This is a genomic window from Corynebacterium sp. CNJ-954 (assembly GCF_001942345.1).
Taxonomy (GTDB): domain Bacteria; phylum Actinomycetota; class Actinomycetes; order Mycobacteriales; family Mycobacteriaceae; genus Corynebacterium.
The window spans coordinates 57,113-158,986 of sequence record NZ_MKKI01000001.1; the positions used below are offsets into that span (position 1 = coordinate 57,113).

The window sequence follows — 101,874 nt, forward strand, 5'->3', positions numbered from 1 at the left end:
TCGGTGGTGTCGACCACTGCCACGGGGTTCTCGATGCGGAAGGTGTCGTCCGGGACGGTGTAGTCGATGCGTCCGCCGTTGCGGTCCAGTTCAATGGCCTCGTTCTCGTAGGACAGGAGCACATCACCCTGGCCTCCCTCGAAGGCTGAGGTCGCCTCGCGCCCCGACTTCGGACGGACGGTGAAGTGCTCGCCGACGAGTCGGGTGAGCTTGCCGAGTGCCTCGTCGTGTGCGGTCCGGGTGTCGGCACCCGCGTCAAGTGCCTGGAAGAGCCAGCTGGCGTAGGGGGCCAGCAGATTCCACTTCGCCGACCCGGAGCTGGCCGGATTCGGACTGATGACCTCGATCCCGGGTTCCAGCAGGTCGTCCCACGTTTCGACGCCGTGCGGGTTACCCTCACGGGTGACGAAGGAGACGACCGAACCGAAGGGGACGGACCGTCCGGACTCGTCGTCGGGGACGTTGTCCCGCCAGTCCTCGGCCACCTGGCCGCCGTCGACGAGACGGGTCACGTCGGGTTCCACGGAGAAGTTCACGATGTCGGTCGGCAGGTGCCGGGCGACCTTGCGGGACTGGTCGCCCGAGGCGCCGTAACTCTCCGCGAACCCGGTGTCCTGGCCTTCCGGTGTGCTCCGGAACCCGCGGATGACCGCCTCGAACCCCGGCTTCGGGACCGCGTAGGCCACAAGGTTCAGTCGCTGGTCGCCCGAGGAGACGTCCACCACGTCAGGATCGTCGACAGTTCCCCCGGGCAGCACGGCCACCCCGGCGACGGCCACCAGACCGACACCGACGAGCACCGCTCCCAGGCTGGGTTTGAACGCCACGACGATTTCCTCTCCTCCGCACAGACTGATCTGTCTACTACGCAGGAGACACTATCCGGCCGGCCGACCGACCCCGCAGAGTTCGATTCACACCGAATGGAATCGGGCACCGGATTAGTCGCTGAGTGCGGGGAACTCCGGTAGCACGTGTTCCGCCAGCTCGGCCAGCATCTCGTCCACCGGCCTGGTCCGGCTCCTGAGGTGCAATGACACATGGTTGACGCCCATGTCGCGTTGCGACGACAGGATCCTCGTCAGCCCGTGCCACCCCGTCCGGTACCCGAAGTCACGTCCCTCGACCGACAGGTCGGGGTCCTCCGCCAGATCGATCCACATCGATTCGGCGAACGGCGCGAAAGTGTCCCCGCAGGACGCCCGCCACCGGTCGACCATCACCTTCTGCTGGGGCAGGGAGCGGTGGTAGGTGATCCACCCATCGCCGTGGGCCGCGTTGTAGTCCATGTTCTGCTGGCACGACCCCGTCGGCAGCAGCGGCACGCGCCCGACCGTCGGTTTCGGGACGACGTCCGCTCCACCCATACGGCCCCGCGACCATCGCACCGGACGGCCGGTGGACGACCACCCGGCCTGCAGTACCTCCAGGTGCTCGCGGAACACGGCGGCACGGTCCCCCTTCTCCATGCCGAAGGCCGGGAACTCCTCAGGACGGTCGCCGCTGGCCACCCCCATGAGGAAACGTCCCCCACTGAGCCGGTCCAGACCCGCGGACCGCTTCGCCAGCAGCAGGGGGTGCGCCAACGGCAGCACAACGGCCGCCGTGCCCAACGCGATCGTCTCCGTGTGCGCCGCCAGCCACGTGAGGAACATGAACGGGTCGTGGATCTGCCCGACATCCCCGAAGGTGTCGACCCGCAACGGGATGTCACGTGCCCACACGGCCGCGACCCCGGCCTCTTCCGCCGCCCTGACCAGCTCCACCTGACGTGCGACGTCCCCACCGTCCTCTGCGCCCACCCCCTCTTCCGCGCCCGGCCCCACCGGCAGACTCAGCCCCAGCGTCAGCTTCCCCTCCGCGAAGGTCCGTCGCATCCCGGGCAGATCGGCGACTGTAGCTACGGTGCTCACCGTCAGCTCCCGAGCGAATCGACGGACACCGCGACCAACAGCATCGATGCCCCGATGGCGAGACAGAACAACGAGTCGAACTTCCTCGACCGGACGGAGAGCACCCCCAGGATCTCCCCGTCGACCACCCACCGCAGGGCACCGAGAACGAGCATGCCGGTGCCGACGGTGACCGTCCCCCGACGCCACCGGTCCGCCACCAGGAAGACCAGCCCCACCACCATCACCAGGACGAAGCCGATGACCAGGAGCATCTGCAGTGTCTGGTTCAGCCGCGAATGCGGTACGTCCGCATCATGCGGGTTACGCAGCAGCGTCCTGCGCTCCGCCGGCGTCAATTCAACAAGGTCGGCCTTGTCTGCCCCGGTGCTGGCTCCGGCACCCTCCTCACTCACACCAGCCGCTCCGCCCGTTCCACGACATTGTGGATCAGGAAGGCACGCGTCAACGGCCCCACACCACCGGGGTTCGGGGACACCGCCCCGGCAACGTCCCACACGTCGGGGTGTACGTCACCGGCGAGCTTGCCGTCCACACGCGAGACCCCGACGTCGAGGACCGCGGCACCGGGCTTGACCATGTCAGCGGTGAGCATGTGCGGCTTACCGGCGGCGGCGATGATGATGTCGGCGTCGCGGGTCTCCTTGACCAGGTCCCTGGTACCGGTGTGGCACAGCACCACGGTGGAGTTCTCCGACCGGCGGGTGAGCATCAGCCCGATGGGGCGACCCACGGTCACGCCACGACCGATGACGACCGCCTTCGCCCCGTCGAGCTCCACACCGTAGCGGCGCAGCAGGGAGATCGCGCCGTTCGGCGTGCAGGGAAGCGGGGCGGGCTCCATCAGCACCAGTTTGCCGAGGTTCACCGGGTGCAGACCGTCGGAGTCCTTGGCAGGGTCGATACGCTCGAGCACCGCATTCTCGTCAAGGTGCTTCGGCAACGGCAGCTGGACGATGTAGCCGGTACACTCCGGATCGGCGTTGAGCTCGTCGATCACGGCATTGAGCTCCTCCTGGCTCACGTCCGCCGGAAGGTCACGCCGGATACTGTTCACACCGATCTGCTCGCAGTCGCGGTGCTTCATCTTCACGTAGGAATGGCTGGCGGGATCGTCACCGACCAGGACGGTGGCCAGTCCCGGCGTGACGCCCTGCTCCTTCAGCGCCGCCACCCGGCGGGTGAGGTCCTCGACGATCTCGTCGCGGTAGAGTTTTCCGTCCAGCGTGGTGGCAGTATCAACAGTGTCAGCAGTCTCCGAAGTCTCAGTCACGGCACCAGTATGTCACCCTCAGCGTCCGCCCGGGAACCCCGCCTGCCGCCAGGCCTCGTACGCTGCCACTGCGGCAGCGTTGGAGAGGTTCATGCTGCGCCTGCCGGGCAGCATCGGGATGCGTACCTGCCGGGTGATCCGCGGGTCGGCGAGCGCCTCCTCCGTGAGCCCGGTGGGCTCGGTGCCGAACAGCAGGACGTCACCGGGTTCATAGTCGATGTCGGTGTGCCAGGTGTCAGCATGGGCGGTGAAGGCGATGACCCGCGCCCCCGCCGGTCCGGTCAGGGTGGTGAGGGCGGAGTCCAGTGACGGATGGACATGCACGTCCGCAAGGTCGTGGTAGTCCAGTCCGGCCCGTTTGAGGTGCTTGTCGTCGAAGTTGAAACCCAGGGGCTCCGCCAGATGCAGGGAAGCACCTGTACCGGCGCACAGACGGATGGCGCTGCCGGTGTTGCCGGGGATCGCGGGGTGCTCGAAGAGGATGTGGCAGTAGGGGTTCGTGCCGGTCGGCCCGGTCGTGTCGCTCACTGTTCCCACCATGCCCGCAGCGTGTCGGTGAACCAGGCGAGGTCGTGGACGCCCGCCATCTCCCGGGCTGAGTGCATCGACAACAGCGGTATCCCCACGTCCACCGTCGGGATACCGAGCCGGGTGGCGGTGATCGGCCCGATGGTCGAACCGCAGGGCACGTCGTTGTTCCCCGCGAAAACCTGGTCGGGCGCCCCGGCGCTGCGGCACGCCGCGCGCCAGGCGGCCGAGGTCGTGGCGTCGGAGGCGTACCGCTGGTTGGCGTTGACCTTCAGTACCGGCCCGCCGTTGATCACCGGACGGTGTACGGGGTCATGTTTACCGGCGTAGTTCGGGTGGACGGAGTGCGCGGCGTCGGCCGAGACGCAGGACGACCGGGCGAACATCGCCCGGGTCTCCTCCGCATCCGCGCCGAGGGAGGCGGCGGTGCGGGTCAGGACGTCCTCGAGCACCGGGCCGGCCGCCCCGCTGGTCGTCGCACTGCCCACCTCCTCGTGGTCGAAGGCCGCGAACACCGGGATGCTTGAGGTGCCGGAGGGGCCGGAGGCACTGTCGGGACGTGCAGCGAGGAACGCCTGCAGAGAGGTGAAGACACTGCTGAGGTTGTCCATCCGCCCTGCGGCGATGAAATCGTCCTGTGCACCGAACACCTCGCCACGCTGAGCGTCGACGGTGATCAGGTCATGGGCGAGGATGTCCCCGGGCGTCACTCCCCCGACGTCGAGGGAATCGGCGATGACCTCCCCGATCGTCGGTGCCCCGTCCCCGACCGCGAACACCGGCTGCATGTGCTGCTGCCGGTCCAGGGTGAGCCCGCTGTTGACGGCACGGTCCAGGTGGATCGCCAGGTGCGGAACCCGGAGTACCGGCCGCGTGCGCACCAGATGCTCGGTGCCGTCAGCCAGGACGACCCGCCCTGCCAGCCGCAGCTCGCGGTCCAGCCATGCCGGCAGGATCGCCCCGCCGTAGACCTCCACGGCGGCCTGCCGCCACCCACCCGGCCCGACGATGTCGCCGACCGGTTTGAGCTTCAGCCCGGGTGAATCGGTGTGGGACCCGACGATGCGGAACCGCTGCGGCCGCTCCCCCTCTCGGGCGGGTTCCGGGATCCGCCAGGCCAGCACCGCACCACCACGCACGATGTAGTGTCCGCCGGCGCCGGCGTCCCACCGTTCCTTCTCGTCCTGCCGGGTGAACCCGGCCGCCTCCAGCCGGGACGCGACCTCCGCGGCCGCGTGGTAGCTGCTGGGGGATGCGTCAATGAAGTCAATGAAGTCGCTGAAGTCGGCAGGACCGGTGGAGTCAGTCATGGGGACCAGTTAACCACCCGGTGTCGCCCGGCCCACGTCTGGGACGGACACCTCCGGTTGTTTTTTCGTCGGCAGACACCCCTGAGCGTCCGTCCCAGGGAGGGCTCAGGAGTCGGGGGCGACCCCGTGCTCCCGGAGGAAGGACACCATCCGCCCGGCGATCCGCTGCCGGTTCACCGCCTTGATGAACTCATGGCCCTCGTCCTCCATCACCAGTTCGCTGGTGGGCACGCCGCGTGCGTCCATCGCTGCCTTCATCTGCCGATACTCACTCGGCGGCACATTGGTGTCGTTGGCGCCGTGGATGAACAGTACCGGGGTACGCACGCTGTCCACCCGGTGCAGCGGCGACACCTCGTGCAGCAGTTCCCCGTCCTGGATCGGGTACCCGTACTTCGGGTAGGCCGCGCTGGCGATCCAGGGTTCGGTGTCACGGTAGAACGTCTGCAGGTCACTCATGCCACAGGCACTCACCGCCGCGCGGAACAGGGAGGGGAACCAGGTGACGCCGATGTTGGTGAGGTACCCGCCGTAGGACCGGCCGCTGATCGCCAGACGGTCCGGGTCCGCCACCCCCATCGACACCAGGAACCGGACGCAGTCCTCCAGGTCGTCGATCCCGGCGAACCGGCCGTACCGGTTGTCGGCGTGCATGAACGTGCGTCCACCGCCGAAGGAGCCACGGACATTCGGGGTGAACACCGTGATGCCCGCGTCGATGACCTCACGCAGGACGTCGTGGTGTTCCGGGCGCGACTGCCCCTCCGGCCCGCCGTGGAAGTGCAGTAGGACAGGACGTCTCCCACCCGCCGGCTCGAACTCGGGGTTCGCGCCGCGGTACAGCCAGCCCGACAACTCGACGCCGTCCCGGGCGGTGAAGTGCAGCAGTTGGGGCTGCTGCACCGCCGCCAGCAGCGGTCGGTCGGGACTGCCGGAACTGTCTGGGGTGGTGTGCAGCGGGGTGACCACGCCGCTACGGCAGTCCACCAGGTGTACCGCCCGCGGGACGTCGGGGCTCTCGATCGCCAGCGCGAGCAGACGTCCGTCCCCGGTGAGGGTCAGGCCGCGTCCGACCATGCCGGGCAGGCGGACGGAACGTCGCACCGTCACCCGTTCGTGGGCGTCCAGGAGAAATACCTCGAGAGATGAGACCCCGTCCTGGTTCCACAGCACCGCGGCGGTAGCACGGTCCTCGCTGACGATGAACTCGTCGACGTCGGCGTTGGTGTGCCCGATCAGTTCCCGGACCGACATCACCCCGTCCCGCTCCCGGATCCTCATCACCCGCCTGCGGTCCGCGCCATGGTCACCGATGACCAGCAGCACCGGTGGCTCGTCCCCCACCGGTGGCAGGATATGGCCGTCATCGGTGGTGGATCCCGGCTGCGGCGGCAGGACGGGCCGCCAGGACCCGTCAGGACGGATCAGCAGCAGTTCCCGGTTCCCCCGCGGGCCGACGCGCATCAGGGCGTAACCGCTCTCGGCGGCGACGAGCTGCCCGTCAGCCCTACGGTCCACCACCTCGGTACATCCGGTCTCCGGGTCGAACCGGCGCCCCTCGGCCACCCCGTCGGAGCCGACCGCGTCCACGGCCAGCAGATCGTTGTCCCACTCCACGACCGACGTCTTCGCGTCGCCACTGTCCCTGACGAGCACCGCGGACGGGTCGTCCGGGTCACTGGACACCAGCCAGATCTCGTTGCGCTCGGTGCCCTGCGGTGACACCTCCACCGCCAACCAGCGCCCGTCCGGCGAGTAGCGGACCGCCACCGCCGGCCCTTCCGTCGGGATGACGACCGGACGTTCGCCACCGGTGAGCTGCGACTGCATCGCCCGCGGAGACACCCCGTCATGCATGACATAGGCGATGGCAGACCCGTCGGGGGCGAGGCTGGGGGCGTAGGTATGTCTCACAGACCCGTGATTCTACCCGCTGCGCTACCTGCCCCGCAGGATCCACGTGTCCTTCCCACCGCCACCGCGGGAGGAATTCACGATCATCGAGCCCGCCGGGGCGACGCGGGTCAGGCCTGCCGGCACGGTCAGGGCCTCCACCCCGGTACCGGGGCCGCCGGGCTGCCGGAGGTGCGAGAACATCCGCAGGTCGACGTGACGGCGCTGGATTCCGAGGCCGTCGAAGGTCGGCAACGTCGACAGCCGCACGACCTCCTGGGCGATGAACTGGTCCGGGTGGGTCAGCAGTTCCCGGCGCCGTGTCGCCAACTGCTCCTCGGTGCACTCCGGCCCGACGGTGATGCCGGCGCCCCCGTACCCGTCGATCGGCTTGACGACCAGTTCCCCGAGGCGGTCGAGGACCTGGTCACGCTGTTCCCGCACCGAGCAGAGATATGTCGTGACCTGGTCCAGTGCCGGGCTCTCCCCCAGGTAGAAGTCGATCATCGCCGGAACGTGGGCGTAGATCGCCTTGTCGTCGGCGACGCCGTTGCCCAGGGCGTTCGCCACCGCGACCGTGCCTGCGGCGAGCACGGTCTGGAAAGGATCACGCAGCGCCGTCCCGTCGGCACCGGTGGAGGACAGGAACATCTCCTCCTCCATCCGCATGTAGACCACGTCCACCCGTCGCCGTCGTGTGCGGGAGACGTCCCACAGGGTCGGCGTCCCGTCATCGTCGGCGTCCACCAGGATCTGGTCGGTGGTGCACACGGAGAATCCGCCGACCCCGGCGATGAGCGACTGCTCGGCGAAGGTGCTGTCCTGCTCTCCCGCCGAGGCCACCACGACATGCGCCTGCTCCGGGCCCACCCCGGGGGGTGCTGCCGCCCGCAACGTGGTGCACATCGTCTCGAGGGACCCGGCCGGGTCGACGACCTCACCGAACTCACGCTCGGTGGCGTCGAGCATCTCCGGGAAATGGTGGCAGGTCACGTCCCGCGCCGCCAGGGCGAACGTCAGACCCGACGGCATGCGTACATTGTCCTCGAGCACCTGCCACCGTCCGTCGTCGGAACACACCAGGTCGGCGCCGTTGATGTGGTTACGGACCCGCCCTGTCGGAACGTGACGCCCCACCCGACGGAACCCCGGCGCACGTTCCAGCGTGGCCAGATCCACGACCCCGGCCCGGACGATCTCGCGGTCACCGTAGATGTCGTCGAGGAAGGCGTTGATCGCCCGCATCCGTTGCTCCACACCGACGGCCAGGGTGTCCCACGTCGATTCCGTGATGATCCTCGGCATCGGGTCGATGGGGAAGACCAGGTGGCGCTCCGTCCCGCTGGCGCGGAACGTGATCCCCCGGTCTGTGAGTTCCTCCTCGGACGCCTGCAGCCTGGACCGCAGTCGCAGCGCACCGGTCTGCACCATCGTCGACAGGGCCGGAGCGGAGACGGGACGGGGTGTTCCGGTGGCGTCGACGGCCTCGTCCCAGAATGCCTCACCCAGGTCGTCGACGACACTGGGTTCATAGGCCGACAGGCCCAGCGGTGTGCGCGGGGTCGCATCCTCCAGTCCGACGGTGTCGAGAGTCTCGGCGATCAACAGGCCCACGACATCGTCGGTCCTGCCCCGACGGCGGAGCGCCCGACGTTGCCGGTAGGCACCGGACCCGGCGCGCAGCAGGTGGCCGACGGTGTCCCTGACCCACCCGTACCCGCCCCCGAGGTCGTCGGCGAGGAGGTCGACCACTGCGACGATGACGTCCTCCGCCGGTTTCAGTTCCAGGTCCGACGGGTCGAGTAGGTCCCCCTCCATGCCTGACCGGGCCGCCCGCCAGGTCGCGGTGCGCTGCTGGAGCACCGGTAACGGCGGCGTGGGTGTTCCCCGCTGCACCAGTGCGGTCTCGCGGATGACCAGTGCCCGGCACAGTGCGACGATCACCGCCACCGTCGCTGACGAGGAACAGGCGTCGCACAGCCGGATCTCGACCCCGCCTGCCGCATCCCCGTCTGCCACCTCCCGGGCAGGCCGGACGTCGTAGTGCATCATCTCCGGTCCACTGATCACCCGGGTGTGCTGCAGGAACTCCACGTCCCTGCGGTAGTCGTCCATGGTCGCAGCCTCGGGATAGGCACCGGACGCCGGCCACCGCGGCGCCTGCAACGCCCGGGAACTGGCGTACCCGGTGTCCACGCCCTCGTCGTCGAGCGGGGAGGACGCACTGACCGCCAGCAGGGCCGGCAGATACCGGGACACCCCACGGCAGACCGCCAGAACCAGATCGCCGTCACCGCCGTCACCGCCGTCACCGCACTGCACAGTGACCCGGAGCCCACCGGTGGAATGCACACCCCGGCGCGGCCAGGGGACGACACCGGCCGCCAACGATGCACAGTCACCGTCCAACTGGCCGGCCACCTGGGCCACCATGCTCCTGTTCCGACGAAGTTCGGCGAGCAGACCTGCCAGGTCGGAGTTCGGTGACGTCCGCGAGATCAGGCGCTCGGCGCCACGCAGCGCAGAGAACCGTTCCACATCCCCCAGCCGCGCCACGATCTCGTCCGCGCACGGGGCAGGTGCGCGAACAGTCTGGTCGACGATGTGCAGGTCCTCTTCCACTCTCACGGTGGTGCCCATGGGGCCACGCTAGTCGAAGGGTATAACGGGTGCATGAGCACTTCACCCCCATTGTCCCGCGAACAGTCACAGGACCTCACCCCGGAACTCACTCCGGAACTTCTCTCCGAGCTGCAGGCGACCGCCAGCGGCGACCGCGCCCTGCGCATTGCCCGGAATGCCGTGACCGCGGCCGACGTCAACGCCGTCGCCCTCAACCGTGATGCGGTCGTGGCCCTCGACCCCACCACCGAGGTGAAGCTCGACTCTCTCGGGGTCAGCGACCAGAAGCAGTCGGGTCGGTGCTGGATGTTCGCCGCCTACAACGTCTTCCGTCACCGCGTGGCGGAGAAGCTCGGTGTCACGGAGTTCGAGTTCTCCCACACCTACCTGCAGTTCTTCGACAAGGTCGAGAAGTCGAACCATGTCCTGCGGTCGCTGGAACAGCTGTTCCGTAGCGGAGTCACGGACCTGGAGGACCGCACCGTCGCCGCCCTGCTCCAGGGGGCGGCGTCCGACGGTGGCCAGTGGAACTACTTCACCAACCTCGTGGCGAAGTACGGCGTCGTGCCGTCCTACGCCATGCCGGAGACCTTCGGTTCAGGACGCACCCCGCAGCTGGACGGCCGGCTGCGTACCGTGCTGCGCCGCGGAGTACTGCGTCTGCGCGAGGCGGTGCTCACGGACGTGGACGGGGGTGACGCCGACACGACAGAACGCATCATCTCCGAGACGCTCGCCGACGCCCACCGCGTCACCGCCATTCACCTCGGTCTACCACCGACGGAGTTCACCTGGCAGTACCGCGACTCCGACAACGGATTCCACCGGGGCGGCACCTACACCCCGCAGCAGTTCGCCGCCGAGATGCTCCCGACCGGACCCGACGGTCTCGACGGTCTCGACAGCCTCGACAACTACATCAGTGTCGTCCACGACCCCCGCCACGCCGAGGGCCAGGCGTTCAGCATCACCCACGAGAACAACGTGTGGGGCACGCGGGACTTCAGCTACGTCACCGCGGGGATCGACACCCTGCGTCGTCTCGTCACCGACAGCCTCGACGCCGGCGAGCCGGTGTGGTTCGCCTGCGACGTCAACCGGCAGTTCGTCGCCACCTCCGGGGTATGGGACTCCGACCTGCTCGAACTCGACGCGCTCTACGGCACCGACTCCGCCTCGACCAAGGCCGAACAGATGGAGACCGCCGAATCCCGGTTGACCCACGGCATGGTCTTCACCGGCTACGACCGCTCCCCCTCCGATGAACTGCGGTGGCGTGTGGAGAACTCCTGGGGCACCAAGAGTCACGCGCAGCACACCGAGCTGGCCGGCGGAGGCTACGGCACCATGGCCGACAACTGGTTCGCCGACAACGTCTTCCAGGTCGTCGTCCCCCGACGACGCCTGACCGAGACCACAGGCGACCTCGAAGAAGCACTGGCCGCCCTCGACCGCGGCGACACCACTGACCTTCCGATCTGGGATGCGATGGCCTGATGACTACAGCAACTAGCACACACACCGGGCTCGACCCGGCACACCTCACCGCCCTCGGCGACGAACTGCGGACCGACCCGTCCTTCCGCATGGCACGCAACGCCGCAACGGCCACCAACGTCGAGACCGTCACCCTCGACCGGGACGTCCTCGCCACGACCGACAGCTCCACCTCGGTGAAACTGGACTCCTGGTCGGTCACCGACCAGAAGAAGTCCGGCCGCTGCTGGATCTTCGCCGGCCTCAACGCCCTGCGCGGCGGCACCGGCGGTGTCATCGACACCACCGGTGTCAAAGACCTCGAACTCTCCCAGACCTACCTGCACTACTGGGACAAACTGGAGAAGGCCAACCACTTCCTCGGTGCGATGGCCGGTCTCGTCGACCGCGACGTCACCGACCGCACCGTCCAGCACCTGCTCGCCGACCCGGTGGAGGACGGCGGACAGTGGAACATGTTCGTCGCGCTCGTCGACAAGTACGGCGCCGTCCCGAAGTACGCCATGCCCGAGACCCGCTCGTCCTCAGACACCCGGGCGATGAACCGGGACCTGTCGACCTCCCTGCGCGCCGGGGCGGCGCGTATGCGTGCCGCCGGTACCGGTCACACAGATGCCGTCCACCGCGCCACCCTCGCCGACGTCCACCGCATCCTCACCACGCATCTCGGGACCCCGCCCGAACGCTTCGTCTGGCAGTACCGCGACAGGAACGACGAGTTCCACCGCGTCGGGGAGATGACCCCGCTGGACTTCGCCGCCGAGTACCTGCCCCGTGACCTGGACGACTACGTCTGTGTCGTCGATGATCCACGCACGTCGTCCCCCAAGGGTGAGCTGTTCACCGTCGAGCACCTCGGCAATGTCGTCGGTGGTGCACCGGTGACCTACCTCAACGCCCCGATCGAGGTCCTCAAGGCCGCGGTGCTGGAGTCACTGCAGGACGGCAGCCCCGTGTGGTTCGGATGTGACACCGCCGCACAGTCCTACCGTGAGCGCGGCGCCTGGGACGCCCGTCTCCACGACTACGAGGGCTTCTACGGCGTGGACCTGGACCTGACAAAGGAGCAGCGGCTCCTCGCCGGCGAGTCGCAGATGACCCATGCGATGGTCTTCACCGGTGTCGACGTCGACGACGACGGTCGGCCCCTGCGCTGGCGTGTGGAGAACTCCTGGGGCCCGAAGGCTGCGGAGAAGGGCTTCTGGACGATGAACGACAACTGGTTCGGGCAGTACGTCTTCGAGATCGCCGTGCACCGCGACCGGCTGCCGCAGCAGTACCGTGAGGCGCTGTCCACCAGCCCGCACGTCCTGCCCGCCTGGGACCCGATGGGCGCGCTGGCACGGTAGCCAGGTCCGACTGTCAGGTGAGCCGGTGGCCCGACAGGAAGGACCACACCTCCGTGGTGGCGTCCAGCGAATAGGACGTCGCCTCGGCGGAGTCCGAGGCCGCCCCGGATGCCCCTGAGGCGTCACCCGGCCACGTGTGCCCGCCGTCACCGACGCGCAGGTGCACCACCGAGGTGCCCGGCGAGCACATCGGCCACTGCTGCCGGCGGACGTCACCCGCCAGGGCGGTGGTCACCGGGGTGCTCTGGCAGTGGTTCCTGCTGGCGACGTCCTCGACCAGATCCCGGGCGGCCATGTAGGTGCCGCCGTGACGCGACCCTCCCTCGTAGTTGATGGTCTCGTCCTTGGTGCCGTGGATCTCCAGGAAGGACGGGGCACGGCCGGCGTCCTCCACGCAGTTGGTGCGCGTCCCGCTGTAGTAGGCCCCGGCGACGGAGGCGACCGCGGCGAAGAGGCGGGGCTCACGGCAGGCCAGTTTGGCGACCATGCCACCACCGTTGGACATGCCCGCAGCGTAGATCCGGGACCGGTCGACGTTGTACGTCGTGTTCAGCGCCGCGAGCATGTCGCGGGTGAAGCGGATGTCCTCCCCGTCCTTCGTCTTCGCGTACGGCGCTCCTTCCCAGGAGTCCCCGATGCCCTGCATGGACACGGTGATGGCGGGCTTCTCGTCGAAACCTGCGTAGTCGTGGAACCCCTGGGCGCTCTCGCGGTAGCCGTGGTAGGTCAGCAGCACCGGGTACGGCTTCTCCGGGTCATACCCCTCCGGCACGGACAACACGCCTTCGCGGGTGCGGTCGCCACTGCTCAGGGAGATCTTCTTCGAACTCCCCGGCGCGGGGCCGTCCAACTTCGGGCCGTTGCCCAGCTCCGCCTCCGCGGCGGTCGGGACGATGCTCTCTGATGCGGCGACCGCATTCTCCCGGACCGTCTGCTCCCGGTACTCCTCGAGTGCGGCCTCATTCTCACCTGCCGGCGAATGGCCCACCCACACCAGGGCACCGACCATCACCGTGGCGGTGAGGACGGCCAACGACCTGCCGATCCGGCGACGGACGGGGCTCTGGCCGCGTCCGTCGTCGTCGCTCTCAGCCGGACGGGGATCTGGGACGGGGCCCGACGTCCGCCGGACCGGGGGCAGGTCTCGGAGATCTTGTGGAATGGACTGTTGCACCCTCCCATTTCTACTGGTCAGGACACTCAGAAGCAACCACGGCACGCCTGTTTCCATGTTCTTTTGCCGAATTGTATTGAACATGACAACAGCGATGGTCGGCACCTATAAGCTGACCACTATGACGTACTTCACGAGGCGGGTCCTGGCACGGGCCGCCGCACTCTCCACGGCAACAGTCATCACCCTCGCGGCGGGCATCACCGGGGCCGCCGCCCAGGGGTCCGACAGCATCCCGGGCATCTCCCCGGGCATCTCATGGCCACCGCCGGCAGGTGAACCCACCGCCTCAGACTCCGACCCCTTCTACCTCCCGCCGGACAGCCTCCCCGACACGCCGGGAGAGGTCATCCGCACCCAGGACGCACCGCAGCTGCTCGACCTGGCAGGCACGGACGGTCCCGGGAGTGCGGAGAAGATCCTGTACACGTCATCCACCGAGGACGGTGACCGCGTCGCGACCAGCGGAGTCGTCCTCAAAGCATCCGGTACATGGCACGGCAGGGGCCCTGCCCCCACTCTCGTCTATACGCCCGGAACCCGCGGCTCAGGCGACATCTGTGCGCCGTCCCGGAGCTCTTACCAGCTCTTCGGGTTCGACGCCGGCAACGGTGCAGTCAACCTCAACTACGAGTACCCGTTCCACGCTGCAGCCAGCGCGCTGGGCATGAACGTGGTCGTCGTCGACCTCATCGGACTGGGCACGCCTGGACAGCACACCTACGTCAACAACCCTGAACAGGGGCAGGCCGCCCTCGATGGCGCGCGGGCCGGACTGTCGCAGCTCGGCCTGCCGTCGGACTCCCCCGTCGGCTTCTTCGGCTACTCCCAGGGTGGCGGGTCGGCGGCAGCCGCCGCCGAGATGGCCTCGAGCTACGCCCCGGAACTCAACGTCAAGGGGACGTTCGCCGGTGCTCCCCCTGCCGACCTGCTGGAGGTCGTCGACGCTGTCGACCGGCACGCCATCACCGGGGTGCTCGGCTACGCCCTGAACGGAGCCCTGGAACGGCACCCGGAATTAGCGGCGCTGCAGGACGAGTACTTCAACGACCGCGGCAAGGAGTTCCTCGCGGACACCAGAGACCGCTGTATCGGTGACTCCGTCGTCCGCTGGGGGTTGACCGACACCCGCACGATGACGAAAGACGGTCGCTCCTTCGGCGAGATCGCCCGCGACGATGAACGCCTGCGCGGTGTCCTGGAGAGCTACAAACTGGCTTCCACCTACACCGACCTCAACGCGCCCATCATGATCACCAACGGCAGGAACGACGACACCATCCCCTGGGAGCAGGCCCGCGACACCGCCGCGCGGTACTGCGAGGCCGGCGGCGCAGTCCAGTTCGTCACCGACCCGCTGCCGTCGATCCTCCCGAAGTCAGCGATCAACCACGCGGTGCCGATGCTCACCAATGCCGGCCCTGCGATGAGTTACATGGTGGACCGCTTCAACGACCGGCCCGCGCCCAGCAACTGCGGACGGTTCTAGGGGGCCGGTCCGGGTCTCCGAAAGTGTTACCACTACGACGAGAGTCACCGCGGAAAAACTGCAGGTCACGAAAAGTGTTACCACCATAAACTGGTAACACTTCGAACACCGCGGGGCCGGTGCGCCGGGCCCGGAGCCTACACTGCCGCGTGGCGGTGCCAGCTGGCGAAGTCTTCCGCCACCGTCGCCGCGAGCTCCCGGTAGGCGCGGAAGGTCGCCGGGGCCAACCGGTCCAGGTCGACCACGCCGCCCTCGGACAGGTGCCGGTCGAACGGGATGCCCCGGACCGCCCGCGTCCGTGCCGAGAAATGGGAGACGAGGATGTCCGGGTCCACGGCAGCCTGCCGCGGGTGTGCCCCGGACACCACGACCACAGCATTGGCGACCAGGTCACCGTGACCGTGGTGGTCGAGCCAGTCCAACGTCGCTTCCGCCGACCTCGCCCCGTCCAACGCCGGGGACGTGACCAGGACCAGCGTGTGCGCCAGGTCCAGCACCCCTGTCATGGCGCTGTGCATCAGGCCTGTCCCACAGTCGGTGAGAATGATGTTGTAGTGGTGCTGCAGGATATCCACGGCACGACGGTAGTCGGATTCGCTGAACGCCTCCGAGACGGCCGGGTCCCGGTCCGAACCGATGACCTCCAGACGGCTGGAAGACTGACTGGTGCACGACCTGACCTGTGGGTACCTCGATGCGTCGGGAAGCTCCAGCAGATCCTTCACCGTCGGAGCGGTAGCAGCGGAGTCGTCCACGACCCGTCTGGCCAGTGTCCCCAGATCCGGATTGGCGTCCACGGCGATGACCCGGTCGCCACGTGACGACGCGAACATCCCGCCGAGGGCGACGGTGGTGGTCGTCTTCCCTACACCACCCTTGAGACTGAGGACCGCGATCCGGTAGTCGCCGCGCAATGGTGTGAGGATACGGTCCTGTACTTCCCGTTCAGCACTCTGGCCGGAGGATTCCCCCGGGTTCACCCGGCCACCGGACATGCGGTGGACCAACCGTCGCCACCCCGACGGCGGGGCTGCCCCCACGGCTCCGACCATCGTCGATGCGTCGATACCGGTGAAATGTGCAGATGTGGTCATAGGTGAAAATCCCCCTGTGTGGTGTTCAGCCCGGGTCCCCTTTGTGTCCCGGCCCTGGCAACGAGGGTAGCTGGTAGTCTTCGTGGTCGGAGGGGATTTCACGGAAACGGGGAGAGGACGCGGGGGGCGTGGCGTACCAGGGCACGGCACTGGATGAACACATTCGACGGAACTGGGCGCCACCGGAGCACATGTCACGGCGCCCGGTACCAGCCACCTCAGACAAGAAGCCACCGGGACAGGGGAACGACGACTGGGTGATGAGACACGGGTTCCATGTCCCCCGCTCCTGTCTGCGGGAGGACCGCGACGTTTCTCTCGGTGCCTCCACCCATCCTCGTCATACCCGCTACGACCTGGATGCATTGACTCGTTCGCGCCTGCTGCACATCCGTCGGCCGTCGTGGACGCTGGCAGAGTGGAGTGCCGCGGCACAGTGGGGCCTGGAGTACTTCGTCGACAGTGCTGACACCTGCGCCCTGACCTCTGGCGTGACACGTCACGCCAACGGGCCGGAGGATGTGTCACGGCGTCGTCGGACGCGCCAGCTCCTCGCGATACCCACGGTGCGGACCGACCCTCATTTTCCTCATCTCCGGGTCACGCCACCGATTCTCACACTCATTCATTGTCTGCGGTCCGTTCTCGGCGACGGTCACAGCTGGCATGTGCCCCACGGCGCTGGGCTGACCGATAGCGGTCTCCGTGCGGTACAGCTCATCGACAGCCTGTGCAGGACATTCAGGATCGACCCGGACGATCTTCCCGCAGCCTGCGCCCACCACATCGACCAGGATTTTCTGCGCACTGTCGTCGGGTTCTGTGACCGGGGTGCCGATTCCCCACCGGAAACGCTTATGCGGCTCATGGTTCGCTCGGTTGCCGCTGCGGTGACGACGGAGGAGTTCACGAGTCAGCTCGTCGTCCACGCCGACGGCTCGGTGTCCGACCCGGTCCATGGTGGGCCGACCGGACCGGAGCGTATCGTGGCACGGCTTGACCTCGGCTGCGCGAACCTGAAACTGGCGTTCCAGTACGACGGCTCCGGTCACCTGGCCGTGAGCACACGCGGTCGTGATTCCCGTGTCAACACAGAGCTCAGCAACCTGGAATGGCATGTCCTGAGGCTCACATGGGGGCATCTGAAAGACCGAGGATTGCTGCGGGCAACGGTGCTGGACGGGATCCGTGTGTGCGAACAACGACACAGCCAGCGGTAATCCAAGCGCCCTCCGGAAGTGTTACCACCGGGAAGTGGTAACACTTTTCGCGACCTGCACTTTTGCCGCTTCAATCGGCCGGGAAACGGTAATACTTCCTGTGGCGCCTGCAGCACCTGGCACCGGAACGTCACCGGAAGTCCCGGGACGAGGACGCCAGGACATCGGCGGCCTCCAGGGGTTCGAGTGCGTCGGCGGCGATGGTCACCGCCCCGTCGGCGTTCTGGGCGATGCCCCGGACCATGAGCATGCGCGCGGTGGTCGCCACCTTGCGCTGCGCCCGCCACAGCCCCGGGGACACCATCACGTTGACCAGGCCGGTCTCGTCCTCCATCCCCAGAAACGTGACTCCACCGGCGGTCATCGGACGTTGACGGTGGGTCACCACACCGGCGACCAGGATGCGTCGTCCGTTCTCCACCGACAACAGCCCGGACGCCGGCACCACCGGGAAGTTCCCCGGCCACGCGTCCAGACGGGCCCGCAGCAGGCGGACCGGATGACCGTCAGAGGTGACCCCGGTGGCGGAGACGTCCGCCGCGGCCAGTTCGAAGGCACTCATCCCCGGCAGTGCGGGTGTGGAGACCGTGGACATCCCCGGCAGCATCCCGGCGCGCTCAGTGGCTGCGGTCCCGGCCGCCCACAGAGCCTGCCGACGGGTGAGCCCCAGGCTGTCGCAGGCCCCTGCCCGCGCCAGAGCGGACACCTCGTCCACGGTGAGACCGGCTTCCCGTGACAGGTCGGCGATCTCGGTGAAGTCGGCACCGCGTTCCGACCGTGTGGTCACGAGTCGGCCCGCTGTCTCCTTCCCGATCCCCTTCACCGATCCCAGGCCGAGGCGAATGTCACCGTCTTCCACGGAGCCTCGACCAGCGAGGCGTTGATGTCCACCGGCCGTACACCGACACCGTGCCGGCGGGCGTCGGAGACCAGTGACTGGGGTGAGTAGAACCCCATCGGCTGGGCGCGCAGCAGCCCCACACAGAACTCGGCGGGATAGTGGTACTTGAACCAGGCGGAGAAATACACCAGGGAGGCGAAGGACTGTGCGTGCGACTCCGGGAAACCGTAGGACGCGAAGGCGATGATCTTGTGCCAGAGCTTCTCCGCCGACTTTCTGTCGATCCCGTGCAGGTCGCAGGAACCGTCGATGAAACGGCCACGCATCTGCTCCATCTTCTCCGGGGACCGTTTTGATCCCATGGAGCGACGCAGGTTGTCGGCCTCTGCGGGGGTGAACCCTGCGACGGCGACGGCCATCTGCATCAGCTGCTCCTGGAACAGCGGGATACCGTAGGTGCGTCCCAGGACCGGTTCCAGGACGTCTTCGAGTTCCGGCGGGTCATAAGTGGCCTCCTCCACCCCGTTACGTCGGCGGATGTAGGGGTGCACGGAACCGCCCTGGATCGGTCCCGGCCGGATCAGCGCGACCTCCACGACGAGGTCGTAGAACTTCGTGGGTTTCAGCCGAGGCAGGGTGGTGAGCTGGGCACGTGACTCCACCTGGAAGACACCGACGGCGTCGGCACGGGCGAGCATGGCAAAAACTTCCGGTTCGGTGGGCTGGAGTTTCCACAACTCGATACATTCACCCGTGGTCTCCTTGATGAGGTCAACGATGTGGTGCAGTGCCTCGAGCATGCCGAGGCCGAGAAGATCGAACTTCACCAGTCCGACAGCCTCGCAGTCGTCCTTGTCCCACTGCAGGACGGAACGGTCCGCCATGCGTGCCCATTCGGTGGGGACGACGTCGGCAATGGCCCGGTCACAGATAACCATCCCGCCGGAGTGGATGCCCAGGTGTCGGGGTTGGCCTTTCAGTGAATCCGCCAGGGCCGTCACCGGTTCCGGTGGTTCCTCCAGCCGGCGGGACCATGCGTCGACGCGGCCCGGATCATATCCGAGGGCCCGGGCGGCATCGCGCAGTGCTCCTTTCCGCCGATAGCTGATGACGTTGGCGACCTGGGCCGCGTTGTCCCTGCCGTACCTGGCGTAGACATGCTGGATCGCTTCTTCCCGACGCCCGGACTCGATGTCCAGGTCGATGTCCGGTGGACCGTCGCGTTCCGGTGAGAGGAAGCGCTCGAAGAGCAGATCTGCCCCGACAGCGTCGACATTGGTGATACCGAGAGCGAAACAGACCGCGGAGTTCGCCGCCGAGCCGCGCCCCTGGCAGAAAATGTCGTTGTCGTGGCAGAAGGTGACGATCTCGTGGACGATGAGGAAGTAGCCGGGAAATCCCAGCGACTCGATGATCCCCAGTTCATGGTCGATGGTCTTCCACGCTTTCGGATTTTCCTCCTGGGTGCCGTAGCGCTTCTCCGCGCCCTTGGTCGTCAACATGCGCAGCCAGCTCATCTCGGTGTGTCCGTCCTCCACAGGGAAATGCGGCAGCTCTGGCGCGATGAGGTTGAGGGTGAAGGCGCATTCCTCGGCAATACGCACACTGGTGTCAACAGCGGTGGCAATCCAGTCACAGTCCCCCGCCAGGGAGACCATCTCATCGCCAGAGCGCAACCAGGTCCCGCCGAGGGGGTGGGTGCGGGGTGTGGCGGCGTAGACGTTCTCTCGCTCGTACAGGGCGGCCTTCGCCCCGGCGAGGCGCGCCTGGGGCGGGGTCGCGCAGGTCGCCGCGGTGGAGACGATCTCAGTCAATCCGTGTGTCAGCGCCAGGTCGTGCAGGGCCTGATTCCGGTCGGCATCCGCCGGGCTCATGGTCTGCCCCAGTTCCACCAGGCAGGCTTCCGCACCGAATGCAGTGATGATCTCCGCTGCCCGGTGCAGATGACGGTGATCGATCAGGAGGTACCAGCAGCCGCCAGCAGACTCCGCGAGCTCCTGCAACGGCGGGTAGTCCGCCGCGTCCTTGTCACGACGGGCCATGCGAGCACCGGTGATCGTGCGTGAGAGCCGTCGGTACCCCTCCTGCCCACGGCAGAGGACGGTCAGAGGTGCGGTACCAGTGCCGAAGACGGAGAGTTCCGCACCGAAGACCGTAGGCAAAGCAGCCTCTGCCGCCGCCGTGGCCAGTCGGGCCGCCCCGTAGAGACCGTCCCGGTCGACCACGGCGAGAGCTGTGAGACCCAGGTCCACCGCTGCGGCGACATATTCCTCGGGATCGCTGGCGCCGTGGAGGAAATTGTAGGACCCGGCAGCGTGCAATTCAGCGAACGCGGTGACGGACGGAGTGCCCGGAACAGTGGCGCCGACGCGCGCTCCGGAGCTTTCCCCGACGATCCGCAGGGGGCCGACATCGATACCGGAGAGGATGCGCTCCAGGCGTGACCAGCTGAGCGCCCGACCGTTACTGAACATATGTTCGATACTAGCGTACCGGGCGGACATGGCACACTCTGTAGACATGGACAGCACCGCGGACGATCTCGACCAGGTGGGCGCACGCCTGCGCGCCACAAGACAGCAGCTCTCAATGACCATCGCGGACGCCGCCGAGGCCACCGGCATCTCCCGCAGCACCCTGTCGCGGCTGGAGAACGGTGGACGACGACCCACCCTGGAACTGCTCATGCCCCTGGCCCGGCTGTACCGCGTGGCGCTCGACGACCTGGTCGGCGCCCCTCAGACCGGGGACCCCCGCATCGACATCCGTCCGCTGTACCGCGGTGGCGCGGTGCACCTGCGCCTCGGCGGGGATGGCGAGCAGGGGGTGACCGCGTTCAAACATGTGATCCCGGGCGTCGCCGCCGACCGACGGCCCGAGAAAGCGCCCCGGCAACACAGTCACCCCGGCAGGGAGTGGGTCTTCGTCCTGGCAGGCACCCTGCGCCTGATCCTCGACGGTCAGGAGTACCTGATCAACCCCGGCGAGGTCGCCGAGTTCGAATGCACGGTGCCCCACTGGTTCGGTGCTGGCGGCGACACCGCCGTCGAGTATCTCGGGCTCAGCAGTCCGGGAGGGGAAAAGGTACACCTGACACCGAAAACCAACTAGACAGAGCGGTCCATCCTCCTGTAGTACTACTACCATTGCGCGAAACCCCGCTACCCCCATGACGTCCCAGGAGGACCCCTTGATCACGCGTCTGAAGAAGGCCGCCGTCGTCGGCGCTGTCGCCACTCTCTCTGCCGCCGGCCTGACCGCCTGCATGAGCGACAGCAACGACGAGAACAGCGACACCATCCGTATCGGCTCCACCGAGGCCGACAAGAGCCAGTGGCAGGTCTTCGAGCAGAAGGCAGAAGAGGAAGGCGTGGACGTCGAGGTCGTCTCCTTCACCGACTACAACGTGCCGAACCAGGCCCTCACCGAAGGCGACCTGGACGTCAACCAGTTCCAGCACATCCAGTTCCTCGCAGAGTCCAACGTTGCATCCGGCAACAACCTCGTCCCCTTCGGTGCCTCCCAGACTTTCCCGATGGGCGTCTACGCCAAGGACTTCTCAAGCGTGGAGGAAATCGCCGATGCCGGCGATGTCGTCATCCCGAACGACTCCACCAACCAGGGCCGCGCCATCAAGGTGCTCGCCGCGGCAGGTCTCGTGACTCTCCGTGACGACGAACTGCTCACGCCGACCCCGGCCGACATCGTCGCCGACGACTCTGATGTCACAGTCACCCCGGTTGACGCCTCCCAGACCGCTGTCGCATACAACGACGGCCAGGCCGCCGTAATCAACAACAACTTCCTGGAATCAGCTGGCGTCAGCGCTAATGATGCAGTGTTCAAGGACAACCCGGATGACCCCGCTTCCCAGCCCTACATCAACGTCTGGGTGACCACTGAGGAGAACAAGGACAACGAGGACTACCAGAAGCTCGTCGAGATCTGGCACTCCGACGAAGTCCAGGAGGCTGTCGCCAACGACACCGCGGGAACCGCTGTCAAGGCCGAGAACTCCCCTGAAGAACTCGAGGACATCCTCGCCGACACCGAGCAGAAGATCCGCGAGCAGGAGGGTTCGGATGAGTAGTGGGACCAACGGCACCGCCGTCGAGTTCCGCAACGTCGGGAAGGTCTTCACCCAGGGGAAGAAGTCCGTCACCGCCCTGGAGGATGTGTCGATCACCGTCCCGTCCGGATCGATCGTGGGCATCATCGGCTACTCCGGCGCCGGCAAGTCCACGTTGGTCCGGCAGATCAACGGGCTGGACAAGCCCAGCAGTGGTCAGGTCCTGCTTGACGGGCAGGACATCGTCCCGCTCAGCGAACGGGAGCTGCGGGGAATCCGCCGCAACATCGGCATGATCTTCCAGCAGTTCAACCTGCTGAGCTCCCGCACCGTCGCGGGCAACGTCGCCTACCCGCTGAAGCTGCAGGGCATGGACAAGACCGAGCGTGAAGCCCGGGTGAAGGAACTGCTGGACTTCGTCGGGCTCTCCGACAAGGGCCGGTCCTATCCCGAGCAGCTTTCGGGAGGCCAGAAGCAGCGTGTGGGCATCGCCCGCGCGCTGGCGACCAACCCGTCCCTGCTGCTGGCCGACGAAGCGACGTCCGCCCTGGACCCCACCACCACCCGTGAGGTCCTGGAACTGCTGCGTAAGGTCAACGAGGACCTCGGCATCACCATCGTGGTGATCACCCACGAGATGGAGGTCGTGCGCACCATCGGCGACCGCGTGGTCGTCATGGAGAACGGACACGTCGTCGAGCAGGGCTCCGTGTACGAGGTCTTCTCTCAGCCGCAGACCGAGACCGCGGCGAACTTCGTGGCCACGTCCCTACGCAACACCCCCGACATGGTGGAGTCCGAGGCTCTGCAGAACCAGAGCGGACGCCTGTTCACCGTCACCATGAAGGAGGGAGCAGGGTTCTTCCATGCGATCTCCGAGGTGGAGCGTGCCGGTGTCAGCGTGAATATCGTCCACGGCGGTGTGACCACGCTGCAGAGCCACTCCTTCGGACGGCTCACGGTGCGTATGACCGCCGGTACCCCTGAGGGCGAGGACGCCGTCGAGGCGTTCTACCGCACCCTGTCCGCCACGACCGAGATTGAGGAGATCCGATGAGCTCCACCAGCACTGACACTCTCCTTCTCGCCAAGGACACCAACTGGGACTTCCTGACCCCCATCTACCAGGACGCCATTGTCCAGACGCTCTACATGGCGATCTGGGGCCTGGTGATCGGCGGCGTCGTCGGACTGGTTCTCGGCATCCTGCTGTACACCACCCGTGGCGGCGGGGTCCTGGCCAACCGGCCGGTCTTCTGGATCCTGAACATCCTGGTCAACATCGTCCGGCCGATCCCGTTCATCATCCTGTTGACGGCCCTGGGACCACTGACGAAGATCGTGACCGGGTCGATCCTGGGCATCAACGCCGCGACTTTCGCGATCATCATCGCCGCCTCCTTCGGTGCCGCCCGCATCGTGGAGCAGAACCTCGTCTCGATCGACCCGGGTGTCATCGAGGCCGCACGGTCGATGGGAGCCGGCCCGTTCCGGATCATCTTCACCGTCATCATCCCTGAAGCTCTCGGGCCGTTGATCCTGGGGGCAACGTTCATGTTCATCGCGATCATCGACATGTCCGCCATGGCCGGTTACATCGGCGCCGGCGGACTGGGAGACTTCGCGATCCAGTACGGTTACCGCGCCTTCGACAACAACGTCACCTACGTCGCGCTGGTCACGATCATCGTGATCGTGCAGGCTGCACAGCTGCTCGGTAACTGGCTGGCGCGCCGAATCATGCGCCGGTAACAATCCGGTCACAATATGGGGTCTCCCGGTCATAAGCGGTGATTTTCACTGTACTGCCGGGTATTCTCTGACCTCGTGAGTACAACCGCAGACACCCGCCACACCAGACGTCGCGCCGCCACTGTCGGCGCAACCCTGGTCAGCGGGTGTCTCTGCGTTTCGCTGGTCGCCTGCTCCGGCTCCGACCAACCGGCTCGGGACGATGAGGTCACGGCGGTCAGCGCCGCCACCGGAACCGCCCCGCACACGGCGGAGTTCGACGCCCCCGGGGCGGAGCTCAGTTCCCCGGTCCCCCGCGCGTCGAACGAATCCGGCCCCCTGACAGGGTCACAGCCACTGGACGTCCTCCCCGAGGACGACACCGAGATGACCGTCTCTGAGGTCCGTGCAGGAAGTTACGACAGTTTCGACCGGATCGTCGTCGAGCTCGACGGGAAGGGGCCCCGGGCTGGTACGTCTCCACCGACAAGGCTCCCACCGCTGACGGCTCCGGTCTTCCGATCGGTTACGAGGGTGACACCGCACTGGTGATCGACGTGCGCGGAGTGCAGATGCCCACCGATGCCACCGGCGATCCGACTCCGGTCCACAATGTCGCCGAGGGCGTCGTCCGCTCGGTGGATGTCCAGGGAGTTTTCGAGGGCATGCAGCGCATCGTCATCGGACTGGCGGACGACAACCCCTCGTACAAGGTCACCCTGCTGGACTCACCGACCCGGATCGTGGTGGACGTCACACGGCGGAACTGACCTCCGCCCGGATGTCGACTGCGACCCATGACCGTCCGTCCTTGGGCCGGTCGCCGCAGGATGAGACGACGGGACGGCAGGTCTGCGACTCCAACGTCACGACCCAGGACTCCCCGCCCCGCCGAACCCGGACCTCGGGGTTGCGTCGCGCATACTTGTCTTTCTTGTCCTTCTTTCGTCCGAGCCCGTGTGCCGTCGCCGCATCTTTCACCGCGCGTTCATAGTCCCGGACGGGATCAAAGTAACCCTGGCGGTACAGGTCCTTGAGTTCGGTGTACCTCCCGGTAGCCTTCATCTCGATCCGTTCGGTGATCAGCTCACCTGCGCGACGCCGGAGTTCAGGGTCCACCGCCTCAGAGAATGCGGCATATGCCTCGGCCCGGGGCGCTTCAGCGTCGCCGGCAGTCCCCGACCGTGCAGCTGAGCCTTCCGGGGCCACGTACTTCTCCACGGTCAGCTCCCCCAACGCCGGAGGCTCACCCTGCGACCCAAGCAGCGCGGCCACGGCCAGTTCGGCGACCTGCCCCTGGGAGTCGACGGTCCCTCTCCCCCGGTTTCCCGTGACCGGCAACTGACCGTCAACGACGGCATCCATCATCGCCGAGGCCCCGGGGACGTCGAGATCCCCGAAGGAGTAGTTGTGCGGCAGGAGGATCATTGAGGGAGCAAACCGGTGTCCCTTGGTGTGCGAGGACTCCCAGACATTCTCACCGGTCTCCCCGCCGTACCGCTCAGCCAGAGCTGCGGCCATGGGGCGGCCTTTCACCGCACAGCACTGGTCGCGTTTTCCGTGGGTACAGACCAACAGGAGAGGATGGTCCACCCGGGTGGCACCGGGAACTGTCCCGGGCGTCGAGAGATCCACCTCCAACAGGCCACGCACCCCTCCGTGGAGTTCCAGGCGTTCGAGCGTCGGCGGAGTGGACCCGGCGTCGGCGATGAAGGCCACGGCCGCACCGTCCTGCCCAGCACTGACCTGTCCTGCCCGTCCGGGACGTCGGATGAACTGCAGTTGTGCACGGTACTTCTTGAGCCAGCGTTTCACCTGGCCCGCGAGATCCTTCCCCAGGGCCTCCCCGTCAAGAATGTCCCTCCCCCAGCCGTGCGGATATTCAACGGCGACGATCAGCTGTCCCGTCTTCGCGGTTCCGGGCAGGGGCTCCCGGGTGATGTCGGAACACAGTCCCGACCGGGGGTTCCGTGTGGTGGGCATGACACTGATTCTAGTACGCCGCCGCTAGTACGTGGCTTCGATCCGCCATGCCCTGCCCCGGCACACCAGCAGGAACGCCGACGGTTCATCGGTCGCGACCTGCAGTCTGGCGTACCTGCGTGCCGCACCACTCTCCGACCACCACATCTCGTCGACCGGCCAGGGGCCGGCCCACCCGGTCAGACGGAGTGACCTGCCGCCCCACCGCAAGGCCACCGGTGGGCTGCTCATCACCCCACGGCCGGTGACCCACACCGGTTCACCGGCGGCGTCCAGGAGGTGGACGGCGGAGGCGGGATGCCGCGGCCCCGGTGCCCGGAGTCGGTCAGTGGTGGAAGACTGCGCAGAGCCCACCGTCTCCGGCGCCCCGATGAGGGCAGGCAACGGCGCAGGGAGTTCCCCCTCCCAGGCACGGTCGCGCACCGCGGTGACCTCCTCAGGGTCCTGCTCGCCGTACGGTACCGACACCACACGTCCGGCCACCGCCCGCCCACCACGGTGCACCGGGCGCAGCACCCCACGGGTACCGATCAGCGCCTGGGCACGGGCTGCGGCAGCCCGTGCTGCACGGATTCCCACGTCCGGCCCTCCCCAGAGGGCCTCGGCCACCTCACCGGCCGACACACACTCCACCGGCACCAGGTCGATCGCGCTGATCCCGCCGACGCCGTCCGGTGTCTCCGGGAGGTGGGCCCGCACCCGGGTGAGCCATCCGTCCAACTGCCAGCGCACCCGTTGGGCGGTGTCCTCCTCCGCCAAGGGTTCACGGCACCGCCACAGACGTTCGACCACCACGGGTCCGTGGTATCCCGCAGGCGGGTCCAGGTGGGCGCGTACCGCCAGCCGTAGACAGACCTGCCCCGTCTCCGCCAGACGTTCATGCAGGCGGACAGCCGCCTGGCGTGCGAGGAATGCCGCCGTCGCCGTGTCCACGACCGGCTCCTCCGGTTCGACCCGCACTTCCACCGGGACAGCGGTGCGCTCCGGGGAGACCGGGCGTTCCGGCTCCCCGGAGGCGATCCGGTGCCACCGCATCCCCTCCTCACCGAACCTCCCCGCGACATCCGAGGCCGGCAACGCCGTGAAGTCGCCGAGCGTGCGGATCCCCAACTGTGCCAGGACCGACACCATGCTCCGCGGAGGCCCCAATGATCCTTCAGCAGCCAGGACGTGCAGCGGCAGGCCCGCCAGGTAGCCCTTCGATTCTCCCGAGGGCACCTGGTGCCCCTGACGGGCAGCCCACACCGCGGTGACAACCTCATCGGCTGCCCCTGCCAGGCAGTCCGCCCCGACGCGGGCCGCGGCGTCCACCAGCAGCTCCACGGCCGTGGCCTCATCTCCGTAGTAGCGCACCAGGGACGAAGCGGAGAAAGCGAGCAATCCCGGACGTAGTGTCTCCACCCCGGCGGCGACGGCCTCCAGGGCGAGGAGAACCTCCTCATGTGCCTCCGCCTCCGAGGACTCCTCCACCTCACCGACCTGCAGGGACGGGCACGTCCCCACCGCATGTCTCTCTTTCATGCCCTGCCGCACCCCGGCCCGACGCGCCGCGGCGTTCGCGGCGTGTACCCGGTGGTTGTCCACCACCGCAGCCGGCGCAAGCAGGTCCCACCCCCGGCGCAGAGCCACGGTGTACACCGGCCAGTCGGGAAACCAGAGGACGACCACACGATGCGTGCTCACAATGCCTTGTCCTCCGGAAGCTGTGCCCGTCGCAGGCCGACTGCCACATCATCCGTCCCGACAGTGCCCCGGAACGTCTGCGGCGGCTGAGCCTGACCCCACGCCTGGCCGACCACCGACACACCCCGTACCCGACCTGACCCCACACCGAGACCGGTGACCCCGTCCGTACGCCAGGACAGGTGGAGACGTGACCCCGGCCAGGAGCGGACGCCGGCACACACGACCAGGGCGCACCGGCTCCTGCGCAGACGTGCCTCCACCGGACGCGCAGCAGACGGGGACACTGCCGCCGGCGCCGCGTACACGACCATGTCCACCCCCTCGGCCAGAGTGCCCACGACAGCCGTCGCATGCGGCGTCGGGTCCGGGACGAGGATCAACCGCTCCAGATCACCACCACCGGCGGCCACCGCAGCCAACGCCAGACGCGGATACCCCACGACCGCCGCACACCCGCCGTCCGCAGTCAGGGTGGTCAGCAGATCCACGAGTGCTGCCGGACAGTCGTCCACGGCAGTCACCGCCCCCCGCGGGAGACCTCCGGCCACCAGGGCATCCGACAGCCACCCGGGTACCGGGACGCGCGAGGCATCGTCAGTCTCAGGCAGGTCGCCGGTGGTGCCCCTGCCGCCGTCGCCGATTGTGGCGATCCTGCTCCGGAGTTCGGCGACGATCGCCCCACGGTCTCGTACACCCGTTCCCTGCACCTGCTCCACGGCCCTCACCTCCTTGTCCTGACAGCGCTCCACGACCATTCCAGCCACGGCAACGATACGGAAGCGTCGTGACACACACCGTCCGACGACCGCACCTATTAGAACACCCGTTCTAGTGATGTCAGACTATTCCTCCCTCGAGTGACCGTCAAACCCCACCCGCCGACTACGATGGACAGCCATGGCACGCAGCACGAAGCCCTCCGGCAACCACCCCGTCAACCCCACCCCCGTCACTCCACGCCCCCTGCGTGCCGGTGTCGCGGTCCTCATCGGCGCCGGTGTGGGTGCACTGGCGACTCCGCTGTCCACGGGGTTCCGCGTGGTCCTGATGCTGGTCTTCCTCGCCGCCGGCCTGCTCTGGCTCTTCAGCCACCCCTACCGTCGTGACGTCCGCGCCGCCGTCGAGGCGCGTGGGGACCGCTACACCACCCGCGTCAAACAGGTCGTCCCGCTGTTCCCGATCTGGCTCGCACTGATGCTCGTCCCCGCCTTCGAGTTCGGCAACTGGGCCATCGCCGTCATCGCCTGGGCCGTGGCCGGGGTGTACGCCTGGCAGGTCGTCCCCCGGATCGACGGCACACGCGAACTCGAGGACCTCGCCGCCGTCGACGCCCGCAACGCCTGAGCCGATCGAGCCGATCGAGAAACACAGGACCCCCTTCCCCCGGAACACACCGTCCGGGGAAAGGGGGTCGCCTGCGTCAGGTCACTCCCACTCGATGGTTCCCGGGGGCTTGCTCGTGACATCGAGCACCACCCGGTTGACCTCGGCGACCTCGTTGGTGATCCGGGTCGAGATCCGCTCCAGGGTCTCGTAGGGCACCCGTGTCCAGTCCGCCGTCATGGCGTCCTCACTGGTCACCGGACGTAGGACGACCGGGTGCCCGTAGGTACGGCCGTCGCCCTGCACACCCACCGAGCGCACGTCGGCGAGCAGGACGACCGGGCACTGCCAGATCGTGTTGTCCAGACCCGCGGCGGTCAGCTCGGCACGCGCGATGGCGTCCGCGGCACGCAGGGTCTCCAGACGGTCCTCGGTGACCTCACCGATGATGCGGATACCCAGCCCCGGTCCGGGGAACGGCTGACGGCCGACGATGACTTCCGGCAGCCCCAGTTCGCGTCCCACGGCGCGGACCTCGTCCTTGAACAGCAAGCGCAGCGGCTCGACGAGGGTGAACTCCACGTCGTCCGGCAGTCCACCGACATTGTGGTGGCTCTTGATGTTGGCGGTGCCCGATCCCCCGCCGGACTCCACCACATCGGGGTACAGGGTGCCCTGGACGAGGAAGTCCACGGACGAGCCCTCCGGTGCGTCCTCCAGCACCCCGGCGACAGCGCGCTCGAAGGAACGGATGAACTCCGCACCGATCGCCTTACGCTTCGCCTCCGGGTCGGTGAGTCCGGACAGCTTGCCCAGGAACGCCGCCCGCTCGTCCAGGGTGACCAGCTTCGCACCGGTCGCGGCGACGAAGTCATGCTCGACCTGCTCACGCTCACCTGCCCGAAGCAGACCGTGGTCCACGAAGACACAGGTCAGCCGGTCGCCGATGGCCTCCTGCACGATAGCGGCAGCCACCGCGGAATCCACCCCACCGGACAGCGCACAGATGGCGCGTCCCTCGGGACCGACCTGCTCGCGCACCGCGGAGACGAGCTGCTCGGCGATGTTACCGGCGGTCCAGGTGGGCTCGAGACCCGCGACGTCATACAGGAAACGGGTCAGCACCTCCTGACCGTGCGGGGAGTGCTGGACCTCCGGGTGGTACTGGACGCCCGCCATGCGCTTGTCCAGGCACTCGAAAGCCGCGACCGGGGCACCGTCGGAGTGCGCGGTGACGGTGAACCCCTCAGGGGCCTCGCTCACCGCGTCCCCGTGGCTCATCCACGCCTGGTGCGTGGACTCGAAACCGGTGTGCAACGAACCGCCGTCGACCGAGATCTCGGTACGACCGTACTCACGGTCGCCCGTGTGCGAGACGATGCCGCCGAGGGCATGGGTCATCGCCTGGAAGCCGTAGCAGATACCGAGGACGGGGACGCCGAGTTCCAGCAGTTCCTTCTGCAGTGCCGGGGCGCCGTCAGCGTAGACGGACGACGGCCCACCGGAGAGGATCAGTGCCGCCGGATTCTTCGCGGCCACCTCCTCGACGGGCATGGAGTGGGGGATGACCTCGGAGTACAGCCGTGCCTCACGCACACGACGTGCAATGAGCTGCGCGTACTGGGCACCGAAGTCGACGACGAGGACGGGCCGGGGTTCGGGACGGGGACTGCCGGCGGATGCGCCGGACTGCTGCTGATGTGTCACGACGCTTACTCTACCGAACGCCCCACCTGCCGTTACCGTCGGTGGCTGACAACCCCTCCGTCCGGAGTTCATCCGCCGTTCACTTCGGGACTTCGCGGACCGAGGTGAACCCCATACACTCACGGGGAGCACCCCACGACACGTCGTCGACCATGAATGGAGCCCCACGTGCCGGCAGAGGTCACCGACCGCTCACCCGCCTCCACCGTTACCAACGACACGGAGACAGACGGGGCCACCAGCACCACCACCCCCGAACCGGTACGCAGCCCACTCACCCGCCTCGGACTCCGCGGACGTCCTCTCGCCTGGGCGAACTGGTTCTGCGTGGCCCTGGGGATCTACCTCCTGATCACCGCAGTCTCCGTGGTCGGCAGCGGTTTCAAGGCAGCCACCGGCGGCCAGGCCGAGGAACTCTTCTCCTTCGCCTCCAACCCCCTGGTCGCCTCATGATCGGACTGCTGGCCACCGCGCTGATCCAGTCCTCCACCACCGTGACCGCCATCATCGTCGGTCTGTGCGCCGGAGGCCTGCCGATGGCGACAGCGATCCCCATGCTCATGGGTGCCAACGTCGGAACCACCCTGACCAGCACCCTGGTGAGTCTCGGCATGGTCCGCGACCGTGAATCCTTCCGCCGGGCCTTCGCCGCCGCCTCCATCCACGACTTCTACAACCTGCTCGCCGTGGTGATCTTCCTCCCGCTGGAACTGGCTTTCGGCCTCCTGGAGAAAAGCTCACGCTGGCTGTCCACACAGATGGCAGGCAGTGACGGCGGCGTCCTCGCCGCTGTCTTCGGCGGTCTCGGCAACATTGTCACCGGTGTCACCGATCCCCTGGGCGACGTCATCGCCGCAACCGTCGCTCCTGTACCCGGCCCCTGGGACGGAATCATCCTGATCTTCCTGGGCATCGCCATGATCCTGGCGGTGATCAGCTTCATCGGCACGTTGCTGAAAGTGGTGATGGTCGGACGTGCCAAACAGATCCTGCATACCGCCATCGGGCGCGGCCCGGTCTCGGGAATCGCCTCCGGCACACTGATCACCGTGATGGTCCAGTCCTCCTCCACCACCACATCGTTGATCGTCCCGCTTGCCGGTTCAGGCACTTTCTCCCTTCGCCAGGTCTATCCGTTCACCCTCGGCGCGAACGTCGGAACCACACTCACCGCGTTGATCGCGGCCTTCGCCTTCAGCGGCCCGGAAGCACAGTTCGCGCTGCAGGCGGCACTCGTGCACGTGCTGTACAACGTCTTCGCACTGCTGGTGATCTACGGTCTGCCCTTCCTCCGGTGGCTGCCCCCGGCCGGTGCCTCGACGCTCGCGCGACTCGGTGCCAGAAACAAGCTGTACGTGGCCGTCTGGGTGATCGGAGTCTTCCTCGTCCTGCCCGCCATCCTCGTTCTGCTGACGGTGCTGGTGTGACCGCCTGACCCCGCAGAAGACCAGCTCGAACGCATTCTCGTCGATGCTGAAGACGCTCTGCAGGCTCTGCCGTGAAGAGCCCGCCGAACACCGTCGAGTCGGGGCGTTCCCTGGCGCTGGCAGAGGCGCCGGCTAACCGGCAGAGGTACCGGTCGGATCAGAGACGAACACCGACCGACGCCTCTGCCACTGAACCACCTGCTCTGCCGTCCCGACGCACCGGGGCAGAACCGGGGCAGCACCACGGCTGCGTCAGCGCACCGCCAACGGGACTTTCTGGAAACTCTTCAGGTCGGTGTAGCCGCACTTCGCCATCGACCGTCGCAGGCCACCGACGAGGTTCTCCTCGCCATAGGGGTTGTCCGTGGGTCCGAACAGCAGCTTCTCCAGCGGCAGGGTCTCGCGGGAACCGAAGGTGCCGTACACCGCCTCCGCCTCGCCACGAGGGAGACTGGGGTGTGCCGCCACAGAAGGCCAGAAATGGCCACGCCCGCCGGAGGTGTCCGCCATGGCCAGCGGCGCCCCGAGGGACACGGCGTCCGCCCCACAGGCGATCGCCTTGGCGATGTCACCGGCGACCTCCATATGCGAGTCGGCGATGACGTGGACGTACCGGCCACCGGTCTCGTCCAGGTAGTCCAGCCGGGCAGCGGCGGCGTCGGCGACCGCGGAGGCCATGGGCACGTCGATCCCCAACGCCTGACTGTTCGTCGTGGTGCCCGACCCGACGATGACACCGGCCGCGCCGGTCCGCATGAGGTGCATCGCGGTGGTGTAGTCCACCACTCCGCCGGCGACGACGGGAACGTCCACGGATCCGATGAACTCCTTGAGGTTCAGCGGTTCGCCGTTGGAGTACACGTGCTCCGCCGACACCAGCGTGCCCTGGATCACCAGCAGGTCGATGCCCGCCTTGATCAAGGCGGGGGCGAAGTCGCGGGCGTTCTGCGGGGAGACACGGACACCAAAGGTCACACCGGAGTCCCGGACCTCTGCGAGTCGTTCCGCCAGCAGACCGTGGTCCACCGGTGCAGCGTGCAGCTCCTGGAGCACGCGTTGTGCGGCGTTGTCCGGGGCAGGGAGGCCGAGCGGATCGGAGTCACCGGCAGCCGCACGGACCTTGCCGAGCGCCGCGTCGAGGTCACGGTGACGTCCCCACAGCCCCTCGGCGTTGATGACGGGCAGTCCGCCGAGGCGGCCGAACTCCACGGCGAACTCGGGGGTCACCACGGCATCCGACGGATGCGCCATGAAGGGGATGTCGAAACGGTAGGCGTCGATCCGCCAGGTCGTGTCGACGTCGTGGGACGAACGGGTACGCCGTGACGGCACGATGTTGATCTGGTCGAATCCGACGACGCGGCGCGCCGTCCGCCCCATCCCGATGTTCACCTGTTCCTGCATGGGTACCTGGTTCCTAACGCTGGTAGTAGTTCGGGGCTTCGACGGTCATCTGGATGTCGTGCGGGTGTGACTCGCGCAGACCCGCGCCGGTGATACGGACGAAGTGTGCGTCGTTGAGGTCCGCGACGGTCCGGGAGCCGGTGTACCCCATGGCGGCACGGAGTCCGCCGACCATCTGGTAGATGATGGTCTCCACATTGCCGCGGAACGGGATCCGCCCTTCGATGCCCTCGGGAACCAGCTTCTCCTCGCTGGTGACGTCGGCCTGGAAGTAGCGGTCCTTGGAGTAGGAGCGCTGTTCGCCGTGCAGCCCACGGCCCTTCATGGCGCCGAGCGAGCCCATACCGCGGTACATCTTGTACTGCTTGCCGTTGATCACGGTGATTTCGCCGGGCGCCTCGCTGGTGCCTGCGAGCAGGGAGCCGAGCATCACCGAGGACGCGCCTGCCGCCAGGGCCTTGGCGATGTCACCGGAGTACTGCATGCCACCGTCAGCGATGATCGGCACACCGGCCTTGCGTGCGGGGACGGCCGCCTCGAGGATCGCGGTGATCTGCGGAGCCCCGACACCGGCGACAACGCGGGTGGTGCAGATCGAGCCCGGGCCGATGCCGACCTTGATGGCGTCCGCCCCGGCGTCGATCATGGCTTCGGCTGCACCGCGGGTGGCGAGGTTACCGCCGATGACGTCGACGCGGTCACCGAACTCCTTCTTCACCCGCGCGACCATGTCCAGCACCCCGGTGTTGTGTGCGTGCGCGGTGTCGACGACCAGGGCGTCCACCCCCGCGTCGACCAGTGCGCCGGCACGACGCCAGGAGTCCTCACCGGTACCGATGGAGGCACCGGCGAGCAGACGTCCGGACGCGTCCTTCGCGGCATTCGGGAACTTCTCGCGCTTGGCGAAGTCCTTGACCGTGATCAGCCCGGTGAGCACGCCTTCGCCATCGACGATCGGGAGCTTCTCGACCTTGTTCTCCCGCAGCAACCGCAGCGCAGCGTCGGCCGAGACCCCCTTCTCCGCGACGACCAGCGGCATCGGGGTCATGACGTCGGCGACCTTCGCCGAGAAATCCTCCTCGAAGCGCATGTCCCGGTTGGTGCAGATTCCTACCAGCCGACCGGAGGTGTCCACCACGGGCAGGCCCGAAATGCGGTAACGCGCGCACATCTCGTCGACTTCACCGATGGTCATCTCCGGTGAACAGGTCACCGGGTCGGTGACCATACCGGCTTCGCTGCGCTTGACGATCTCGACCTGCTCGGCCTGTTCCTCGATCGACAGGTTGCGGTGCAGTACACCCATACCGCCCTGGCGCGCCATGCCGATCGCCATCCGCGCCTCGGTGACGGTGTCCATCGCGGCGGAGATCACCGGGACATTCAACGTGATGTTGCGGGTCAGCTGGGTGGTCGTCACCACTTCATTGGGGATGATGTCGGACGCCGCAGGCAGCAGAAGGACATCGTCGAACGTCAGACCGACCAGCTCCACCTTCCTCGGGTCGTCGCCACCAGTGGTCACAAGCTGGGCATCGGTCATGCCGGTCAGGCCTCCTGCATCCTTTACACGTCCGTACCGGAATCAGCCGGAACTGTCGTCGGGTGTTTACCAGACAGGATAACCCGTCGCGCACGGTTATCCGCCATCAGCACCCGGAGTACCCGGCATCCGCGCGCAGGACGCGTACGGGACGTACGGCACTGTTCCCCTCCCCGTTCGCAGCAGGTAGTCTCGTGTCCGTGGACTTCGACGATTCTCTGATGCCCCCGGACCCCTTCGCCGATGATCCGGAGGATCCGGCGGCCCTGTTCGATGACGACGTGGACGAGCCGTTGTCCGACGACGAGCGCCATGCTCTGCGTGAGGACCTGGCCAACGTCCGCCGCTTTCGCGAGCTGCTGGAACCCCGAGGGGTGCTGGGTGTGGCGATGACCTGTGACGACTGCCAGGAGCTGCACTACTACGACTGGCCGATCCTGGTGTCCAACCTGTCGACCATGCTCAATGACGGCCCGGTACCGGTCCACGAACCCGGCGCCGACCCCGACCCGGATTTCTACGTGCCCTGGGACTACTGCGCCGGGTACGCCGACGCCGCCGACTGGCTGAGCCGCGGACCGCGGACATTCCGTAAGTGGGGCCGCTAGAAACCACGACCCCGGCGCCGGGGAACGGCCGTCGCGGTCAGGAGGAGGGCTCTGCCCCGGCCTCCGGATCATCCGGCTCACGCTGGGACTTCGGCGTGCTGCTCGGGGTGGACGACGTGGTCGACGTCGTCTTCGACGGGGCCGCCGCGGCACCACGCTGCGGCTCCGCCATCACCATCGGCCCGCCCGCCCCGGGTGTCTCGGCAGGAACCTCGGAGGCCTCGGCGTCACCGGCCGACTCTCCCCCGTCCGTCGCCGGGCCGCCGTCGCCGGTGGTGTCGGTCGGATCGACGGGCTGAGCCTCCGTCCCCGGCTCCGGATCCGCCAACACCATGCCGCCCGCATCGGCACCGTGGTCAACGGCACCGTCGTCTGTGGCGGGCGCGGAGGGGTCGTCATGTCCCTCCGATGCGGGGGCGGCCGTGTCCGGTGTCGTGTCGCCGGAACGACGCGGCGTGTCCGCGTCGTCCCCTCCACTCTGCTGGGCGGATTCGGCGACGACGGAGTCCGACTGTCCGGAGCTCCCGGAATTACCCGTCGTCAGGGCCCCGACGGTGAAACCTCCGACGACAAGCGCGGCGGCGACGCCACTGCCCACCACCAGGGATGTCAACGAGACCCCACCCAGGGCGGCGACGCCACCGGCACGGCGCATCGCGCGGCGCCGGCGACGTCCCGCCAGAGGCGTCACCGCAACCGAGCCGTCCTGCGCTTCAGTAGGGTCGACGACGGGGGCAGCCGGAATGTCCCGTGCGCTCTCGGCACGGGCATCAGCGAGAAGACGGTAGAGCGGGTCAGCACCGTCAACCTTCTCCCCGGCGGCAATGGCGTCCAGCATCCGGTCGGCTGCACGCACGGCATCGACGTCGACACCATTCATGGCATCGTCGTCGAAACCCTGCGGGTCCCACCTGTGCTTGTCCATCATTCCGTCCTCGAAGTCTCGCGGGATTCCAGGGTCTCCCGCATCTTGGCCAACGCCCTGAACTGTGCAACCCGCACCGCACCAGCAGTCGACCCGACGATCTCCGCCGTCTCCTCGGCGGAGTATCCACCGAAGACCCTGAGAGTCACGATCTGTCGTGCCTTGTCACTGAGCGTATCGAGCAACTGGGCGACTTCGTTACAGGAACTCAGGTCGACAGCCACCGATTCAGGGGTGCTGGTGACCACCTCCTGATCCGGCACCTCGTCGGTGGGAACAGACAGGTCACGGGACTGCGAGCGACGGGCGTCGACGATCTTGTTCGCGGCGATCCGGTAGACGAACGCCATGAACGGTTTGCCCTGGTCCTCGTAGCCGGGTATCGCGCGTGCGACGGCGAGACAGATCTCCTGCGCCAGGTCCTCCGGGGTGGGGTACTTCGTGGACGGGACACGGGCCCGGCAGTACCGCACGACCGGCGGGTGGATGAGATCGATGATGCGCTGGAGCGCCCGCCCGTCCCCCTCCACTGCGGAGGGGACGAGACGGGGCAGAGCCTCGTCGATGTCGTCAGTCGCTGTCATAGTCCTCGTGAAACCACGGTCAGGGCAGGCTGTCGGTTCGCCGGTCAAGCTCGCCTGCCTGTGGGGTGAAATTACCACAGCAAACCGTGCGCCCGGGACTCACCCGGTGATACCCGGCGGGAACCGGAGCATGCCGACCGCGGAAAATGTCACATCCTGAACAGCTGCCGGACACCTGTTGTTCACACACGGGGACGACCCTGGGGGTCGGTGGAAAGAACGCAGATCCACCGGATTCAGCACTCAGAAATACTTGACGTACAGGAGAACAGCCATGCCACAGACGAGCGACCTCCCCGGCCCCGCCACAGCCTTCTGGGACTGGCAGCTCCACGGTTCCTGCCGGGGAGCAGAGTCCGCCGTCTTCTTCCACCCCGACGGAGAACGTGGGCGGGCACGCTCACTGCGGGAACACCGCGCCAAAGCCATCTGCAACGAATGCCCGGTACTGGCCCAGTGCAAGGAGCACGCCCTCAGCGTCGGGGAGGTCTACGGGATCTGGGGCGGAATGGGTGAGTCCGAACGCGCCGCCGCCCAGAACGGGCGTGCCCGGCGTCTCCGGCCTGCCAGGGAAAGCCGCCGACTGGCGTCCTGACCAACAGGACGACGAAGCCCCCGCCCCGGCCAGAACATGACCGGAAACGGGGGCTTCAGACGTGCCCGGGACCCCTAGTGGTGGTGTCCGTGGCCGGCGGCTGCTGCCGCTTCGGCGGGCTTGTCGACGACGGCGGTTTCGGTGGTGAGCACCATGCGTGCCACGGAGGTCGCGTTGACGACGGCGGAGTGGGTGACCTTGACCGGGTCGATGATCCCCTGCTCCAGCAGGTTGCCGTAGGCGCCGGTGGCGGCGTTGTAGCCCTCACCGTTGCCCAGCTCTGCGATCTTGGAGACGACGACGGCCCCGTCGAGACCGGCGTTGTCGGCGATCCAGTAGGCGGGACGACGCAGTGCGCGTGCCAGAGCCTTCACACCGACGGCCTTGTCGCCCTCGAACCCGGAGGCGAACTCGTCGAGTTCGGCGGCGATCTGCACCAGGACAGATCCGCCACCGGCGATCACGCCTTCCTGCGCAGCGGCGCGGGCGGCGTTGATGGCGTCCTCGACGCGCAGCTTGCGCTCGTTGACCTCGGTCTCGGTGGCCCCGCCGGCACGGATGACAGCGACACCCCCGGACAGCTTCGCCAGACGTTCCTCGAGCTTCTCGCGGTCCCAGGTGGAGTCGGTGCGCTCGATGTCCGAGCGGATCTGGTTACGTCGTGCCTCCAGGTCCTCAGCGGTACCGGCGCCGTCGACGATGACGGTCTCGTCCTTGGTGACGGTGATGCGGCGGGCGGTGCCCAGCTGCTCCAAGGTCATCTCGGAGAGCGACTGGCCGACCTCCTTGTCCACGACCGTGGCACCGGTGACGACAGCGAGGTCATCCATGAACGCCTTACGGCGGTCCCCGAAGTACGGGGCCTTCACGGCGACGGCCTTGATGGACTTGCGGATGGAGTTGACCACGAGCATCTGCAGCGGCTCGCCGTCGACGTCCTCGGCGACGATGAACAGTTCCTTACCTGCCTTGGCGACCTGCTCCAGAACGGGCAGGAAATCGGGCAGGGAACTGATCTTGTCGCGCACCAGCAGGATGGCCGGGTTCTCCAGGATCGCCTGGGCCGACTCCTCCTCGGTGACGAAGTACGGCGACAGGTAGCCCTTGTCGAAGGAGACGCCCTCGGTGACGACGAGCTCGTCCACCAGGGACTGGGACTCCTCGACGGTGAGGACGCCGTCCTTACCGACCTTGTCCATGGCCTCGGCGACCTTGGCACCGATGCCTTCGTCACGCGAGGACACGGTGGCGACGTTGGCGATCGCGGCGGAGTCGGCGACCGGCTCCGCACGCTTCTGCAGTGCCTCGATGACCTTGTCCGCGGCCGCGGAGATGCCCTCGTTGACGGCGATCGGGTTTCCGCCGGCGGCGACGATACGCATACCCTCGTTGATCAGGGCCTGTGCGAGCAGCGTGGCGGTGGTGGTGCCGTCACCGGCGATGTCGTTCGTCTTCACGGCGACGGACTTGACCAGCTGCGCACCGAGGTTCTCGAAGGGGTCCTCGAGATCGATGTCGCGGGCGATGGTCACGCCGTCGTTGGTCACGGTCGGACCACCGAAAGCCTTGTCGAGAACAACGTTACGGCCCTTGGGGCCGAGGGTGACGCGCACCGAGTCCGCCAGCGTGTCCACACCGCGCTGGAGGCCCTTGCGGGCCTCCTCGTCGAATGCGATGAGTTTAGCCATGCGTCACGACCTACTTCGCGGAGTCGACGACGGCGAGGATGTCACGCTGGTTGAGCAGCAGGTACTCTTCCCCGTCGTACTTGAGCTCGGTGCCGCCGTAGCGGGAGAACACGACCGTGTCGCCGACCTCGACGTCCATCGGGATGCGGTCGTCATCGTCGTGCCAGCGGCCCGGGCCGACGGCCACGACGGTGGCCTCCTGCGGCTTCTCCTTGGCGGAGTCCGGGATGACCAGACCGGATGCGGTGGTGGTCTCGGCCTCGACGATCTGGACGAGGACGCGGTCCTCGAGCGGCTTGATGTTGACGTTAGCCACGTTGAATACCTCCGTGTTTGCGTACATGCAGTGATCGGAATTGTCTTGTGTTCCGGTTGGTATATCCTGCACAGCCGTCGTCGCGGGTGAACAACTGTGTGTCACACAACCACTTGGCACTCTACCCTGCCAAGTGCTAGCCCTCAACAAGGGAGGGTGCCAACACGGGCACCTCGACATCCATCGAGGGATCGGTCGCGGCATCCAGTGAGCTCGCCGGTGCTCCCGCCTCGATCAGCCGCGCCGCGAGCGTCGCGATCATCACCCCGTTGTCCGTGCACAGGGGCAGCGCCGGCACGACGAGACGCACACCCACTGCCGCACACCGCTCGGCGGCGAGCGCCCGCAGACGACGGTTGGCCGACACTCCCCCACCGAGCAGCATCACCGTGGCGCCGGTGTCGACACAGGCCCGCACCGCCTTCGCGGTCAGCACGTCGACGACCGCCTCTTGGAAGGACGCGCAGACATCCTCGACCGGAATCGTGCGTCCCTCTGCCGCAGCCTTCTCCACGAACCGGGCGACCGCCGTCTTGAGCCCGGAGAAGGAGAAGTCGTAGGCGGCGTCCCCCGGGCGGCTCATCCCCCGGGGGAAGGCGATCGCCGCCGGGTCCCCCTGCGCGGCGAGCCGGTCGATCACGGGACCACCCGGGTACCCGAGTCCGAGCAGTCGGGCGACCTTGTCGTAGGCCTCACCGGCGGCGTCATCCAGTGTGGAGCCCAGCTCGACCATCGGACGTCCGACCCCGTTGACCTGGAGGATCTGCGTGTGTCCACCGCTGACCAGCAGTGCGACCGCACGGTCGAGATCGCCGACCGCCCCGGCGTCGTCGTCACCGTCCACCTCGAGCGTACCGACGGCCACGTGCCCGCCGAGGTGGTTGACGCCGTAGAACGGCACCCCCCACGCCGCCGCGTACGCCTTGGCAGCCGCCGCACCGACCAGCAGTGCCCCGGCGAGACCGGGCCCCACCGTCGCCGCCACCGCGTCCGGACGGCGTCGTCCCCCGGTGGCCGCCGTGGCCCGTTCAAGATCGTCGAGAGCCGCCGCCATCGTCGGCCCCATCGACTCCAGGTGCGCACGGGAGGCGATCTCCGGCACCACCCCTCCGAATCGGGCGTGCTGTTCCATGGAGGAGGCGACCCGGTTCGACACCTGCCGGACCCGCCCGTCGGAGTGCAGCTCGACGACTCCCACGCCGGTCTCGTCACAGGAGCTTTCGATCCCCATGATCAGGCGCGGTGCCTCGGACATCCGCCGTGACCGGGCCGGACGGCACATCGTGTAGGCGTCCGCACCGGAAGGCCGGTAGTAGTTACGGCGGGTACCGGTGATGTCGAAACCGTAACTGCGGTACAGGCTGATCGCCGGGCCGTTGTCGGTCCGGACCTCCAGGTACACCGGACCGTCGTCCCTGTCCGCGAGGTCCATCAGCGGATCCATCAGCTTGCGGGACCATCCCCGCCCCTGCACGGCAGGCTCCAGGCCGATCGTGTGGATCTCGAACTCCGGGTCGCCGGCCGGACCGTTCTTCGCCAGGCCGGCGTAGCCGACCAGCCGCTCCTGCGACGTCCCCTGCCCGGTGACCATGCCCAGGTAGACCGTGTTCGGCGCAGTGATCTCACTGGCGAACCCCGCCTCCGGCCACGGCGAGTCACCGTGGAAGAGCTCCGCCTCGATCTCGGCGCACCGTGCCGCGGCCTGTGGGGCGAGCGGCCCGACGCTCGGCTGCACCGTACCCGCCGCGTCCTCCGGTGCCGACACCTCACCGGTGCTGTCACCGACCTCGTCCACACGACTGAAGTCAAGTGCCGCGGAGGTCTGCACCGCTTTCGGTTCCACTGCATCGGGACGGCGCAGGTACAGCGCCCGCAGCGGGGCACCAGGATGTCGCAGCCCCTCAACTCCCCCGAGGAGCTGCACCGCCGCGGTGACGAGACCTACCGGAGTGGGACGTGCGTCCGCGTCCACCACCGTCCACCCGGTCACTCCGCCGGCCCGCTCGGCAACCTCCCGGGAGGCCAGGACCTCCGCCTCCGGGACCGCCGCGATGACGTCGTCCGGCGCAGCGACCGCCGGGCCGTCGAGCACCGCCCCGGTGGCACCGTCGATGAGGCTCCAGTACCACTCGCGCCGCCGTGCGTCACTGACAACCAGGCGACGGAAACTGCCGACGGCCGCAGTGGCGGCGGTCGCAGTGGCGGCGGTCGCACAATGCCCCGGGACCCCGTGCACGGGGATGCCGAGGGCGTCACCGAACGCCGCGCCGGTCGCCATCCCGACGCGCAGTCCGGTGAACGGCCCGGGACCGACACCCACGACGACCGCGTCCAGGTCCTCGGGCGTGATTCCAGCCTCCTCGAGGGACGCGAGGATGTTCGGGGTGAGCACCTCCATATGCCCCCGCGGGTTGAGCTCCACCCGCTCGGCGAGCAGACGTGGCCGTCGCTCAGAACCGACGGCAGAACCGACCGCAGAACCGACGGGACACTCCACCACCCCCGCGATGACGTACGAGGTGGAGGTGTCGACCGAGAGAACATGCATGGAACGCGATTCTACCCCGGCACCCCGACATGGAATAGGCGAAGCCCCGTCGCACTCTCCAATTGCGACGGGGCCTCTGGATACACCCCTCACGGTGATCCGTCACCCATTTTGGCACCACATGCAGTTTCTCGCCAATCAATTCCACTTATGGGGGATATTATCGGGGGGATTCAGAAGTGCTACCCCTGTGACCAGCGCCAATGGAACTGCCGGGGCGACTCGTCCTCGTAGTCACCGTCAGAGTCGCTGTCAGGACCGTCGCCCCCGGCACGGTCGATCTCGATGTCGATCCACCGCGTCGGCGCCAGCGACTCCACCACACCGCGCCCCCATTCAGCGACGAGGACGCGATCCTCAAGGTCGGCGTCGATGTCCAGGGACTCCAGAGCGTCGAGCACCGCACTGCGCGGAGGGGTGCCGCCGGTCCCGCCGTCATGGGCCGCATCGCCGAGCAACCGGTAGGCGTCCATGTGCAGCATTCCGGGACGCCCCTCCGCCCCGCGCCGGTGTTCCCGGATGATCGTGAACGTCGGCGACTGGACCCGACCCTTCACTCCCAGCCCGGCGGCGATGCCCTGGGTGACGGTCGTCTTCCCCGCCCCGAGTGCACCGGTGAGCACCACCACATCGCCCGCCCGGAGCCGGCTGCCCAGTTCCCGACCGAGAGCACGCATCGAGTCGGCGGAACTGACCTCCACTGTGCCCGACGCCGCGTCGAACATGCCGGCGAAGGAGTCCTCGGCGGCGGTCGGAGCAACGGGCAGGACACGGCGGCGCACCCGTCCCCTGGGCAGGGTGAGCACTTCGTAGGCGATGGTGTCGGCGGCGGTGGCGATCTCCTCGACGGAGCGCCCTCCGGCACCGAAGATCACCGCCCAGTCACCGGGCCGGACCGATGCACCGGGGCCCTCCTCGTCAGCGGCACCCAGGTCGATGACGATCTGGTCCATGCACACCCGTCCGACCTGCGGGAACCACACCCCGTTGACGGTCACCCCGAACCGCCCCGACATGCTTCTCGGCAGGCCGTCGGCGTACCCCATCGCCACGACGGCGGTGCGGGTGTCACGCTCGGCACGCCAGAGGTGTCCGTAGCTGACGCCTTCCCCGGCGGGAACGACCCGGGTGGTCACGACCCGTGCCCTGACCGTCATCGCCTCACGTAACCGGACCGGTCCGCTCTCCCCCACCGGAATCACGGTCGGGTCGACGGCATACACCCCGTACACGCTGACCCCGGGCCGCACCATCTCGTGGCGCAGGTCAGGACGGGACAACGTCGCGGGGGTGTTGGCAATGTGGTTCACCGGGACGTCGAGTCCCGCCGCACGGCACGCCTGCACGGCGTCGACGAACCGTCGCGCCTGCAGGTCAGTCACCGGCGAGTCGGGGTCGTCCGCGCTCGCGAGATGGGACAACACGCCGGAGACGGTGAGGACACCTTCACGGACCGCAGTCGTCGCCAGGGACACCGCCTCGTCCCACCTCGCCGCCTCGATACCGGACCGGGACAGCCCCGTGTCCGCCATGAGCCCGACGGTCAGCGGCGACGATCCCGCAGCCACCGCCGCCCGTGACGCCGCGACGGCGGAGCGCAGGTGCCGGACCGACGGCACACCCAGGGTGACGCCGGCGGTACATGCCGCGGCGATGTCCTCCTGGTCAGGCTCCGGCAACCACATCCACGCGGTCACCGGCGCCGTCACCCCGGCGTCCCGCAACGCCAAGGCCTCGCCGAGTGTCGCAACCCCGAGAGCCACGGCCCCCGCATCGAGTGCCGTCCGGGCCACGTCGACCATGCCGTGGTTGTACCCGTCAGCCTTGACGATCGCCATCACGCCTGCGGGCGCGGCGACGCGTGCCAGAGTCCTGACATTGTGGTCGATGGCGCCGAGATCGACGACGACCTCGGCGAGGGCATGGTCCCGGGGGTCGTGTCCTTCGCTCATCACCGTTGTTCCCCGGGTCTATTCCACGGTCACGGACTTGGCCAGGTTCCGCGGCTTGTCGATGTCGGTGTTGCCGCACTGGCGGGCGATCTCGGCCGACAGGAACTGCAACGGCACGGTGGAGAGCAGCGGCTGCAGCAGGGTCGGGCACTGCGGGATCTCCAGCAGATCATTGGCGAACGGGCGCACCGCCTCATCGCCTTCCTCCGCGATGACGATGGTCCGGGCACCGCGGGCGCGGATCTCCTGGATGTTGGTGACGATCTTCGAGTGCAGGATCTCCCTGCCCTGCGGCGACGGCACGACCACGACCACCGGCAGGTCGTCCTCGATCAGGGCGATCGGCCCGTGCTTGAGCTCCCCGGCGGGGAATCCCTCGGCGTGGATGTAGGCCAGCTCCTTGAGCTTCAGTGCTCCCTCCAAGGCGACCGGGTAACCGACGTGGCGTCCCAGGAACAGCATGGTCGGGATCGGGCCGAGCTCCGCCGCCAGGTCAAGAACGGTGTCCTTGAGTTCCAGTACCTTCTCGATCTTGCCCGGGATCTCCTCGAGCTGGCGGTAGGTCGTCTCGATCTCGTCGGAGAACTTCGTTCCGCGGGCCTGTGCGAGCGCCAGACCCACGATGTAGTTCGCCGCAACCTGGGCCAGGAACGCCTTGGTGGAGGCGACACCGATCTCGGGGCCCGCGTGGGTGTAGAGCACGGCATCGGCCTCGCGGGGGATCTGTGAACCGTTGGTGTTGCAGACCGCCAGCACCCGGGCCCCCTGCTTCTTGGCGTGCCGGACCGCCTCCAGCGTGTCCGCGGTCTCACCGGACTGCGAGACCGCCACCACGAGCGTCTGCCGGTCGAGGACCGGATCACGGTAACGGAACTCGCTGGCGACCTCGATCTCCACAGGCAGCCGCACCCAGTGCTCGATGGCGTACTTCGCCAGCAGCCCGGAGTGGTAGGCCGAACCACAGGCCACCACGAAGACCTTCTCGACCTGACGCAGGTCGTCGTCGGACAGTCGCTGCTCGTCGAGCACGACCCGTCCGTCGACGTAGTGCCCCGCCAGTGTGTCACGCACGGCGGCGGGCTGCTCGAAGATCTCCTTCATCATGAAGGAGTCGAAGCCCCCCTTCTCTGCGGCGGCGAGATCCCAGTCGATGGTGAAAGGACGGCCCTCGGTCGGGGTGCCGTCGAAGTCCATGACACGGTATCCGTCTGCGGTGATGACGACGGCGTTGTTCTCGTCGAGTTCCACCGCCTCACGGGTGTGTGCGATGAACCCCGCGACGTCGGAACCCAGGAACATGCCGTCCTCGCCGACGCCGACGATCAACGGGGTGGAGCGGCGCCCGGCGACGATCTTGCCCGGCTCGTCCGCATGGGCGAACAGGACGGTGAACGCGCCTTCCAGCCGACGCAGCACCGACAGGGCGGACGCCTCCAGGTCACCCGCCGTGGGGCCGGCGGCGTACGCCAGGGCGAGCAGGTGGGCAGCGACCTCGGAGTCGGTCTCGCTGGTCAGTTCGACGCCTGCGGCCTCGATCTCGGCACGCAGTGGGGCGAAGTTCTCGATGATGCCGTTGTGCACGATCACGGCTTTACCGTCGAAGGAGACGTGCGGGTGCGCGTTGACGTCATTGGGACGTCCGTGGGTGGCCCACCGGGTGTGGCCGATACAGGCCTTCCCGGTGAACCTGTCCCGGCCTGTCTCCGCGATCTGCTGCTGCAGGTTCGCGAGCTTTCCGGCCTTCTTCTCGACCTCGATGTCACCGTCCGAGATGACGGCGATACCGGCGGAGTCGTATCCCCGGTACTCCATCCTGGCCAGGGCCTCCAGGCCGATGTCAAGTGCTTTGGCGGAGCTCCGGGCGCTTCCGATGTATCCAACGATGCCACACATACCCGACAACAATACTGGTCTGCGTTTCAGCCCGTGAAGCGCGTCCCGCTAGACACCCCTGACCGCGATCCCTGCGACGTCGTCCCCGGTATGTTCCCCGTCGTGAGACAGCTGCGTCGCGGCGCGCGGGGGTCCGGGGGTGTCTGCGGCCGGGCTGCCGCGGAGACCCCCGCCCCGCGGCACGGTTCTATCTACTAGGCTGAGATCCGTGGCAGACAACGTGAAGAACCTGGTCCCCCGGTTGGAGAAACGGGGCCCGCACAGGGTCCTGGTCGGCGAACTCGACTTCGCCGGAATCCCCGGCCGTATCTACACGCCTGCTGAGGGCAAGGCGATCGCCGGCGTGGCATTCGGCCACGACTGGCGGGTCGGCGTGGACGGTTACCATGCCACCCTGCGCCACCTGGCCAGCTGGGGTATCGCCGTCGCTGCACCGGACACCGAGCGCGGCATCCTGCCGAATCACCGTGGTTTCGCCTCGGACCTGGAGTCCTGCCTGCAGATCCTTTCGGGGGTCCGGCTGGGCGTCGGCAACATCACGGTGGACCCGAACAAACTGTTCTTCGCCGGGCACGGCATGGGCGCCGGTGCCGCCATCCTGGCCGCGACGGGACGGGCTCCTGCTGAACCCGCCAAAAAGCACTACCGGGACCGGCCGACGGTCGCCGGCGTGATCGCGATCCACCCGTCAGACACCTCCCCGAGTTGCTACCAGGCTGCGCGGCACGTACAGGCCCCCGGTCTCGTTCTTGCTCCGGGACGCTCGTTGGGGATCGAGGCCGGCGAACCGGAGCGTGTCGCTGCTCTGTGGGGAGGTCCGGTGGTGTTCCGCAGGATCTCCAAGGCGTCGGCATCCGGATTCCACGAGAAGCTGATCCGTAAGTTCCTGACGACGAACAGTGGACTCGAACTCGCCGCGCAGGATTTCATCCGGTCGCTGGCCACCGGCTTTATCCTCGCCGAGGATGACAAGCACTATGCGGGCTTCCGGGATCCGGAGGCGAAGATCAAGAACTCCGAGGTCGAGAACCGCGGGGAACTGTTCGAGAGGTTGCCTGAATTCGCTGATCCGCTCGACGCGGTGAATCAGGCCCTCCGGGCCTGACTACTGCCCCGTCAGTCGAAGATGCCGGGGCGTCGGCGACCCGGCCTGCGTTCAGTGCCGCTGCGGCCCGTCTCCGGACGGGGCGCGGCGGACTCCGTGGGTTCCTCCATTCCTGCCTCCTTCAGCAGGCGGGTCGCTTCATCCATCTGTCTCTGGAACTGCTCCGTCGCGGTGCCGACAACCTGGACGTAGGTGTCCAGTGCGGCCTCTATGGGGCTTCTGGTGTTTACCACTGTCCGCTCCTTGCCACCGACGGTGAGTCACCGGATTCCTCACCTGTCAGCCATACGTCCGGTGCCCACCCGTCGTGGGTGGCGGCGTTATCCGGAGTTTCGGAGACTCCCGGGGCATCAGAAGTTTCCGATGGTTCTGACGAATCGTCCACGGCAGCAGGATCCACCGCCGACGGAAAATCGGTCTCGTCAGGGGATGCGGTCTGATCCGCCCCGTCTCCCGCGGTGGCCGTTTCCGGGACATAGGTGCTCTTGTCGAACCCTTTCTCGGGGTCGACGGTGGAGGGTGCCGGGGTATCGGGTTCGTCCTGCTCCTCCGGTTCACACGGCTCCGGTTCATCAGGTTCGGGTTCACACGGTTCAGGTTCGGCGGCCTCCGGCACACATGGTTCCGGTTCGACGGGCTCAACGACGCAGTCTCCGCTCCCGTCCTCCACAGGCGTCTCAGGAGGACACAGGCTGACGTCGATGCCGCCCACGTCGATCAGTGACCCCGAGTTCTCGACGGCGATGTTCACCGCTCCTTCGACTGCCCCTCTGACCCACCCGCTGATCTCACCGGCGAGATCGGGCATGGTCACCACAGGAGGGCACGGCAACGACGGCGTCAACGAGGATCCCAGTCCTGCCGAGGCAACGGATGTCGCCGCGGCTGCGGCAGCACCTGACGTAGTCGCCGACGCGGGCTGTTGACCGGACGGCGGAGGACAGGATTCCACCGACGGCGCGGACGAGGCCCCGACCGTAGCCACGTCCCGCGGTACAGGGGTGACATCACAGTCTGATGCGACGGCGTCCGGTGCCGGATCCGTGGCCAACGGGGTGCGGCACTGCCCCTCCTCGGCGGCGGGGAGACACTCGGTGATGGTGAGTTCCATACACTCACCCATCTGTGTGTTCCGTCCCTCCACCATGCTCCCGACACCGTCTGCGGCCGAGCAGAGTACCTGCATGGCCGCCTCGAGCATCGCCTGCGCCGTGACCGGGTCGGTGGATTGCAGAGCCTTCGATGACCCGAACAACCCCATTGCGGTGGCGACAGCGCCGTCCACGCACGCTTCGACTTCTCCGGTGCACAGGGACTGGATGGACTCGAGGACGCGGTCACAGCTCAGCAGCGCCTCATCCGCGTGCTCCACGGTCTCCTCGTGTTCTTCATGCTCATCGCTGCCGGCACCCAGTTTGTTGGCCAGTACACCTCCGCTGATTCCGACGACGTAGTCCCTCAACGTGGACAACACCTCGCCGACCACACCTTTCTTCCCTCCTCCCTTCCCCGATTTTCCGCCGGACGACTCCTTCGGTTCTGTGCCGTCCGATGGGCCGTTGCCGTCGTCATCCCCGCCGCCGAGCGTCATACCGTCGGCGAATTCGACCAGTGTGGTGACTCCGGTGATGATCCAGGGGACGGCGGCGGGGAGGGCCCTGGTCACCGTGGTGCCCGCCTGATCGAGTTTGCTCACTGAGGCGGTGAGCCGCGCCTGGTCAGCCTGTACCGACATCACCGTCCCTCCCCTGTGCTCAGCGTGCGCTGTGACTCCCGCTCCGTGTCAGACACCGCGGTCAACGTGCCTGCTGCGTTCTCCAATCCGCGGTGCAGCCGGTCGATGTGGGCCAGACGTACCTCATGAGCACGTCGCCGCACGTCCACCAGCCGAGCAGCCTGTTCACCGAGACCACGCCCGTAGCTCTCAGCCGTCCGACGCGGTGCATCCGCCCGGATCCTCTCCTGCCTCACCCCTACCGTGGTGAATGCCTCTGACAGTGCCGACTGCGCAGCGTCGACATCCACCCCGAGTCTGCTGATATCCGGTGCCATGGGCACGCCCCCTTCATCTCTCCGGTGACGGAGCACCGGCCATTGCCGCCGCTACCGTCACGCGCCATCACATGTCAGCGACCTGTTCATCGGTCCGTGACAAGAGAGACTCACCGGAGTACGGAAAGGTTCCCTCCCCCGGGGGAACCATGCACGGTCGCGCCTAGCCTTCGGCGACGACGACTGCCGCGAGCCGTCCGGCGACCTGCTTGGCCTCCGCAGATGTCGGTGCTTCCACCATCACCCGGTAGACCTGCTCGGTGCCGCTGGGACGCAACAGGACTCGGCCCGTGTCACCGAGTTCGGCCTCCGCTTCCTCTATGGCCTGACGAACGACCTCGGAGGTGTGGATCCGCTCCTTCTCTTCCACGGGAACGTTGATGAGGGTCTGCGGGAGCACCGTCATCACGTCGGCCAGTTCCCGCAATGACTTCCCGGTATCCGCCATCCTCGCCATCAGACGCAGACCGGTGAGGGTACCGTCGCCCGTCGTCGCATGTGACGGGATCACGATATGACCGGACTGTTCCCCTCCCAGGGAGAAGTCATTGGCCATGAGGTCCGCCAGCACGTAGCGGTCACCGACCTTGGTACGGCGCAGGGTGATGTCATGTTCCTTCATCGCCAGCGTCAAACCGAGGTTGGACATCACCGTTGCCACGAGGGTGTTCTTACGCAGCTCGCCCGACTCTTTCATGTCCACGGCGAGAATCGCCATGATCTGATCGCCGTCGATCACCTTTCCTTCAGAGTCCACGGCGAGGCACCGGTCCGCGTCCCCGTCATGGGACAGCCCCAGGTCCGCATGATGGTCGAGGACCGCCTGCTGGATGACCTCGATGTGTGTCGATCCGCAGTTGTCGTTGATGTTGAAGGAGTTCGGGGAGTTGTGGATTGCGACCACCTCCGCACCGGCGGCCTCGTAGGCCATAGGGGCGGCGAGACTGGCGGCGCCGTTCGCGCAGTCGACAACCACCCGGATACCGTCCAACGGCCGCGGCGCGGCATCCTGGAGGTGGAAGAGGTACCGCTCCAGGGCGTCGCCGGACTCCTCGATGACCCGGCCGATCGCAGCTCCGGTGGGACCCTGTTCCTCCAGTTCGAGCATGGCCGACTCGATCTCGTCCTCCACGGAGTCATCGAGTTTCCGTCCACCTGCGGCGAAGAACTTGATGCCGTTGTCGGGCATCGGATTGTGTGACGCGGAGATCATCACGCCCATGTCCGCGCCGTAGTCGTCGGTGAGGAACGCGACCGCCGGTGTCGGGAGGACACCGACGTTCAGCACATCGACGCCCTGGGACGCCATCCCGGCGGACAGTGCACCTGCCAGCATCTCGCCCGACACGCGCGGGTCACGACCGATGACCGCCGTGGGACGGCGCTGCGACCCCTGCCCCGTCGTCGTGAGGACACGCGCGGCGGCTGCCCCCAGCCGCAGTGCCAGTGGTGCCGTCAGCGACCTGTTGGCGAGGCCCCTCACCCGTCCGTACCGAAAAGTCTGCTCATGGAGTGCCAGTCTAGACCGTCATGCCCCCAACTCCCCCAAACGACAGGCAACGCCGCCCCGCCCACACAGAGTGTGGGACGGGACGGCGTTGTCGTGCACGGCAACGGGGCCGTGCGGCAGTCGAGCGAAGACCCGTATGGGTCAGCGCTTGGAGTACTGCGGCGCGCGACGGGCCTTGTGCAGACCAGCCTTCTTGCGCTCCACGGCGCGGGCGTCGCGGGTGAGGAAGCCGGCCTTCTTCAGCTCGGAGCGCTCCTCCGGGTTGTACTTGTTCAGGGCCCGGGAGATGGCGAGACGCATCGCACCGGCCTGACCCGACGGGCCACCGCCCTTGAGGTTGACCTGGAAGTCGAACTGGTTCTCGCGCTCGAGCAGGACGAGCGGAGCCTTGATCAGCTGCTGGTGCAGCTTGTTGGGGAAGTACTCCTCCAGGGTGCGACCGTTGCAGGTGAACTGGCCGGAGCCCTGCACCATGCGGATACGGACGACGGCTTCCTTGCGGCGACCGACGGTCTGGATCGGGCCGTCGAAGACAGTGGGGGCGGCGACGAAATCGTCACCCTCGGCGTCCTCGGACACCTCGGCGATGGAGTCACCGATGCTGGCGACGAATTCCTCGTTCACGGCGTCGGTGGCGGCCAGGACCTCTTCGTCCACGGACTCGGCCTCGTAGTTCTCGTTGTCGGTCACTGTTCCACCTTCTTGATCTCGTAGGACTCGGGCTTCTGAGCCGCAAAGGGGTGCTCGGAGCCGGCGAAGACGCGGAGCTTCTTGGCGGACTCGCGGTTGAGCCGGTTGTGCGGCATCATGCCGACGATGGCGTCGGCGACGACGCGCTCCGGGTGCAGCTCCATGGAGCGACCCAGGGACATCGTCTTGAGGCCGCCCGGGTAACCGGAGTGGCGGTAACGGAACTCACGGTCCCGCTTGTTGGACGAGATGTGAACCTTGTCCGCGTTGATGATGATGACGTTGTCACCACAGTCGACGTTCGGGGCGTAGATCGGCTTGCCCTTGCCGCGCAGCAGGTCTGCTGCGTGGGTGGCGAGACGACCCAGGACCACGTCATTGGCGTCGATGACGTACACTTACGGGTCAGGTCACCGCTCTTCGGGTGGAAAGTAGTCATGTATGACTCCTTGGTCTTCATGGAACTGCCAGCCGGAAGACCCCTCGGTCCCGGAAAACACCGGGAGAGGTGCCCGCAGCGGCCGGTGGGGACCTGCGGGCCGACCACCGATGTGCCGTGACACGGACATGGATGATCGCAACCTGATCGAGGTTACCGGATGTGCACCTCCCGGGCAAAGTCAGCCGACGACGATGCCGTCGCCCTTCCCCGGAGGGAACGGCGACGGCACACGCGCGACGCAGGACGGACGAGCCGGCGTCAGGCCCAGCTGTTCGCTGCGCTGGTGTTGATCTGACTCATGCGGGAATTGGCGTTGTCCACGGCCCTGGCGATGGTCTGCAGCACCTGGTTGAGTTCCTCGGCAGCAGCGTCCCACCGCTTCTGTGCCGTCTGGTATGCCGTGGCGCTCTCCCCCTCCCATTCCGCCACCATCGGGGCGATGTCTCCCTTGAGTTGGTCGAGCATGCCGTTGATGTTGCGGTTGGTGGCGTGGATGTCGGCGGAGGCCTGGGCGATGTGGCCGAAGTCGTATTTGATCACGGTGTCATTCCTTCAGAGGTGTGTCGGTGGCGGTGGGGCGGTCAGCGGAATGCCGCGATGTTGTCGTCCTCGACCTGCTGGAAGGCCCGGGCGTTGCCGCGGATGTTCTCCGAGATGCCGTCGAGTGCCTGCCTCAGTTCCTGTGCGGACTCGCGCCACCGGACCATGAGATTGGCGAATGCCACCTGGGCATCACCCTTCCACGCCCCCGCGACACCGTCGACGGTGCCCTGCAGCCGGGACAACTCGGACTGCACCTGGTCGTTGACCGTGTCGACTTTTCCCGCCGTGGCCTGCATGACCTCGGTTGTTGTTCTGAAGCTCATGGGTCCCTCCCCTGTTGATGTCTCTGGACTCTGTATGCCGCTCCCCGGGCGTATGCCGGAGACGTCACCGTAGAGAGACTCACCGGGTACAGGAAAGGTTCCCCGGCCTGTGTCGGGAGCTCGACCGACCTACTCCAACAGGGCGCGGTAGGCGGTGGAGATATGGTCGGCCATCTGCTCTCCGGCAGAGTCGGCGGCCCCGTCCTCGACTGCCGTGAGGATCGCCTTGTGTTGTTCACGCAGGGTGTCCGCCACCGACTCCCAGTCCTCCTGACTCCGGAAACCCTTCAGAATCGGCACCCGGAGGGACTCGCGGATCGCCTGGGTCATGTCCGCGAAAAGGCGGTTTCCCGCGCCATGCGCCAGCGCGATATGGAACCGGGTGTCGGCGTCGTTGAACTCCTCGCGGGAGACCCCGGCCCGATCCATCTCCGCCACGGCGGCGCGCATACCGGCAACGGCCTCGGCGTCCTGCTCCACCGCTGCGAGCCGGGCACTCTCGACTTCAAGAATGGTGCGCGTCTGCACCACCTCCGCCAGTCCGAAGTTGGACAGTGCGACATGCAGTCGCAGGAACCTGGACAGCGCCTCCGACGGCATCGCCGCGATGAACGTCCCCGCCTTGTGGCCGGAACCGACGTTGGACTCCAGCACCCCCTGCCCCTCGAGAACCCTGATCGCCTCACGGACGGCCGCCCTGCTGACCTGCAGCTGTTCGGAGAGGGTCCGTTCCGCCGGAAGAAGGTCACCGACGTGGAGCGTGCCGGAGAGGATCTGGTTCTCGATGGCGTCGACGACCATCTGGTGAGTCCGGATGCGGGGGACCGGTGTCCAGGCAGGTTCGTCAGTCATGGTCTTTTTCTACCATGTCCCCCCGGCTGTGGAGTGGACAGGAAAATGTCTTGACCGCAAAACTTGACGTGATCTACGCTGTGGTCTGACCACTGATGTGGTCAGCATCACGACCACGTGACGCACGCCTCCACGTCCCCACACCATCCACGAGGACATCATGAGTTCCACTTACCTGCCCGATCTCGCGCCAGTCGCGGACAACCTGTTCCTGTCGTCACTGGTAGCACTCCTCCCCCTCATCACGGTGTTCGTCACGCTCGGCGTCCTACGGTGGCGCGCCCACTGGGCAGGTCTCGCCGCCCTCGCCGTATCTCTCGTCATCGCCGTCAGCGTGTACGGCATGCCCGCCAACCTGGCCGGACTCTCAGCGACACAAGGGGCGGTCTTCGGACTGTTCCCGATCATGTGGATCGTCGTGTCCGCGATCTGGTTCTACGAAATCACCGTTCGCTCGGGCCGGTTCCTCGACCTGCGCGCCGTCATCGACCGGATCTCGGACGACCCTCGGATCCAGGCGATCCTCATCGCCTTCTGTTTCGGCGGCATGCTCGAGGCCCTCGCCGGTTTCGGCGCGCCTCTGGCCATCACCGGCGTCATGCTGCTTGCCGTCGGTTTCGCCCGCATGCGCGCGGCTGTCGCCGTTCTGGTTGCGAACACCGCGCCAGTGGCTTTCGGCGCTATCGCGACCCCCATCATCACCGCAGGTGCGCTGACCGGCATCGACTACGAGCACATCGGCAGCATCGTCGGTCGACAGACGCCGTTCATCGCCGTGGTTGTTCCGCTCTTCCTCTGCCTCCTGGTCGACGGCAGAAGGGGCCTGAAACAGTGCTGGCCGATCGCGCTGACCATCGGTGCGGTCTTCGCCGTGGTGCAGTTCGTGGCCGCCAACTACGTTTCCGTCGAGCTCACGGACATCATCTCGGCGTTGTGCGGCCTCGCCGTCGCCGTGATCATGCTCCGGTTCTGGCGTCCTGAAGGCACGGCCGAGGCCCGGCAACGGCTCCTCACCGAACGACATCGCGAAGAGGAGGCCGGCGAGGTGCAGGACGTGGCCAGTACGTCCTCCGAGGCTGAGACCACCACCCGCGAGCTGACCACCTCACGTACCGTGATGGCACTGTTCCCCTACCTGCTTGTCATCGTGATCTTCTCAATCGCCAAACTGTGGGATCCCGTCAAAGACTTCCTGGCCTCCACCGATCTCACGCTCGCCTGGCCCGGGCTCGACGGCCATGTGCTGACCGCCGAGGGGGACGTCTCGACGGCCACCGTCTACGGCTTTCCCTGGCTGTCCTCACCGGGAACCCTGCTCCTGATCACCGGTGTGATCGTGGCCGCGGTGTACCGGGTCTCCCCGGCAGTCGCAGCCCGGGCCTACTGGGAGAACCTGGTGAAGATGCGTTTCTCGATCCTCACCGTCGCCGCGGTGCTGTCCCTGGCGTACGTGATGAACCAGTCCGGCCAGACGATCACCATCGGTCACTGGATCGCGGGCGCTGGTGCCGCTTTCGCATTCTTCGCTCCGGTACTCGGGTGGCTCGGCACCGCGGTGACCGGCTCGGACACCAGCGCGAACGCCCTGTTCGCCACGCTGCAGCAGACCGCCGCCACTCAGGCGGACCTGGACCCCGCACTGATGGTGGCGTCCAATACCTCTGGTGGTGTCGTCGGGAAACTCGTCAGTCCGCAGAACCTCACCATTGTCGCCACCGCCGTGGGCCTGGCCGGCCGCGAATCGGAGATCCTCCGGAAAGTGATGTGGTGGAGTCTCGGCATGCTGGTGGCGATCTGCGTGATCAACGGTCTCCAGGCCACCGTCCTGCAGTGGATGCTGCCCTGACGCGTAACCTCGACAACAGACAGATGTGGTCAGACCACAGATAACAGGCGACAGTCCCCGACAACGACAAGGAAAATGACCATGGTCAAGCGCCAACTTCCCCACCCCTCCGAGATCCTCGACCTCATGCAGTTCAAGAAGCCCGAGTTCAACGCCAGAAAGCGTCGTCTGGACTCCGCACTCACCATCTACGACCTGCGTAAGATCGCCAAGCGTCGCACCCCCGCATCCGCCTTCGACTACACCGACGGCGCTGCCGAGGAGGAGATCTCCATCGCCCGGGCCCGCCAGGCTTTCGAGGACATCGAGTTCCACCCGTCGATTCTCAAGGACGCCTCGCAGATCGACACCACCACCAACATTCACGGTGGAACGTCCGCCCTGCCCTTCGGCATCGCGCCCACCGGTTTCACCCGCCTGATGCAGACCGAGGGAGAGGTCGCCGGTGCCGGTGCCGCCGCAGCCGCCGGTATCCCCTTCAGCCTGTCGACACTCGGTACGACCTCCATCGAAGACGTCAAAGCCACCAACCCGCACGGCCGGAACTGGTTCCAGCTCTACGTGATGAAGGACCGCGACATCTCCTACGGGCTGGTCGAACGCGCGGCGAAAGCGGGTTTCGACACCCTGTTCTTCACCGTCGACGCCCCCGTCGCCGGTAACCGCATGCGGGATACCCGCCACGGCTTCTCCATCCCCCCGCAGCTCACCGCGAAGACGATCCTGGACGCCATCCCCCGCCCGTGGTGGTGGTACGACTTCCTGACCACCCCACCACTGGAGTTCGCGTCCTTGTCCTCCACCGGGGGCACCGTCGGCGAACTCCTCGACTCCGCGATGGACCCCACCATCAACTACAAGGATCTTGAGGTCATCCGCGAGATGTGGCCCGGCAAGATCTCCGTCAAGGGCGTCCAGAACGTGGAGGACGCCCGGACCCTCGTCGACCTCGGCGTCGACTCCCTCACCCTGTCCAACCACGGTGGGCGGCAGTTGGACCGCGCCCCGGTCCCCTTCCACCTGTTGCCCGAGGTCCGACGTGCCGTCGGTGACGACGTGGAGGTCATCATCGACACCGGCATCATGAACGGTGCGGACATCGTGGCGGCGATCGCGCTGGGCGCGGACTTCACCCTCATCGGCCGTGCCTACCTCTACGGCCTCATGGCCGGCGGGCGCGACGGCGTCGACCGGGCGATCAGCATCCTGCGTTCCCAGATCGAACGCACCATGAAACTGCTGCAGGTCACCAGTCTCGGAGAACTCGGCCCCGAGCACGTCACCCAACTCACGAGGTTCAACCGCGTCACCCCGTCGCTGCGCTCACTCGGGCAGTAGCGGTGAACTGCTCACAGACCTCGCGGCGGTCCTCGGAGACCTCACGGTACTGACATCCGACCGAGACCTGGTGACCGTCCACCAGCCGGACCCGCCAGGACGTCGTCGAATCGGGGAAGTACTCCTCGTAGGCGACCGGAGACCGCTCGGTCACCCTGATGCCACCGTTGCCGTCGAGCCCGTCGAGTGCTCCGAGCATCGCCGCATCCAGCTCATCCTGCGTACCTACCGGCGTGGGACGGGCAGCGATGAGTACGCGCATCCCGCCGTCGTCAGAGGTCCAGATCTCACTGTCGGACGTGCTCTCGGTCATCCTCCACCCGGCGACATCGACCGATACGGCGGTGACGGGGTCCCCGGCCAGCTCCTCCGACGCACGGTCACCCGGGCTCAACTCACGCCACCCCGTAGCGTCCGGAACAGCAGCCGTCGTGGGCGACGACTGCACCCCCGTACCCTCGCCCTGGACCGGGGTGGTCGCTGCACCCGCCGCTGTATCCGGGGCATCCGGGGCATCCGGTGCCCCGACGGGTCGCAGCAGACCGGCACCCACGACAAGCCCCACCAGTGTTACGGAGACGGCGGACAGAACCAGCGCCCGGCGCGACAGCGTCCGTCCACCTTTTCCGGCCTGGTCGGGCCCGTCCTCCGGCACAGTCACCGGCGTCGACACGGGGTCGGCGACCTCGGCCTGCGCTTCGGCCTGCGCTTCGGCCTGCGCTTCGGCCTGCGCTTCGGCCAGGTCACCTGCCAGTCGCAGCGCCTGGCTGACATCCACGGTTCGGGCCCGCACCCCTGTCATCCGCAGGTAGGCGGCGGTGGCGTCCTTGTCGGGTCCGGCGACGAGGATATCCGTCGTGTGCGCACCGATGCCCCAGGGAAACACCGTACGTGGCACGACCGGATTCGCACTGGTGAGTTCAGGGTCCGCGGCTCTGGCTTCCAGAACCTCCTCCACCAGCTCCCGGACCGCCTCCAGCCGACGTAGGGGCACCGTGGAACCACGGAACATCGGGACACCGGAGCCCCCGCCAGTATCCTTCCCGCCCTTCCCGCCCTTCACACCCGACTGAGTTTCCGGGTCCAGTTCCGGGTCCGTGCACCGCACCTCGTAACCGCTCAACAGGTCGGTGACACACAGACCGTTGACCAGGATCCCCGATTCCGTGAGCGCCACCGCCGTGGCCACCATGCCGGTACTCATGCCCTGACCTCCTCGGCGTCGGCAGCCTCGGACGCGCCAGCCCGGCCGACCGTCGCCACCTGTATGTCCTCGACCGTCCCCTGGACAAGCACTCCCCTTCCCGGCGGGCGTGGTGACAACACCTGGCCGGCGACCGGGCCGTCCTCCCTGGGTGCTGACAGGAGGATCCACGCTGTGAGGTCCCGGGTGCCCTGCATCAACGGGGTGTAGGCGGTGCGTCCCACCAGCGCACTGCGACGGGCTGTCACCAGGTGCAGCCCGATGTCCGCCGCGTGAGGGAGCAGCGGGACCAACTGGTCCACCGCCGAGGCCAGCTCAGTTGACTGGTCCAGATCGTCCACGACGATGACGCGCTCGGTACCGCTCCACCAGGAACGCTCACGCAGGCTCTCCGGGGTCAACTCCACCTCTTCACCGGGGATGCGTGCCGTGAGTTCCTCGATCCACCGGGTCAGGACCGGGAGGAACGTCGCAACGGGACGGTAACCCGCCGCACCGAGGAGCCCCCGTCGGACGTCGGTGGACAGCACCTCCGTCCCCTCCCGGTCCGCCGCGGCCTGCGCGACGGTGTGCAGTGTCGTCGTCCCTCCTGCCCTCGACTGCCCCACGACAGTCAGGTGCGGGAACGTGTCGGGATCCCAGCACACCGTCGCCAGCCGAGGGCCACCGACACCGACGGGGATGCCCGCTCCTGCCACCTCATCCAGTTCCCCGACACCGACGACCTCGGGCAGGACCCTCATCGTCCTGGACTGTTCTCCGCGAGCCTCGCTGACCTTGCGGACGTGCTCGACATCCTGGGCATCGGAATACGCGACCTGCAGATGTTTACCGTCCGGTGACACACCCCGCCCCGGGTGGTCCGGCAGTATGCGCTGGGCATCGCGGAACACCGACTCCGACGGGGTGAGCCGCAACTCCACCGCCCCGGTGAGCAGGTCACGCAGGCCGGGACGGAATGTCCACCGTAATGAGGTCACGACCACGTGCACACCGCGTTCCATGCCGCCGGCGACGAGCGCTGCGAGCCGCCGGTCCTCGTCACCGACGGCGTCGAGACCGTCGACGACCAGGACCCGGTGCCCCACGGTCCTGTCAGGATCATCCTGCTCCAGTTCATCCAGCAGCCGGGGCAGAAGCTCCGCTCCCACCACCGCCGCCACCTGCGGCAGTCTCCCGACGTCATGCAGGGAGCCACCCGGGTCGACCACGTAGATGCCCACGCCCGGCGAACTCAGGGCCAGCCCCAGGACGAGCGAACGAACCAACGTCGTCTTCCCCGTCCCCGGCTGCCCCACCACGGCCCAGTGACGGCGCCGCAGATCCAGGACGAACGGGCGTTGTACACCGTCGAACGGGAGGTCCTCCAGCCCCAACCGTACCGTCAACGCGGCGACCGGTGCGGCAGGGTCACCCATCACCGCGCTGGCCGGCAGCACCTCCGGCAGCGGGTCCAACCAGATCGGGGTGCGGTTCGGCCCCTCCAGACGGTCGATCACCAGATCCATGGTGGTGCCCGCCGACTCCGGTTCCACGCCCAGCTCACGCACCAGTCGGGAATCCAGCGGGGCTTCCGGACCAGACACATACGCAGCCTGAAACCGGACCTGACCGATGGAACTCAGGATCGCCGACCCCGGCGTCGAGGGAAGCTCATATGCCGCAGTCGAGCCGATGAGCTGTCGCGACTCGGTCGCCGAGAACGTCCGCAACGCGATCCGGTAGGACAGATGCGACTCCAGCCCGCGCAACCTGCCCTCCTCCAGCCGCTGACTCGCCAACAACAGATGGATCTGCAAACTCCGCCCCAGGCGTCCGATGGCGGCGAAGACCTCCGCGAACTCCGGACGCGCATGCAGCAACTCGGAGAATTCGTCGACGATCACGAACAACGCCGGCATCGTCCCCGGGTAGGTCCGGTTGTACTCCGCGGCCGTGGCCAGACCCGCGGCGTGGAGACGTTCCTGACGACGGTGCAGCTCCCCCAACAGGGAATCCTGCATCCGGTCCACCAGGACCGCCTCGTCCGACAAGTTCGTGATCACCGCCGACGTGTGCGGCAACCGCTCCATCCCGGCGAATGCCGCACCACCCTTGAAGTCGATCAACACGAAGTTCAGTTCCTCCGGGGAATGCTGGTGCGCGAAACTGGTCACCACCGCCCGGAGCAGCTCCGACTTTCCGCTGCCGGTCGCCCCGATACACAAGCCGTGTGGCCCGATACCGCCTTGCGCAGCCTCCCGGATGTCCAGGTGCACCGGAGCCGGCGAGAAACCGATGGCCGCGCGCAGACCCCCACCCGGCACGTCCAACACCGAACGGGACGCCCGACTCACCGACCGCGACCGGCACAAGGCGGCGAGCTCCACGTCACTCAGCTCATCCGCGGTGGCGAACGGGCGCCACCCGTCGACCGTCCAGGCGGACAGGGCCCCGTCCTGCGCATGGAGCAGTAGGCCGCCGGTGGCGGCCAGTTCATGCCACACCGGTGCCACCGACCCCGGGTCTGCCACCACCGTCACCGCTCCGGACAACGGGACCGGGACATCACCACCGACACCTCCCACGCCGCCTCCCACGCCGCCTCCGAGGTGTACGAAACGCAGGTGCAACGTGCCGTCCCCCGACAGCCACCGGTCATGCGGACCCGTGACACGGACCCCCGGGTCTTCCCCGGCCACGACCTGCCCCTGCATCGCCCTGACCAGCCCAGACGCCCCCTCGCCGGTGACCACGACACAATCGAACTCCCGCAGGTCGACGGCCACCGGAGCATCGATGGTGGCGTAACTCCCGGCCAGATTCCGCAATGTCGTGGCGCACACCGGTTCCAGGTCCTCCGGAGGAGCGTCCACCGGTATCTCCAGTGGATCATCCGGAGTCTGCACTGCTGTCCCGATACGCACCACGCCCGGCTCGGCCTGCCGGACATCAGGTGTCTGCTCTCCGCCGCCCGGGGGACGGGAGTCGGAGAACGTCCACAACGCCTGCGGATGCGGCTGAGTCACCGCTGCACGCTCCCACTGGTCACGGCGCGCCCGGTGCAGGGAATCCGACAACGCGTCCAGGTGCCGGTGGAACCCCCTGCGGACCTCGTCGACGTCCTGTCCTCCAGGGCTGATCATCATCGCCAGACTCCCCAGCATCATCAACGGGAATATGAACGACATCGGCGACCGCCCCATCCCCGACAACACCATCGCCGCGACCATGCCGACCACGGCGACGACCATGACGACCGGCATGAGGATCCGGACGAACGGCTGCTTGTTCTTCGGCAGTGTCGGTGGAGCCTGTGACTTCATCTGCGAAATTCCCCTCGCGTCCCCCTGCCCCGCCCCCTGCGCGACAGCTGTCGACCACAGACTGTACACTCTCGAAGCATCCGACCACGACCGTCGGGGACGCGTCAGGGGGACGTGACCGGTCGTGGCGCGTAGAACCGCAGGGGGAAGAACCCGTCATGATCGCCGTGAGCATTACCGTCCGCCCACGCAGTGAGGACGCCCGCACCGTCGAGGCGACCATCGCCGACACCGTGCCCGTCGCCGAACTGATTCCTCACCTCGTCGACGCCGTACCCGGCGAGGTCTGGCGACTGTCCGGTCCGCTCGGCGTACTGCGACCCGAACACACGCTCGCCGACAGTGCGGTCCGTCCCGGCGAACGACTCACCCTCGACAAGGACGGTCTGCCCCCTCCACCGGTCGACGACGTCGGGCACCTGACTACAACGGTGGCCGCCTCGCCCGCCGTCTGGGTCGCAGCCCTCGTCGCCGCCGTGGTGTGTGCCGTGTCCTGGGCGCCGGTGTGGGACACCGGAGATCAGATCCACTGGCATCCGCTGGACATCAGCGACACCGCACGGGGTCTGATGGAGGGCACGGACCGCACAGGACCACTGCCCGTCATCGTCGCGTTGCTGCTCGCCACACTGGCAGCCGCCGCCGGGTCGCTGGCCGACCGACGCTATGTCAGCGTCGCCGCTGTCCTCGGATTCGGCCTCGGCCTGCAGGTCAACGTCCTGACTGCCTGTGTGCTCTCTGCTCTGGCAGTGTGGCGCGGTGGTGTCGTCCGCACCGTGACCGTGGGGCTGTCGCTGGCTGCGTCCGTCAACGTCGCTCCCGGGCTGACGACGCTGCTCGCCGTGGTCGCATTGACATTCTCCGGGCAGCTCGCCGTCGGGCTGGCGGGTATCGCACTTCCCCGTATTCCGGCGACCGGGCTCTTCACCGCCGCCTCCGGCCCGTCCACCGGACCACGCGCCGCACGCGGCAGAACCGGCCCCACCGGATCAGCCGAAGCCGCGGCTACCCGCGCGCTGCGCATCCACCCCGCGATCGTGATGACCTGCTGCATCGTCATCCTCGCCGGCGCGTCCAGCTCCTGCCACCGGGGCATGAGGCCGCCCCGGGACGGTTCCTGGGGTGGACGGAGGCAGCCCTGCTTGCCGTCGGCGTGGTAGGTCTCTCCGCCCGGGCGACCCGTCCGGTCCATGCCGTGACCGTGACACTCACCGCCACCCTGCTCGTGCTCTGGGTCGCTCTCCATCTTCCGTCACCCTGGATGCTGGTGGCGTTGGCTCCCACCGCCCTCCCTGCCGTACGGGTCACCTCGCCCCTGGCTGGGCGGGTCCTCGACATCCTCGAGACGCTTGCATTCACCACCTGTGTACCGCTGCTGATCACGACGACAGGAATCTTCGACGTCGTGAGGGGTATCGGATGACCGGGGACCGGAAGACGCCGGGGAAACGCACTGCCGGAGCAGTGCTGCTCACCATGCTGTTGTTGTCCACGGTGCCGGTCCCGTCGTCCGGTTCCCGGCCCCGCTGCGACCGACCGGTGTTCGGTGACGCGATTCCCCTGGACGTGGACCTCCCCCACGATCTGTCGACCGGTCGCGACGTCGGTGTCGCGGTTGTCGACACCGGTGCATCCGCCCCGGGCGTCGTCGCCGACCGACCCGGGGACCGGGACAGTTGTCTGTTGCACGGTACCGCCGTCGCAGGCACGCTACGCACCGTCGCGCCCGCCAGCCGGATCGTGTCGGTCCGTCAGGGGGACGGCGACCACGACACCACGGTCGCTGACCTGGTCACCGCACTCGACCGCGCACGCGCCACCGCCGCGGACCACGGGGTCAGGATCGTGAACATCTCCGTCATCGCCTGTGACGACACCGCCGAGCTCCGCACCTCAGTCGCCGCCGCAGAAGATGCCGGGCTCCTGCTCATTGCCGCCGCGGGAAACGCCGGGCAGTGCCAGGACGGGCAGGTGCCCTATCCCGCGGCGCTCCCGGAAGTACTCACCGTCGGTGGGATCGATGCCCGGCACACCGACGACCTCAACGCCGGACGCCGCCCCGCCGACTACTCCGTTCCCGGCAGTTGGGTCGACCTCTACGCACCCGGCGGACCGGTCTCCGCCGTCGTCGAGAACACGGGAGACCTGCAGAACAGGACCATCGTCGATGACCCGGCCCCGTTCACCGGAACGAGTTTCGCCGCCCCTGTCGTCGCCGGTGCCGCCGCCCTGGTGTGGCAGGTACGCCCGGAGTTCTCTGCGGCCCAGGTCCGCTCACTGCTGATCGCCACCGCAGACCAGGGGGTGGTACCGGTAGTTTCGCCGGCGCGCGCGGTCGGTGCAGCCATGGATGCAGGCTCGGATGCGGGCGTGAACAGGACGGACGGACCGCAACCGACGCGGTACGAGGTCCCGACGGAAGTGAGCGTGTCGCGGCCCGTCTCCCCTCCCCGGGACCTCCGCATTCCGCTTCTCCTCGCGGGGACCGTCCTGATCGCTCTCTTCACCGGTGTCATACTGCGATTCCGCAAATAGGCCTCACCGGGCCCGTTACGACCGGTGAGTGTGGCCCTGCAGACCTCCGCGTCATGTCATTCAGCCCTTCAGCCATTCAGTGCCCTGCCACACCTGCCAGGGTCCGGCTCGCCCGCTCCTCCGACAGCACGCCTCCGTCTGGCAGCGCCTCCACCACCCTGAACGCCACCATGGTCGGCTCGCCTGCCCCCTCGTCCTCACCGAGAAGCCCGAGGACGTGGAGGTCCTCTACTGCAGTCACCGAATACCGCACACCCGTCTCACTGACCAGGATGAATCCTCGTTCCGTGAGGACGGTGGAGGTTCCCCGCGGACCGACGAAATGAACATCCGGTGTCGGCAGCCCGGCTCCGGTGGCCTCCAGGTCCCCGGCAGCCACGACATGCTCGCCGATGCACACCTCTCCCAGTTCCGTACCACCCGCCAGGTCCAGGTCGACGGGCACGTGGGCGAGTGCGGCAGTACCGGTGACTTCCGGCTGGGACAACAGGGTGGGCAGGCTGTCGTTGGCCGGTGGTGGTGCGAGTGCCTCGGCGATGGCACGCCGTGCGCCGGTGACCTCCGCGACACCGTCCTCTCCGGTGAGGAAGACCCGGTCACCGGTGTGCACCGTGTGTCGCAACGATGTCAGGGCCACGTCCGGCCCCCGGTCCAGGACACCGAGGACGTCGTCGGGGACGGGTACCGGCGTCGCCCCGAGGGCCCTGGCCAGGACAGGCCCGTCGGACAGCAGGAGCCTCCTGCCGTCGACAGCCAGCCACAGCCCCGACGGAGCATCCAGCACCACCGGTCCGACATCCGGGAGAGAGGATGTCGCGACAACACCGTGTGCACACCGGGCCCAGGACGACTCCGGGGCCGGCACCAGTCCCGGAGCGTCCGGGATACCGAGGGCAGGCCCCGTGTCGAAGCGCCCCAGCTGGTCGGAGGTCGACCGCGTGACGTCGTCGGCGGCCCCGAGCAGCAGCCGACCCGAAGCGACGTTGGTCACCGGGTGGAAAGCCTCGCCGACCCGGACATGCAATGTACCGGATTCATCGGCCACGAGGCCCGCGTCGTCGATGGCGGGCTGCGGACGCAGCATCGCCACCAGCAGCATCCCACCCGTGACGAGCAGCGTCAGCAGAACGCCGACGCCGGTCGCCCGGCGTTGGGTGCGAAGTGGATCCTGCGCCATGCGCGCGTCACCGGTGACCAGCGCCAGTTCCGTCCGGCGCAGCAGAAATGCGTAGCCCGACACCTGCAGGCCTGTAGTCCTCATAGAGAATCCCCCTGTTGTTCCCCCGGCACACTGTGCCTATGCTTGCGGATGATACCTCACCCTGCCGCCGACGGAGGGAGATCACGAGGTGATCGTGGGGGGAAGTGTGGACGATGTGGACAACGAGACAAGGGGGACAACATGGGGACGTCTGTGCGTGCAGGGGTGGTCTCAGCCGTACGCCGGTACCACCGGCAGGTGCATGGTGGCGGTGGCGACCAGCCACTGGCGTGGTTCCGGGTGCATGTGCCGCACCCGCGGCTGTGGAGGGCCCCGCAGCACGACGCCGCCGAGGCACCCGCCGTGGCACCAGTGGTGCTGGACCAGCCGGTACGCCACCGCCTGGTCGAAGGCCTGCGTATGGGCGGCGGTGATGATGAGCTGGTGACGGCAAGTGCCCCGGCACCGCGTGCGACCTCCACGGTGGAGCGTTCCTACGCCGGGATGGCCTCCCTGCTCCGCATGTCCTCGCACTGCCTGGTCGGTGTTCCGGAGGAGGTGGCCGACCGGATGCGATGGGCCGCCACAGGGTGTGGCCTGCTGGCGTCACGGCTGGACGGTCTGCCTGTCGGAGCCCGCGTCCGTACGCCCGCCGAGGATGTCCGGAGCCCGCTGCAGGTGACCACGTTACCGGGGTGGGTCATCGGAACGGACGCCTACGGCGAGCCCGTCGTCCTGTACCTACCACCGGGAACCACGACACTGTTGCGGGGCGCCACCGCCGAGGTGGTGTCCCTGACCATTCCGCCGTCAGGACGGGTGGTCGGTGAGGACGTCATACTGTCCACGACGATCGCCGGATGGGAGGCTGCCTGGCATCCACAGCTCTGCCGGGTGGTGGTCGACACCGACGGCGACCTGGAAGAGGGATGCCTACCGGACGTCGTCGTCGATCTGACCGCCGGAACGGTGAGGAGCGGCGGGACGACGGTGGGCATCACCCCGTTACCGCTGCGGACGTGACTGGGGGGAGCACGGGGAGCACGGGGACTGTTCCCACGGTCAGCTACGCTGACGGCAATGGATAACTTCGTGGCGTGGATGGAGCGGCATCAGATTGCCCTGTATCTCGGCGCTCTCCTGGTCGGAGGCGTGGTCGGTACCGCACTCCCCCGTGCGGACAGAGGTTTTGCGTCCGCGGTGAATCCGGTGCTCACGCTGCTGCTCTACGCGACATTCCTGGGAATCCCGCTCCGGGGCGCACTGGCGACGCTGCGGGACAAGAGGTTCCTGGCCACCGTCGCCGTGGTGAACTTCGTACTGGCACCCCTGGTGGCGTGGCTGGTGACCAGGCCCGTGTCCGGTGACGACGTCCTGCTGGTCGGGGCATTGTTCGTCCTGCTCACACCGTGCATCGACTATGTCATCGTGTTCACCGGTTTGGCCGGCGGGGCCGCCGACAGGTTGCTGGCCGCGGCCCCTTTCCTGATGCTGGCACAGATGGTGCTCCTCCCGGTCTTCCTGTGGGTCCTGCTCGGGGAGGACGTGGTCGCGGAATTTGACGCCGCACCCTTCGTCGAGGCGTTCGTGGTGCTGATACTGCTGCCGTTGTGCGCCGCCGGACTGACCCAGGCCGTCCCGGGTCAGACGGGCCGTAGGGTCCGGGCCGCGGTGGGTGGGGCCATGGTCCCGCTGATGATGCTCACCCTCGCCGTGGTTGTCGCTTCGCAGATCGCCGAGGTGAACCGGCAGTGGTCGACACTGATCCGGGTGGTGCCCGTCTACGTGGCGTTCGCCCTGGCGATGACGGCGGTAGGGTGGGTCGCCGGGCGTGGCGCGCGGACGGATGCACCGGGGCGACGTGCGGTGGTGTTCACCGGGGTGACACGGAACTCACTGGTGGTGCTGCCGTTGGTGCTTGCCCTGCCGGCGGGGTACGCGCTGGCACCGGCGGTGGTCGTCACCCAGACACTGGTCGAACTGGTGGTCATGGTGATCCTGGTCCGGGTGGTGCCACTCCTGCTTCCGGACCCTGCTCCCGTCAGAGGTGCAGGACGGCCTGGGCGATCATGAAGTAGACGATCAGGCCTGCCGCGTCGACGAAGGTGCTGATGAAGGGGTTGGAGAACACCGCGGGATCCGCCCGGAGCGCACGGGCGATCATCGGCATGATGCCGCCGATGGTCGCGGCCATCGTGCAGACCGCCAGAAGAGTCAGCCCGATGATCAGGCCCACGGACGGATCGTAGATGACGGTGGTGACCACACCACCGAGCAGCCCGAGGAGTGCCCCCAACGACATCCCCACACCAAGTTCGCGGAGAAGCACCTTCCACACGTCCTTGGGCCGCACGTCACCCAACGCCAGTGCACGGGTCACGGTCGTGGCTGCCTGGTTGCCGGTGTTGCCGCCGGTGCCGATCATCAGGGGCATGAACAGGGCGAGCACCGTGACCTGCTCCAGTGTCGCCTCAAACACCGACAGCACCTGGACGGTCAGCGTCGCGCCGATGGCGAGCACCAGGAGCCAGATGATGCGCGAGCTCACCAGCGAACGCACAGGCGTGGCGAGGTACGGACGACGCAACGGTTCCACACCACCCTGACGTGCCGCGTCCTCGGTCTCCTCGTGCTCCAGGATCCTTGCCGCATCGTCGATGGTGAGCATGCCGACGAGGCGGTCTTCCCGATCAACGATAGGCAGTGCGAGGAATCCGAGTTCGGCGCAGCGCCGGGCCGCGGCCTCCGCCGTCTCGTACGCGGTCATGGCGCTGACGTCCTGCATGATCTCCGAGATTCCGACCTCAGGATCAGAACGCAGCAGGTCACGGAGGCTGACGACACCGGTCAGGTGCCGGCTGCCGTCCAGGACCGGGAGGGTGTACACGGTCTCTGCGTCATCGAGCTGGGCATGGACCCGCTGAAGAGCCTGTCCCACTGTGGCGTCGACCCGGGTGGAGACGTACTCGGGGGTCATACGCCGACCGGCGGATCCTTTCGGGTACCCGAGCACCTCCGAGGTCAGTTGCCGGTCCTTCGTGGACAGCCCGTGGAGCAGCCGCGGGGCCAACGCGGCAGGGAGTTCGTCGAGCAGCCACACCCGGTCGTCCGGGTCGAGGTCGCTGAAGATCGTGGCCACCTCACCGTCCCTGAGCCCCTGGATCAGGTCGCGCTGGAGGGCGGGCGAGAAGCGCTCGAAGACCTCGATAGCGTTGTCCTTGGGCAACAGCCGGTAGACGAGGGCCCGCTGTTCGATCGGCAGACGCTCCAGGAGCGCCGTGACCTGTTCAGCGGACAGCGGTGTGACAGTGTCGACGATGCCGGTGAAGTTCTTGGCCTCCACCAGCTCCTCGACGGTGTCGGTGAGATCGATCGCGTCGATGATCTGCTGTGTGTTCATGCTGGGTCCTAACCGGGTTACCGTGTGTCTCTCACATCGTGGCGGGGTGTCGCGCCCACGCGTGCACACGGCTCGGGTCAGGTCAGATCAACCATCCGTACTGCAAGGAAGGCGCGTTGCAATGACTGCAATGACTGCAATGTCTGTCAGGGGAACTGTCACTGTTCACGATTCCTCACCTGCCTTCCCTGTCTGTCGGGTCACACCTCGGGGTGCCCCGGGTCGTTACGGGTTGTCTCGGGTTGTCTCGGTCCGCGACTACCGTGCCACAGAAGTCCTTCTGGCTCAAAGCCGACGACCGCTGTCGCCCCCGGACTCAGGCGGCTGCCCGACGGGACCCCGCCGGTCCCGGGTGACGGCGACGCGGGCCGCCAAGTCCGCGTCCGCAGGATACTGCACGGACACGAGATTCAGTCCGCAGGCAGGGGCGACGGGGACCGCCGAACTACGTGACCGCTCCTTCAGCAGGTCACCGGTGAAGCTCCTGTCCCGTCGTCCCTCCCCCACCGTCAGCACCGCACCGACGAGGGAACGTACCATCGACCAGCAGAAGGCGTCTGCCACCACCGTCGCCTCGTAGGTCGACGGTTCCGTGGGCGTCGAGATGTCCCGCCAGCTGAACTCCTGAAGTTCACGCACGGTCGTCGCATTCGGCCGGTAGCGGCAGAAGGCGGCGAAATCGTGGAGCCCGACGAGAACGTCGGACGCAGACTGGACAGTTCCGAGGTCGACCTCGTGCCGCCAGGTCGCCGTGTCACGGACCCGGAGCGGCAGTGGACCGGCCGGTGCCGTGGTCACACGGTAGAGGTAACGGCGTGACAGTGCGGAGAACCGGGCGTCGAACCCCGTGGGTGCGGCAGTGGCCCCGTGCAGGCGGATATCCTCCGGCAGTATGCGTGACAGCCGTCGAACGAGGGCCTCCGGTCGATCCAGTGAGCGTTGCCGGAATGCAGTGTCCGGAATGTCCACGTGGGCCACCTGGCCGTTCGCGTGGACACCGGCATCGGTTCGTCCCGCGACCACGAGCTCCACCGGTTCCCGGACAACCAGTGACAACGCGTCCTCCAGTACACCGGCCACGGTGCGCAGGCCTTCCTGCGGACCTTTCTGGCGGGCCCACCCGTGGAAGTCCGTGCCGTCGTAGGCCACATCCAGCCGGACGCGTACCGTATCCGTCATTCCCCGCTCTCCTTCCGGTCACCCTGGTTTCGACGACGTCCCCATCCCGGTGACAGGGCACCGTGGAAACCCGGGTAACGACGGGGCGTTGGGCCGACGTCCATACCGGCCACGCCCGCAGCCTCCATGTCGGCGACCCGCCTGCTCTCCTGGTCCGCCGCTCCTCCCAGTGAGTACATGCAGACGCCGATGACCATCAGCCACACCGTCAGGGTGTCGAAGGCGAGCCTCTCGTAGGCCCCCGGGAGGCCCGGGGCCCCAGCAACAGCAGGGCCAGCATCCCGACCACCGACGCGGTGAGCATCAGGCGGGTGATCAGCAGGTACGCACCGTAGATCAACGGGTGCGGGCCACGTCCCCCCACAGAGCGTGCGGTCCCCACGCCGGTGAGGAACGCCATGAACGACCACATGAGGATCGCGTAGACCAGCATCGACAGGTCGTGGATCGCCGGCGACACGTTGTAGGGGAACAGACCCGCCAACATCGACACAGCACCCGCACCCGCGATGAGCACCGCCGGAATCCTCACCGAACGTTGACCTTCCCGGCCCGCCGCCATCCACATCACACCGGCGGCCACGACGATGATGAAGGCCCCCGCAGTGTAGGACGCGTTGGTGATCAGGTAGGACGGGTTGCAGACGTACCTGGTGCCGAGATTGTCGCGCAGGACCTGACACTCAGTGACGGTGAAGTCGCTGATGCGGTTGTCGGTGAACGAATACAACCCCCGCCAGCTCATTAGGGCGACGATGTGCCCGAAACCTGTGACAAGACCGCTGAGGAACAGCAGTACGCCGGCAAGTCGGTAGGTCAACACAAGGCATGACTCTACCAAGTCGGGTCCCGCGCCCGTGAGCATGTCGCGGCCCAGACCGGAACGACGACCGCACCACCCGTGGCCTCTCCTCCGGATACGGCGACGCCCGCCGCACCGTGCACAACGGTGGCGGCGGGCGTCGTCAGGTACCGCAGAGAGCGACCTACCGGGAGAACTACTTCTCCTCGGAGGACTCCTCAGCAGCCTCGACCTCTGCTGCCTCGTCGGCGGCAGCGGCGTCGGTGGCCTCGTCGGCCTCGACAACCGGGGCGTCCTCGACGGCCTCGTCAGCAGCCTTGGATGCGGCGGCGCGGGTCGCACGGGTCGCCTCGGCGGAGGCGAGCTCCTCGAGGACCAGGGAGATCTGGCTCATCGGAGCATTGTCACCCTTACGGTTCTCGAGCTTGATGATGCGGGTGTAACCACCGTTGCGGCCCTCGAACTTCGGCGCGAGCTCGTTGAACAGGTAGGCGACGACCTCCTTGTCCGTGATGAGCTTCAGCACGTTACGACGGTCGGCGACAGTACCCTTCTTCGCCTTGGTGATGATCTTCTCGACGTACGGGCGCAGGACCTTGGCCTTCGCGTCCGTGGTCTTGATGGCGCCGTGCTCAATGAGCTGAGCTGCCAGGTTGGCGAGGATCTTCTTCTGGTGGGAAGCAGATCCGCCGAGGCGGGCACCCTTCTTCGGGGTAGGCATAACTTCTCCTCGTGTGTTTCTTTAGTCAGACTGAGTCAAGCGCGGTGTCGGTGAACCACCGGATGTCCCACTCAGCACAGCCGACGGCGATTCCCTACGAAGTGACTACTCGGCGATGTCTTCGCCCTCGGTGTCGACGAACTCGCCGGACTCCGGGTCGTAGCCCTCGATGTCGTTGATGTCGAAGCCCTCGGGTGCGTCCTTGAGACCCAGGCCCAGCTCAGCGAGCTTGACCTTCACCTCGTTGATGGACTTCTGGCCGAAGTTGCGGATATCCAGCAGGTCGGACTCGGTCCGGCCGGCGAGCTCGCCGACGGTGTGGATGTCCTCGCGCTTCAGGCAGTTGTACGAACGCACGGAGAAGTCGAGGTCCTCGATCGGGGTGCTGTAGGCGGCGATGTGCTCGGTCTCCATCGGGGACGGGCCGATCTCGATACCTTCAGCAGCCAGGTTGAGTTCCTGGGCCAGACCGAACAGCTCCACCAGGGTCTTGCCAGCGGACGCCATGGCGTCACGGGCGGTGATGGAGTTCTTGGTCTCGACGTCGATGACCAGCTTGTCGAAGTCCGTGCGCTGTTCGACACGGGTCGCCTCGACCTTGTAGCTGACCTTCAGCACCGGGGAGTAGATCTGGTCGACCGGGATGCGGCCGATCTCACCGGTGGTGGGGGCGGCCGGGACGTATCCGCGACCGCGCTCGACGACGAGCTCGATGTCGATCTTGCCCTGCTCATTGAGGGTGGCGATGTGCAGGTCCGGGTTGTGGACCTCCACGCCGGTCGGGGCGACGACGTCTGCCCCGGTGACCTCTCCGGCGCCTTCCTTACGGATGTACATCGTGACCGGCTCATCGGAGTCCGAGGACAGGACCAGGGACTTGATGTTCAGGATGATGTCGGAGACATCCTCCTTGACACCGGGGATGGTGGTGAACTCGTGGAGCACACCCTCGATCCGGATGGAGGTGACCGCTGCGCCCGGGATGGACGACAGCAGGGTGCGGCGCAGTGAGTTTCCGAGGGTGTAGCCGAAACCGGGCTCCAGCGGCTCGATGACGAACCGGGAACGGGCGGGGCTGACGAACTCTTCGCTCAACGCCGGGCGCTGTGAAATGAGCATCTTGCTTCTCCTTGGTGGCGACCGCTATTTGACGCCGTAGAGATGAACAACTGATCTTGACGGGAACCGCCACCGACCGCGTCTGCGGTGATGGACGGGGGTGGTGCGACCGAACGTCCTACTTGGAGTAGAACTCGACGATGAGCTGCTCCTGCAGCGGCACGTCGATCTGGGCGCGCTCGGGCAGCTGGTGCACGAGAATGCGCAGGGAGGACGGCACAACCTGGAGCCAGGCCGGGACGACGGCGTCGACCAGGAACTCCTGGGCCTCCTCGAACCACAGCATCGAGCGGGAACGGTCCCGGACGTCGATGATGTCGTACTGGGAGACCTGGAAGGACGGCACGTTGATGTTCTTGCCGTTCACGGTGAAGTGACCGTGGGAGACGAGCTGACGTGCCTGTCGACGGGTGCGGGCCAGGCCTGCACGGTAGACGACGTTGTCCAGCCGGGACTCCAGCAGGATGACCAGGTTGTCACCGGTCTTGCCGGGACGACGGTTGGCCTCTGCGTAGTAGCGGCGGAACTGCTTCTCCATGACACCGTAGGTGAAGCGTGCCTTCTGCTTCTCCTGCAGCTGGGTCAGGTACTCCGACTCCTTGATGCGGGTACGACCGGCCTGTCCCGGGGGGTACGGGCGGCGCTCGAAGGAGCGGTCCCCGCCGACGAGGTCGACGCGGAGACGACGGGACTTACGGGTGGCGGATCCGGTATAGCGAGCCATGTGGTATCCCTATCCTTTCTTCTAGACGCGACGACGCTTCGGCGGACGGCAGCCGTTGTGCGGCTGGGGGGTCACGTCGGAGATCGTGCCGACCTCGAGGCCGGCGGTGGACAGGGAACGGATGGCGGTCTCGCGGCCGGAGCCCGGGCCCTTGACGAAAACGTCGACCTTCTTCATGCCGTGCTCCATCGCCTTACGTGCGGCGGACTCGGCGGCCATCTGGGCGGCGAACGGCGTGGACTTACGGGAGCCCTTGAAGCCGACGTGTCCCGAGGAGGCCCAGGAGATGACAGCACCCTTCGGGTCCGTGATGGACACGATGGTGTTGTTGAAGGTGGACTTGATGTATGCGGCGCCGTGCGCCACATTCTTCTTTACGACGCGACGGCCGGTACGGCGCGCGCCGGAGCGTGCTTTGGGAGGCATAGACTACTTCTTCTTTCCTGCGATCGTCTTCTTCGGGCCCTTACGCGTACGAGCATTGGTCTTGGTGCGCTGACCGCGCACAGGCAGGCCACGACGGTGGCGGATGCCCTGGTAGCAACCGATCTCGATCTTGCGACGGATGTCAGCCTGGACCTCGCGGCGAAGATCGCCCTCGACCTTCCAGGTGCTCTCGATCGCGTCCCTCAGAGTGGAGACGTGCTCGTCCGTGAGGTCCTTGGACCGCAGGTCGGGAGAGATGCCGGTCTTCTCCAGCAGCTCGGCGGCACGGGCGGGGCCGATGCCGTAGATGTAGGTGAGTGCAACCTCCATGCGCTTGTCGCGCGGGAGGTCAACACCAGCAAGGCGTGCCATATGGCAGTTCCTTCCGGATTTCTGCGGCGGTTTTCTCCACACACGTCCCGTACTTCCGTCCCCCCTGCCACGGAGGGCAGGGACAGGACGGCGGGCTTCAGCCGCCGCGGCCGAAGGTGGTTGTCCGGTACCCGCGAACCTTCGGACGAGGTTCATCGGGCCACCGGCTGGATGTGTGGAGGCTGAATGACTGTGCGACCAGCGCTGGGGCAGTCGAACTGTCTACTTGTAGCGGTAGACGATCCGGCCACGGGTCAGGTCGTAGGGAGACAACTCCACGACGACCCGGTCCTCGGGGAGAATACGGATGTAGTGCTGACGCATCTTGCCGGAGATGTGAGCGAGCACCTTGTGCCCGTTGTCCAGCTCAACGCGGAACATCGCGTTCGGCAGGGGCTCGATGATCTTGCCCTCAACCTCGATGGCGCCTTCTTTAGCCATATCCTCCACTTTTCCCGGCCCGCCACTGACGACGGACCTTTAGGTCTGGTCTCGATGGTGTGCCGGACGGTCTGCGGTCTCGCAGTGCCCACGTGTCCACACCAACGGTTCACGATACGGCATCGGCCCTGGACATGACAAATGCAAGCGCATTTGTCACGACCAGGGCCGTGCGCATCCGTGTCCGGGCGTGGAACGGAAGAAGTCCCCGTGACCGTCAGTACCGGGGAGTGAGGATCCGGGGGCCGTCGGCGGTGGCTGCCACGGTGTGCTCCCAGTGCGACGCAGGCGAGCCGTCCAGGGTCTTGACTCCCCAGTCGTCATCCAGCACATAGGAGTCGACCGTACCGAGGGCGAGCATCGGCTCAATGGCCAACGTGCTGCCTGCCTCGATATGCGGTCCCTTCCCCGGCGCACCTTCGTTGGCCAGGTACGGGTCCTCATGCATCTCGTGGCCGATGCCGTGACCACCGTAGCCGTCGACGATGTACAGGGACACCCCGAACTTCTCCTCCGCCCGTTCAGTGGCTTCCTCGAGCGCCCATGAGACGTCGGTCAACCGGTTCCCCGGGACCATGGCCTTCATCCCCTCGTACAGGACCCACTCGGTGGCCTGGTTCAACTTCAGGGCCTCGGGCGTGAGCGTCTCGTCACCCCCGACGGCGAACGTCCAGGCGGAGTCGCCCACCCAGCCGTCCAACGTCGCACCACAGTCGATCGACACCAGGTCGCCGTCCTTGAGGACGGTCGCTGAGTCAGGGATTCCATGGACGATCATGTCGTTGACCGAGGAACAGATACTGCCCGGGAAACCGCCGTACCCCTTGAACGTCGGTACGGCGCCAGCGGCACGGATCGTCTCCTCGGCGACAGCGTCCAGGTCCAGCGTGCTGACACCGGCCGCCGCTGCAGCGCGGGCCGCCTGCAGTGCGCGTCCCACGATCTCGCCCGCCGCCTGCATCGCGTCGAGTTCACCCGGGGTCTTCCCCCTGATGATCTTGCTCTTCCTACGGAAACCCATCAACTACCCATCAGTGCGTTCGTGAGGTGCCGGCCCGTCACCGGACTCGTTACCGATCCAGGGCGTCGAGCGTCGAGGACGAGATGTCCTCCACCGTGCCCTCGGCGTCGACGTTGATGATGATGTCCGCGTAGTAGTCGATCAGCGGGGCGGTTTCGTCCCGGTAGACCTGCAGACGGGTACGGATCGTGTCTTCCGTGTCATCGCTGCGTCCGCGGGCGAGCATGCGCTCGACCACGACGTCCTCGGAGACCTGGTAGTTGAGCACGTTGTTCAGTGCGGTGCCCTTGCGCCCGAGGATCTCAGAGAGGATCTCGGCCTGCTCGACCGTGCGCGGGAAGCCGTCCAGCAGGAAGCCGTCGGCGGCGTCCTTCTGGTCGAGACGCTTGCTGACCATGTCGGCGGTGACGGAGGTCGGAACGAGCTTGCCGGCGTCCATGTACTCCTGTGCCTGGCGGCCCAGGTCGGTCTCCTTGGAGATGTTCTCGCGGAAGAGATCACCCGTGGAGATGTGCGGCACGCCCAGCGAGTCGGCGAGGATGGCGGCCTGCGTGCCCTTACCTGCACCGGGGGGGCCGAGGAGAACGAGTCTCATTTGAGGAATCCTTCGTAGTTGGCTTGCATGAGCTGGGACTCGATCTGCTTGACCGTGGTCAGAGCAACCGAGACCATAATCAGGATAGCGGTACCACCGAACGCGCCCAGACTTGAGGCCGCGCCGTCAGAGGCGAGTCCCATCGTAATCGCCATGTTCGGGAGAACGGCGATAACGGCGAGATACACCGAACCGACGAGCAGCAGCCGGGTCATGACGTACCAGAGGTACTCGGAGGTCGGTCGACCCGGACGGATGCCCGGGATGAATCCACCGTACTTCTTCATGTTGTCGGCCTGGTCGTTCGGGTCGTACTGGATCGACACGTAGAAGTACGAGAAGAAGATGATCAGCAACGCGAAGATCAGGATGTAGGGCCAGCTCGACGGGTTCGAGAGCATCGTCATCACGTTACGGTTCCACCAGTTGTCCTCCTGCCCGGCGTCACCGGACTGGATGATCTGGGTGATGAGGATCGGAACCGTGAGGATCGAGGACGCGAAGATCACCGGGATCACGCCGGCCTGGTTGACCTTGAGCGGCAGGTAGGTCGACGTCTCGCCGTACTGGCGACGTCCGACCATACGCTTGGCGTACTGCACCGGAATGCGCCGCTGGCCCTGCTCGATGAAGATGACCGCGACCACCAGGAGCAGAACGGCGACGATGACGCCGGCGAAGACGAAACCACCGGAGCTGCGCAGGATCTGCATCCCCTGGGCGGGGAGCTGGGTGGCGATACCGGCGAAGATCAGCAACGACATACCGTTGCCGACGCCCCGGTCCGTGATCAGCTCACCGAACCACATCACGAGCACGGCGCCGGCGGTCATGATGGTGACCATGGTGACCAGACCGAAGATGCCGACGTCCTCGTGCAGTACCCGGACGTTCGCCCCCAGCAGCTGCTGGCGGTCGGCCAGAGCGACGATGCCGGCGGACTGCAGCAGAGCCAGGGCGACCGTCAGGTACCTGGTGTACTCCGTCATCTTCGCCTGGCCGGACTGCCCCTCCTTCTTCAACTGTTCGAAGCGGGGGATCACCACGGTCAGCAGCTGGACGATGATCGACGCGGTGATGTACGGCATGATGCCGATCGCGAATACCGACAGCTGGAGTAAGGCGCCACCGGAGAACAGGTTGATCAGCGTGTACATGCTGTTCGAGCCGTCCTCGGTCAGCGAACGGACCTGCGAGGTGACTTCCGCGTAGTCGACACCGGGGGTCGGGATCTGTGCTCCGATCCGGTAGAGGATGATCATCGCAAGAGTGAAGAATATCTTCTTGCGCAGATCAGCATCCCGGAACGCCGAGAGCAAGGCGGTCACGTTTGCCTCCTGGCTCGGCAGTCACTGTCGGGAGTACCACTCCCGGGGCGGGCCGCCGAAGGTTTCTACTTGGGGTAAGTGTTCGGTCACTGAATCCCCTGCCGGTGGCGCCCGGTGTCAGAGGGGCGCAGCCTGCGGGGGACAGACAACTGCACAAGAATAGCAGGGGTCGCATGGAAGGTTACACTTCCGTGACCAACTACGCGGACTCGGAACCGGTCGCAGGACGTCATCGGCGATCACGGCGTGGCCGGACCGGGCGGCACAGGGGCGTCACGGCAGCCGCGCCGCCTCCCGCACACGCAGCGTGGACGTGACAGAGCAGTGGCAGAGCAACTGACAGAGCAACTGGCAGAGCAACTGGCACCGTGGCAGAGGCGACGGTCGTTTCCGGTACTCGAATCGACCCGTACCTCTGCCACTCGACCGTCATCTCTGCCACCTCCGCCCTCCGTCCCGTGCATCGCCGCGTCTGCCGCGCACATACGCGAAACCCCCGGCCCCCACTGAGGATCAGTGGGACCGGGGGCTCTGCGAGCCGCACACTCACGGGCTCAGTGTACGACGGAGGTCCGGCTAGGAGGCCTCGGAGACGGTGGCGACGCTGCCGCCTGCTGCCTCGATCTTCTCCTTGGCGGAGCGGGAGAACTTGTCCACGGTCACGTTGAGTGCCACGGAGATCTCGCCGTCGCCCAGGACCTTCACGGGCTGGTTCACGCGGACCAGGCCGGCGGACACGATGTCCGCCACGGTCACGTCGCCACCCTTGGGGAAGGCCTTGGCCAGGTCAGAAACGTTGACGACCTGGAAGACGACCTTCGCCGGGTTCTTGAAGCCCTTGAGCTTCGGCAGACGCATGTGCAGCGGCATCTGGCCACCCTCGAAGGCGGCTGAAACCTGCTTGCGGGCCTTGGTGCCCTTGGTACCACGACCGGCGGTCTTGCCCTTGGATGCCTCACCACGACCGACGCGGGTCTTGGCGGTGTTGGCACCCTTGGACGGCCGGAGGTCGTGCAGCTTGATGGGTTCGCTCATTGTTACTCCCCTGCTACTTCCTCGACCTGGACCAGGTGGCGCACGGTGTTGATCTGACCGCGGACGATGGGACCGTCCTCACGGATGACCGACTGGCCGATACGCTTCAGGCCAAGCGAGCGCAGCGAGTTCCGCTGCTTAGGAATGGTTCCGACAGTGCCCTTGAGCTGGGTGATCTTCAGTGCCATCTCAATCACGCTCCCTGTCCTGCAGCGCGGGCGCGCAGCATCGGCGCCGGGGTGACCTCTTCGAGGGACTTGCCACGACGGGCGGCGACCTCTTCGGGGCGGACCAGCTGCTTGAGTGCGTCCACGGTGGCGTGGACGACGTTGATGGCGTTGTCGGAGCCCAGGGACTTCGACAGGACGTCCTGCACGCCGGCGCACTCGAGCACGGGGCGGGCGGCGCCGCCGGCGATGACACCGGTACCCGGCGCAGCAGGCTTCATCCACACGACGCCAGCGGCAGCTTCGCCCTGGACCTCGTGGGTGATGGTGCCGGCGATCATCGGGACGCGGAAGAAGTTCTTGCGAGCTTCCTCGGCACCCTTCTGGATCGCGGCGGGAACTTCCTTGGCCTTGCCGTAGCCGACACCGACCATGCCCTGGCCGTCACCGACGATCACGAGGGCGGTGAAGCTGAAGCGACGACCACCCTTCACGACCTTGGAGACGCGGTTGATGGTCACGACGCGCTCGAGGTACTGCGAGCGCTCGTCCTGCTGGTCACGACGGCCACCGCGGCGGTCGTCACGACCACCGTTGTTGCCACGGCCCCGGTTGTCCCGGTTGTCCTTGTTGTTACTGTCGGCGGTGCGTCCGCCGTTACGATCACGTTCCGACATCACGCAGTCCTTCCGTCGGTGAAAATGTTGTCGTTGCGCATTAGAACTTCAGACCACCTTCACGGGCGGCGTCAGCCAGGGCGGCGACCCGGCCGTGGTACTGGTAGCCACCACGGTCGAAGACCACGGTCTCGACACCGGCAGCCTTGGCGCGCTCGGCGATCAGCTGACCGACGCGAGCGCCACGGTCCTTCTTGTCACCGTCCAGTGCACGGACGTCGGGCTCGATCGTCGACGCAGCGGCCAGGGTGTGGCCCTTGGTGTCGTCGATGACCTGGACGTGCATGTGACGTGAGGTGCGGTGCACCACGAGACGCGGGGTCTCGGGGGTGCCGGAGATGTTCTTGCGCAGACGGTAGTGACGACGTGCGCGTGCGACGCGGCGGCGGGTGGAGATGTCCTTGCCCACCGGGAGACGCTTGCTGGTTGCAGTACTCTGTGCCATCTCTACTTACCCGTCTTTCCGACCTTGCGACGGATCTGCTCGCCCGCGTAGCGGATACCCTTGCCCTTGTAGGGGTCGTCCTTACGGAGACGACGGATATTGGCGGCGATCTGTCCGACCTGCTGCTTATCGATACCGGTGATGGAGAACTTGGTGTTTCCGTCGACCGCGAAGGTGATTCCCTCCGGAGCCTCGATGAGGACCGGGTGGGAGTAGCCGAGGGCGAACTCGAGGTTGCTGCCCTTGGCCTGGACGCGGTAGCCGACACCGAAGATTTCCATCTTGGTGGTGTAGCCCTCGGTCACGCCGACAACCATGTTGTTGACGAGAGAGCGGGACAGGCCGTGCAGGGAGCGGTTCTTGCGGTGGTCGTCCGGACGGCTCACCACGAGCTCGTTGTCCTCCTGGGCAACGGAGATGGGTGCCGGGATGACCTGCGAGAGAGTACCCTTGGGGCCCTTGACCTCGACGTTCTGGCCGTCGATGGTGACGGTGACGCCGGAGGGAAGGACCACGGGGTTCTTACCGATTCGTGACATTGCTTCGTCCTCCTTCTACCAGACGTAGGCGAGGACTTCCCCACCCACGCCCTTCTCGGTCGCCTGACGGTCGGTCAGCAGGCCGTGGGAGGTGGAGATGATCGCCACGCCCAGGCCGCCGAGGACCTTCGGGAGGTTGGTGGACTTGGCGTACACGCGCAGGCCCGGCTTGGACACGCGACGCAGCCCTGCGATCGAACGCTCGCGGGACGTGCTGTACTTCAGTTCCAGGGTGAGCTTCTTGCCGGTCGAGGCGTCCTCGACGGCGTAGTCGGCGATGTAGCCCTCGGACTTGAGGATCTCGGCGATGTTGGCCTTGATCTTCGAGGACGGCATCGAGACGCTGTCGTGGTACGCGTTGGACGCGTTCCTCACGCGGGACAGCATGTCCGCGATGGGGTCAGTCATGGTCATGGAAGTGACCTCTAGCCTTTCTCGTCACGGTTCCCCGTCCACCCGGGCGTCACCGCGCATTTGTGTCCGGCAACTCGACGCTCCCCGGACTCAGTAGTCCGGCTTGCTCGCTGCCTTGTGTTCCGCGCGGCCGCAATAGGCGGTGGGCCTGCGACAAAGTGGTTCATGTTCAGGAGTCTCGACATGCTGCGGCGGCGCGGCGTAGTCCGTACCGGACACGGGTAACCCCACAGCGAGACCCGTTCACGTTACCAACCAGGGGAAACAAAGGCAAAACCGTGTGGCGATCCGGGTGATACGGCAACCTGTCGCACGCCCGGTCCGCCTGCCCGATCGTTGTTGTGGTCAACTATGGGCGTAGGCTCTACACCTGCATCCATCTTCCGGGACACAGTGAGGACACCTCAGCGCAATGTGCGGCATCGTCGGCATGGTGGGAAACCAGCCGGTCAACCAGGACATTTACGACGCTCTACTGCTCCTGCAGCATCGCGGGCAGGATTCGACGGGCATGGCGACCGCCGAAGAGGGGGGACACATGCACCTCTTCCGCGCCCGCGGCATGGTGCGCGAATCCTTCCGTACCCGTGACATGCGGTCACTGCTCGGCACCGCCGGTCTGGGTCACGTGCGCTACGTGACCCGCGGTGCCGCGTCAAACGAGCAGGAGTCACAGCCCTTCTACGTCAACTCGCCCTACGGCATCACCCTGGTGCACAACGGCAACCTGACCAACACCCGTGAGCTGACCACCGAGATGCGGCACCGCGACCGCCGGCACCTCAACACCTCCAGCGACACGGAACTGCTGTTGAACGTCCTGGCCCACGAACTGCAGTCCACCACCGGCCCGGACGACCTCAACGCCGACGGCATCTTCGACGCCGTCACGGCGACGATGGGCCGGATCGAAGGCGCCTACGGCGTGATCTCACTGATCGCCCACCACGGCCTGCTGGCCTTCCGCGACCCCAACGGGATCCGTCCGCTGGTCCTGGGGCGTCGCCGGCCGACCGCCACGGGCGGCTCCCATGCGGTGGGCGGGCACGACGAATGGGTCGTGGCCAGTGAGTCACTGGTACTGGAGAACGCCGACTACGAACTCGAGCGCGAGATCGCCCCGGGCGAAGCAGTGTTCATCACCACGGACGGCACCCTGCATTCACGCCAGTGCGTCGCCGACGCCCGCCTGGAACCCTGCTCCTTCGAGTACGTCTACCTGGCGCGTCCCGACTCGGTGATGAACGGCATCAGTGTCTACGATTCCCGCCTGCGGATGGGCGCACGGCTGGCGAAGACCATCGCCGAGCACGTCCCCACCGACGACGTGGACGTCGTCATGCCGATCCCCGATTCGGCACGTCCGGCGGCGATGGAGGTCGCCCGTGTCCTCGACCTCCCCTACCGCGAGGGGTTCTTCAAGAACCGCTACGTGGGTCGGACGTTCATCATGCCGGGGCAGGCGGTGCGCAAGAAGAGCGTCCGGCAGAAGCTCAACGCCATGTCCTCTGAGTTCGCCGGTAAGCACGTGCTGCTCATCGACGACTCCATCGTTCGCGGCACGACCAGCTTCGAGATCATCGCCATGGCCCGTGCGGCCGGGGCCCGGAAGGTCAGCTTCGCCTCGGCCGCTCCCCCGATCCGGCACCCGCACGTCTACGGGATCAACATCCCCGACCGCGATGAACTCGTCGCCGCCGGCCGGTCCGTCCCCGAGGTCTGCAAGGTGCTCGGCGCCGACCACCTCGTCTACCAGAAGGTCGAGGATCTCGAGGGCGCGATCCTCGACGGACAGACGGACGCACAGCTCGACGGTCTCGACATGAGCTGTTTCGACGGCCGGTACGTCACCGGCACCGTCACCGGGGAATACCTGGAGTGGGTCCGCGACAACCAGGTCTCCTGAGCGGTAGATTGGACCCCATGCTCGAACTCTTCCAGGACCGGTTCCACGGTCGGTTCCAGGGCCGGGTGGTTCCCGGCCAGCCGCTCATCGTCGTCGCCGTCGCGGCCGAGGCCGCCGACATGGATGAGGACGCCCCGGTCCTCTTGACCGGTATAGGCCGCCTCAACGCCACGCTCGCGTTGACCGACTGTCTGCACCGCTACCTGCGTGCCGGTGGCCTGCCGAGCGCGATCATCAACGTCGGCACGGCCGGTGCTCTGCGTCCGGGACTCACCGGGGTCCACCGCATCGAGCGCGTCGTACTCCACGATTTCTCCCACGCCGGTGTCGCCGCGTTGACGGGCAGGGACGAGTACCCGCCGATCGACCTCGCGACGGACCGTCCCGATCCTCCGACGGGACTCACCCTCGCCACCGGTGACGTGTTCGTCGAGGACGGCACGGTCCGTGACCGGTTGGCCCAGGACGCAGACCTGGTCGACATGGAGGGCTATGCCGTCGCGACGGTGGCCCAGTGGTTCGGCGTCCCCGTGCAGCTGGCCAAGATCGTCAGCGACGCCGCAGACGATGCCGCGGGGACGTCGTGGCACCGTGAGATGCCCGCACTCGCCCGCGAACTCGCTGCACATTCGCGCCATGCGCTCGGCGGTCCCCCTCCCCCGGCCCGCTGACCCCCGGGTAAGCGTGTGCTAATTTCGTGCCATGCCCACGCGTCGACCCTCCTCCCTGCGCCGTGCCCTCGCTGCCGTCGGCGCCACCGTCACCGCAGCTGTGCTGGTGACCGGCTCGCTCGCCGCCTGCGGCATCGGTGCCGACAACGACTCCGGGCAGACCGCACAGGCGGAGGAGACCTCCTTCGACACCGCCCTCGACACGTTCAACCGGCTGGTGGACGACGGCCTGCCGGACGCCCACGACACTCACGGGGTCTCCCACGCCGAGACGGTCGGCGACGTCACCCCGGTCGACGGTCGAACCGCCGATGACGCAGATCTTCCCGTCGACCTGACGGATGCCGACGGCCGGGACGTCACCGTCGACGACATCTCGCGCATCATCCCCCTGGACATCTACGGGACGATCTCACGGACACTCGCCGGCCTGGGGCTCCGCGACAGTATCGTGGGCCGCACCGTGTCGTCGACCGAGCCGAGCCTGCAGGACCTTCCGGTGGTCACCCAGGGCGGGCACTCCATCAATGCCGAGGCCGTGCTGAACCTCGACCCGTCACTGGTGATCGTCGACGACAGCATCGGCCCCGGCGACGCCCTCAACCAGCTGAGGGACGCCGGAGTTCCTGTGGTCAAGATCAACCCGGAGCACACGATCGACACAGTCAGCAGCGACATCGACACCATCGCCGGCATCGTCGGTCTTGCGGAGAACGGGGAGCGGCTGGGCGAGCGCGCCGACGCCGAGATCTCGCGCGCCGTCGAAGCCATCCGTGGTGCCGCCGGAGACGCCGTCCCCGGCGATCCACTGCGCATGGCCTTCCTGTACGCCCGCGGTGACGGTGGCGTGTTCTACATCCTCGGGCCGGACGACGGCACCGACGACCTCATCGAAGCGCTCGGCGGTGTCGACGCCGCCAAGGAGGAGGGCATCGGCCAGGCCTCGCCCGCCAATGCCGAATCGCTGGCGGACCTGAACCCCGATGTACTGGTCATGATGTCCGCTGGACTGGACTCCACCGGAGGGTTGGACGGACTGCTCGCCAAGCCAGGTATCGCCCAGACCACGGCAGGCAAGAACGAACGGGTCCTGGCCATTCCGGACAGTCAGTCGTTGAGCTTCGGTCCACAGTCCGGCGAGATGCTGCTCACGGCCGCGGCTGCCCTCTACGGTGGTGACGGCGAATAGACGCCGGGTAGCGTCGGAGACATGAACACTCCTGCAGAAGGCTCCCCGGCAAAAGGCTCCCCCGAAGAAATGCTGAGCGCCCACGCCTGGCTCGACCAAGTGGCCTCCGAACTCGGGTTGCCGGAGGAGGTGGTGCGGACGAACATCAAGGGCATCCTCGACCTGACCTCGGCCGTCGCACACAACCGCTCCCGTCCGGCCGCACCGGTGACGGCTTTCCTCGTCGGCCTCGCCGCGGGACATGCAGCGTCCGGCAGCGCGGAAGGAAACCCCTCCGCAGACAACTATTCCGCCGCCGCCGGAGCCCGGATCACGGGTGTCACCGACCTCGCCCTCGGGAAGAACTGACCGGTATCTCCGGACGGTCTTACGGTGGGGCCGTATGACCGCCGTCACAACCTGCGGGTTCGCACGTCCCCTCCGAGAGTGGGCCGGCCCGGTGAGGTGACCGGTGGACCTGGGCGGCATACGCTGGACATCATGACCAGCCTGCACGAGTCCCCCAGCCAGGTGAACCCGGTCGCCAACCGGTTCGACCACCCCAAGGTCAGCGAACGTGAACATGCTGCTGCCGGCGTGCCCGCGATCCTGCACTCGATGCAGCACGCCGCACCGAACAACGCCGTGCCGTCACTGCTGACCATCAACAAGCACAAGGGCTTCGACTGCCCCGGCTGCGCCTGGCCCGAACCAGACCAGGCCGACCTCAACGTCGTGGAGTTCTGCGAGAACGGCGCCAAGGCCGTCGCCGAGGAAACCACCCCGAAGAAGGCCGGTCCGGACTTCTGGGCGCAGTACACCGTCGAGCAGCTGCGGGAGAAGACCGACCACTGGCTCGGCAAGGTCGGCCGCATCACCGAGCCGATGCTCTACGACCGGAGCACCGGCGACGGCCACTACCGTCCCGTCACCTGGGACGACGCCTTCGGCATCATCGCCGACCAGCTGCACCGCACGAGCCCGGAGGAGGCGGTGTTCTACACCTCCGGTAAGGCGTCCAACGAGGCCGCCTACGTCTTCCAGCTGCTGGCCCGACGTATGGGAACCAACAACCTGCCCGACTGCTCGAACATGTGCCACGAGTCCACCGGCTCCGCACTGACCGCCATGGTGGGCCTGGGCAAGGGCTCGGTGACGATGAACGACATCCACTCCACCGACCTGTTGATCTCCGTCGGCCAGAACCCGGGGACCAACCATCCGCGTGCCCTGACCGCCTTCACCCGGCTCAAGGAGAACGGTGGACGCATCCTCGCGGTCAACCCCATCCCCGAGACAGGGCTGATGGCCTTCCGCGAGCCGCAGGACCCGATGACCTACCTCGGCCGGACCGAGAAGCTCGCCGACGACTACCTGCAGGTCCGGCTCGACGGTGACCGGGCGCTCTTCCTGGCGATCAACAAGGAGCTCGTCCGACGCGACGCCGTCGACCACGCCTTCATCGAACAGTTCACCACCGGCTACGACGACCTCACCGCGCACCTGCGCGACCTGGACGACGACGAACTCGCCGCCGCCCACGGCATCCCGCGCAGGCAGGTCCTGGCGACCGTCGACGAGATCGTCCGCGCCGACACCATGATCATCAGCTGGACCCTCGGGGTCACCCAGCACAAGAACGCCGTCGCCACCATCCAGGAGATGACGAACACACTCCTGCTCACCGGCAACATCGGCAAGCCCGGCGCCGGCACCGCCCCACTGCGCGGGCACTCCAACGTGCAGGGCAACCGGACGATGGGTATCTGGGAGAAGTCCCCCGACAGCTTCCTGACCTCCGTCGAGAACCACTTCGGCTTCCCCGTCCCCCGCGAACACGGCCATGACACTGTCGATGCCCTGCGCTCCATGCGCGACGGGCACAACCGTTTCTTCATGTCCCTGGGTGGCAACCTCGTGCGCGTCACGTCGGACACCGCCGTCGCCGAGCAGGGCATGGCGTCGAACGAGCTGACCGTCCATCTGTCGACGAAGCCGAACGGCTCCCATGCGTGGCCGGGTGAGAAGTCGCTCATCCTGCCGGTGCGCTCCCGCACCGACCTGGACCTGCAGAAGTCCGGACGCCAGTCGGTGACCGTCGAGGACTCCGTCGGAAAGGTCCACGCCTCCACCGGTAAGCGTCGGGCGAACCGGAAGGAGAACCTGAAGAGCGAGATCGACATCATCTGCTCCGTCGGCCGCGAAACCTTCGGCGACGACTTCTGGCAGCCGATGATCGACGACTACGCCGTGTTGCGCGACCACATCGCCGCGACGATCCCCGGCTTCGAGAACTACAACGAACGCCTCGAGCACCCCGGCGGCTTCTACCTGCCCAACGGCCCGCGCGAGCGCCGCTTCACCACCCCCGACGGCAAGGCGCACCTGACCGTCAACCAGCCGGACACCGTGAGGCTCCGCGACCGTGAGCTGATGATGAACACCGTGCGCACCCACGACCAGTACAACTCCACCGTCTACGGCATGGACGACCGTTACCGCGGCATCCGCGGAGGACGGCGGGTCGTCCTCGTCGGCGCCGACGACCTGCGTGACCTCGGACTGCGTGACGGCGACATGGTCGACATCGTCTCCGACTGGTCCGACGGGCAGCGTCGTGCCCCCGACTTCCGCGTGGTGGAGTACTCCCACTCCCGCGGCGGCTGCACCACCTACTTCCCCGAGGCCAACGTGGTGATTCCCCTGGACCACGCCGCCGAGAAGTCCAACACGCCGGTGTCGAAGTCCACGCCGGTGCGCCTGGAACCGACCGGGCGCCGGGCCGAGGACATGCCGCCGTTGCCCGACTCGGAGAAGTGAGTACGCTGCTTCACTGTGATGATCCATGGGTAGGTTGACCGAGAACGCGCGCGTCACGAAAGTCCGCCTCGGCACCGGACGGGACGGCGGGAACGAGTACGACACGCGCGCCGACACTCTCGCCGTGGAGGAGCCGCTGCAGATCAGAGTGGACGGAACCGACCTGACCACCACGATGCGCACCCCCGGGCACGACGTCGAACTCGCCCACGGACTGCTCCACGCCGAAGGGGTGATCACCTCCGTGGAGGACGTGGTCACCGCACGCTTCTGCGCCGGAGCCGTCGGGCCCGACAACGCCAACACCTACAACACGCTGGACATCGCGCTGCGGCCTGCGCCGAGATCAGCGGTCCCCGAGCTGCCGGAGCTTCCGGAGCTTCCGGGACTTCCGGAGCTTCCTCTGCGCACGCTCGGTACAACGACCTCCGCCTGCGGCGTGTGCGGGACCACCAGCATCGACGACCTGGTGAAGGAGAAGCGATACACGCTGACGCCCGAACACCCGACTGCCGAACTGGTCGTGTCGATGCCGCAGCGTCTGTCGGAGGGCCAGAAGGCGTTCCGGAAGACCGGCGGTATCCACGCTGCCGGAGCCTTCACCGCCGACGGGCGTCCCCTGCTCGTCAGGGAGGACGTCGGGCGGCACAACGCCGTCGACAAGGTCATCGGCGCGCTGCTGATGGACGACCGTCTGCCGGGCGACGTCCGGCTGCGGGGGTCCGACCCCGATGTGCCCGCCTACCTTGTCGTCAGCAGCCGGGCGTCCTTCGAGCTGGTGCAGAAAGCCGTGTTGGCCGGGTTCTCCGGGCTCATCGCCGTATCCGCGGCGACGTCGTTGGCGGTGAACACCGCGCGGGAAGCCGGCCTACTGCTCACCGGCTTCACCAGGGATGACCGGTTCAACCTCCACAGCGGGGAGCTGGCGTCCTGACCGGGTCAGCCCCAGTTCTTCGCGTCGGTGAGGCAGAACGGATGGCCGGCGGGGTCCAGGAGCACGACCCAGGTCTCACCGGGCTGCGGATCAGCCCGGCAGGCACCGAGTTCCACGGCCCGGGACTCCGCCGCGGCAATGTCATTGACGGCCAGGTCGAGGTGGAACTGCTTGGAACCGTGCTCATTAGGCCAGGCCGGAGGTTCGAAGTCGTCGACCCGCCCGAAGCCGAGTGCCGGGCGTCCCGGCTCATCCGCCCAGACGACCATGCTGTAGTCCTCTGTGGCGGCGGCGATGTCCCCGGACAGGAAGTCCGCCCAGAAGCTGGCCTCGACGACGGGATCTGAGCAGTCGACCGTCACCATGGCGACGGTTGCATTAACGTTGTCTGTGTCCATGCCTTCACGCTAGGAGGTGCGTGGCGATGCCGTCTTGGACGAATGCGACACCTGCCGCGACTCCCGGCGGGGTGATTCTTCACCGTCACTCATTCGACCGTACCGTCACCCGTCTTCTCGCGGCGCCGGGGCCCGAACTCTCCGACGTGGTCGAGACCTTCTGGGCCGTCACCTGGAACCTTCCTCAGATGCTGGTGGGCTCGCTCGTACCCCAGTTCTCGGTGAACCTCACCTTCGAGGAGAACTCGGGACGTCCCGGCTCCGAGGCCCAGGTGGTCGTGACCGGCGTCCCGGGTCGGCGGTTCGACGTCGACCTGCTGTCCACCGGCCACGTCGTCGGCGTCAAGTTCCGGCCGGGCGCCTTCACCGCGGTGTCCGGTGTCCCTGCCTCCACGCTGGCAGACCGGACGGTGCCGGCAGACTGCCTTCTCCCGGAAAGTCTGGTCTCGGGATTCCGGCTCGCTGCCGGTGAGGCAGCGACCGTCGGGGATGACGTCCAACCCGCCGACATCAGGAGGGCGCTGCTGCCTCACCTCCCCGGCACTGTCTCAGCCGACTGCCGGCTCGCGCAGACCGTCCTGGATGATGCCCGCGACAGTCGGGTGACGAGGGTGGACCAGCTTGCCGCCCGTCACGGTCTGGGTGTTCGCGCACTGCAACGCCTCTTCGACCGCTGGATCGGACTGTCACCGAAGAAGGTCGTCACCCGGTGCCGTCTGCATGACGCGGTGGTCCGGCTCGACGGCGACGCGGGAGTGTCCATGGCCGACACCGCGCTTGAACTCGGTTTCTACGACCAGTCCCACTTCACCCGCGAGTTCACGTCCTTTGTCGGCGTCTCCCCGGCCAGGTATGTCGCAGGTGACCGGGCGGGAACGGCGCTGGAGTAGACACCGTGGGAGAAAGACATCACGGAGTACCGGCCACCGGGGGCACCAGGACATGCGACGGTTACTCCTCGCCCCTGCCCGCCCGTAGCTCCTCGATCTCAGCCTTCAGCGAGGCTATGTCCGCCCGGTACAGGTCGAGCCGTTCCTCGACCTCCTCGCGGGTCCACCGTGGCGTGATCTGCTTGGAGCAGTTCGCGTCGGAGGCGGTGACCTCGACGATCACGGCACGCTCGATCACCGAGGTGATGCGCCGGTCCCCCAGGTCACGCAGCTGCTCGATCAGGTCGGGGTCGTCGGACGCGTCGACGGTGCGGGCGTGCCCGAAGACCTTCACCCGCGACCTGGTCGCGAAGTCGACGAAGAAGAGACAGACGCGGCCGTCCCGGTCGAGGTTACCGGCGGTGACGAACTGCCTGTTCCCCGCGAAGTCCGGGAACATCAGGCGCGAACCGTCGGACGTCGCGGCGACCTTCACGAAACCGGCCGGTCCGCCCTTGTGCTGGACATAGGGCCATCCGGTCCCGGTGACGGTGGCCATCATGAACATGCGGGCCTGGCGGATCAGTTTGATGTCGCGCGGGTCCAGCTCGGTACCGGACGCCCCGGTCGTGTCGACCCTGTTGCCGACGCCGCGGGCCTCCTGGCGTGCGGTGACGAAGTCGTCGAAGGCGATGTCGGCGTAACTGTCCGTGTGATTCACTGACGCTCCAACCATGCGTTGATGCCGCCGGGGTAGTTCACACCGGTGATGCCGGCGCCGGCGAGAATCTCGACGGCCTGCGCCGAGCGTGTCCCGGCGGCGCAGTAGACCACGAGAGGACGCCCGGAGGTCGTCGCTGCCTCGGCGAGTTCGGCGAGTTCGGCAACCTCAGCGACCTCAGCTTCCTCATCGCGTAGCCGCGACAGCGGCACGTTCACCGCCCCGGGAATGTGCACGGTCGCGTATTCGTCGGGTTCGCGGACGTCGAGGAGGAGGGCACCTTCGAGCGAAGGCACCGCCGACATACTCTCGTCCGACGGTTCGACGGCCAGTTCCCCGGCCACCGGCGTGGGCGCCTGCCGAACACGTGAAGACACGGCCGGGTCAGCGGCGACGGGGATGTACTCCCAGCGTCCGGACAGCCCGTCGAAGTAGCCGATCTCCCCGCTCAGCGGACTGCCGACCCCGGTGACGACCTTCACCGCCTCCAGCGCCATGGCGGTGCCGACGGTACCGACGACCGGCCCCAGCACCCCCGCCGCCGAGCAGGACGGCACCGCCCCGACCGGTGGCGGTGTCGGGAAGACGTCCTCGTAGACGGGCCCGTCGGGCATTCCGAAGACGGAGAGCTGCCCGTCGAACCCGAGGATCGACGCCCACACCTGCGGGATGCCGAGCACCGCACATGCGTGGGAGCAGGCGTAGCGGGCGGCGAAGTTGTCGGTGCCGTCGAGGACGACGTCTGCCCCGCGCAGCAGGGCGACCGCGTTGTCCGTGGTGAGACGGGATGACACGACGTGCACCGTCATGTCCGGGTTGCGGGCCAGCATCGCCCGGCGCGCCGACTCCGTCTTCGGCGAACCCACGGCGGCGTCGGTGTGGATGATCTGGCGGTGGAGGTTCGACGTCGACACCAGGTCGTCGTCGATGACGGTGATCTCCCCTACTCCGGCGGCGGCAAGGTACAGCAGCGCGGGTGAGCCGAGGCCACCGGCGCCGAGGACGGCGACATGGGCGTCGGCGAGCTTCTCCTGGCCGTCAAGGCCGAAGCCGGCGAGGGTGATCTGCCGCTGGTAGCGGGAAAGGTCGGTCACAGTCCCACCCAGTCCGTGCTCCCGTCGGTGAGTTCCTGTTCCTTCCAGATCGGTACCTGGGACTTCACGGTGTCGGCGAAAGCGGCGACGGCCTCAAAGGCGGGTCCTCGGTGCGCGGCGGCGATGACGACGAGGAAGGCGAGGTCCCCGATCGCCAGGGCGCCGGTACGGTGCTCGGCCCACAGCCGGATATCGGGGTACTCGGCGACGGTGTCGGCGGCGATGCGGGCCAGCACATCCGGTGCGGTCGGGTGGTGGGAATAGGTCAGTGCGGTCACGCCGGCCCCGCCGTCGTGGTTACGGACCGTGCCTTCGAAGGTGACGACGGCACCCATCGCGTCGGTGGCGGTGGCGTCCTTGGCGTCGACGAGGTGCGCCTCCAGCGGTTCGTCGGAGACGGCGGTGTGCACGACGACGCCGGTCTGCTCGGCGACGTAGCCGGGGTCGGTGGTGTTCTCACTCATGGTCGGTATGTCCTTCCAGCTGGTTGAGCAGGTGGTCGAGGACGGGGTCGAGCACGACGATGCCGTCCTTCACCCCCCCGCTGGACCCGGGCAGGGTCATCACGAAGGTGCGGTCGACCGTCCCTGTCACCCCGGCGACTCCCCCGGACAGGATCGCGGTCGGTACACCGGCGTCCACCCCACGCCGCCGGACGGCCTCGACCAGGCCGGGCAGTTCGTGGGTGAGGTGTGGACGCACGGCGGAAACGGTGGTGTCGGTGGGGCTGATGCCGGTGCCCCCGGTGGTCAGCACGACGTTGGGCCGCTCCGTCGTGTCTCCGCCGAGTACGTCGTCGAGGTACCCCGTGACATCGACGTCGGCGACGACCACGGCGTCCGGCACCTCGAGGCCACGCGAGCGCAGCCAGTCGACCAGCAGCGGCCCGGTGGTGTCCTCGTACGCACCGGACGCCGCCCGAGTGGACGCGACCACAACGACAGCACGCAGTGCGCCGCTCACCGGATGTCCCAGTCGCCGGACTTGCCGCCGGACTTGGCGAGCACACGGACATCGTCGATGACGGCGTGCTTGTCGACGGCCTTGACCATGTCGTAGACGGTCAGCGCAGCACTGGTCACGGCGGTGAGTGCCTCCATTTCCACACCGGTGACGCCGCGGGTCTTCACCGACGCCTCGATGCGCACGGCCCCGGCACTGTCCCCTTTGTCCCCGTCCTCCCTGCTGAAGTCGACGGTGATCTTCCCGAGCGGCAACGGGTGGCACAGCGGGATGATCTCGGGGGTCTTCTTCGCCCCCATGATGCCGGCGACGCGGGCGACGGGCAGCGCGTCTCCCTTGGGGAGGTCCCCGCGGAAGATCATGTCGAGGACGTCCTCCCTGGTGCGGACCCGCCCGGTGGCGACGGCGGTACGGCTCGTCTCGTTCTTCGCGGTGACGTCGACCATGTGGGCCGACCCGTCCTCACGGACGTGGGTGAGATGGTCTCCTGGGTCTTCCATGACCGTCCAGGTTACCCGCCGTCACCGCTACACTGGGACGCATGGTTGAGATCCGATATTTCGCCGCCGCCCGTGCCGCACGCGGTGCCGCGCACGAGGTGCTCTCCGCCGACAGCACCATCGCCGACACCCTCGCTGACCTGCTCGATGACCTCGGGAGACGCCACACGGACACCACGGCCGGGGGTATGACGTTGGCCGGGATCTTCGACCGGTGCAGTTTCCTCGTCGACGGGCGGACGGTCACCCGTCCGGATGCGTCGGCGACGTCGTTGGCCGGGGTCGGACGCGTCGACGTCCTGCCGCCGTTCGCGGGAGGGTAGATGGCGGACAGTAGTGTCCATGCGATCATCGTCGCCGGTGGTGCCGGCTCGCGTCTGGCGGCGTCGGCTCCGGCCGGTGCACTCCGGGACGTGCCCCGCAAACCTTTGCTCCCCGGTCCGGACGGCCGACGGTTGATCGACCGGGTGCTTGACGCGACGGCGTCCTGCACCTGTCGTGTCGTCGTCGCGTCTCCCCTGGACCTGCCGGGCCTGCCCGTCGACGTCCTGCGGACGCAGGAGACCCCGCCCTTGGCGGGGCCTGCGGCGGCCCTCGCCGCGGGGGTTGCGGCGTTGCACGGCACCGGGACGGTCTGTGACGCTGACCTCGTCCTCCTCCTCGCCGCCGATCTGGTGGCCCCTGCAGGGTCGGTCGACGTCCTGCTGAAGTCTGTGCAGGATGCGCCTGCCGGTTGTATCGGCACCGTCGACGGCCGGATGCAGCCGTTGCTGAGCGTGGTACGCCTAGGCGCCCTGCGCACGGCGGTGGACGGCAACGATTTCACCGATGCCCCGGCCATGGCGCTGCTGCGTCGACTGGATCTGCAGGAGACGCCACTGCCGTCCGCGGCGGACATCGACACCTGGGACGACGCCGTGACCCACGGCTACGGAAGGACATCATGACCCACACACCGGTGACCTGGGACGAGGCCCGTGCCCGCGTTCTCGACGCCTGCCGTACGCCCGGCACGCAGGATCGCACCGTGCGCCGCTCCCCCGTCCCCGGCGACGTGACCGCCGCCCCGGTGACCGCGCCGGTGGACGTGCCGCACTACACGTCCTCGGCGATGGACGGCTTCGCGGTGAACGGTCCCGGGCCGTGGACGTTGCTCGCTCTGCCGGTGACCGGGGCGCACGGACGCAATGTGCACAACACCGGCGGTGCGCTCGACATCGGTCAGGCGCTGCCGGTACTCACCGGGTCGCTGCTACCGGACGGCACGACGGCGGTGGTGCGTTCGGAGAACAGCCGCGTCAGTAACACCGATGACACCGACGGCCCGTCCCTCACCGCCGACTACCCAGGCGACGGCAGGGACATCCGCCCGGCCGGGCAGGAGTGGGCGTGCGGGGAGACCCTTGTCGATGCCGGGGTGGTGCTCGGCCCCGGTCACTGCGCGATGCTCGCAGTCTGTGGAGTCGACGAGATCGAACTCGTCTCCCCTCCCCGGGTCGCGTGCGCATTCACCGGCAATGAGGTCATCGACCACGGTGTCCCCGCCCCCGGGGAGGTCCGCGACGCCTTCGGGGTCTCCTTCCCTGCACTGCTCGCCGGCAGGGGCGCGGACGTCGTCTGCACCGACCGGGTGCCGGACGATCCGGTGGCGGTGGAGGACTGGCTGCGGCGCCCTGACGTGCAGGACGCCGACCTGGTCGTCATGACCGGCGGGTCGGGTCGTTCCGGTCAGGACTTCGCCCGACGTTTCATCACCCGCGTCGCCGACGACGTCCTCGCCGACGAGGTCGCCTGTCAGCCGGCGCACCCGACATTGGTCATCCGACGCTCAGAGCAGCTGGTCTTCGGCGTCCCCGGTAATCCTTTCGCCGCGCATGCCGCACTGCATTCTTTCGTCGCTCCGGCGGTCGCGGTGCTGTCCGGACGCGGCGACGCCGAAGTCCTCCACGGGACGACCACCGGGACAGTCGGTCCGCTGCATCGTGACCGGGTTCGACTGTTGCCCGCCCGCGTGAATGACGGCGAACTCGCCCCGGTCCCCGGCGCGCATTCCCACATGCTCAGCGGTTATGCGGTGGCCGACGCGCTGATGGTCGTCCCGTCCGACGGCCTCTCCCCCGGCGACGCCGTGCGCTACATCGGGGTCTGACCCACCCGTAGGATCAACGTCAGTCCCGGTACAGTTCCCCGCCCGGCGTGGTCCCCCGGTTCAGCCAGGCGTAGACCCCGCCGATGAGCAGCCCGCCGCCGATCGCGTTGCCGACCAGCGCCAGCCCCCAGTTCGTCAGCACATTGGACCAGGTCAGAGAGTCAAGCACCCCGGCGCCGGCGGCGAACCCGTCACCCAGCCCGAAGAACGCGAGGGTGAACAGGGAGAAGTTGGCGATGAGGTGCTCCAGACCCAGGACCACGAAGACCGCGATCACGAGGTGGGTGAACAGGAACTTGCCGGCGTAGTCCTTGATCAGCAGCCCACCGACGATGGCGATGTTCACCACGAAGTTCGCCACGACAGCCTCAAGGAAGATGCCGGAGGGCTCCTTGGTGAGCTTACCGTCGGCCAGGCTCGCGATCAGGTGGTCCGCCCCGAGGCCTCCGAGTTTGGCGGACTGGCCGAGAACGACGGCGACGACGACCGCGCCGACGAGGTTGAAGACTGTCGTGACGATGACCATCCACACCGCACGTCCCCAGCTGAGGTAGCCGCGGGCGGCGCCGAAGGCGGCGAACATCATCGTGCCGGTGGCGAGTTCCGCGCCGAGCTGGAGGATCATCGCCAGGCCGATGAAGAACAGCAGGCCGAAGACCACGGGACCCAGCCCCGGAGCCAGGTGTTCGACGGCGTTGCCGCACACGGCGGCGAAGGCGGTGCCGAGGGTCAGGTAGGCTCCGGCGAGAACGGCGCGTACGGCGTAGCGGGGGTGGTCGTCGTCGAACAGTGCGGCCTTCTTGCGCACCGCGGCGTCCGCGGCCGTGTTGAAGGCGCCGGCGAACGGGGCCGTGTGGGGTGCTGCTTCAGTCGCTGTGTCGTGAGTCACGTCGGGTCAGGTTACTCCGGGAACACCGGTGGCGACGAAGAGACTTTCGCCGTGACCGAACGGTGCGCCCCCACGCGGAATGCCATCTGAACTGCGGTGACGTTACTCCGTCGGACGCCACCGCCGAACACGCGTCCGGTGAAAACTGTCACCGTCCCCAGATCCGGTCGCCGACCACCGTGCGGTAGAGGATCCCCAGGACCGCGACGACCAGTGCACCGACGAGCACGGGTTCAAGCAGGTAGTGCCAGGACTCGCCACCGGCGGTCACCAGCATCGGCATCGTCGCTGCCGGCGGGTGGAGAATCCGCAGTCCGGTCATCAGCATTGCCGCGGCGCCGGTCGCCAGCGCCAGGGACCACCACTCCGACGGCAGGAAGGAGAACAGGACCACGGCGGCAGTCGTCGACACGAGGTAACCGCCGACGATGTTCAGCGGTTGCGACAGCGGTGCCGCCGGCAGGATGAACAGCAGGACGCAGGTCGCTCCGAGGCTGGCCATGAAGAACGGGTGTCCGGACAGTTCGCTGAGCCCGCTGAGCAACGCCACCGCCACGATCACGGCAGCGGTGGACAGGACGAGCCCACCCAGGGGCATACGCGGCTGCACCGGGGTGAGCAGTCTGCGTAGTGCGTTCACCCGCGCGCAGCTTCGTCGAGGGCCCCGATCAGCATCGGACGTGGACGCGTGTCCAGCCTCACCAGCGCCACGTCCAGGTCGACCTTTGGGGCGGTCAACGGCAGTGAGGCGAGGTCGCCGGACTCCGCGACCGACGACGGGACCACCGCCACCCAGTTCCCCGTCGCCGCCAGAGCGCGCAGCGAGCCGACGGAGGTGGTCTCCACGGCGGGGGTCACCGATGCCCCGACATCCTCCATGGCCCGGTCGAAGCCTTTCCTGGCCAGCATGTTTCGCCCCAGCAGTGCGACAGGCAGGTGCTCGAGATCCGCGCCGGTGACGTGGCCGTCGAAGCGGTCCATCGTCTCACGGCGTCCGACGACACTGAAGTGCACGGAGCCCATGGTCGTGAGCCGGACAGCACCCTGCTGTCCGGTACGGGTGTGCCCGCGCGCGGCCCCGGGGTGGATGACCCCGGCGTCGAGTTCGTGGTTGAGCACCCGGGAGACGATGTCTTCGCTGGTGAGGTCGGCGACAAGGTCGACACGGACCGACGGGTTGGCGTCGACGAGCCGACCGAGGAGTTCCGCGGCACGGTCAGCGGCCGACGGGATCGCGCCGAAGCGGACGGTGACGTCCAGGTGACCGCGCCGGTAGGCGAGGTCCTGGGTCAGCGAGCGTTGGTCGGCGTTGATACGACGGGCGTAGTCGAGGACGAGCCGCCCCTCCCCGGTCAACCCACGGTAGGTCGACTTGCCCCGGTTGACCAGTGGGAAACCTACCTCCGTCTCGAGCTTGCGGATGGCCTCGGAGAGGGTCGACGTGGACACGTAGCAGGATTCCGCGGCGCGGCCGAAGTGTTCCTCCCGGGCGAGGGCCTCGAAGTAGGCGAGTTGGGACAGCAGCATGACTGCGACCCTACCTGACCGGCGGTGTCAGGTCATACCGTCCGACATCTCGCGATCTGTCCGGCGGTACCGGATGAGTGCCTCCTACAGCGGATACACACTCACGACGGCACCCCGGTCAAGGTCTTTCCCCGCCGGGATGCGGGCCAGACAGTCCGCCTCCGCCGACTGTGCCAACAGGTGCGAGCCGGTCCCGCCGACGGGAGTGACGGTGACAACGGCTCCGTGGGCTCCGTGGGTTCCGTGGGCTCCGTCGTCTGCCCCGACCTCCCTCCTCGCCCGCAGGAAGCAGTCACGGCCGACCAAGCCCTGCACCGGCGTGGTGAGTCGACCGGTGACCGTCTCCTCCACCTCCCCGAGCACCGGGGCGATGAAGAGCCGGAAGCTCACTGCCGTGGAGACCGGGTTCCCCGGCAGGCACACCACGGGCACACCGTGGAAACGGGCCAGCCCCTGCGGCCCGCCGGGTTGCTGGGCGACGTGGCCGAACCAGCCGGCCTCCACCCCGGTACCGCTCTGCAGCACCTGGCGCACCACCTCGAAGCGTCCGTGACTGATCCCACCACTGGTCACCACCGCGTCCGGACGTGCCCGGTCAACCGCATCGGCCAGCGAGACACGGAAAGCATCCGGGTTGTCGCTGGTACGCACCGTGCCGGCGACGACGATGTCGTGGGCGGCGCACAGCGCCTCCAGCATCGGCCCATTGGCGTCGCGGATGGACGCCGCACCGGGGATGTCCCCGGCGCTACCGATCTCGTCACCGCCGGTGACCACCACGATGCGGGCACGACGCCGTACCGGGAGTCCGGTGATGCCCTGTGCCGCGGCGACGCCGACGGTGCGGGGGTTCACGCGGTGCCCGGCAGGCAACAGGACGGCCCCCGCGCGGATGTCGGAGCCGCGGGTCCGCACGAACTGCCCTGCCGGTGCGGCGGGGACGGTGACGGTGACGGTGACCGGCTCACCGTTGTCCCCGTTATCGCTGCTGCCGTTGCCGTCACTGCCGAGGAACTCCGACGGCTCACATGCCTCGACCGGCACGACGGCGGCGGTGCCGGCAGGCAGGCGTGCTCCCGTCATCACCGGGATGACCCGCTCATCCACCCCGGCCGCGAGCCCGGTGAGACCGGTGAGGATGTCACGGGGGTCGGCCCCGGCGGGAATCGTCGGGCCGACGGGGAAGGTGCCGCCGGCCAGATGCGCGTCACCGAGCGCATAACCGTCCATCTGGGAGTTGTCGAAGCGCGGAGAGTCCTCGACGGCCGTGACGTCAGCCACCAGGCGGCGTCCCACGGCGTCGGCGGGCGCCGCGTGCTCGACCGGCGACTCCCCGAACAGCGCACGGACAGCGGCGAGATGGTCTTCAGGTGTACGCGCCACGGTGGGCTCCCTTCCTCGTGTTACCTCTGCTACCTCTGCATCCGGCGCACCACGGCGATCCCTCCGACGACGAACACGTAGATGCCGATGAGCATGATGCATGCACCGAGGGCACGGTCCATGTCATTGGCGCTGAGACCGAGTTCGACGAGCAGCGGGATGGTGCGGGTCTCCCCTGCGACGTTACCGGCGAACGTGAGCGTCGCCCCGTACTCCGACAACGCCCGGGCGAAACTTAACACGGTTCCGGCGGCTATGCCGGGCCAGGCGACGGGCACGAGCACGCGACGGACCGTCTGCCAGCGGGACGCGCCGTCCAACGCCGCGGCCTCGGACAGTGCCACCGGGATGCCGCGCAGCGCGGTGACCGTGGTGGACACGAAGAACGGCAGCGAGACGAACACCTGCACCACGATCACGGCGAGGGAGGTGTAGGCGACGTGGACGCCGACGTTCTCGAGCCAACTGCCGAGCAGGCCGCGTCGTCCCCAGAAGAACACCAGTGCCAGACCCGAGACCACCGGGGAGAGCACCAACGGCGCGTAGACGATCAGCTGGACGGCCTCTCCCCTGCCGGGGTGCCGGCGCATCAGTTCCACCAGCCACATCGACAACGGTAGGCCGAGGCCGATGCACAGGACGGTGGCGGCCACCGCGGTGCTCAGCGACAACGTCAGCGACTGCACGGCCGCCGGGTCGGTGACCAGTTCCACCGCCCGGCCCCAGGGGATGTTCAGCAGCAGGGCGAGAAGCGGCCCGACCAGCAGAAGAACCGCGGCCAGCGCGATGCACGCGACGGCCGCGGGGACGGAGGTGACGGGTTTACGCTGCACCGAAGCCGTAGGACTCCAGGATGGCGCGGGCGCGGTCGGACGTCAGCCACCGGAGGAACTCGGACGCGGCGTCATTGTCCTCGCCTGCGGCGGTCAGGGCTGCGGGGTACTTGTTGGGTTCGACACCGTCGAGGTCGAAGACCTCGACCTCACCGTCGGTGGAGTTCTCCTGCAGCGCCTTCGCGTCCGTGGAGTAGATGAATCCGACGTCCGCCTCACCGGTGGCCAGTTTCGTGGAGACGTCGGAGACATTCGCCTCCTCGGAGACTGTCGACGGTCCGAGACCGTGACCGTCGTCCTCACGCTCGTCGAGGTAGTCGTTGGCGAGGGTGCCGCAGGGCACACCGTCGGCGCAGACGGCGAGACGGAAGTCGGCGGTGGTGGACAGGTCGTCGACGGAGTCGAAGCCCGCCGGATTACCCGGCGCGGTCGCCAGCACCAGGCGGTTGGTGGCGATGGTCTCCGGTTCAGCACCGTCGAACTCGGGCAGGTCGAGGGCGGCGTCCATGTTCTCCTCGTCGGCGCTGATGAACACATCGGCGTCCGCACCCTGTTCGATCTGCTGGACCAGCTTGGAGGAACCGGCGAAGTTGAACTCCAGCTCCGCGCCGTCGTTGTCCTCGGCGAAGGCCTCTGCCAGCTCGTCGCCGGCATTGTTCAGCGACGCTGCGGCGAAGACCTCGACCGTCCCGGCACTGCCGGAGGCGCCGTCGGTGGTGTCGGTGGACTCGTCGGAGTCACCCGAGGTGGAACACGCGGAGGCGAACAGCAGACCGGCGCCGGTGACGGCGACACTGAAGGCGCGGAGGACGCCGAGGGGGCGGCGGCGTCCGGTGTGGGGACCGGTGGTGACGGACATCGTGATCAGCTCTCAGAAGTTACGCAGGCAAAATATGGTTACGCTGGAATCGTACTACCCCGCCCGGTGCCACCACCCCGGAAAGCACCGGCCCGACAACCTGCTGTGCCGGACCGGCGTTCGGAGCTGCCGGACGCCCCCGGTTCGCGGCATCCCCCTGTGTCAGGGTAGACCGGTAGGCAACGACGTCAATCCACGGAGGTGATCCGGTGACCGCTTCAACTGTGCCGTCCGCACTGCGACTCACCGACCGGTGGGGACGCACCGCCGACGATCTGCGCATCTCGCTGATCGACAAGTGCAACCTGCGCTGCACCTACTGCATGCCTGCTGAGGGCCTGCCGTGGTTGAAGAAGGACGAGCTGCTCACCGCGGAGGAGGCCGTCCGCCTCGCCGACATCGGTGTGCGCGTACTCGGGGTGAAGGACATCCGCTTCACCGGTGGCGAGCCTTTGGTACGTAAGGACCTGGCCGACATCATCCGCGGTGTACGCAGGCTGCACCCGAGGGTGTCGATCTCGATCACGACGAACGGCATCGGCCTGGACAAGCGCATCGGCGAGCTGGTGGAAGCCGGGCTGACTCGGGTGAACGTCTCCCTGGACACCGTCGACCGGGAGACGTTCACCGCCCTGACGCGGCGCGACCGTCTTCCCCAGGTAATGGCGGGGCTGAAGGCCGCGAAAGACGCGGGTCTGGAGCCGGTGAAGGTCAATGCGGTGATGATGCGTGGGCTCAACGACCACGGTGCGGTGGATCTGGCGCAGTGGTGCCTGGACCACGGCTACCAGTTACGTTTCATCGAGCAGATGCCGTTGGACGCCGACCGGTCGTGGGCGCGGGAGAACCTGGTCTCCGGGGCGGAGATCAGGTCGGCGTTGTCCGAGCGGTTCGTCCTGCGCGAGGACCCGGCACCGCGTGGTTCCGCACCGGCACAGCTGTGGGAGGTCTACGGGAGCGACGGCGGGAAACGCGGCACAGTGGGAATCATCGCCTCGGTGACGGAGTCTTTCTGTGCGGCATGTTCACGCACCCGCATCACCGCGGACGGGAAGATCCGCAGCTGCCTGTTCTCGAACGAAGAGACCGACCTGATGGGCCTGCTACGCGGGGACGCCTCCGACGAGGACGTGGCCCTGGAGTGGTCGCGGGCGATGTGGGGCAAGCCCCGCGCCTACGGGTCAGACGAGATCACGCTGAATGACGAAGGATACGTCCAGCCGGAACGCACCATGAGCGCCATCGGCGGGTGACGATAGCCGGTGTAGTAGCTGCTGGTCCACCCATCTCGCCCCCTAAAGTGACTTTCTACGACGGGTGTTCCGTCTCATCATCTTCGCCATCAGCCCACGAACCTGAGGCGTAGTCGTAGGTGATCTCATTTCCCTCGTCATCGATCCTCCAATACCAGCCAGTCAACTTCTCACCGGTTGAATCGAAGTCGCCGCCGTGCTCAGACTCTGGAGCGACGAATTCGGACCAGAGTAGTCAACCGAGGACAGTATCAATCACCGGTGCCTAACCAGTCGATAGTTATCCCGACAATGAATCTGGCCCTGCATGTGTATGACCAGGTCAGTCAGCTGCGTCTCGGCAACCTCGCGGTGTTCTGGATGCCACTGCACTCCGGTCACCGGTGCACTTTCGTGCACCA

Annotated in this window: 98 protein-coding genes and 3 pseudogenes (1 of these 101 running past the window's edge); 34 read left to right on the top strand and 67 right to left on the bottom strand. The window is 67.3% G+C overall.

What is annotated here, in order from left to right; all coding sequences use genetic code 11:
• The 8 genes from BJF89_RS00270 to BJF89_RS00305 all read right to left on the bottom strand — a co-directional run.
• On the bottom strand, positions 1-827 hold the 5' portion of the coding sequence (locus BJF89_RS00270) for an extracellular solute-binding protein (RefSeq protein ID WP_075811203.1). The gene continues 352 nt to the left of window position 1, outside the view; 827 of the gene's 1,179 nt are visible here — the first part of the coding sequence; it begins with the start codon at positions 825-827; its stop codon lies off the left edge, out of view.
• A 114-nt stretch (positions 828-941) separates the two neighbouring features.
• The gene (locus BJF89_RS00275; protein WP_075811205.1) at positions 942-1,877 is read right to left on the bottom strand and encodes a TIGR03571 family LLM class oxidoreductase; all 936 of its coding nucleotides are present in this window, start codon (positions 1,875-1,877) and stop codon (positions 942-944) included.
• Positions 1,878-1,915: 38 nt separating this feature from the next.
• A complete protein-coding gene (locus tag BJF89_RS00280; protein ID WP_075811207.1) occupies positions 1,916-2,308 on the bottom strand; it encodes a DUF3017 domain-containing protein in 393 nt (130 codons plus the stop codon).
• Positions 2,305-3,186, bottom strand: coding sequence for a bifunctional methylenetetrahydrofolate dehydrogenase/methenyltetrahydrofolate cyclohydrolase (locus BJF89_RS00285; RefSeq protein WP_075811209.1), 882 nt, complete (start codon positions 3,184-3,186; stop codon positions 2,305-2,307). The genes BJF89_RS00280 and BJF89_RS00285 overlap by 4 nt, the downstream gene beginning before the upstream one ends.
• A gap of 18 nt (positions 3,187-3,204) precedes the next feature.
• The gene (locus BJF89_RS00290) at positions 3,205-3,726 is read right to left on the bottom strand and encodes a tRNA (cytidine(34)-2'-O)-methyltransferase (protein ID WP_075811211.1); all 522 of its coding nucleotides are present in this window, start codon (positions 3,724-3,726) and stop codon (positions 3,205-3,207) included.
• Positions 3,711-5,024 (bottom strand): M18 family aminopeptidase, encoded by a 1,314-nt coding sequence (locus BJF89_RS00295; protein WP_075811213.1) that lies wholly within the window; start codon positions 5,022-5,024, stop codon positions 3,711-3,713. The genes BJF89_RS00290 and BJF89_RS00295 overlap by 16 nt, the downstream gene beginning before the upstream one ends.
• Before the next feature lie 105 nt (positions 5,025-5,129).
• Positions 5,130-6,938 carry a prolyl oligopeptidase family serine peptidase gene (locus BJF89_RS00300; protein ID WP_075811215.1) on the bottom strand — a complete coding sequence of 603 codons (1,809 nt, stop codon included), beginning with the start codon at positions 6,936-6,938 and terminating at the stop codon, positions 5,130-5,132.
• Positions 6,939-6,962: 24 nt separating this feature from the next.
• Positions 6,963-9,557: a carboxylate--amine ligase/circularly permuted type 2 ATP-grasp protein gene (locus tag BJF89_RS00305; protein ID WP_083650404.1), complete on the bottom strand. Its 2,595-nt coding sequence runs from the start codon at positions 9,555-9,557 to the stop codon at positions 6,963-6,965.
• A gap of 33 nt (positions 9,558-9,590) precedes the next feature.
• On the opposite strand from BJF89_RS00305, the gene BJF89_RS00310 reads away from it, so the two are divergent.
• Positions 9,591-11,036 carry an aminopeptidase C gene (locus BJF89_RS00310; protein ID WP_075811217.1) on the top strand — a complete coding sequence of 482 codons (1,446 nt, stop codon included), beginning with the start codon at positions 9,591-9,593 and terminating at the stop codon, positions 11,034-11,036.
• The gene (locus BJF89_RS00315) at positions 11,036-12,385 is read left to right on the top strand and encodes an aminopeptidase C (protein ID WP_075811219.1); all 1,350 of its coding nucleotides are present in this window, start codon (positions 11,036-11,038) and stop codon (positions 12,383-12,385) included. Before BJF89_RS00310 ends, BJF89_RS00315 begins: the two co-directional genes overlap by 1 nt.
• Before the next feature lie 13 nt (positions 12,386-12,398).
• Here the strand turns inward: BJF89_RS00315 and BJF89_RS00320 are convergent, their stop codons facing one another.
• Positions 12,399-13,559 carry a PHB depolymerase family esterase gene (locus BJF89_RS00320; protein ID WP_255372420.1) on the bottom strand — a complete coding sequence of 387 codons (1,161 nt, stop codon included), beginning with the start codon at positions 13,557-13,559 and terminating at the stop codon, positions 12,399-12,401.
• A gap of 121 nt (positions 13,560-13,680) precedes the next feature.
• Between BJF89_RS00320 and BJF89_RS00325 the strand changes: the two genes are divergently transcribed.
• Positions 13,681-15,048, top strand: a complete 1,368-nt coding sequence (locus tag BJF89_RS00325; RefSeq protein WP_255372421.1) for a lipase family protein — start codon at positions 13,681-13,683, stop codon at positions 15,046-15,048.
• A gap of 137 nt (positions 15,049-15,185) precedes the next feature.
• Here the strand turns inward: BJF89_RS00325 and BJF89_RS00330 are convergent, their stop codons facing one another.
• A complete protein-coding gene (locus BJF89_RS00330) occupies positions 15,186-16,142 on the bottom strand; it encodes a MinD/ParA family protein (RefSeq protein ID WP_075811223.1) in 957 nt (318 codons plus the stop codon).
• Between the two features lie 128 nt (positions 16,143-16,270).
• Between BJF89_RS00330 and BJF89_RS00335 the strand changes: the two genes are divergently transcribed.
• Positions 16,271-17,362: a hypothetical protein gene (locus tag BJF89_RS00335; RefSeq protein ID WP_075811225.1), complete on the top strand. Its 1,092-nt coding sequence runs from the start codon at positions 16,271-16,273 to the stop codon at positions 17,360-17,362.
• Positions 17,363-17,492: 130 nt separating this feature from the next.
• Here the strand turns inward: BJF89_RS00335 and BJF89_RS00340 are convergent.
• Positions 17,493-20,707: pseudogene (locus tag BJF89_RS00340) on the bottom strand (error-prone DNA polymerase).
• Positions 20,708-20,723: 16 nt separating this feature from the next.
• Between BJF89_RS00340 and BJF89_RS00345 the strand changes: the two are divergent.
• From BJF89_RS00345 to BJF89_RS00370, 6 genes are all read left to right on the top strand, one after another.
• Positions 20,724-21,314 carry a helix-turn-helix domain-containing protein gene (locus BJF89_RS00345; protein WP_075811372.1) on the top strand — a complete coding sequence of 197 codons (591 nt, stop codon included), beginning with the start codon at positions 20,724-20,726 and terminating at the stop codon, positions 21,312-21,314.
• 79 nt (positions 21,315-21,393) lie between these two features.
• The gene (locus tag BJF89_RS00350; RefSeq protein ID WP_255372422.1) at positions 21,394-22,293 is read left to right on the top strand and encodes a MetQ/NlpA family ABC transporter substrate-binding protein; all 900 of its coding nucleotides are present in this window, start codon (positions 21,394-21,396) and stop codon (positions 22,291-22,293) included.
• A complete protein-coding gene (locus BJF89_RS00355) occupies positions 22,286-23,329 on the top strand; it encodes a methionine ABC transporter ATP-binding protein (RefSeq protein ID WP_075811228.1) in 1,044 nt (347 codons plus the stop codon). The genes BJF89_RS00350 and BJF89_RS00355 overlap by 8 nt, the downstream gene beginning before the upstream one ends.
• Positions 23,326-24,024 carry a methionine ABC transporter permease gene (locus tag BJF89_RS00360; protein ID WP_075811230.1) on the top strand — a complete coding sequence of 233 codons (699 nt, stop codon included), beginning with the start codon at positions 23,326-23,328 and terminating at the stop codon, positions 24,022-24,024. The genes BJF89_RS00355 and BJF89_RS00360 overlap by 4 nt, the downstream gene beginning before the upstream one ends.
• Before the next feature lie 75 nt (positions 24,025-24,099).
• Entirely contained in the window at positions 24,100-24,555 is a 456-nt protein-coding gene (locus tag BJF89_RS00365) for a hypothetical protein (RefSeq protein WP_075811232.1), read from the top strand.
• A complete protein-coding gene (locus tag BJF89_RS00370) occupies positions 24,552-24,773 on the top strand; it encodes a hypothetical protein (protein WP_075811234.1) in 222 nt (73 codons plus the stop codon). Before BJF89_RS00365 ends, BJF89_RS00370 begins: the two co-directional genes overlap by 4 nt.
• Here the strand turns inward: BJF89_RS00370 and BJF89_RS00375 are convergent.
• From BJF89_RS00375 to BJF89_RS00385, 3 genes are read right to left on the bottom strand one after another with little or no spacing between them, the layout of a single operon-like run.
• The gene (locus tag BJF89_RS00375) at positions 24,757-25,986 is read right to left on the bottom strand and encodes a sucrase ferredoxin (RefSeq protein WP_075811236.1); all 1,230 of its coding nucleotides are present in this window, start codon (positions 25,984-25,986) and stop codon (positions 24,757-24,759) included. The two genes, BJF89_RS00370 and BJF89_RS00375, sit on opposite strands and share 17 nt — an antisense overlap.
• Before the next feature lie 24 nt (positions 25,987-26,010).
• The gene (locus BJF89_RS00380) at positions 26,011-27,669 is read right to left on the bottom strand and encodes a DNA polymerase Y family protein (protein ID WP_255372423.1); all 1,659 of its coding nucleotides are present in this window, start codon (positions 27,667-27,669) and stop codon (positions 26,011-26,013) included.
• A complete protein-coding gene (locus BJF89_RS00385) occupies positions 27,666-28,463 on the bottom strand; it encodes a hypothetical protein (RefSeq protein ID WP_255372424.1) in 798 nt (265 codons plus the stop codon). Before BJF89_RS00385 ends, BJF89_RS00380 begins: the two co-directional genes overlap by 4 nt.
• A 106-nt stretch (positions 28,464-28,569) precedes the next feature.
• On the opposite strand from BJF89_RS00385, the gene BJF89_RS00390 reads away from it, so the two are divergent.
• Positions 28,570-29,016 (top strand): hypothetical protein, encoded by a 447-nt coding sequence (locus BJF89_RS00390; protein ID WP_075811240.1) that lies wholly within the window; start codon positions 28,570-28,572, stop codon positions 29,014-29,016.
• An 81-nt stretch (positions 29,017-29,097) separates the two neighbouring features.
• Here BJF89_RS00390 and guaA read toward each other — a convergent pair whose 3' ends face one another.
• Positions 29,098-30,702, bottom strand: coding sequence for a glutamine-hydrolyzing GMP synthase (gene guaA / locus BJF89_RS00395; protein WP_075811242.1), 1,605 nt, complete (start codon positions 30,700-30,702; stop codon positions 29,098-29,100).
• Between the two features lie 168 nt (positions 30,703-30,870).
• Between guaA and BJF89_RS19200 the strand changes: the two genes are divergently transcribed.
• Positions 30,871-31,155: a hypothetical protein gene (locus BJF89_RS19200; protein ID WP_255372425.1), complete on the top strand. Its 285-nt coding sequence runs from the start codon at positions 30,871-30,873 to the stop codon at positions 31,153-31,155.
• Positions 31,152-32,129, top strand: coding sequence for a Na/Pi cotransporter family protein (locus BJF89_RS00400; RefSeq protein ID WP_255372426.1), 978 nt, complete (start codon positions 31,152-31,154; stop codon positions 32,127-32,129). The genes BJF89_RS19200 and BJF89_RS00400 overlap by 4 nt, the downstream gene beginning before the upstream one ends.
• 252 nt (positions 32,130-32,381) lie before the next feature.
• Here BJF89_RS00400 and BJF89_RS00405 read toward each other — a convergent pair whose 3' ends face one another.
• Together BJF89_RS00405 and guaB are read right to left on the bottom strand one after the other, a co-directional pair.
• The gene (locus BJF89_RS00405) at positions 32,382-33,533 is read right to left on the bottom strand and encodes a GuaB3 family IMP dehydrogenase-related protein (protein ID WP_075811244.1); all 1,152 of its coding nucleotides are present in this window, start codon (positions 33,531-33,533) and stop codon (positions 32,382-32,384) included.
• A 13-nt stretch (positions 33,534-33,546) separates the two neighbouring features.
• Entirely contained in the window at positions 33,547-35,076 is a 1,530-nt protein-coding gene (gene guaB, locus BJF89_RS00410) for an IMP dehydrogenase (protein ID WP_075811246.1), read from the bottom strand.
• 62 nt (positions 35,077-35,138) lie between these two features.
• On the opposite strand from guaB, the gene BJF89_RS00415 reads away from it, so the two are divergent.
• A complete protein-coding gene (locus tag BJF89_RS00415; RefSeq protein WP_369803613.1) occupies positions 35,139-35,684 on the top strand; it encodes a DUF5319 domain-containing protein in 546 nt (181 codons plus the stop codon).
• A gap of 37 nt (positions 35,685-35,721) precedes the next feature.
• Here BJF89_RS00415 and BJF89_RS00420 read toward each other — a convergent pair whose 3' ends face one another.
• On the bottom strand, positions 35,722-36,612 hold the full coding sequence (locus tag BJF89_RS00420; protein WP_139311814.1) for a hypothetical protein: 891 nt from the start codon (positions 36,610-36,612) through the stop codon (positions 35,722-35,724).
• The gene (locus BJF89_RS00425; RefSeq protein ID WP_038546501.1) at positions 36,609-37,193 is read right to left on the bottom strand and encodes a sigma-70 family RNA polymerase sigma factor; all 585 of its coding nucleotides are present in this window, start codon (positions 37,191-37,193) and stop codon (positions 36,609-36,611) included. Before BJF89_RS00425 ends, BJF89_RS00420 begins: the two co-directional genes overlap by 4 nt.
• A 274-nt stretch (positions 37,194-37,467) precedes the next feature.
• Between BJF89_RS00425 and BJF89_RS00430 the strand changes: the two genes are divergently transcribed.
• Complete coding sequence (locus tag BJF89_RS00430; RefSeq protein ID WP_075811250.1) at positions 37,468-37,788, top strand: WhiB family transcriptional regulator; 321 nt, start codon at positions 37,468-37,470, stop codon at positions 37,786-37,788.
• 74 nt (positions 37,789-37,862) lie between these two features.
• Here the strand turns inward: BJF89_RS00430 and groL are convergent, their stop codons facing one another.
• From groL to glmS, 5 genes are all read right to left on the bottom strand, one after another.
• Entirely contained in the window at positions 37,863-39,476 is a 1,614-nt protein-coding gene (gene groL / locus BJF89_RS00435; RefSeq protein WP_075811252.1) for a chaperonin GroEL, read from the bottom strand.
• A gap of 10 nt (positions 39,477-39,486) precedes the next feature.
• Complete coding sequence (gene groES / locus BJF89_RS00440; RefSeq protein WP_075811378.1) at positions 39,487-39,792, bottom strand: co-chaperone GroES; 306 nt, start codon at positions 39,790-39,792, stop codon at positions 39,487-39,489.
• Positions 39,793-39,928: 136 nt separating this feature from the next.
• Complete coding sequence (gene tsaD, locus BJF89_RS00445) at positions 39,929-42,340, bottom strand: tRNA (adenosine(37)-N6)-threonylcarbamoyltransferase complex transferase subunit TsaD (RefSeq protein WP_075811254.1); 2,412 nt, start codon at positions 42,338-42,340, stop codon at positions 39,929-39,931.
• 182 nt (positions 42,341-42,522) lie between these two features.
• Complete coding sequence (gene alr / locus BJF89_RS00450; RefSeq protein ID WP_075811256.1) at positions 42,523-44,292, bottom strand: alanine racemase; 1,770 nt, start codon at positions 44,290-44,292, stop codon at positions 42,523-42,525.
• An 18-nt stretch (positions 44,293-44,310) separates the two neighbouring features.
• Positions 44,311-46,185 (bottom strand): glutamine--fructose-6-phosphate transaminase (isomerizing), encoded by a 1,875-nt coding sequence (gene glmS, locus BJF89_RS00455; RefSeq protein ID WP_075811258.1) that lies wholly within the window; start codon positions 46,183-46,185, stop codon positions 44,311-44,313.
• 208 nt (positions 46,186-46,393) lie between these two features.
• On the opposite strand from glmS, the gene BJF89_RS00460 reads away from it, so the two are divergent.
• Positions 46,394-47,290, top strand: coding sequence for an alpha/beta hydrolase (locus tag BJF89_RS00460; RefSeq protein ID WP_187344655.1), 897 nt, complete (start codon positions 46,394-46,396; stop codon positions 47,288-47,290).
• Positions 47,291-47,301: 11 nt separating this feature from the next.
• Here BJF89_RS00460 and BJF89_RS00465 read toward each other — a convergent pair whose 3' ends face one another.
• The 9 genes and pseudogenes from BJF89_RS00465 to BJF89_RS00505 all read right to left on the bottom strand — a co-directional run bounded on the left by BJF89_RS00465 (position 47,302) and on the right by BJF89_RS00505 (position 53,702).
• Complete coding sequence (locus BJF89_RS00465) at positions 47,302-47,523, bottom strand: hypothetical protein (RefSeq protein WP_075811260.1); 222 nt, start codon at positions 47,521-47,523, stop codon at positions 47,302-47,304.
• On the bottom strand, positions 47,517-49,025 hold the full coding sequence (locus BJF89_RS18760) for a hypothetical protein (RefSeq protein ID WP_075811262.1): 1,509 nt from the start codon (positions 49,023-49,025) through the stop codon (positions 47,517-47,519). The genes BJF89_RS00465 and BJF89_RS18760 overlap by 7 nt, the downstream gene beginning before the upstream one ends.
• A complete protein-coding gene (locus tag BJF89_RS00475; protein ID WP_075811264.1) occupies positions 49,025-49,342 on the bottom strand; it encodes a hypothetical protein in 318 nt (105 codons plus the stop codon). The genes BJF89_RS18760 and BJF89_RS00475 overlap by 1 nt, the downstream gene beginning before the upstream one ends.
• Positions 49,343-49,505: 163 nt before the next feature.
• Positions 49,506-50,851, bottom strand: a pseudogene (gene glmM, locus BJF89_RS00480) (phosphoglucosamine mutase).
• A gap of 142 nt (positions 50,852-50,993) precedes the next feature.
• Positions 50,994-51,542 (bottom strand): 30S ribosomal protein S9, encoded by a 549-nt coding sequence (rpsI, locus tag BJF89_RS00485; protein WP_075811266.1) that lies wholly within the window; start codon positions 51,540-51,542, stop codon positions 50,994-50,996.
• Positions 51,539-51,981, bottom strand: a pseudogene (gene rplM / locus BJF89_RS00490) (50S ribosomal protein L13). Before rplM ends, rpsI begins: the two are co-directional and overlap by 4 nt.
• Positions 51,982-52,242: 261 nt before the next feature.
• Positions 52,243-52,524, bottom strand: a complete 282-nt coding sequence (locus BJF89_RS00495; protein WP_075811268.1) for a WXG100 family type VII secretion target — start codon at positions 52,522-52,524, stop codon at positions 52,243-52,245.
• 41 nt (positions 52,525-52,565) lie between these two features.
• Positions 52,566-52,850 (bottom strand): WXG100 family type VII secretion target, encoded by a 285-nt coding sequence (locus BJF89_RS00500; protein WP_075811270.1) that lies wholly within the window; start codon positions 52,848-52,850, stop codon positions 52,566-52,568.
• A 129-nt stretch (positions 52,851-52,979) separates the two neighbouring features.
• A complete protein-coding gene (locus tag BJF89_RS00505) occupies positions 52,980-53,702 on the bottom strand; it encodes a FadR/GntR family transcriptional regulator (RefSeq protein WP_075811272.1) in 723 nt (240 codons plus the stop codon).
• Between the two features lie 160 nt (positions 53,703-53,862).
• Here BJF89_RS00505 and BJF89_RS00510 point away from each other — a divergent pair, with 160 nt between their 5' ends.
• Both BJF89_RS00510 and BJF89_RS00515 read left to right on the top strand, forming a co-directional pair.
• Positions 53,863-55,548, top strand: a complete 1,686-nt coding sequence (locus BJF89_RS00510; RefSeq protein WP_075811274.1) for an L-lactate permease — start codon at positions 53,863-53,865, stop codon at positions 55,546-55,548.
• An 81-nt stretch (positions 55,549-55,629) separates the two neighbouring features.
• A complete protein-coding gene (locus BJF89_RS00515; RefSeq protein ID WP_075811384.1) occupies positions 55,630-56,886 on the top strand; it encodes an alpha-hydroxy acid oxidase in 1,257 nt (418 codons plus the stop codon).
• Here the strand turns inward: BJF89_RS00515 and BJF89_RS00520 are convergent.
• Both BJF89_RS00520 and BJF89_RS00525 read right to left on the bottom strand, forming a co-directional pair.
• Positions 56,855-58,090 carry a type VII secretion-associated protein gene (locus BJF89_RS00520; protein WP_255372427.1) on the bottom strand — a complete coding sequence of 412 codons (1,236 nt, stop codon included), beginning with the start codon at positions 58,088-58,090 and terminating at the stop codon, positions 56,855-56,857. The genes BJF89_RS00515 and BJF89_RS00520 overlap by 32 nt on opposite strands.
• Positions 58,087-61,395, bottom strand: coding sequence for an FtsK/SpoIIIE domain-containing protein (locus tag BJF89_RS00525; RefSeq protein ID WP_075811276.1), 3,309 nt, complete (start codon positions 61,393-61,395; stop codon positions 58,087-58,089). The genes BJF89_RS00520 and BJF89_RS00525 overlap by 4 nt, the downstream gene beginning before the upstream one ends.
• 167 nt (positions 61,396-61,562) lie before the next feature.
• Here BJF89_RS00525 and BJF89_RS00530 point away from each other — a divergent pair, with 167 nt between their 5' ends.
• From BJF89_RS00530 to BJF89_RS00535, 3 genes are read left to right on the top strand one after another with little or no spacing between them, the layout of a single operon-like run.
• Complete coding sequence (locus tag BJF89_RS00530) at positions 61,563-62,555, top strand: hypothetical protein (RefSeq protein ID WP_158026012.1); 993 nt, start codon at positions 61,563-61,565, stop codon at positions 62,553-62,555.
• 35 nt (positions 62,556-62,590) lie between these two features.
• Positions 62,591-62,818 (top strand): hypothetical protein, encoded by a 228-nt coding sequence (locus tag BJF89_RS18370; protein ID WP_139311819.1) that lies wholly within the window; start codon positions 62,591-62,593, stop codon positions 62,816-62,818.
• Positions 62,815-63,930 carry a S8 family serine peptidase gene (locus tag BJF89_RS00535; RefSeq protein WP_075811278.1) on the top strand — a complete coding sequence of 372 codons (1,116 nt, stop codon included), beginning with the start codon at positions 62,815-62,817 and terminating at the stop codon, positions 63,928-63,930. Before BJF89_RS18370 ends, BJF89_RS00535 begins: the two co-directional genes overlap by 4 nt.
• A 76-nt stretch (positions 63,931-64,006) precedes the next feature.
• On the opposite strand, the gene eccB is transcribed toward BJF89_RS00535, so the two are convergent.
• Positions 64,007-65,191 (bottom strand): type VII secretion protein EccB, encoded by a 1,185-nt coding sequence (eccB, locus tag BJF89_RS00540; RefSeq protein WP_075811280.1) that lies wholly within the window; start codon positions 65,189-65,191, stop codon positions 64,007-64,009.
• 141 nt (positions 65,192-65,332) lie between these two features.
• Between eccB and BJF89_RS00545 the strand changes: the two genes are divergently transcribed.
• On the top strand, positions 65,333-66,154 hold the full coding sequence (locus BJF89_RS00545; RefSeq protein WP_075811282.1) for a hypothetical protein: 822 nt from the start codon (positions 65,333-65,335) through the stop codon (positions 66,152-66,154).
• A gap of 57 nt (positions 66,155-66,211) precedes the next feature.
• A complete protein-coding gene (locus BJF89_RS00550) occupies positions 66,212-67,204 on the top strand; it encodes an arsenic resistance protein (protein ID WP_075811284.1) in 993 nt (330 codons plus the stop codon).
• On the opposite strand, the gene mgtE is transcribed toward BJF89_RS00550, so the two are convergent.
• The 19 genes from mgtE to rpsH all read right to left on the bottom strand — a co-directional run bounded on the left by mgtE (position 67,173) and on the right by rpsH (position 80,536).
• Entirely contained in the window at positions 67,173-68,531 is a 1,359-nt protein-coding gene (mgtE, locus tag BJF89_RS00555; protein WP_075811286.1) for a magnesium transporter, read from the bottom strand. The genes BJF89_RS00550 and mgtE overlap by 32 nt on opposite strands.
• 285 nt (positions 68,532-68,816) lie before the next feature.
• Positions 68,817-69,710 (bottom strand): tRNA pseudouridine(38-40) synthase TruA, encoded by an 894-nt coding sequence (gene truA, locus BJF89_RS00560; protein WP_075811288.1) that lies wholly within the window; start codon positions 69,708-69,710, stop codon positions 68,817-68,819.
• The gene (locus tag BJF89_RS00565; protein ID WP_075811290.1) at positions 69,707-69,907 is read right to left on the bottom strand and encodes a hypothetical protein; all 201 of its coding nucleotides are present in this window, start codon (positions 69,905-69,907) and stop codon (positions 69,707-69,709) included. The genes truA and BJF89_RS00565 overlap by 4 nt, the downstream gene beginning before the upstream one ends.
• An 11-nt stretch (positions 69,908-69,918) precedes the next feature.
• Positions 69,919-70,533 (bottom strand): hypothetical protein, encoded by a 615-nt coding sequence (locus tag BJF89_RS00570; protein ID WP_075811292.1) that lies wholly within the window; start codon positions 70,531-70,533, stop codon positions 69,919-69,921.
• A gap of 175 nt (positions 70,534-70,708) precedes the next feature.
• A complete protein-coding gene (rplQ, locus tag BJF89_RS00575) occupies positions 70,709-71,233 on the bottom strand; it encodes a 50S ribosomal protein L17 (protein WP_075811294.1) in 525 nt (174 codons plus the stop codon).
• A gap of 105 nt (positions 71,234-71,338) precedes the next feature.
• Positions 71,339-72,352: a DNA-directed RNA polymerase subunit alpha gene (locus BJF89_RS00580; protein WP_038546454.1), complete on the bottom strand. Its 1,014-nt coding sequence runs from the start codon at positions 72,350-72,352 to the stop codon at positions 71,339-71,341.
• 118 nt (positions 72,353-72,470) lie between these two features.
• The gene (rpsD, locus tag BJF89_RS00585) at positions 72,471-73,076 is read right to left on the bottom strand and encodes a 30S ribosomal protein S4 (RefSeq protein WP_075811296.1); all 606 of its coding nucleotides are present in this window, start codon (positions 73,074-73,076) and stop codon (positions 72,471-72,473) included.
• A gap of 21 nt (positions 73,077-73,097) precedes the next feature.
• Entirely contained in the window at positions 73,098-73,502 is a 405-nt protein-coding gene (gene rpsK, locus BJF89_RS00590; protein ID WP_038546448.1) for a 30S ribosomal protein S11, read from the bottom strand.
• A gap of 3 nt (positions 73,503-73,505) precedes the next feature.
• Entirely contained in the window at positions 73,506-73,874 is a 369-nt protein-coding gene (gene rpsM, locus BJF89_RS00595) for a 30S ribosomal protein S13 (protein WP_075811298.1), read from the bottom strand.
• A gap of 222 nt (positions 73,875-74,096) precedes the next feature.
• Positions 74,097-74,315: a translation initiation factor IF-1 gene (infA, locus tag BJF89_RS00600; RefSeq protein WP_025251938.1), complete on the bottom strand. Its 219-nt coding sequence runs from the start codon at positions 74,313-74,315 to the stop codon at positions 74,097-74,099.
• Positions 74,316-74,532: 217 nt separating this feature from the next.
• Positions 74,533-75,336 (bottom strand): type I methionyl aminopeptidase, encoded by an 804-nt coding sequence (map, locus tag BJF89_RS00605; RefSeq protein ID WP_075811300.1) that lies wholly within the window; start codon positions 75,334-75,336, stop codon positions 74,533-74,535.
• A gap of 49 nt (positions 75,337-75,385) precedes the next feature.
• On the bottom strand, positions 75,386-75,931 hold the full coding sequence (locus tag BJF89_RS00610) for an adenylate kinase (RefSeq protein ID WP_075811302.1): 546 nt from the start codon (positions 75,929-75,931) through the stop codon (positions 75,386-75,388).
• Positions 75,928-77,259 (bottom strand): preprotein translocase subunit SecY, encoded by a 1,332-nt coding sequence (secY, locus tag BJF89_RS00615; RefSeq protein WP_075811304.1) that lies wholly within the window; start codon positions 77,257-77,259, stop codon positions 75,928-75,930. Before secY ends, BJF89_RS00610 begins: the two co-directional genes overlap by 4 nt.
• Before the next feature lie 576 nt (positions 77,260-77,835).
• Positions 77,836-78,294, bottom strand: a complete 459-nt coding sequence (rplO, locus tag BJF89_RS00620) for a 50S ribosomal protein L15 (protein WP_075811306.1) — start codon at positions 78,292-78,294, stop codon at positions 77,836-77,838.
• 2 nt (positions 78,295-78,296) lie between these two features.
• On the bottom strand, positions 78,297-78,482 hold the full coding sequence (gene rpmD, locus BJF89_RS00625) for a 50S ribosomal protein L30 (protein WP_038551242.1): 186 nt from the start codon (positions 78,480-78,482) through the stop codon (positions 78,297-78,299).
• 5 nt (positions 78,483-78,487) lie between these two features.
• Positions 78,488-79,138: a 30S ribosomal protein S5 gene (gene rpsE, locus BJF89_RS00630; RefSeq protein ID WP_038546428.1), complete on the bottom strand. Its 651-nt coding sequence runs from the start codon at positions 79,136-79,138 to the stop codon at positions 78,488-78,490.
• 40 nt (positions 79,139-79,178) lie between these two features.
• Positions 79,179-79,583, bottom strand: a complete 405-nt coding sequence (gene rplR / locus BJF89_RS00635; protein ID WP_038546425.1) for a 50S ribosomal protein L18 — start codon at positions 79,581-79,583, stop codon at positions 79,179-79,181.
• Positions 79,584-79,585: 2 nt separating this feature from the next.
• Complete coding sequence (gene rplF, locus BJF89_RS00640; protein WP_075811308.1) at positions 79,586-80,122, bottom strand: 50S ribosomal protein L6; 537 nt, start codon at positions 80,120-80,122, stop codon at positions 79,586-79,588.
• 15 nt (positions 80,123-80,137) lie between these two features.
• The gene (gene rpsH, locus BJF89_RS00645; RefSeq protein ID WP_075811310.1) at positions 80,138-80,536 is read right to left on the bottom strand and encodes a 30S ribosomal protein S8; all 399 of its coding nucleotides are present in this window, start codon (positions 80,534-80,536) and stop codon (positions 80,138-80,140) included.
• Positions 80,537-80,948: 412 nt separating this feature from the next.
• Here rpsH and purF point away from each other — a divergent pair, with 412 nt between their 5' ends.
• From purF to fdhD, 6 genes are all read left to right on the top strand, one after another.
• Positions 80,949-82,442 (top strand): amidophosphoribosyltransferase, encoded by a 1,494-nt coding sequence (gene purF / locus BJF89_RS00650; protein WP_075811312.1) that lies wholly within the window; start codon positions 80,949-80,951, stop codon positions 82,440-82,442.
• Between the two features lie 17 nt (positions 82,443-82,459).
• Positions 82,460-83,113: a nucleosidase gene (locus tag BJF89_RS00655; protein WP_075811314.1), complete on the top strand. Its 654-nt coding sequence runs from the start codon at positions 82,460-82,462 to the stop codon at positions 83,111-83,113.
• A 31-nt stretch (positions 83,114-83,144) separates the two neighbouring features.
• Positions 83,145-84,302, top strand: coding sequence for a hemin ABC transporter substrate-binding protein (locus BJF89_RS00660; protein WP_075811316.1), 1,158 nt, complete (start codon positions 83,145-83,147; stop codon positions 84,300-84,302).
• A 21-nt stretch (positions 84,303-84,323) separates the two neighbouring features.
• Positions 84,324-84,650, top strand: coding sequence for a DUF6457 domain-containing protein (locus BJF89_RS00665; protein WP_075811318.1), 327 nt, complete (start codon positions 84,324-84,326; stop codon positions 84,648-84,650).
• A 132-nt stretch (positions 84,651-84,782) separates the two neighbouring features.
• Positions 84,783-87,101 (top strand): FdhF/YdeP family oxidoreductase, encoded by a 2,319-nt coding sequence (locus BJF89_RS00670; RefSeq protein WP_075811320.1) that lies wholly within the window; start codon positions 84,783-84,785, stop codon positions 87,099-87,101.
• 25 nt (positions 87,102-87,126) lie between these two features.
• Positions 87,127-88,035 (top strand): formate dehydrogenase accessory sulfurtransferase FdhD, encoded by a 909-nt coding sequence (gene fdhD / locus BJF89_RS00675; RefSeq protein ID WP_075811322.1) that lies wholly within the window; start codon positions 87,127-87,129, stop codon positions 88,033-88,035.
• A gap of 5 nt (positions 88,036-88,040) precedes the next feature.
• Here the strand turns inward: fdhD and BJF89_RS00680 are convergent, their stop codons facing one another.
• The gene (locus BJF89_RS00680; RefSeq protein ID WP_075811324.1) at positions 88,041-88,433 is read right to left on the bottom strand and encodes a VOC family protein; all 393 of its coding nucleotides are present in this window, start codon (positions 88,431-88,433) and stop codon (positions 88,041-88,043) included.
• A gap of 26 nt (positions 88,434-88,459) precedes the next feature.
• On the opposite strand from BJF89_RS00680, the gene BJF89_RS00685 reads away from it, so the two are divergent.
• On the top strand, positions 88,460-89,323 hold the full coding sequence (locus tag BJF89_RS00685; protein ID WP_075811326.1) for a helix-turn-helix domain-containing protein: 864 nt from the start codon (positions 88,460-88,462) through the stop codon (positions 89,321-89,323).
• Between the two features lie 61 nt (positions 89,324-89,384).
• Here BJF89_RS00685 and BJF89_RS00690 read toward each other — a convergent pair whose 3' ends face one another.
• The 5 genes from BJF89_RS00690 to moaC are packed head-to-tail and all read right to left on the bottom strand — an operon-like array spanning position 89,385 to position 92,580.
• Positions 89,385-90,023: a pyridoxamine 5'-phosphate oxidase family protein gene (locus BJF89_RS00690; RefSeq protein WP_255372428.1), complete on the bottom strand. Its 639-nt coding sequence runs from the start codon at positions 90,021-90,023 to the stop codon at positions 89,385-89,387.
• Positions 90,020-91,117 carry a ThiF family adenylyltransferase gene (locus BJF89_RS00695; RefSeq protein ID WP_255372429.1) on the bottom strand — a complete coding sequence of 366 codons (1,098 nt, stop codon included), beginning with the start codon at positions 91,115-91,117 and terminating at the stop codon, positions 90,020-90,022. The genes BJF89_RS00690 and BJF89_RS00695 overlap by 4 nt, the downstream gene beginning before the upstream one ends.
• Positions 91,114-91,581, bottom strand: coding sequence for a molybdenum cofactor biosynthesis protein MoaE (locus BJF89_RS00700; protein WP_075811332.1), 468 nt, complete (start codon positions 91,579-91,581; stop codon positions 91,114-91,116). Before BJF89_RS00700 ends, BJF89_RS00695 begins: the two co-directional genes overlap by 4 nt.
• The gene (locus BJF89_RS00705; protein WP_075811334.1) at positions 91,574-92,080 is read right to left on the bottom strand and encodes a molybdenum cofactor biosynthesis protein B; all 507 of its coding nucleotides are present in this window, start codon (positions 92,078-92,080) and stop codon (positions 91,574-91,576) included. The genes BJF89_RS00700 and BJF89_RS00705 overlap by 8 nt, the downstream gene beginning before the upstream one ends.
• Complete coding sequence (gene moaC, locus BJF89_RS00710) at positions 92,077-92,580, bottom strand: cyclic pyranopterin monophosphate synthase MoaC (protein ID WP_075811336.1); 504 nt, start codon at positions 92,578-92,580, stop codon at positions 92,077-92,079. The genes BJF89_RS00705 and moaC overlap by 4 nt, the downstream gene beginning before the upstream one ends.
• A 41-nt stretch (positions 92,581-92,621) precedes the next feature.
• Here moaC and BJF89_RS00715 point away from each other — a divergent pair, with 41 nt between their 5' ends.
• From BJF89_RS00715 to BJF89_RS00725, 3 genes are read left to right on the top strand one after another with little or no spacing between them, the layout of a single operon-like run.
• A complete protein-coding gene (locus BJF89_RS00715) occupies positions 92,622-92,903 on the top strand; it encodes a MoaD/ThiS family protein (protein ID WP_075811338.1) in 282 nt (93 codons plus the stop codon).
• A complete protein-coding gene (locus tag BJF89_RS00720; RefSeq protein WP_075811340.1) occupies positions 92,904-93,527 on the top strand; it encodes an NTP transferase domain-containing protein in 624 nt (207 codons plus the stop codon).
• Positions 93,524-94,729, top strand: a complete 1,206-nt coding sequence (locus tag BJF89_RS00725; RefSeq protein WP_075811342.1) for a molybdopterin molybdotransferase MoeA — start codon at positions 93,524-93,526, stop codon at positions 94,727-94,729. The genes BJF89_RS00720 and BJF89_RS00725 overlap by 4 nt, the downstream gene beginning before the upstream one ends.
• A 19-nt stretch (positions 94,730-94,748) precedes the next feature.
• Here the strand turns inward: BJF89_RS00725 and BJF89_RS00730 are convergent, their stop codons facing one another.
• The 6 genes from BJF89_RS00730 to modA form a co-directional block, all read right to left on the bottom strand.
• Complete coding sequence (locus BJF89_RS00730; RefSeq protein ID WP_075811344.1) at positions 94,749-95,618, bottom strand: formate/nitrite transporter family protein; 870 nt, start codon at positions 95,616-95,618, stop codon at positions 94,749-94,751.
• Between the two features lie 148 nt (positions 95,619-95,766).
• A complete protein-coding gene (locus BJF89_RS00735) occupies positions 95,767-96,258 on the bottom strand; it encodes an HPP family protein (protein ID WP_255372430.1) in 492 nt (163 codons plus the stop codon).
• On the bottom strand, positions 96,255-97,145 hold the full coding sequence (locus BJF89_RS00740) for a LysR family transcriptional regulator (RefSeq protein WP_075811346.1): 891 nt from the start codon (positions 97,143-97,145) through the stop codon (positions 96,255-96,257). The genes BJF89_RS00735 and BJF89_RS00740 overlap by 4 nt, the downstream gene beginning before the upstream one ends.
• A gap of 84 nt (positions 97,146-97,229) precedes the next feature.
• Positions 97,230-98,528, bottom strand: a complete 1,299-nt coding sequence (locus tag BJF89_RS00745) for a molybdopterin molybdotransferase MoeA (RefSeq protein WP_075811348.1) — start codon at positions 98,526-98,528, stop codon at positions 97,230-97,232.
• Between the two features lie 29 nt (positions 98,529-98,557).
• On the bottom strand, positions 98,558-99,361 hold the full coding sequence (locus BJF89_RS00750; RefSeq protein ID WP_075811350.1) for a molybdenum ABC transporter permease: 804 nt from the start codon (positions 99,359-99,361) through the stop codon (positions 98,558-98,560).
• A complete protein-coding gene (gene modA / locus BJF89_RS00755) occupies positions 99,351-100,220 on the bottom strand; it encodes a molybdate ABC transporter substrate-binding protein (protein ID WP_083650406.1) in 870 nt (289 codons plus the stop codon). Before modA ends, BJF89_RS00750 begins: the two co-directional genes overlap by 11 nt.
• A 209-nt stretch (positions 100,221-100,429) precedes the next feature.
• Between modA and moaA the strand changes: the two genes are divergently transcribed.
• Positions 100,430-101,473: a GTP 3',8-cyclase MoaA gene (moaA, locus tag BJF89_RS00760; protein WP_187344656.1), complete on the top strand. Its 1,044-nt coding sequence runs from the start codon at positions 100,430-100,432 to the stop codon at positions 101,471-101,473.
• Positions 101,474-101,874 lie beyond the last annotated feature (401 nt).

Bases quoted from the DNA above. Each gene is read 5' to 3' on its own strand.
- BJF89_RS00500 (WP_075811270.1), bottom strand. From the start codon at position 52,850: ATGAGCTTCAGAACAACAACCGAGGTCATGCAGGCCACGGCGGGAAAA.
- BJF89_RS00345 (WP_075811372.1), top strand. From the start codon at position 20,724: ATGGACAGCACCGCGGACGATCTCGACCAGGTGGGCGCACGCCTGCGC.
- BJF89_RS00725 (WP_075811342.1), top strand. From the start codon at position 93,524: ATGACCCACACACCGGTGACCTGGGACGAGGCCCGTGCCCGCGTTCTC.
- BJF89_RS00660 (WP_075811316.1), top strand. From the start codon at position 83,145: ATGCCCACGCGTCGACCCTCCTCCCTGCGCCGTGCCCTCGCTGCCGTC.
- BJF89_RS00515 (WP_075811384.1), top strand. From the start codon at position 55,630: ATGGTCAAGCGCCAACTTCCCCACCCCTCCGAGATCCTCGACCTCATG.
- BJF89_RS00505 (WP_075811272.1), bottom strand. From the start codon at position 53,702: ATGACTGACGAACCTGCCTGGACACCGGTCCCCCGCATCCGGACTCAC.
- truA (WP_075811288.1), bottom strand. From the start codon at position 69,710: ATGACGGATACGGTACGCGTCCGGCTGGATGTGGCCTACGACGGCACG.
- BJF89_RS00325 (WP_255372421.1), top strand. From the start codon at position 13,681: ATGACGTACTTCACGAGGCGGGTCCTGGCACGGGCCGCCGCACTCTCC.
- rpmD (WP_038551242.1), bottom strand. From the start codon at position 78,482: ATGGCACTGAAGATCACCCAGCTCAAGGGCACTGTCGGAACCATTCCT.
- rpsE (WP_038546428.1), bottom strand. From the start codon at position 79,138: ATGTCGGAACGTGATCGTAACGGCGGACGCACCGCCGACAGTAACAAC.
- rplR (WP_038546425.1), bottom strand. From the start codon at position 79,583: ATGGCACAGAGTACTGCAACCAGCAAGCGTCTCCCGGTGGGCAAGGAC.
- tsaD (WP_075811254.1), bottom strand. From the start codon at position 42,340: ATGCATGTTCTCTCGGTCGACACCTCCACCTCGTACGTCATCGCGGGG.
- moaC (WP_075811336.1), bottom strand. From the start codon at position 92,580: ATGGAAGACCCAGGAGACCATCTCACCCACGTCCGTGAGGACGGGTCG.
- BJF89_RS00720 (WP_075811340.1), top strand. From the start codon at position 92,904: ATGGCGGACAGTAGTGTCCATGCGATCATCGTCGCCGGTGGTGCCGGC.
- BJF89_RS00310 (WP_075811217.1), top strand. From the start codon at position 9,591: ATGAGCACTTCACCCCCATTGTCCCGCGAACAGTCACAGGACCTCACC.
- BJF89_RS00475 (WP_075811264.1), bottom strand. From the start codon at position 49,342: ATGGCACCGGATATCAGCAGACTCGGGGTGGATGTCGACGCTGCGCAG.
- BJF89_RS00670 (WP_075811320.1), top strand. From the start codon at position 84,783: ATGACCAGCCTGCACGAGTCCCCCAGCCAGGTGAACCCGGTCGCCAAC.
- mgtE (WP_075811286.1), bottom strand. From the start codon at position 68,531: ATGAACACACAGCAGATCATCGACGCGATCGATCTCACCGACACCGTC.
- map (WP_075811300.1), bottom strand. From the start codon at position 75,336: ATGGGTTTCCGTAGGAAGAGCAAGATCATCAGGGGGAAGACCCCGGGT.
- infA (WP_025251938.1), bottom strand. From the start codon at position 74,315: ATGGCTAAAGAAGGCGCCATCGAGGTTGAGGGCAAGATCATCGAGCCC.
- alr (WP_075811256.1), bottom strand. From the start codon at position 44,292: ATGAGCGAAGGACACGACCCCCGGGACCATGCCCTCGCCGAGGTCGTC.
- BJF89_RS00430 (WP_075811250.1), top strand. From the start codon at position 37,468: ATGCCACAGACGAGCGACCTCCCCGGCCCCGCCACAGCCTTCTGGGAC.
- BJF89_RS00715 (WP_075811338.1), top strand. From the start codon at position 92,622: ATGGTTGAGATCCGATATTTCGCCGCCGCCCGTGCCGCACGCGGTGCC.
- purF (WP_075811312.1), top strand. From the start codon at position 80,949: ATGTGCGGCATCGTCGGCATGGTGGGAAACCAGCCGGTCAACCAGGAC.
- fdhD (WP_075811322.1), top strand. From the start codon at position 87,127: ATGGGTAGGTTGACCGAGAACGCGCGCGTCACGAAAGTCCGCCTCGGC.
- BJF89_RS00685 (WP_075811326.1), top strand. From the start codon at position 88,460: ATGCCGTCTTGGACGAATGCGACACCTGCCGCGACTCCCGGCGGGGTG.
- BJF89_RS00535 (WP_075811278.1), top strand. From the start codon at position 62,815: ATGACCGGGGACCGGAAGACGCCGGGGAAACGCACTGCCGGAGCAGTG.
- glmS (WP_075811258.1), bottom strand. From the start codon at position 46,185: ATGTGTGGCATCGTTGGATACATCGGAAGCGCCCGGAGCTCCGCCAAA.
- groL (WP_075811252.1), bottom strand. From the start codon at position 39,476: ATGGCTAAACTCATCGCATTCGACGAGGAGGCCCGCAAGGGCCTCCAG.
- rplF (WP_075811308.1), bottom strand. From the start codon at position 80,122: ATGTCACGAATCGGTAAGAACCCCGTGGTCCTTCCCTCCGGCGTCACC.
- rpsM (WP_075811298.1), bottom strand. From the start codon at position 73,874: ATGGCACGCCTTGCTGGTGTTGACCTCCCGCGCGACAAGCGCATGGAG.
- BJF89_RS00610 (WP_075811302.1), bottom strand. From the start codon at position 75,931: ATGAGACTCGTTCTCCTCGGCCCCCCCGGTGCAGGTAAGGGCACGCAG.
- BJF89_RS00295 (WP_075811213.1), bottom strand. From the start codon at position 5,024: ATGACTGACTCCACCGGTCCTGCCGACTTCAGCGACTTCATTGACTTC.
- BJF89_RS00400 (WP_255372426.1), top strand. From the start codon at position 31,152: ATGATCGGACTGCTGGCCACCGCGCTGATCCAGTCCTCCACCACCGTG.
- BJF89_RS00360 (WP_075811230.1), top strand. From the start codon at position 23,326: ATGAGCTCCACCAGCACTGACACTCTCCTTCTCGCCAAGGACACCAAC.
- BJF89_RS00425 (WP_038546501.1), bottom strand. From the start codon at position 37,193: ATGACAGCGACTGACGACATCGACGAGGCTCTGCCCCGTCTCGTCCCC.
- BJF89_RS00290 (WP_075811211.1), bottom strand. From the start codon at position 3,726: ATGGTGGGAACAGTGAGCGACACGACCGGGCCGACCGGCACGAACCCC.
- BJF89_RS00315 (WP_075811219.1), top strand. From the start codon at position 11,036: ATGACTACAGCAACTAGCACACACACCGGGCTCGACCCGGCACACCTC.
- BJF89_RS00700 (WP_075811332.1), bottom strand. From the start codon at position 91,581: ATGAGTGAGAACACCACCGACCCCGGCTACGTCGCCGAGCAGACCGGC.
- BJF89_RS00330 (WP_075811223.1), bottom strand. From the start codon at position 16,142: ATGACCACATCTGCACATTTCACCGGTATCGACGCATCGACGATGGTC.
- BJF89_RS00520 (WP_255372427.1), bottom strand. From the start codon at position 58,090: ATGAGTACCGGCATGGTGGCCACGGCGGTGGCGCTCACGGAATCGGGG.
- guaB (WP_075811246.1), bottom strand. From the start codon at position 35,076: ATGACCGATGCCCAGCTTGTGACCACTGGTGGCGACGACCCGAGGAAG.
- rpsK (WP_038546448.1), bottom strand. From the start codon at position 73,502: ATGCCTCCCAAAGCACGCTCCGGCGCGCGCCGTACCGGCCGTCGCGTC.
- rplQ (WP_075811294.1), bottom strand. From the start codon at position 71,233: ATGCCTACCCCGAAGAAGGGTGCCCGCCTCGGCGGATCTGCTTCCCAC.
- modA (WP_083650406.1), bottom strand. From the start codon at position 100,220: ATGTCCGTCACCACCGGTCCCCACACCGGACGCCGCCGCCCCCTCGGC.
- BJF89_RS00275 (WP_075811205.1), bottom strand. From the start codon at position 1,877: ATGCGACGGACCTTCGCGGAGGGGAAGCTGACGCTGGGGCTGAGTCTG.
- BJF89_RS00580 (WP_038546454.1), bottom strand. From the start codon at position 72,352: ATGCTCATTTCACAGCGCCCGGCGTTGAGCGAAGAGTTCGTCAGCCCC.
- BJF89_RS00550 (WP_075811284.1), top strand. From the start codon at position 66,212: ATGGATAACTTCGTGGCGTGGATGGAGCGGCATCAGATTGCCCTGTAT.
- BJF89_RS00565 (WP_075811290.1), bottom strand. From the start codon at position 69,907: ATGGTCATCGGCGTCTGCATGTACTCACTGGGAGGAGCGGCGGACCAG.
- rpsH (WP_075811310.1), bottom strand. From the start codon at position 80,536: ATGACCATGACTGACCCCATCGCGGACATGCTGTCCCGCGTGAGGAAC.
- BJF89_RS00510 (WP_075811274.1), top strand. From the start codon at position 53,863: ATGAGTTCCACTTACCTGCCCGATCTCGCGCCAGTCGCGGACAACCTG.
- rpsD (WP_075811296.1), bottom strand. From the start codon at position 73,076: ATGGCTCGCTATACCGGATCCGCCACCCGTAAGTCCCGTCGTCTCCGC.
- BJF89_RS00680 (WP_075811324.1), bottom strand. From the start codon at position 88,433: ATGGACACAGACAACGTTAATGCAACCGTCGCCATGGTGACGGTCGAC.
- BJF89_RS18760 (WP_075811262.1), bottom strand. From the start codon at position 49,025: ATGTCGGTACAGGCTGACCAGGCGCGGCTCACCGCCTCAGTGAGCAAA.
- BJF89_RS00740 (WP_075811346.1), bottom strand. From the start codon at position 97,145: ATGCTGCTGTCCCAACTCGCCTACTTCGAGGCCCTCGCCCGGGAGGAA.
- BJF89_RS00655 (WP_075811314.1), top strand. From the start codon at position 82,460: ATGCTCGAACTCTTCCAGGACCGGTTCCACGGTCGGTTCCAGGGCCGG.
- BJF89_RS00525 (WP_075811276.1), bottom strand. From the start codon at position 61,395: ATGAAGTCACAGGCTCCACCGACACTGCCGAAGAACAAGCAGCCGTTC.
- rplO (WP_075811306.1), bottom strand. From the start codon at position 78,294: ATGAGCGAACCCATCAAGCTGCACGACCTCCGGCCGTCCAAGGGTGCC.
- BJF89_RS00375 (WP_075811236.1), bottom strand. From the start codon at position 25,986: ATGCCCACCACACGGAACCCCCGGTCGGGACTGTGTTCCGACATCACC.
- BJF89_RS00390 (WP_075811240.1), top strand. From the start codon at position 28,570: ATGGCACGCAGCACGAAGCCCTCCGGCAACCACCCCGTCAACCCCACC.
- BJF89_RS00420 (WP_139311814.1), bottom strand. From the start codon at position 36,612: ATGATGGACAAGCACAGGTGGGACCCGCAGGGTTTCGACGACGATGCC.
- BJF89_RS00405 (WP_075811244.1), bottom strand. From the start codon at position 33,533: ATGCAGGAACAGGTGAACATCGGGATGGGGCGGACGGCGCGCCGCGTC.
- BJF89_RS00355 (WP_075811228.1), top strand. From the start codon at position 22,286: ATGAGTAGTGGGACCAACGGCACCGCCGTCGAGTTCCGCAACGTCGGG.
- BJF89_RS00305 (WP_083650404.1), bottom strand. From the start codon at position 9,557: ATGGGCACCACCGTGAGAGTGGAAGAGGACCTGCACATCGTCGACCAG.
- eccB (WP_075811280.1), bottom strand. From the start codon at position 65,191: ATGAGGACTACAGGCCTGCAGGTGTCGGGCTACGCATTTCTGCTGCGC.
- BJF89_RS00665 (WP_075811318.1), top strand. From the start codon at position 84,324: ATGAACACTCCTGCAGAAGGCTCCCCGGCAAAAGGCTCCCCCGAAGAA.
- BJF89_RS00545 (WP_075811282.1), top strand. From the start codon at position 65,333: ATGGGGACGTCTGTGCGTGCAGGGGTGGTCTCAGCCGTACGCCGGTAC.